100 protein-coding genes and 5 pseudogenes (1 of these 105 only partly in view) are annotated in these 115,343 nt (G+C 41.3%); 54 read left to right on the top strand and 51 right to left on the bottom strand.

Annotation, left to right across the window (positions count from 1 at the left end; translation table 11 throughout):
- Window positions 1-270: 270 nt before the first annotated feature.
- Window positions 271-1,875, top strand: a complete 1,605-nt coding sequence (locus tag V7L12_RS10630; RefSeq protein WP_334816976.1) for an NAD(P)H-quinone oxidoreductase subunit N — start codon at window positions 271-273, stop codon at window positions 1,873-1,875.
- Window positions 1,876-1,960: 85 nt separating this feature from the next.
- Here V7L12_RS10630 and V7L12_RS10625 read toward each other — a convergent pair whose 3' ends face one another.
- The 6 genes from V7L12_RS10625 to V7L12_RS10600 form a co-directional block, all read right to left on the bottom strand.
- Window positions 1,961-3,352 (bottom strand): ATP-binding protein, encoded by a 1,392-nt coding sequence (locus tag V7L12_RS10625; RefSeq protein ID WP_335084279.1) that lies wholly within the window; start codon window positions 3,350-3,352, stop codon window positions 1,961-1,963.
- Between the two features lie 87 nt (window positions 3,353-3,439).
- Window positions 3,440-3,982 (bottom strand): methanogen output domain 1-containing protein, encoded by a 543-nt coding sequence (locus V7L12_RS10620; RefSeq protein ID WP_335084278.1) that lies wholly within the window; start codon window positions 3,980-3,982, stop codon window positions 3,440-3,442.
- A 541-nt stretch (window positions 3,983-4,523) separates the two neighbouring features.
- Complete coding sequence (locus V7L12_RS10615; protein ID WP_335084277.1) at window positions 4,524-5,567, bottom strand: sensor histidine kinase; 1,044 nt, start codon at window positions 5,565-5,567, stop codon at window positions 4,524-4,526.
- 6 nt (window positions 5,568-5,573) lie between these two features.
- Window positions 5,574-6,725 carry an FIST signal transduction protein gene (locus tag V7L12_RS10610; RefSeq protein ID WP_335084276.1) on the bottom strand — a complete coding sequence of 384 codons (1,152 nt, stop codon included), beginning with the start codon at window positions 6,723-6,725 and terminating at the stop codon, window positions 5,574-5,576.
- Window positions 6,726-6,767: 42 nt separating this feature from the next.
- On the bottom strand, window positions 6,768-8,087 hold the full coding sequence (locus tag V7L12_RS10605; RefSeq protein WP_335084275.1) for a hybrid sensor histidine kinase/response regulator: 1,320 nt from the start codon (window positions 8,085-8,087) through the stop codon (window positions 6,768-6,770).
- A gap of 1,218 nt (window positions 8,088-9,305) precedes the next feature.
- Window positions 9,306-9,956 (bottom strand): response regulator, encoded by a 651-nt coding sequence (locus tag V7L12_RS10600; protein WP_334816988.1) that lies wholly within the window; start codon window positions 9,954-9,956, stop codon window positions 9,306-9,308.
- A gap of 234 nt (window positions 9,957-10,190) precedes the next feature.
- On the opposite strand from V7L12_RS10600, the gene lipA reads away from it, so the two are divergent.
- Together lipA and V7L12_RS10590 are read left to right on the top strand one after the other, a co-directional pair.
- Window positions 10,191-11,105: a lipoyl synthase gene (lipA, locus tag V7L12_RS10595; protein WP_335084432.1), complete on the top strand. Its 915-nt coding sequence runs from the start codon at window positions 10,191-10,193 to the stop codon at window positions 11,103-11,105.
- A gap of 166 nt (window positions 11,106-11,271) precedes the next feature.
- Window positions 11,272-11,409, top strand: a complete 138-nt coding sequence (locus V7L12_RS10590; RefSeq protein ID WP_229467884.1) for a photosystem I protein PsaX — start codon at window positions 11,272-11,274, stop codon at window positions 11,407-11,409.
- Between the two features lie 21 nt (window positions 11,410-11,430).
- Here the strand turns inward: V7L12_RS10590 and V7L12_RS10585 are convergent, their stop codons facing one another.
- Window positions 11,431-12,297, bottom strand: coding sequence for a branched-chain amino acid ABC transporter permease (locus tag V7L12_RS10585; protein WP_335084274.1), 867 nt, complete (start codon window positions 12,295-12,297; stop codon window positions 11,431-11,433).
- A gap of 208 nt (window positions 12,298-12,505) precedes the next feature.
- Between V7L12_RS10585 and hrmK the strand changes: the two genes are divergently transcribed.
- Together hrmK and larE are read left to right on the top strand one after the other, a co-directional pair.
- The gene (hrmK, locus tag V7L12_RS10580; RefSeq protein WP_335084273.1) at window positions 12,506-14,359 is read left to right on the top strand and encodes a hybrid histidine kinase/response regulator HrmK; all 1,854 of its coding nucleotides are present in this window, start codon (window positions 12,506-12,508) and stop codon (window positions 14,357-14,359) included.
- 136 nt (window positions 14,360-14,495) lie between these two features.
- Window positions 14,496-15,323 (top strand): ATP-dependent sacrificial sulfur transferase LarE, encoded by an 828-nt coding sequence (gene larE, locus V7L12_RS10575; protein ID WP_335084431.1) that lies wholly within the window; start codon window positions 14,496-14,498, stop codon window positions 15,321-15,323.
- A 25-nt stretch (window positions 15,324-15,348) separates the two neighbouring features.
- On the opposite strand, the gene V7L12_RS10570 is transcribed toward larE, so the two are convergent.
- Together V7L12_RS10570 and V7L12_RS10565 are read right to left on the bottom strand one after the other, a co-directional pair.
- Window positions 15,349-15,705, bottom strand: a complete 357-nt coding sequence (locus V7L12_RS10570) for a DUF4864 domain-containing protein (protein WP_335084430.1) — start codon at window positions 15,703-15,705, stop codon at window positions 15,349-15,351.
- Between the two features lie 66 nt (window positions 15,706-15,771).
- The gene (locus tag V7L12_RS10565) at window positions 15,772-16,827 is read right to left on the bottom strand and encodes an SGNH/GDSL hydrolase family protein (protein ID WP_335084272.1); all 1,056 of its coding nucleotides are present in this window, start codon (window positions 16,825-16,827) and stop codon (window positions 15,772-15,774) included.
- A gap of 598 nt (window positions 16,828-17,425) precedes the next feature.
- On the opposite strand from V7L12_RS10565, the gene V7L12_RS10560 reads away from it, so the two are divergent.
- Complete coding sequence (locus V7L12_RS10560; RefSeq protein ID WP_335084271.1) at window positions 17,426-17,599, top strand: helix-turn-helix domain-containing protein; 174 nt, start codon at window positions 17,426-17,428, stop codon at window positions 17,597-17,599.
- Between the two features lie 232 nt (window positions 17,600-17,831).
- A complete protein-coding gene (locus tag V7L12_RS10555) occupies window positions 17,832-18,026 on the top strand; it encodes a hypothetical protein (protein ID WP_292740248.1) in 195 nt (64 codons plus the stop codon).
- A gap of 73 nt (window positions 18,027-18,099) precedes the next feature.
- On the opposite strand, the gene V7L12_RS10550 is transcribed toward V7L12_RS10555, so the two are convergent.
- From V7L12_RS10550 to psaA, 4 genes are all read right to left on the bottom strand, one after another.
- Entirely contained in the window at window positions 18,100-19,005 is a 906-nt protein-coding gene (locus tag V7L12_RS10550) for a DNA-methyltransferase (RefSeq protein ID WP_335084270.1), read from the bottom strand.
- A 592-nt stretch (window positions 19,006-19,597) separates the two neighbouring features.
- On the bottom strand, window positions 19,598-19,870 hold the full coding sequence (locus tag V7L12_RS10545) for a hypothetical protein (protein ID WP_335084269.1): 273 nt from the start codon (window positions 19,868-19,870) through the stop codon (window positions 19,598-19,600).
- Between the two features lie 61 nt (window positions 19,871-19,931).
- On the bottom strand, window positions 19,932-22,163 hold the full coding sequence (gene psaB, locus V7L12_RS10540) for a photosystem I core protein PsaB (protein WP_335084268.1): 2,232 nt from the start codon (window positions 22,161-22,163) through the stop codon (window positions 19,932-19,934).
- Window positions 22,164-22,283: 120 nt separating this feature from the next.
- Complete coding sequence (psaA, locus tag V7L12_RS10535) at window positions 22,284-24,542, bottom strand: photosystem I core protein PsaA (protein ID WP_335084267.1); 2,259 nt, start codon at window positions 24,540-24,542, stop codon at window positions 22,284-22,286.
- Between the two features lie 537 nt (window positions 24,543-25,079).
- Here psaA and V7L12_RS10530 point away from each other — a divergent pair.
- The 3 genes from V7L12_RS10530 to V7L12_RS10520 all read left to right on the top strand — a co-directional run bounded on the left by V7L12_RS10530 (window position 25,080) and on the right by V7L12_RS10520 (window position 27,762).
- Window positions 25,080-26,738 carry a hypothetical protein gene (locus V7L12_RS10530; protein ID WP_335084266.1) on the top strand — a complete coding sequence of 553 codons (1,659 nt, stop codon included), beginning with the start codon at window positions 25,080-25,082 and terminating at the stop codon, window positions 26,736-26,738.
- Window positions 26,739-26,920: 182 nt separating this feature from the next.
- On the top strand, window positions 26,921-27,136 hold the full coding sequence (locus tag V7L12_RS10525; RefSeq protein ID WP_335084265.1) for a hypothetical protein: 216 nt from the start codon (window positions 26,921-26,923) through the stop codon (window positions 27,134-27,136).
- Window positions 27,137-27,141: 5 nt separating this feature from the next.
- A complete protein-coding gene (locus V7L12_RS10520) occupies window positions 27,142-27,762 on the top strand; it encodes a HAMP domain-containing protein (protein WP_335084264.1) in 621 nt (206 codons plus the stop codon).
- A gap of 65 nt (window positions 27,763-27,827) precedes the next feature.
- Here V7L12_RS10520 and glsA read toward each other — a convergent pair whose 3' ends face one another.
- Window positions 27,828-28,742 (bottom strand): glutaminase A, encoded by a 915-nt coding sequence (glsA, locus tag V7L12_RS10515; protein ID WP_335084263.1) that lies wholly within the window; start codon window positions 28,740-28,742, stop codon window positions 27,828-27,830.
- A gap of 109 nt (window positions 28,743-28,851) precedes the next feature.
- Here glsA and V7L12_RS10510 point away from each other — a divergent pair, with 109 nt between their 5' ends.
- On the top strand, window positions 28,852-29,439 hold the full coding sequence (locus V7L12_RS10510) for an RICIN domain-containing protein (RefSeq protein WP_335084262.1): 588 nt from the start codon (window positions 28,852-28,854) through the stop codon (window positions 29,437-29,439).
- Window positions 29,440-29,712: 273 nt separating this feature from the next.
- On the opposite strand, the gene V7L12_RS10505 is transcribed toward V7L12_RS10510, so the two are convergent.
- Both V7L12_RS10505 and V7L12_RS10500 read right to left on the bottom strand, forming a co-directional pair.
- Window positions 29,713-29,901: a hypothetical protein gene (locus V7L12_RS10505; RefSeq protein WP_335084261.1), complete on the bottom strand. Its 189-nt coding sequence runs from the start codon at window positions 29,899-29,901 to the stop codon at window positions 29,713-29,715.
- The gene (locus V7L12_RS10500; RefSeq protein ID WP_335084260.1) at window positions 29,898-30,068 is read right to left on the bottom strand and encodes a hypothetical protein; all 171 of its coding nucleotides are present in this window, start codon (window positions 30,066-30,068) and stop codon (window positions 29,898-29,900) included. Before V7L12_RS10500 ends, V7L12_RS10505 begins: the two co-directional genes overlap by 4 nt.
- Window positions 30,069-30,250: 182 nt before the next feature.
- Here V7L12_RS10500 and V7L12_RS10495 point away from each other — a divergent pair, with 182 nt between their 5' ends.
- The 4 genes and pseudogenes from V7L12_RS10495 to V7L12_RS10480 all read left to right on the top strand — a co-directional run bounded on the left by V7L12_RS10495 (window position 30,251) and on the right by V7L12_RS10480 (window position 34,181).
- A complete protein-coding gene (locus tag V7L12_RS10495; protein ID WP_335084259.1) occupies window positions 30,251-31,765 on the top strand; it encodes a thioredoxin-like domain-containing protein in 1,515 nt (504 codons plus the stop codon).
- A 94-nt stretch (window positions 31,766-31,859) separates the two neighbouring features.
- A pseudogene (locus tag V7L12_RS10490) lies at window positions 31,860-32,429 on the top strand (HAD family hydrolase); the annotation flags it as partial.
- Window positions 32,430-32,549: 120 nt separating this feature from the next.
- Window positions 32,550-32,900 carry a DUF952 domain-containing protein gene (locus V7L12_RS10485; RefSeq protein WP_335084429.1) on the top strand — a complete coding sequence of 117 codons (351 nt, stop codon included), beginning with the start codon at window positions 32,550-32,552 and terminating at the stop codon, window positions 32,898-32,900.
- Window positions 32,901-33,242: 342 nt separating this feature from the next.
- A complete protein-coding gene (locus tag V7L12_RS10480; RefSeq protein ID WP_442947883.1) occupies window positions 33,243-34,181 on the top strand; it encodes an RluA family pseudouridine synthase in 939 nt (312 codons plus the stop codon).
- 227 nt (window positions 34,182-34,408) lie between these two features.
- Here the strand turns inward: V7L12_RS10480 and V7L12_RS10475 are convergent, their stop codons facing one another.
- The 3 genes from V7L12_RS10475 to V7L12_RS10465 form a co-directional block, all read right to left on the bottom strand.
- A complete protein-coding gene (locus tag V7L12_RS10475; RefSeq protein WP_335084258.1) occupies window positions 34,409-35,176 on the bottom strand; it encodes a phycobilisome rod-core linker polypeptide in 768 nt (255 codons plus the stop codon).
- A 416-nt stretch (window positions 35,177-35,592) separates the two neighbouring features.
- A complete protein-coding gene (locus tag V7L12_RS10470) occupies window positions 35,593-36,138 on the bottom strand; it encodes a hypothetical protein (RefSeq protein ID WP_335084257.1) in 546 nt (181 codons plus the stop codon).
- Window positions 36,135-36,743, bottom strand: coding sequence for a phycobiliprotein lyase (locus V7L12_RS10465; RefSeq protein WP_375472206.1), 609 nt, complete (start codon window positions 36,741-36,743; stop codon window positions 36,135-36,137). The genes V7L12_RS10470 and V7L12_RS10465 overlap by 4 nt, the downstream gene beginning before the upstream one ends.
- Before the next feature lie 303 nt (window positions 36,744-37,046).
- Between V7L12_RS10465 and V7L12_RS10460 the strand changes: the two genes are divergently transcribed.
- The 4 genes from V7L12_RS10460 (at window position 37,047) to V7L12_RS10445 (ending at window position 39,457) form a co-directional block, all read left to right on the top strand.
- Window positions 37,047-37,217 carry an NblA/ycf18 family protein gene (locus V7L12_RS10460; protein WP_012410163.1) on the top strand — a complete coding sequence of 57 codons (171 nt, stop codon included), beginning with the start codon at window positions 37,047-37,049 and terminating at the stop codon, window positions 37,215-37,217.
- A 278-nt stretch (window positions 37,218-37,495) separates the two neighbouring features.
- Window positions 37,496-38,053, top strand: a complete 558-nt coding sequence (locus V7L12_RS10455; protein ID WP_335084256.1) for a bleomycin hydrolase — start codon at window positions 37,496-37,498, stop codon at window positions 38,051-38,053.
- 78 nt (window positions 38,054-38,131) lie between these two features.
- A complete protein-coding gene (locus V7L12_RS10450) occupies window positions 38,132-38,626 on the top strand; it encodes a bleomycin hydrolase (RefSeq protein ID WP_334822599.1) in 495 nt (164 codons plus the stop codon).
- Between the two features lie 225 nt (window positions 38,627-38,851).
- Window positions 38,852-39,457, top strand: a complete 606-nt coding sequence (locus V7L12_RS10445; RefSeq protein ID WP_335084255.1) for a HEAT repeat domain-containing protein — start codon at window positions 38,852-38,854, stop codon at window positions 39,455-39,457.
- Between the two features lie 44 nt (window positions 39,458-39,501).
- On the opposite strand, the gene V7L12_RS10440 is transcribed toward V7L12_RS10445, so the two are convergent.
- Together V7L12_RS10440 and V7L12_RS10435 are read right to left on the bottom strand one after the other, a co-directional pair.
- Entirely contained in the window at window positions 39,502-40,410 is a 909-nt protein-coding gene (locus V7L12_RS10440) for a HEAT repeat domain-containing protein (RefSeq protein WP_335084254.1), read from the bottom strand.
- Window positions 40,411-40,443: 33 nt separating this feature from the next.
- Window positions 40,444-40,683 carry a hypothetical protein gene (locus V7L12_RS10435; protein WP_335084253.1) on the bottom strand — a complete coding sequence of 80 codons (240 nt, stop codon included), beginning with the start codon at window positions 40,681-40,683 and terminating at the stop codon, window positions 40,444-40,446.
- 611 nt (window positions 40,684-41,294) lie between these two features.
- On the opposite strand from V7L12_RS10435, the gene V7L12_RS10430 reads away from it, so the two are divergent.
- Entirely contained in the window at window positions 41,295-41,477 is a 183-nt protein-coding gene (locus V7L12_RS10430; RefSeq protein ID WP_335084252.1) for a hypothetical protein, read from the top strand.
- A 194-nt stretch (window positions 41,478-41,671) separates the two neighbouring features.
- Window positions 41,672-42,943, top strand: a complete 1,272-nt coding sequence (locus V7L12_RS10425) for a HEAT repeat domain-containing protein (protein WP_335084251.1) — start codon at window positions 41,672-41,674, stop codon at window positions 42,941-42,943.
- 21 nt (window positions 42,944-42,964) lie between these two features.
- Here V7L12_RS10425 and V7L12_RS10420 read toward each other — a convergent pair whose 3' ends face one another.
- The 3 genes from V7L12_RS10420 to hemC form a co-directional block, all read right to left on the bottom strand.
- Complete coding sequence (locus tag V7L12_RS10420) at window positions 42,965-43,126, bottom strand: hypothetical protein (RefSeq protein ID WP_335084250.1); 162 nt, start codon at window positions 43,124-43,126, stop codon at window positions 42,965-42,967.
- Window positions 43,127-43,267: 141 nt separating this feature from the next.
- Window positions 43,268-44,710: a glycogen synthase GlgA gene (gene glgA, locus V7L12_RS10415; RefSeq protein ID WP_335084249.1), complete on the bottom strand. Its 1,443-nt coding sequence runs from the start codon at window positions 44,708-44,710 to the stop codon at window positions 43,268-43,270.
- 134 nt (window positions 44,711-44,844) lie between these two features.
- A complete protein-coding gene (hemC, locus tag V7L12_RS10410; protein ID WP_335084248.1) occupies window positions 44,845-45,816 on the bottom strand; it encodes a hydroxymethylbilane synthase in 972 nt (323 codons plus the stop codon).
- Between the two features lie 1,162 nt (window positions 45,817-46,978).
- Between hemC and V7L12_RS10405 the strand changes: the two genes are divergently transcribed.
- Both V7L12_RS10405 and V7L12_RS10400 read left to right on the top strand, forming a co-directional pair.
- Window positions 46,979-47,950, top strand: coding sequence for a YegS/Rv2252/BmrU family lipid kinase (locus V7L12_RS10405; protein ID WP_334822566.1), 972 nt, complete (start codon window positions 46,979-46,981; stop codon window positions 47,948-47,950).
- A gap of 169 nt (window positions 47,951-48,119) precedes the next feature.
- Window positions 48,120-49,682, top strand: a complete 1,563-nt coding sequence (locus tag V7L12_RS10400) for a metallophosphoesterase family protein (RefSeq protein ID WP_335084247.1) — start codon at window positions 48,120-48,122, stop codon at window positions 49,680-49,682.
- Between the two features lie 660 nt (window positions 49,683-50,342).
- Here V7L12_RS10400 and V7L12_RS10395 read toward each other — a convergent pair.
- The 4 genes from V7L12_RS10395 to V7L12_RS10380 form a co-directional block, all read right to left on the bottom strand.
- Window positions 50,343-50,750: a hypothetical protein gene (locus V7L12_RS10395; protein WP_335084246.1), complete on the bottom strand. Its 408-nt coding sequence runs from the start codon at window positions 50,748-50,750 to the stop codon at window positions 50,343-50,345.
- Between the two features lie 345 nt (window positions 50,751-51,095).
- Window positions 51,096-51,530, bottom strand: a complete 435-nt coding sequence (locus V7L12_RS10390; protein ID WP_335084245.1) for a CAAD domain-containing protein — start codon at window positions 51,528-51,530, stop codon at window positions 51,096-51,098.
- A 185-nt stretch (window positions 51,531-51,715) separates the two neighbouring features.
- Window positions 51,716-52,177 carry a BON domain-containing protein gene (locus tag V7L12_RS10385; RefSeq protein WP_335084244.1) on the bottom strand — a complete coding sequence of 154 codons (462 nt, stop codon included), beginning with the start codon at window positions 52,175-52,177 and terminating at the stop codon, window positions 51,716-51,718.
- A 139-nt stretch (window positions 52,178-52,316) separates the two neighbouring features.
- Window positions 52,317-53,597 (bottom strand): histidine kinase, encoded by a 1,281-nt coding sequence (locus V7L12_RS10380; protein ID WP_335084243.1) that lies wholly within the window; start codon window positions 53,595-53,597, stop codon window positions 52,317-52,319.
- Between the two features lie 533 nt (window positions 53,598-54,130).
- Here V7L12_RS10380 and V7L12_RS10375 point away from each other — a divergent pair.
- The 5 genes and pseudogenes from V7L12_RS10375 to V7L12_RS10355 all read left to right on the top strand — a co-directional run bounded on the left by V7L12_RS10375 (window position 54,131) and on the right by V7L12_RS10355 (window position 60,370).
- Entirely contained in the window at window positions 54,131-57,253 is a 3,123-nt protein-coding gene (locus V7L12_RS10375) for an MFS transporter (protein WP_335084242.1), read from the top strand.
- Between the two features lie 270 nt (window positions 57,254-57,523).
- A pseudogene (locus V7L12_RS10370) lies at window positions 57,524-57,767 on the top strand (transposase); the annotation flags it as partial.
- Window positions 57,768-58,044: 277 nt separating this feature from the next.
- Window positions 58,045-58,632, top strand: coding sequence for a hypothetical protein (locus V7L12_RS10365; protein WP_335084241.1), 588 nt, complete (start codon window positions 58,045-58,047; stop codon window positions 58,630-58,632).
- 161 nt (window positions 58,633-58,793) lie between these two features.
- Window positions 58,794-58,925 (top strand): hypothetical protein, encoded by a 132-nt coding sequence (locus V7L12_RS10360; RefSeq protein ID WP_335084240.1) that lies wholly within the window; start codon window positions 58,794-58,796, stop codon window positions 58,923-58,925.
- A 692-nt stretch (window positions 58,926-59,617) separates the two neighbouring features.
- Window positions 59,618-60,370: a calcium-binding protein gene (locus V7L12_RS10355; RefSeq protein WP_335084239.1), complete on the top strand. Its 753-nt coding sequence runs from the start codon at window positions 59,618-59,620 to the stop codon at window positions 60,368-60,370.
- Window positions 60,371-60,566: 196 nt separating this feature from the next.
- Here the strand turns inward: V7L12_RS10355 and V7L12_RS33165 are convergent.
- A pseudogene (locus V7L12_RS33165) lies at window positions 60,567-60,668 on the bottom strand (IS982 family transposase); the annotation flags it as partial.
- Window positions 60,669-61,596: 928 nt separating this feature from the next.
- Between V7L12_RS33165 and V7L12_RS10350 the strand changes: the two are divergent.
- Together V7L12_RS10350 and ilvD are read left to right on the top strand one after the other, a co-directional pair.
- Window positions 61,597-62,178, top strand: coding sequence for a M10 family metallopeptidase C-terminal domain-containing protein (locus tag V7L12_RS10350; RefSeq protein ID WP_335084238.1), 582 nt, complete (start codon window positions 61,597-61,599; stop codon window positions 62,176-62,178).
- 470 nt (window positions 62,179-62,648) lie between these two features.
- Entirely contained in the window at window positions 62,649-64,334 is a 1,686-nt protein-coding gene (gene ilvD / locus V7L12_RS10345) for a dihydroxy-acid dehydratase (protein ID WP_335084237.1), read from the top strand.
- Window positions 64,335-64,510: 176 nt separating this feature from the next.
- On the opposite strand, the gene V7L12_RS10340 is transcribed toward ilvD, so the two are convergent.
- A complete protein-coding gene (locus tag V7L12_RS10340) occupies window positions 64,511-65,149 on the bottom strand; it encodes a Uma2 family endonuclease (RefSeq protein WP_335084236.1) in 639 nt (212 codons plus the stop codon).
- 132 nt (window positions 65,150-65,281) lie between these two features.
- Here V7L12_RS10340 and V7L12_RS10335 point away from each other — a divergent pair.
- A pseudogene (locus V7L12_RS10335) lies at window positions 65,282-65,599 on the top strand (IS1 family transposase); the annotation flags it as partial.
- 12 nt (window positions 65,600-65,611) lie between these two features.
- Here the strand turns inward: V7L12_RS10335 and V7L12_RS10330 are convergent.
- Entirely contained in the window at window positions 65,612-65,998 is a 387-nt protein-coding gene (locus V7L12_RS10330) for a serine/threonine-protein kinase (protein WP_335084235.1), read from the bottom strand.
- A 214-nt stretch (window positions 65,999-66,212) separates the two neighbouring features.
- Between V7L12_RS10330 and V7L12_RS10325 the strand changes: the two genes are divergently transcribed.
- The 4 genes from V7L12_RS10325 (at window position 66,213) to V7L12_RS10310 (ending at window position 69,149) form a co-directional block, all read left to right on the top strand.
- The gene (locus V7L12_RS10325) at window positions 66,213-66,938 is read left to right on the top strand and encodes a pyridoxine 5'-phosphate synthase (RefSeq protein WP_335084234.1); all 726 of its coding nucleotides are present in this window, start codon (window positions 66,213-66,215) and stop codon (window positions 66,936-66,938) included.
- A 200-nt stretch (window positions 66,939-67,138) separates the two neighbouring features.
- Window positions 67,139-67,858, top strand: a complete 720-nt coding sequence (locus V7L12_RS10320; RefSeq protein WP_334819986.1) for a SnoaL-like polyketide cyclase — start codon at window positions 67,139-67,141, stop codon at window positions 67,856-67,858.
- Between the two features lie 65 nt (window positions 67,859-67,923).
- Window positions 67,924-68,253, top strand: a complete 330-nt coding sequence (locus V7L12_RS10315) for an MgPME-cyclase complex family protein (RefSeq protein WP_335084233.1) — start codon at window positions 67,924-67,926, stop codon at window positions 68,251-68,253.
- A gap of 242 nt (window positions 68,254-68,495) precedes the next feature.
- Complete coding sequence (locus tag V7L12_RS10310) at window positions 68,496-69,149, top strand: hypothetical protein (protein ID WP_292778618.1); 654 nt, start codon at window positions 68,496-68,498, stop codon at window positions 69,147-69,149.
- A 291-nt stretch (window positions 69,150-69,440) separates the two neighbouring features.
- Here V7L12_RS10310 and V7L12_RS10305 read toward each other — a convergent pair whose 3' ends face one another.
- From V7L12_RS10305 to folD, 3 genes are all read right to left on the bottom strand, one after another.
- Window positions 69,441-69,896 (bottom strand): divergent PAP2 family protein, encoded by a 456-nt coding sequence (locus V7L12_RS10305; protein WP_292778617.1) that lies wholly within the window; start codon window positions 69,894-69,896, stop codon window positions 69,441-69,443.
- A gap of 319 nt (window positions 69,897-70,215) precedes the next feature.
- On the bottom strand, window positions 70,216-71,148 hold the full coding sequence (gene crtE, locus V7L12_RS10300) for a geranylgeranyl diphosphate synthase CrtE (RefSeq protein WP_335084232.1): 933 nt from the start codon (window positions 71,146-71,148) through the stop codon (window positions 70,216-70,218).
- A gap of 139 nt (window positions 71,149-71,287) precedes the next feature.
- Window positions 71,288-72,175, bottom strand: a complete 888-nt coding sequence (folD, locus tag V7L12_RS10295; protein WP_335084231.1) for a bifunctional methylenetetrahydrofolate dehydrogenase/methenyltetrahydrofolate cyclohydrolase FolD — start codon at window positions 72,173-72,175, stop codon at window positions 71,288-71,290.
- Between the two features lie 515 nt (window positions 72,176-72,690).
- Here folD and V7L12_RS10290 point away from each other — a divergent pair.
- The 5 genes from V7L12_RS10290 (at window position 72,691) to V7L12_RS10270 (ending at window position 76,371) form a co-directional block, all read left to right on the top strand.
- Window positions 72,691-72,996, top strand: a complete 306-nt coding sequence (locus tag V7L12_RS10290) for a hypothetical protein (RefSeq protein ID WP_335084230.1) — start codon at window positions 72,691-72,693, stop codon at window positions 72,994-72,996.
- 21 nt (window positions 72,997-73,017) lie between these two features.
- Entirely contained in the window at window positions 73,018-73,452 is a 435-nt protein-coding gene (locus V7L12_RS10285) for an NUDIX hydrolase (protein WP_335084229.1), read from the top strand.
- A 106-nt stretch (window positions 73,453-73,558) separates the two neighbouring features.
- Complete coding sequence (locus tag V7L12_RS10280; RefSeq protein WP_335084228.1) at window positions 73,559-74,662, top strand: AI-2E family transporter; 1,104 nt, start codon at window positions 73,559-73,561, stop codon at window positions 74,660-74,662.
- A gap of 341 nt (window positions 74,663-75,003) precedes the next feature.
- Complete coding sequence (locus V7L12_RS10275; protein ID WP_335084227.1) at window positions 75,004-75,750, top strand: hypothetical protein; 747 nt, start codon at window positions 75,004-75,006, stop codon at window positions 75,748-75,750.
- A gap of 9 nt (window positions 75,751-75,759) precedes the next feature.
- Window positions 75,760-76,371, top strand: coding sequence for a DUF4231 domain-containing protein (locus V7L12_RS10270; RefSeq protein WP_335084226.1), 612 nt, complete (start codon window positions 75,760-75,762; stop codon window positions 76,369-76,371).
- A 94-nt stretch (window positions 76,372-76,465) separates the two neighbouring features.
- Here V7L12_RS10270 and V7L12_RS10265 read toward each other — a convergent pair whose 3' ends face one another.
- The 5 genes from V7L12_RS10265 to V7L12_RS10245 form a co-directional block, all read right to left on the bottom strand.
- Window positions 76,466-77,200 carry an HAD family hydrolase gene (locus V7L12_RS10265; RefSeq protein ID WP_335084225.1) on the bottom strand — a complete coding sequence of 245 codons (735 nt, stop codon included), beginning with the start codon at window positions 77,198-77,200 and terminating at the stop codon, window positions 76,466-76,468.
- A gap of 131 nt (window positions 77,201-77,331) precedes the next feature.
- Entirely contained in the window at window positions 77,332-78,525 is a 1,194-nt protein-coding gene (locus V7L12_RS10260) for a 30S ribosomal protein S1 (protein WP_335084224.1), read from the bottom strand.
- A 298-nt stretch (window positions 78,526-78,823) separates the two neighbouring features.
- Window positions 78,824-78,931 (bottom strand): photosystem II reaction center protein T, encoded by a 108-nt coding sequence (locus V7L12_RS10255; RefSeq protein WP_084227385.1) that lies wholly within the window; start codon window positions 78,929-78,931, stop codon window positions 78,824-78,826.
- Between the two features lie 98 nt (window positions 78,932-79,029).
- On the bottom strand, window positions 79,030-80,559 hold the full coding sequence (gene psbB, locus V7L12_RS10250) for a photosystem II chlorophyll-binding protein CP47 (RefSeq protein ID WP_335084223.1): 1,530 nt from the start codon (window positions 80,557-80,559) through the stop codon (window positions 79,030-79,032).
- Between the two features lie 482 nt (window positions 80,560-81,041).
- Window positions 81,042-81,368: a hypothetical protein gene (locus V7L12_RS10245; protein ID WP_335084222.1), complete on the bottom strand. Its 327-nt coding sequence runs from the start codon at window positions 81,366-81,368 to the stop codon at window positions 81,042-81,044.
- An 826-nt stretch (window positions 81,369-82,194) separates the two neighbouring features.
- On the opposite strand from V7L12_RS10245, the gene V7L12_RS10240 reads away from it, so the two are divergent.
- On the top strand, window positions 82,195-83,847 hold the full coding sequence (locus tag V7L12_RS10240; protein WP_335084221.1) for an ABC transporter substrate-binding protein: 1,653 nt from the start codon (window positions 82,195-82,197) through the stop codon (window positions 83,845-83,847).
- Between the two features lie 140 nt (window positions 83,848-83,987).
- Window positions 83,988-85,013: an ABC transporter permease gene (locus V7L12_RS10235; protein WP_335084220.1), complete on the top strand. Its 1,026-nt coding sequence runs from the start codon at window positions 83,988-83,990 to the stop codon at window positions 85,011-85,013.
- Window positions 85,014-85,210: 197 nt separating this feature from the next.
- Here the strand turns inward: V7L12_RS10235 and V7L12_RS10230 are convergent, their stop codons facing one another.
- From V7L12_RS10230 to V7L12_RS10220, 3 genes are all read right to left on the bottom strand, one after another.
- Window positions 85,211-87,799 (bottom strand): NACHT domain-containing protein, encoded by a 2,589-nt coding sequence (locus V7L12_RS10230; RefSeq protein ID WP_335084219.1) that lies wholly within the window; start codon window positions 87,797-87,799, stop codon window positions 85,211-85,213.
- 66 nt (window positions 87,800-87,865) lie between these two features.
- The gene (locus tag V7L12_RS10225; protein ID WP_335084218.1) at window positions 87,866-88,825 is read right to left on the bottom strand and encodes a CHAT domain-containing protein; all 960 of its coding nucleotides are present in this window, start codon (window positions 88,823-88,825) and stop codon (window positions 87,866-87,868) included.
- Window positions 88,825-88,974 carry a plasmid partition protein ParG gene (locus tag V7L12_RS10220; protein ID WP_335084217.1) on the bottom strand — a complete coding sequence of 50 codons (150 nt, stop codon included), beginning with the start codon at window positions 88,972-88,974 and terminating at the stop codon, window positions 88,825-88,827. Before V7L12_RS10220 ends, V7L12_RS10225 begins: the two co-directional genes overlap by 1 nt.
- Window positions 88,975-89,208: 234 nt before the next feature.
- Between V7L12_RS10220 and V7L12_RS10215 the strand changes: the two genes are divergently transcribed.
- Window positions 89,209-89,430 (top strand): hypothetical protein, encoded by a 222-nt coding sequence (locus tag V7L12_RS10215; protein ID WP_335084216.1) that lies wholly within the window; start codon window positions 89,209-89,211, stop codon window positions 89,428-89,430.
- A 4-nt stretch (window positions 89,431-89,434) separates the two neighbouring features.
- On the opposite strand, the gene V7L12_RS10210 is transcribed toward V7L12_RS10215, so the two are convergent.
- On the bottom strand, window positions 89,435-90,550 hold the full coding sequence (locus V7L12_RS10210; RefSeq protein WP_335084215.1) for an ABC transporter permease: 1,116 nt from the start codon (window positions 90,548-90,550) through the stop codon (window positions 89,435-89,437).
- 141 nt (window positions 90,551-90,691) lie between these two features.
- Window positions 90,692-91,573 carry an Npun_R2479 family HD domain-containing metalloprotein gene (locus tag V7L12_RS10205; protein ID WP_334820022.1) on the bottom strand — a complete coding sequence of 294 codons (882 nt, stop codon included), beginning with the start codon at window positions 91,571-91,573 and terminating at the stop codon, window positions 90,692-90,694.
- A 569-nt stretch (window positions 91,574-92,142) separates the two neighbouring features.
- Here V7L12_RS10205 and V7L12_RS10200 point away from each other — a divergent pair.
- From V7L12_RS10200 to V7L12_RS10170, 7 genes and pseudogenes are all read left to right on the top strand, one after another.
- Window positions 92,143-93,600 carry an efflux RND transporter periplasmic adaptor subunit gene (locus tag V7L12_RS10200; protein ID WP_335084214.1) on the top strand — a complete coding sequence of 486 codons (1,458 nt, stop codon included), beginning with the start codon at window positions 92,143-92,145 and terminating at the stop codon, window positions 93,598-93,600.
- Window positions 93,601-93,692: 92 nt separating this feature from the next.
- The gene (locus V7L12_RS10195) at window positions 93,693-96,818 is read left to right on the top strand and encodes an efflux RND transporter permease subunit (protein WP_335084213.1); all 3,126 of its coding nucleotides are present in this window, start codon (window positions 93,693-93,695) and stop codon (window positions 96,816-96,818) included.
- 469 nt (window positions 96,819-97,287) lie between these two features.
- Entirely contained in the window at window positions 97,288-97,764 is a 477-nt protein-coding gene (locus V7L12_RS10190) for a hypothetical protein (RefSeq protein ID WP_335084212.1), read from the top strand.
- Window positions 97,765-98,244: 480 nt separating this feature from the next.
- Entirely contained in the window at window positions 98,245-98,535 is a 291-nt protein-coding gene (locus V7L12_RS10185) for a hypothetical protein (RefSeq protein WP_335084211.1), read from the top strand.
- Window positions 98,517-98,990: pseudogene (locus tag V7L12_RS10180) on the top strand (HEAT repeat domain-containing protein); the annotation flags it as partial. The gene V7L12_RS10185 and the pseudogene V7L12_RS10180, both read left to right, overlap by 19 nt.
- A gap of 395 nt (window positions 98,991-99,385) precedes the next feature.
- Complete coding sequence (locus V7L12_RS10175; RefSeq protein WP_335084210.1) at window positions 99,386-99,853, top strand: DUF29 domain-containing protein; 468 nt, start codon at window positions 99,386-99,388, stop codon at window positions 99,851-99,853.
- A gap of 822 nt (window positions 99,854-100,675) precedes the next feature.
- Window positions 100,676-102,346, top strand: a complete 1,671-nt coding sequence (locus V7L12_RS10170) for an MBL fold metallo-hydrolase (RefSeq protein WP_335084209.1) — start codon at window positions 100,676-100,678, stop codon at window positions 102,344-102,346.
- A 61-nt stretch (window positions 102,347-102,407) separates the two neighbouring features.
- On the opposite strand, the gene V7L12_RS10165 is transcribed toward V7L12_RS10170, so the two are convergent.
- The 7 genes from V7L12_RS10165 to V7L12_RS10135 all read right to left on the bottom strand — a co-directional run bounded on the left by V7L12_RS10165 (window position 102,408) and on the right by V7L12_RS10135 (window position 108,984).
- Window positions 102,408-102,719: a DUF6679 family protein gene (locus V7L12_RS10165; RefSeq protein ID WP_012408115.1), complete on the bottom strand. Its 312-nt coding sequence runs from the start codon at window positions 102,717-102,719 to the stop codon at window positions 102,408-102,410.
- A gap of 577 nt (window positions 102,720-103,296) precedes the next feature.
- Entirely contained in the window at window positions 103,297-103,515 is a 219-nt protein-coding gene (locus tag V7L12_RS10160; protein ID WP_104904795.1) for a hypothetical protein, read from the bottom strand.
- A 281-nt stretch (window positions 103,516-103,796) separates the two neighbouring features.
- Window positions 103,797-104,585, bottom strand: coding sequence for a Nif3-like dinuclear metal center hexameric protein (locus V7L12_RS10155; protein WP_335084208.1), 789 nt, complete (start codon window positions 104,583-104,585; stop codon window positions 103,797-103,799).
- A gap of 32 nt (window positions 104,586-104,617) precedes the next feature.
- On the bottom strand, window positions 104,618-105,367 hold the full coding sequence (locus V7L12_RS10150; protein WP_335084207.1) for a hypothetical protein: 750 nt from the start codon (window positions 105,365-105,367) through the stop codon (window positions 104,618-104,620).
- Window positions 105,368-105,658: 291 nt separating this feature from the next.
- Window positions 105,659-106,072: a secondary thiamine-phosphate synthase enzyme YjbQ gene (locus V7L12_RS10145; RefSeq protein WP_335084206.1), complete on the bottom strand. Its 414-nt coding sequence runs from the start codon at window positions 106,070-106,072 to the stop codon at window positions 105,659-105,661.
- Window positions 106,073-106,635: 563 nt separating this feature from the next.
- Entirely contained in the window at window positions 106,636-107,718 is a 1,083-nt protein-coding gene (locus V7L12_RS10140; RefSeq protein WP_335084205.1) for a glycosyl transferase, read from the bottom strand.
- 78 nt (window positions 107,719-107,796) lie between these two features.
- Complete coding sequence (locus tag V7L12_RS10135; RefSeq protein ID WP_335084204.1) at window positions 107,797-108,984, bottom strand: aminotransferase class V-fold PLP-dependent enzyme; 1,188 nt, start codon at window positions 108,982-108,984, stop codon at window positions 107,797-107,799.
- A gap of 346 nt (window positions 108,985-109,330) precedes the next feature.
- On the opposite strand from V7L12_RS10135, the gene V7L12_RS10130 reads away from it, so the two are divergent.
- From V7L12_RS10130 to V7L12_RS10115, 4 genes are all read left to right on the top strand, one after another.
- On the top strand, window positions 109,331-110,797 hold the full coding sequence (locus tag V7L12_RS10130; RefSeq protein ID WP_335084203.1) for a TM0106 family RecB-like putative nuclease: 1,467 nt from the start codon (window positions 109,331-109,333) through the stop codon (window positions 110,795-110,797).
- 212 nt (window positions 110,798-111,009) lie between these two features.
- A complete protein-coding gene (locus V7L12_RS10125) occupies window positions 111,010-112,191 on the top strand; it encodes an esterase-like activity of phytase family protein (protein ID WP_335084202.1) in 1,182 nt (393 codons plus the stop codon).
- 325 nt (window positions 112,192-112,516) lie between these two features.
- Window positions 112,517-114,139: a serine/threonine protein kinase gene (locus V7L12_RS10120; protein ID WP_335084201.1), complete on the top strand. Its 1,623-nt coding sequence runs from the start codon at window positions 112,517-112,519 to the stop codon at window positions 114,137-114,139.
- Between the two features lie 75 nt (window positions 114,140-114,214).
- On the top strand, window positions 114,215-115,343 hold the 5' portion of the coding sequence (locus V7L12_RS10115) for a serine/threonine protein kinase (RefSeq protein WP_335084200.1). Its footprint extends 425 nt past the window's final position; the window shows 1,129 of its 1,554 coding nt (coding positions 1-1,129); its start codon is at window positions 114,215-114,217; its stop codon lies beyond the right edge, outside the window.

Raw genomic sequence — 115,343 nt, 5'->3', positions numbered from 1 at the left:
ATAAGCTTTTTATACGTAACTATCGCACTGGTTGCAGCATAATTATTTATGATATTCGCTAAAAGTCACGCCTAAAAAACGAAGTAGGAAAGTTGTTAAGTGAATCCCTGGATACTGAGAAAGCTGCTGGTAAGCCAGTGAAGTTGGTACGTTCGCCATCTGCACCCAAGCTGTTAAGCTCTTGTTAAAAGAGCTAGTCCGGGGATTAGAAAACTTGCTAGAGTGAACAGAGTTAGCCTTAATGTCTAATCGCCAAAACCTATACATCTCATGGATTTTGCTAATATTGCATCCCAGCTAAACGCTGGAACGATTTTACCAGAGGGGATTGTTATTCTCACCCTCTTGGGGGTTTTGATTGTTGATTTGATTTTGGGGCGTACATCCGCACGCTGGATTGGATATCTAGCGATCGCAGGTTTATTTGCTTCGATTGTCGCCCTATATTTTCAATGGGACGCTCCTAATCCCATCGGTTTTACCGGTAGCTTTAATAGTGACGACCTGAGTATCGTCTTTCGCGGTATTATTGCCTTGTCTGCGATCGCCACTATACTGATGTCAATTCGCTACGTTGAGCAGAGCGGCACCGCTTTAGCCGAATTTATCGCTATTTTGCTAAGTGCTACTTTAGGAGGGATGTTTTTATCCGGGGCTAGTGAGTTGGTGATGATTTTCATCTCCCTAGAAACCCTGAGTATCTCCTCTTATCTATTGACAGGTTATACCAAGCGTGACCCCCGCTCCAATGAAGCGGCGTTGAAATACTTGTTAATTGGAGCTTCCAGTACGGCAATATTTTTGTACGGTGTATCACTGTTGTATGGACTATCTGGAGGACAAACGGAACTAAGTGCGATCGCTAATGGCATTGCCACAGCGAAAGTGGGACAATCTTTAGGTTTAGTGATTGCGTTGGTTTTTGCGATCGCAGGTATTGGCTTCAAAATCTCCGCTGCACCCTTTCACCAGTGGACACCAGACGTTTACGAAGGCGCTCCCACCCCAGTCATCGCCTTTTTATCTGTCGGTTCCAAAGCAGCTGGGTTTGCCCTAGCCATCCGCTTGCTGACAACAGCCTTCCCCCTTGTTGCTGACGAGTGGAGGTTTGTCTTCACAGCTCTAGCCGTTCTCAGCATGATTTTGGGTAACGTAGTCGCCCTAGCTCAAACCAGCATGAAACGGATGCTAGCTTATTCATCCATTGCCCAAGCTGGGTTTGTGATGATTGGGTTGATTGCTAGTACACAGGCAGGATATGCCAGTATGATATTTTACCTACTGGTTTACCTGTTCATGAACCTGTGTGGTTTTACCTGCATCATCCTATTCTCACTACGGACAGGAACCGACCAGATTGCCGAATACTCTGGCTTATATCAAAAAGACCCACTGCTAACACTGGCCTTGAGTATCTCCCTGCTTTCCTTGGGTGGTATTCCACCATTAGCTGGGTTTTTCGGCAAGATTTACTTATTCTGGGCTGGTTGGCAAGCAGGACTTTATTGGTTAGTTTTGTTGGGCTTAGTCACCAGCGTCGTCTCCATTTACTACTACATTCGCGTAGTTAAGATGATGGTAGTCAAAGAACCCCATGAAATGTCCGACGCGGTGAAGAATTATCCACAAGTGCGTTGGGATTTACCTGGGCTAAGACCTTTGCAGGTCGGTTTGGTGGTAACATTAATTGCCACTTCCATAGCAGGGATTTTGTCAAATCCACTGTTTACATTGGCTAACAATTCCATCTCCCATACCCCATTTTTGCAAGCAACAATCAACAGTAGTGTAAAAGCAAAAAAACTCTCGCTTTTACCAAAATTAGATTCGGTTAGTCAGTCTCAACCCTCAGTTGATTCTACTGCTAAGATTTAACCGAGTCTCAACCAAACTTTGTACCCAAAAACACGCCTGTTTGCTAATTAGCAGACAGGCGTTGTCATATCTTTTAACTGAAATTTTATGAGGCTGATTGAATAGGTATTTTAATTACAAATTCTGCACCTTTTCCTGGAACAGAAAAACAGTTAAGTTGCCCGTTATGTTTTTCGACTATAATCTGATAGCTTATATATAGCCCTAGTCCAGTACCTTTGCCCACAGTTTTAGTGGTAAAAAACGGATCAAATAGTTTTGAGCGAACTTGTTCATTTATCCCCAAAGCATTATCAGCAATACTAACCGCTATCCAATTTTTATCAATTACCTCAGTTTTAATTTGAATTTCGGGATTATTTTTTGTCAGTTTCTGATTGTCAGTAGTTTGTGAATTGACTGCTGACCACTGACCATTATTCGCTGACACCTCCAGTGCATCGATCGCATTAGCAAGAATATTCATAAACACTTGATTGAGTTGACCAGGGTAGCAAGTTATATTCGGCAGTTGACTATATTTTTTAATGACTTTGATTTCTGGGTACTCATGTGTAGCTTGCAGGCGATGCTCGAAAATCATTAAAGTACTATCAATTCCTTCATGGATATTAACTTGCTTAAGTTCTGCTTCATCAAGTCTGGAAAAATTACGTAGTGATTTAACAATTTCCTGAATGCGCTCTGTTCCCACTGTCATTGATTGGAAGAGTTTAGTTATATCTTGAATTAGAAAATCCAAATCTATTTCTTCTATTTGTTCTTGGATTTCTGGAGGACTACTTGGACAAAATTGTTGATAAATTTGCACCAATTTAAGTAAATCCTGAGTGTATTTATGAGCGTGGTGAAGATTCCCATAAATAAAACTTACAGGGTTGTTAATTTCATGGGCAATACCAGCAACCATCTGACCTAAACTAGACATTTTCTCAGCTTGGATAAGCTGAGTTTGGGTAAGTTGTAGTTCGTTTAGTGTTTCTTGTAAAGCAGTTGTACGTTCTTCAACCCGAATTTCTAACTCTTGATTCGCTTTCTTGAGCGCTTCCTCTGCCTGTTTACGTCTGTGAACTTCTTTTGCTAACTCATCGATTTTTTCGTTCAAGAGAACGAAATTACTGCTGGTCAGAGTTCTATTTTCCAAGCGTAAGAGAATTAAAGCTGAACATCCAGGAGACCAAGGTTGAATAACGGCTCCTTGGCTACGACATATTAACGTTTGCCCATCATTCTTTCGTAAAGTCAAAGAGCCAATCACCATTGCCCTGCTACTTGAACAAGCTTGCAGATACTTTAAAATATCGTTGGCAGGCTCAGTTACAATTTCAACAAGCATTTTTCCCCGGAGTTCCTGACGGCGTAACCCCAACATATCTGCTACTGGTTTATTGGTAGCTAACAACTGACCCTCTCCACTCACCAGAAGTAAAGGTTCTGGTAAAACTCTGGCAAATTCAAGAAATTGTTCAGGAGTCATGGGGCTTTAACTTTCACGGTTTGACTCTACTTTACATATCTGCACTAAACTTATATACTGGACTTATTTTGTTTGATGCTGAAGGATTTACACAGATTCTATTCCCCTAAAGTATTCTCGACCTTCTGCATCTTCTGCCTCTTCTGTAAGTTTTAAGTAAACAATAATTTTACATCCAGAATAACCTTGTGCTATCGTCTCTTGCAATTCTACTTTCGCATATCCTAGATTATTAGCTGCGATCGTTCCAAAAACGTTTGAAGTCATCATGCACATGGCAGGGCGATTAAGTACTTTGTCGCCAAATGGGCAAACACGGTTGCCAAAGACAATTTTTTCATCATTCTGCTCAATAATATAAAAATCGCCCTGGATTCGTTTTTTTAAATCAATCAAAACATCAGCTACCTGCTTACGAGAAAGCTTAGATATCTCCAGGGCAGATTTATAATCTTGGTTAATCTGCCTTCCCATCTTTTCACCAACAACGCTAATAAATCCCGAAGCTTCTTCTAAACCAACTACATCCTGCAAAGTACCAGATAATTCTCTGATTAGTGTACGTAAAAATATATCGCGTTCTAAAGAAAGATTAAGTGTGGCTGTTGAGTGCTTGGGTGCATTGATCATAAATTTTGAGGATACCATCTTGGAAGTACAGTTATAGAGTTCCCCAAAATGTCTCTAAAGTAACTACTTAATCTTTTTATTCTGAAAATTTGATGTTTGCTTTTGGTTCTAATGAAAAAAATGTCCATAACAAATTCTGAGCCTTATCATTGTGACAGTTTACCGTTTTGCATAGTCTCTTCTATGTTACGTCCCCATTATCCTTTCTAACCCTCATTCCAAAGTAGAGAATTAGATTAAGTCTTAAAAAGGTTAGCCAGCAAAATATTAAGTGTTTTCCCATGAGCAGTGGGCTTGGATTGCGAGAATCTTCTAGGTAAAAATATCGTTAACACTAAACATATTTTATTATTAACTCGTGCAGAAATGCACTTATTCGCAATCAGGATACAATTTTTATGTTTTTTATAAATAAACTTCGTTCCTTTAAAAACGTAACTAATTACGAGGGATGAAGTATGAATAATTTGGTCACTATAAATTGCTAATATATTGAACATCTATTTTTTAAATAGTTTAAAAAAATTCTAAATTTGCTACTTTAATAAATAGGTATAGTCATGATAAAATCAGAACCTTTTCCTAACACAGAATTTACTTCTAGAGTTCCTTTATGTTTTTGGACAATTATTTGATAAGCAATTGATAACCCTAATCCTGTTCCTTTTCCCACAGGTTTTGTTGTGAATAAATGATCAAATATTTTTTGCTGAATATCAGCCGATATTCCCACCCCATTATCTTGAATCCGAATCAAGACATGATTCTTATCTTCAGTGAGGGCAGTATGAATTGTAATTTGATTGGGATTTAGCTTAATATCATTAAAACTCAGTCCAGCATTAGACTCATCTAAAGCATCAATGGCATTTGCCAAGAGATTCATAAATACCTGATTCAATTGTCCTGGAAAGCATTCTACTAGGGGAAATTCTTCGTAATATTGAACTACTTGAATAGCAGGACGAATCTTATTCACTTGTAAACGGTGCTTGAGAATGACGAGAGTACTGTTAATACCTTCATGAATATTAAAGAGAATTTTTTGTTCTGTATCTGCTCTAGAGAAAATTCGTAGGCTATGGCTAATATTGAAAATACGATCTGTACCTTCTCTCATTGAGGAAATGAGTTTAGGTAGATCCTCGCGCACGTATTCTAAGTCAATCATTTCGATTGTTTCTTGAATTTGCTGAGATGTTTTAGGATAGGTCTGCTGATAGAGGTCAATTAGATATAATAAATTATCAATATACTCTTTAGCTGGAGTCAGATTAGCTGCAATAAAGCCAACTGGGTTGTTAATTTCATGAGCTACATCTGCTACCATGCTTCCCAAAGTAGACATTTTATTCTCCATTATCTGAAGATTAAGAAGCATTATTTCTAGCTCATGGCTTCTTTCTTCTAACTTATTTTGATATTCTTTTAATTCATCAATTACTCTTCTGAGCAAACATTCTTTTTTTCGGTTTGTTTCTTCAAGTTTTATCCGGTCTGATTCAGAGCGCTCTAATTTCTTTTGGAGAATTCGATTGGCTTTTTTTAATTCTTTAATTTCTTGTTGATAATCTAATATTCCCATTAACTTTTAATGACTTCCCAAAATTAAAGTTACAAAAGTTTCATTATGGAATTGCGTTTGGCTAATTCCATCTATAGGAGCAATTTCTCCATAAGAATAAAATCCACAGGCAGGTAAATAGTCAGTCAGACAAAGTTTCGTATTCTGATACTCTTCTTGTGCCCTAGTACCAAGTATTTGCCGACGAGCTACACAGGAAAAAAATAAAACAGCACTTGGTTCTGTACCAGGATAATTATCTAAAGCAGTCATAAATGATGCTTTGGAAGCTGCCAAAATATCTTCATAACCTGCTTCGGAAATTTGAATAATTGCTCGATCGGGAATATCTCCAAAAAAGGTTATGCTACTAGATTCTTGATTGTAAGTAATAGGTGCTCTTATATAAAAATTGTCTTCATTTTCATCAAAGACTGCTAGTGGATATTCCATTGAAGGAGGAAGCAAACCTAAATAATGATGATAAAAATCTAAAGCTGGTTTACCATCTATTTCATAGACTATGTTTTTATCTACTTTAGTCACTTTGCTTGTTTGACCAATAGGATGCCAACCACTTGCAACAGCATGGGAAAACAATATTGTGCCGGAAAAAAGCAGAATTGGTACAGAATCACTTAATACTTCTGTTTGAAAAAATTGATATGTACTTAGATATCTTGATTGATCGCCTGCTAAACCACCGAATATTGGCATATATTGACCAAGAGCTAGCTTTAAGCCATTCAATATAGAGACACCACTAGTTGTCAGGCTCTCTGGATGAGTTAGGCATAGCTTTGGAGGTGCAGTACTTTTTGCTTTGGCTTGCTCCACAGCTTGTTTAGTTGCAGTAATTGGATCGTCTGAAACTTTGCGTCCAACTCCTGCATGAATTTCAATTTCGTCTGAGCAAAACAACATCAAGGTGATTGAATCTTGCTGAAACTCTAAGACTGAAGAAATTTCTCCATCTGTTGTTCCACCAATCAACTCAATCCCCGGAAAAGCCCGATCGATTTGCTGCAAAATGAGAGAATGATCGAAGTCAATTGCAGCAAAAATAATCCCAGCTTTTGGTATATCTCCTGCAAGAGAACTGGTACATTGCTGAAGAACTTCTTCAACTGCTGAGAGAGAATCTGGATCGTTACTGTGACCTACTACTGCCTTTAACATAAATTTATTTATTATGTTTATAAACGGAACTTACTATAATTATTAAATGGGAAGTTTAATGATAAACTCTGAACCTTGCCCTATTGATGAATTTACCTCTAGAGTTCCTCCATGTTTTTCGACAACAATTTGACGGGCAATTGATAATCCTAATCCTGTACCTTGACCCACAGGCTTAGTGGTGAATAAATAGTCAAAGATTTTTTGTTGGACATCAGCCGACATTCCCACGCCATTATCTTTAATCCTAATCAAGATATAATTTTTATCTTCAGTGAGAGTGGTTTGAATCAAAATTTGATTAGGATTTGCTTCAATCTCAATATAGGTAAGTCCTACATTAGACTCCTCTAAAGCATCAATAGCATTAGCTAATAAATTCATAAATACCTGATTTAGTTGTCCGATAAAACATTCTAATTCTGGCAATATATCGTAATCTTTAATTACTTGAATATCGGGTCGAACTTCAGATGCTTTTAAACGGTGTTTGAGAATCATAATTGTACTGTCTATGCCATCATGAATATTGCAATAAACTTTGCGATCGCTATCTGCTCGAGAAAAGGTTCTCAAGCTGGTACTAATGTTGCGAATGCGCTGAACTCCCTCTTTCATTGAGGAAATTAAATTAGGTAGATCGGCAAGTATATACTTCAAATCTATCGCTGCAATTTCCTCTTTAATTTCTGGAACTGGATTAGGATAGTGCTGATTATAAAGGTCAATAATGTTAATCATGTCTTGGAAATATACTGAAGCGTGGCCAAGATTGCCATGAATGAAACCAACTGGATTATTAATTTCATGAGCAACTCCTGCTACTAATTGACCAAGGGCAGACATTTTTTCTGTCTGTACAAGCTGAAGTTGAGACTCTTGTAGGTCTTTTAATGCCCTAGATAATGCTGATGTCCTTTCTAAAACTCGTTTTTCTAAAGTTTTTGCAAGATTTCGTAATTGAAGATGGGTTTTAATTCTAGCTAATAACTCTTCTTCATGAAAGGGTTTTGTGATGTAATCAACTGCTCCTATGTTTAGACCCTTTACCTTACTGTGAGTATCAGAATTTGCTGTCATAAAAATTACGGGTATATCACAAGTAGCTGAATTTTCTTTCAGTCTTTTACAAGTTTCAAATCCATCTATTCCTGGCATTATCAAATCTAATAAAATTAAATCAGGAAGTTGGAATTCAACCTGCTTAAGTGCTCTTTCTCCATTATTTTCTGTGATAACTTTAAACCCTACATTAGTTAATGTATTAAAGACAATTTCTAAATTAGTATTAGTATCATCTACTACTAATATCAAACTATCTTCTGGGGTATAAAGCATTTTCATATCTGGTTTTTCATTCATATATTTAAATTAATTTTCTTCATTGTTAGTTATTCCCTATTTGCCCTGCGATCGCAGCTAAGTCACCTCTATTTTATTGGCAGACTGACTGCAAATTTCTCGTCTGACAACCCTATAGTTCCCAAAAACTCTGATAACAGCAACATTCTCACACTAAATTGCCTACAGCTTTTTGCAGAAGCGATCGCTAATGGACATCAATCACCAATTTAAATTTTCACCAAAGTTGAAAATCATCTTTTATGAAGGCGATCGCTCTTAAATTACTTACTATTACCCTTGTTTTTTAGAAAATTAGCGCTAACTAAGAACAATATTCTTGATGCCTTAAGTTAATCTTTTCAGTTAGTCAACAGTATTTATCATGAATATTCCTAGATGTAACTATATTTTTTATCAAAATTTTATAAAAAATATAGTTACAGATAATTATGGTTAGTTTTTTTAAACATTCAACAATATTGGTTAAGTTTGAAAATATTCATATAGATTTACACACCACGACAGTGACGTAAATATAATTTACGTCACTGTATAACATATTGTATTTTAGTGAGTTGAATTTTTTCAAAAAATTGTCATAGGCTCTCTTTGAGTCTCTTGATTTTGTTCTCCTGTAATTAATATTTGTTATTTCTAACTAATCTATTTTTATGAAAGAACTACTTTCCTCCGATTTATATTGTCCATTTTTCTTTTATATCAATAACCATGTTGACGTTTTAGAAGAGTATGCTCTTGAATTGGTAACTCGCTTTAACCTACTGGTGAATAAATCAGTTTACCAACGTTTCATCAATTCAAATTTTTTTTAAGCTAGTAGCAGGTGCTTATCCTTACTGCGAGCTAGAAAAAATCAATGGCTTGGGGATTGTATTGGATTCATCATTTACCGAAAGAATAGAATTTTTTTGTTTAATTTATATTACAAAATATGACTTTAAATATATTTTTTTTACTTAATATTTGAATCTTGAACTGTAGCGTTTCCTCATCAAGTTAAGTACATATAAAAACTTCAACCACAACCCCTCTTTGAACTTACAAAGAGGGAAGATAAAGTACAGCTTTACCGGGCTAAGGTAAAGCTGTACCTCACTAAATAATGATGATTTGTCAATATAAGTGTTTTTGAACTAACTATCTTTATCCGCTTTTAATCGGACACCAGTATAGATGGTGTATTTTTGGCTGCGATAATAATAATGAGCACAAATACTACTTGATTTTTTGTTTAATAAAAGTCACAACCTGAGTTAGCTGTTTCTTCAAACCATCAATTTCTGCTTGCATTTTGACAATTTTCTCATTCAATACATTAATTTCTGCCTCGGAGACTCCTCCAGTACTGGGGGTTGCGACGCTAGGGGTTGCGACACTAGGAATTGCAACGCTAGGGGCTACTACCGTACTATTGGCGACACCAGAGGTCGGTAATGTACTATTTTTTATAGAAACTGCTGCTCCTACTGAAACTAATTCTGGGCGTGGCTGTTTCGCCTTAGCCATAGCTAACTTAATCGCGCCAATTAGTTGTTTCTGATCAAAAGGCTTGCCCAGAAATTCAAAATATTCAAATGGTTCTGTGATTTTCTCAGTCACCTCTTCCTTGCGACCTGACATGATCACTAAAGGAATTTTCCTTAATTCTGGGTGGGCTTGAACTTGCTGGAAAACTTCCCAGCCACTCATTTTAGGCAACAGGAAATCCAGCATAATCAGGCTGAGTTTTTCCTGAAGGATGAAATTTAGTCCTTCCACACCGTCTTTTGCTTCTAGTACCTCAAAATTGCCCGGAGGCAACATTTCTCGTACTTTTACCCTGACAACTGTAGTGTCATCGATAACTAAAATCTTGTTGCTTGCCACGACTGTTTGCTCTAACAGAAACTATAAGTGTAAATAGCGGCTTTGCCGATTGTCCTTGAGAATCCTCCCACTATATACATAATTTCTAGCAATTGGGGGATAGTATATTTCGGTATAAATGACATTGTTAGAGGTGTTTTGCAAAACTTTTGCTCACGCTCTTTTCAATTTGTGTCATGGTGATATTTAATCAACAGACCACTACATCTATATCCGCATCTTGCTTGGATGTCTATGATTTCGTCACAACAAGCCGAACTAAAGTCTGAAATTATGGCAATGCCTAGCTGGTTACGTCGCCCGATTGGTAAAGCCAGTGAAATCTCTACCGTACAACGCATTATTAAGCAGCGCCAAATTCACACGATTTGCGAAGAAGGACGCTGCCCTAACCGCGGAGAGTGCTATGCCCAAAAAACCGCAACTTTTTTGCTAATGGGGCCAACATGTACCCGGTCTTGTGCTTTCTGTCAAGTAGATAAAGGTCATGCACCAATGCCTCTTGATTTAGAGGAACCTGAAAAGGTCGCCCAGGCGGTGCTGCTTTTGGGATTGCGTTATGTGGTGCTGACTTCTGTAGCCCGTGATGACTTGCCCGATCAGGGTGCAGGGCACTTTGTAGAGACGATCGCTACTATCCGCCAATTGAACCCAGAGACTCAAATTGAAGTGCTGACCCCAGATTTTTGGGGTGGTGCTGGTGTTGGGGAGTTAGGTCAACGCCAGCGGATAGCGATGATTGTCAAAGCCAAACCAGCTTGTTTTAATCACAATATCGAGACAGTGCAACGATTAACTGGCCCAGTGCGCCGGGGAGCCAAGTACGATCGCTCGCTCTTGGTGCTGGCTACAGTTAAAGAAATCGATTCGACAATTCCCACCAAATCAGGTTTGATGCTGGGACACGGAGAAACACTTGATGAAGTCATTGAAGCAATGGCTGATTTAAGGGCTGTGGGATGCGATCGCTTAACTATCGGGCAGTATATGCGTCCTTCTCTAGAACATTTGCCAGTCAAAAAATATTGGACTCTAGAGGAATTCGATCAGCTTGGCAGATTAGCATGGGAAATGGGATTCAACCATGTTCGTTCTGGGCCACTGGTTCGCAGTTCCTATCATGCTGGAGAGGAGGGAGTAGGGGGATGAGGGAGACAAGGGGGACAAGGGGGAATATCTTCCCAATACCCAATGCCCAATTCCCAATGCCCCATGCTTAATTCCCAACTTCACACAAATATTCTTAAAGAATTTGAGTATTTGGTACGCCAGTTTGGTATTTCTTAAAAAGTCATGACATAAGGAGAATCGCATTATGACTGCTAAAACGAACAATTCCCCAGTTGCCGACAGTGGAGCTAAACCTCCCTACGCCTTTCGCACAGGCTGGGCACTGTTCTTGTTAGCTATCAATTTCCTGGTAGCAGCCTACTATTTCCACATTATTGAGTAGTTAGAAGTGGAGTGGTGCTGCTCAAATCGTTCCTTTGAATAAACCTTTGGGACGAATGAGCAGCACCAAAATCATGATGAACAGTGCGACACCTTGTTTATACTGTGAACCCAGCCAAGGAGTGCTGATTTCCTGGACGATGCCAATGATAAAAGCTGCTGCGATCGCACCGTAGGGGTTGCCAATCCCACCAAGAATTACTGAGGCAAATAATGGTAATATTAAGAACCATCCCATATTCGGGCGCACAGCTGTAATTAACCCATACATACTGCCGCCCAATGAGGTAAGAGTGCCAGCAATTAGCCAAGTCCAGAAAATTACTCGGTCAACATTGATACCTGAAACCCTGGCTAAATCCAGATCGTCAGCAACTGCTCGCATCGCCTTACCAATTTTGGTATTTTGCAGCAGGTAATGCAGCGCCAAAATTGCTAGCACCGCCAACCCTAATACCAATAATTGATTTTGCGGTATCTTTAAACCCAAAATATCTAAAGCCGGAGTAACAGGTAAATTATAATTTTGGTTCTTACCACCCCAGATAAAAATAATCCCATTGCGAATAAATAAGGCAAGCCCGATAGAAATAATAATCAGCGTAGTGGAAGTAGCACGGATAGAGCGCATCTTTGACCACAGTAACTTTTCCGATAACAGCATTGCTGCTACTGTTCCCGCCGCCGCTAGGATCATCGACAGCCAAATATTGACTCCAATAGTGTTTATCAGCCAAGTCAGATAGGCTCCTAAAGTGAGAAAGTCACCATGAGCAAAGTTAGATAGCCGTAAAATTCCATAAGTAAGAGTCAGTCCGACTGCGGCTAGAGCAATAATGCTCCCCACCGCAATCCCATTAACGATTAGTTGGGGGAATTGTGTATCCATAAGTCTTAAGTTGCGTTTAAAAAATTTTAGGTTAGTGGTTTATACAATAATTTTTTTTTGATCTAGCTGCTAAATTCGACATCATAAGTTATGGTTTATAACAACATAAGTTATCGTTTATAAATAAAAAAGAGTTGTCCACTAATATACATAAAATCCTGTCGGGATTTTTATGCAAAGCTAAACTTGTTCAGCGGTCTAGTTGACTATGCAGCAGTACTCAAGCTTACCAGACCAGAACTCACTGATAGATGCAACGCCAAAACTTTTGACAACAATTGAGATTGAGCAACTTCGCGCCGAGCTGCGGCTGGAGAGCAGCTTAAATCAGTTACAAAGTCGCCTTGATGATTGCTTGCTTTCTGCTTGTAACACTGTCCCACAGACAGAAGCCGCACAAGCGGAATTTTTCCAAACCGTGGTTAACGAGATTAATAGTGCTGTTCACAGCAGTAATCTGGCACTTACAGAATGTGCCGTAGGCATCGCTATGTGTCAACCACAAGAAACTGTTGCCACAGTTTGTTATATTTCTCGTTCTCCATCCCCAAATTCACAATCTTTATTTCTAGAAGTGCTGACAGCAGAAAAAAAGCTGCTGTTGAGATTGCAAGAGGTGATAAAACTTGAAGATTTGCAACAGCTTGAGAATCAACAACTACCAAGCGCTTGGCGGTTAGCTGATCATTCTGGCAGCGTTATGGGCTGGCTAATTATCGCCACAGCGCCCCTAAGCTCCGATCGTGAGTCGCTCATAGAATCACAAGCTCAACTCAGATCGCAATTGATGGCAAGGTCTGCTAGGTACTGTACTAAAGCCTTATTACAACTTAGACATATCCTATCTTTGCAGCAACAATGTCAACAGTTAAGTAACTCTAATCAAGAATTGGAGCGCACCAATCAACTGAAAAATCAGTTTCTGGCAAACACCAGCCACGAAATTCGCACACTGCTTAGTTGTATTACTATGCCGGTTTCCATGCTTTTAACCCCAGGGTTTGAAGCAACTATAGAAAGCGAGCGATACTATTTAAATATCATTCAGTCTAGTGGCAAGAACTTGCTAAATCTGATTAATGATATTTTGGATCTTTCTAAAATTGAAGCAAATCAGTTAGTAGTGAAGTGGGAAACACTAGATGTACAATTCGTATGTGACAGTGTTTTCGCACTGGTGAAAGAGAAAGCTGCTGATAAGAGTTTAAACCTACGTCTAGAAATTGACCTCGATATCACAACCCTAGAAGCTGATGATTTGCGACTCAAGCAAATGCTCTTGAATTTACTTTTGAATGCCCTAAAGTTCACCAGCGAAGGAAGTGTTGGCTTAGAGGTTGTTATTGAAGGTGTATTTGTGCATTTTACAGTTTGGGATACTGGCACTGGCATTTCCCAAGAAGACCAAGTTCAACTGTTTCAACGCTATTTTCAAATTGCCAGGGCTGATGGTGTTGAAGGTACTGGTTTGGGTTTAGCACTGACTCAAAAACTCGCCCAAATTCACGGTGGTTCTGTGAAAGTGGAATCTGAAGTAGATCGCGGCTCCCGTTTTACCCTGATACTTCCCCTTAACCAAGAGGCGGGAGTGGGGGGAGCAGAGGGAGCAGGGGAAGCAGAGGAAGCAGGGGAAGCAAGATTTCCCTCATCTTTTCTGCCTTTGACTCCTAGTTCTTCTAGAGAAATTTTGCTGGTAGAAAATGATTTACCCAATGCTGATTTGATACAAATTTATCTAAGTAAATTGGGCTATCAGGTGACTTGGGTTGAGAATGCTGCCCAGATGTGGGAAGCTCTAAGACAGTTAGACCCAGCTGTGATTTTAATGGATGTTTATCTGCCAGATGGAAATGGTCTGAACTTGGTGCAACAACTGCGAAAACATGGGCAATATCAAACGATTCCGGTAATTGTTCAAACAGCAATGGCAATGAGAGGCGATCGCGAAACCTGTCTAGCAGATGGAGCAAATGACTATATTTCTAAACCGATTGATTTACCGCTTTTAGCCAGTCTGGTGGCCAAGTACAGTCAAGCACCAACCTTGGTTGATGGGGAGTAGGAATTGGGGAGTGGGGAGTGAGGGAGACAAGAAGAAACCATGCCCAATGCCCCATGCTCAATGCCCAATGCCCCATAACTAATGACTACAATATAAATGATTGGGTGCTGTAGGGTTTTGGCAGGATTGGGAAATGATGCTGACAGAAAAATTTGAGCAATTAAGAGCCTTATTTAGAGAAATGGAGCAGGCGTTGATTGCCTACTCTGGGGGCGTTGATAGCACTTTGGTTGCCAAAATTGCTTATGATGTGTTGGGCGATCGCGCTTTGGCTGTCACGGCTGTTTCTCCTTCGCTTTTGCCAGAAGAGTTAGAAGATGCCAAAATTCAAGCTGCAACTATTGGGATTCCTCATAAAATCGTCCAGACTCACGAGATGGAAAATCCCAATTACACCTCTAACCCTGTTAACCGCTGTTATTTCTGTAAAAGTGAGTTGCACGACACTCTCAAACCTTTAGCTTTACAGCTGGGTTATCCTTATGTGGTGGATGGGGTGAATGCTGATGATTTGCATGATTATCGCCCAGGAATTCAGGCGGCTAAAGAAAGAGGTGCGCGATCGCCTTTAGCAGAAGTGGGTGTCACCAAAGTTGAAGTTCGCCAACTTTCGCAACAACTCGGCTTACCTTGGTGGGATAAACCGGCCCAACCTTGTCTCAGTTCCCGGTTTCCTTACGGTGAAGAGATTACTGTGGCTAAGTTGCAACGAGTTGGTAGAGGAGAAATTTATCTGCGAAAACTAGGTTGGCAGAATTTGCGTGTGCGATCGGAAGGCGATACAGCCCGTATTGAATTACCACCAGAACAAATCAAAGAGTTTGTGTTGACTAACGATTTACAAAAGTTAGTTTCGGCATTTCAAGATTTTGGATTTATCTACGTAACCTTAGATTTAGAAGGTTATCGTAGCGGTAAGTTAAATCAGGTTTTAAATAGGGAAGGCTTGGGCGTTAAAGTATAGGATTTTAGTTCTATAAATATAGAGTTTATTTACCGTCTAGAGAAACTAGGAAGCAACCGTTAATCCTCCAGATATTATTGGGCTGTTTTTCCATAAAATATAAAGCCCTCAAGGGAACTCCATCAGGAGCAAGTAGCAGCACTGGTTGAGTTATATTTCCCTGGATGGTTGTTATTTTCTCAAAAAAGACAGAACGAGGACGGTATACTGCTGGGTAGCTTGTCTTTACCATCTGCATAAAATTTTCTGGGGTTCCGAATTGCGCCTGAATCGCCGGACTAGCAAAGGCAAAAGCGCCTTGGGCATCATCTTTTTTAAAAGCTGCCAATTGGTATTCAATTACAGAACGTATGTTGATGGCATCGATATCAGGAACTTCCATAAATTTAAAAATTGCGGAGGCGCAGCCCGTCGTAGACATCGCTCCAAGTATTGGCAAAGCGATCGCTCAATTCTCACGCTGAGTGAGTTTGTATTCTATCTGCTGTAGTGCCGTTCGCCACACATCATATCCTTCTTGAGACAGATGCAATCCATCTGTGGTCAACTCTGGACGCAAATTGCCTTCCATATCCGTAAACCAGCTATAAATATTGAGATAATTAGCGCCTTCTTGTTTGGCAATCACAGTTAGTTGGATGTTGATGTGACGAATGCGGCTATTGGAAATTTTTGGTAGACGAGTAGGCAAAATTGATTGGACAATGATTTGAGCTTGGGGGTGAGCCTGCCGTAAACGCCGGACAATCCGGCGATAATTACGCAAAATTGTTTCATCAGTAGCGCCTTTTCGTAGGTCGTTAATCCCAGCCATGATGTAAATAACATCTGGCCGCGTTGCCGAAAATGCCCCCAATCTTTTTAAAACGCCACTAGAAGTATCTCCAGATATGCCTTGATTCAGCCACAATTTCCCAGCAGGCAGTTTTTCTCTCGGAAACCACATACTCAAAGAATCACCAACTAAAATACTTAGATGATTGGCACCTTGACCTTGAGCGATCGCTCTAGCTTCTAAAGCTAGTAAACTTTTCCAGTCGTCGTAAGTTAGTTGACGTTTCTTGATCGACTCCCACAATGATTGCAAATTATCACTATCTACGCGTGTATAAATCTGACCTGTTTTCAGAGCCGCCAATCTTTGGTAGTAAAGTTGATTTCCAGATGTCAATAAAAGGCTAGTTGCTTGGGCGCTGGCGTTGATTAATGACTCTGTTGGGGCTGCTAATCCCTGACTGCTGAATTCTGGTACGCTAGAGACATTTTTCTCACTTACTATTGGCTGCGAACTTTTTAGGGGTTGGAACGCTTGGCCGCTGAGTTCGGGTAAAGAGAGATCAACGCTCTTGATAATTTTTGTACTGACTATCGTCTGCGAACCCTGTTTTAAATCCCACAGGAATCTAGAACTTTCTGGCAGGACAATTGACAGATGTGGAAGAGCCGATGCTGGTATTGCTAATCCTGTTAACAAGCCTGCTGCCAACAGATAAGGGTCCCTCATCGCTTTCTCTCTCCTCTACTCACTGCTTTTCCTGATCACGGCATTAGTTGCCTGTATTCAGGAAAATTTTACTTCGGTTAAGTTATTATTCTTATTTACGCTGTATAGTTCTGTAAAGCGTGTTCATGAGATTATATTTGACAATTTACGATCTCTTTAAAGTACGGTTTTCCCCGTGGTATACAAGTCTTATTTGTGAGAATACTTCTACTGAAAGCACTGTTTTCATCAGGCGACCACTTTTTCTAACTCAGTTATCACAAATATTACTAGTGTTTGCAAACTCGGCAATTAGTGAGTGATTTTTGAGGAGATCAGGACAGAGGTTTTTGCTTTTGATGTTGCTAGTATGTGAAATAACCATCAGATTTTAGGTTTCTAGATTTCAGTCAATTGTTGCGATCGCCTGAGAGTTTGCTAGGGCGAGAGGCTATATCTGACGACAAGCAGTTTCTCTACGAGACGCTACGCATAGCTTGCTTCTTTGCAGGAGTACACTTCTACATTTTTCACTTTGTCATGTTAAATTTTGCAGTGCAAATGCACCAGTTATTAAAGATGTGACTAGTTCAGATTAAAGATTTGAGAACTAGCACAAGTGAAAGTATGGTCAATAAAAGAAGTTTCTGGCCGTTCTGGGATAATTTCCAGCACAGTTATAAGTTATGCGCGTAGTCACGAAATGACAACAGTTGACTTTCGTGCTATATACAAATTAGCTTGTGCCTTTAATCTGACGATTGAGGACTTGGTGGAAATTTTGGATAAATAGGCAAAATTATAATTGTTGAGAATATTGATATCATACGATGATGTGTACTCAATGAGCAAGTATAGCGTTTGCCATACTGAGAATTTAATAACTCACTATACGTAATTTAAAATTTATGTTTACTAATTGAAGTATGAGTTGAAACACATTTAAATTAAGTTTTAACTCTAGAGAATAACCTCATTGAAAGTGCTAAGATTTAGGCTGAATCATTAGTGTTTCCTTTTCTTCTGTGGCTAGAGCTAGTACAGCGATTGGTGTCAGTCCCATTATTAAAGAGATTGTGCAAAAACAGGCACATTCCACACGTTTGACCCTGAAAGAAGTTATTCTCATGGGGATGTTAGCTATTGATAAACTAGATGATCGAGGTCGTCAAGAGCTAGCAGATCAAGTTCATCAAATGCAGGTGAATGGAGAAATTTAATTGAGTAGTTATGAGTTAAGAGCTATTAGTTATAAATTTTAACTTCTCACTCCTGACTCTTTACTTAATTTGGTTATTGGCTAAATCGATAACGACTTCCAATTACATAACTTTCATTAATTTCAAAAGATATCCATCGGCGTTGCAGAGTTTCAGCAACAAAGCCGGTTGTATTAGAACCTGCAAATGGATCTAATACCATATCACCTTCATCAGTTAAAAATTTGATGAAGAACTCGGCGAACCCTTGAGGAAAACGTGCTGGATGGGGTCTAATTTCTGCTGTTTTGCAGCGTCGTAAATAAGCACTATTCGATTCAGTATTAGCAATTTCTAGCAAATTCGGCGGAATTGCACCTTGGTTATCTTTTTGAAATTTATTAGAAATATCATGTCCACTAGGACGTATTTTTGCTTTATAACCATTTTTTAATAACTGTTTCATACTTTGGCTATAGGGCTTTAATACTCTTCTGTTATCTGCTTTAGGATGCGGTGTTTTAGACAACCACCAAACTGTATTTACAGAATCTTTCACACGAATCCGCCTGATTGTCACCCACTCAGCAGGGCTTGGCAGTCGAGCCGGATTATAGTGATAGAATTCTTGAGCAAGAAAGAAACCAACTTCTTTGCATAATCTTACTAAAAGTTCGTATTGGTAGATACTCCGCACGGGATTACCAGGTAGGTAAGCGCCACCTAAATCTAGTACGAATGAGCCATTATCTGCCAGTACTCTTTTAAATTCGGATGCAAAAGGTAGGAACCACTCAATATATTTTTCAGCAGTTTCGTTACCGTATTCTTTTTTTCGGGTGAGTGCGAATGGAGGCGAGGTGATAATTAAATTAATACTATTATCATCAATGAATTTAATAAGTTTAAGGCTATCGCCTAAATATGCGGCTCCGTTTTGCTGAATATAACAGGGATTAAAACTTATTTCTTTTTGTGGCCTTATTGATTCTTCTTGCAAGAGTTATAAAATTATCTAGTTTTTTATAGTTATAACTTGTTTTGGTATTGTTTAAGGATTTAATTTTAAAAGTTATTTTTTTAACGCAGAGGGACGCAGAGGGAAGCGCAAAGTAAAGCAGAGGAGTATATTAACTTTGGACACCCTGATGCACGGTTTACGGTGACATATATTTGGGGTTCCTGTAATGCGCTTTTGCTAGTTTGTCATGGTTAGGCGTAGGCGTAGCCCGTCGTAAACATCGCTTTCTTTTTAGATAGGTTCTCCATCTTTTAAAGAGTATATGTTTGATTTATAGTTAAGAAACTCAAAGACTCCACCACTCTGAGCAAGTTGTATTAAGTCACAGGTTGAAGGCTCTTACGCATGGAAAAGTAGTTTTTCTTCCAAAAGCGATCGCTTATAAATCGCTCTTAATTAAAGAGATATATGATAATTTGCAACAGTGATTCAACAAGTTTAGTCTTCGTTTAGTATTTCGGTTTGTTTTATATACATTTTTTCTATTAATTCCTTTTCATTTTTTCCTTTTGGGATCTGTATGAGAGACAACGAGATACCGAGTTCTTGTTCATCTTCTCGATCAAGTGATTCAACTTGCTTGCGTGAATTCATCCTCCATTAAGAAGTAACGTGCTTCTTCTTCATTAGTAAATGTGTATTTAGAACCATCACAATCTAATATTTCAGCGGATAAATCATCGTAAGTTCTTAACCTTGCCCAATTTAAGTTAGGAAAACTACAGGATATCAGCCACCAATTTTCTTTGATAATAGATTTTTGTTGGAATTGCATTTTATTTCCATTTATTTTTATAGCACGTTCAACTTCTATTACTGTAATTTTAAACTTAACTAATTCCACAAAAATCCCCCACCTTGCGGCAGGGGATTTTTATTACTTACCTACAAAACTAGCAGCCGAATTAACCGAACTTACCAGCAGTAGAAGCAATCAAGAATGCAGCGTAAGTTACGATGTAGCCAACAGTGAAGTGAGCTAGACCAACTACACGAGCTTGAACAATGGACAGAGCCACGGGCTTGTCCTTCCAGCGAACTAGGTTAGCTAGAGGAGTGCGTTCGTGTGCCCAAACAAGGGTTTCAATCAACTCTTGCCAGTAACCTCTCCAGGAGATTAAGAACATGAAGCCAGTAGCCCAAACTAGGTGTCCAAACAGGAACATCCAAGCCCAGACAGACAGGTTATTCACACCATAAGGGTTGTAACCGTTAATCAACTGAGCGGAGTTAGCCCAGAGGTAATCGCGGAACCAGCCCATGAGATATGTAGAGTTCTCATTGAACTGAGCTACGTTGCCTTGCCAAATACCTAGATGCTTCCAATGCCAGTAGAAGGTAACCCAACCAAGGGTATTGAGCATCCAGAATGTAGCGAGGTAGAAGGAATCCCAAGCGGAGATGTCGCAAGTACCGCCACGACCGGGGCCGTCACAAGGGAAGGCATAGCCGAAGTCCTTTTTATCGGGCATCAGCTTAGAACCACGGGCATCCAAAGCACCTTTGACCAAGATCAAGGTGGTGGTGTGCAGACCTAAAGCGATCGCATGGTGTACCAAGAAGTCGCCAGGGCCAATGGTCAAGAACAGGGAGTTAGTACCAGCATTGATGGCATCTAACCAGCCTGGCAACCAAACGTTAGCGTAGTTGGGCCATGCTGTGTAAGCAATACTATCTGGGTTAGATAGCAAGGTGTCTAAACCGTACAGTACCTTACCGTTAGCAGCTTGAACAAATTGAGCAAACACTGGCTCAATCAAGATTTGCTTTTCAGGAGTACCGAAAGCAACTACTACGTCGTTGTGTACGTACAAGCTGAGGGTGTGGAAGCCTAAGAAAAGCGATACCCAGCTAAGGTGGGAGATAATCGCTTCTTTGTGTTTCAACACGCGCTCAAGGACGTTGCCTTTATTTTGCTCTGGATCGTAATCCCGTACCCAGAATATTGCCCCGTGTGCAAAAGCACCAAGTATCAAGAAACCAGCAATGTATTGATGGTGTGTGTACAGCGCTGCCTGAGTCGTATAGTCCTTCGCAATAAATGCGTAGGAAGGCATGGCGTACATGTGTTGCGCTACCAGAGAGGTGACGGTTCCCAGAGCAGCTAGGTGAATACCCAACTGGAAGTGCAGCGAATTGTTATAGGTGTCGTACAACCCTTGGTGAGGCAGGTTGAACTGACCTTCACTCTTGGTATTGGGTACTAAACCGGATTTGGAGTTCAGCATTTCTTTAATGCTGTGACCAATTCCGAAGTTAGTCCGATACATGTGACCAGCGACAATAAATAGGACTGCGATCGCTAGGTGGTGATGAGCTATGTCAGTCAGCCACAAAGCTTCTGTCTGAGGATGGAAACCACCCAAGAAAGTCAGGATTGCAGTTCCTGCACCTTGGGATGTACCAAATACATGTCCAGGAGTGTCAGGATTTTGAGCGTAAACAGACCAATTGCCTGTAAAGAATGGTGTTAAACCGGCTGGGTGGGGTAGGGTGGATAGGAAGTTATCCCAACCTACGTGCTGACCGCGAGCTTCGGGGACAGCAACGTGAATTAAGTGACCAGCCCAAGCCAAAGAACTAACACCAAACAAACCTGCTAAGTGGTGGTTTAGTCGATGTTCAGCGCTCTTAAACCATGCCAAGCTGGGACGGTACTTGGGTTGCAAGTGCAGCCAACCAGCGAACAAGAATACAGCCGCGAATAACAGCAAGAACACTGAACCGTTGTACAGTTCGCTGTTTGTCCGCATTCCGATGGTATACCACCAATGGTAAAGACCAGAGTAGGTAATGTTTACCGGATTGCTAGCACCAGCTTGGGTAAAAGCTTCGATCGCTGGTTTACCAAAGTGGGGGTCCCAAATCGCATGGGCGATGGGACGGATGTGAAGGGGATCTTTAATCCACTGTTCAAAGTTACCTTGCCAGGCTACGTGGAACAGGAGGCTCGATGCCCACAGGAAGATGATTGCCAAGTGACCGAAGTGAGTTGCGAAAATCTTTTGGTAAAGATTTTCTTCCGTCATGCCATCATGGGTTTCAAAATCGTTGCCTGTCGCGATCGCATACCATATCCGACGAGTCGTCGGGTCCTGTGCGAGATCCTGGCTAAATTTCGGAAATTTTGTCGCCATAGGTTTAATAAATCCTCTGACCTTTAGCCATCAAATATCAGCGTTTAGAGTCCTGAGTTCTGAGTCCTGAGTTCTGAGTTTTGACTCAGCACTCAGTACTCAGCACTCAATAACTGATTGCTACCCTACTGAAAGGATGTGTGCATGGAAGAATGCCCAAGTTGTGACAATTCCTCCCAAGAGGTAGTGAGCTACCCCTACAGCCCGACCCTGAATAATGCTCAAAGCGCGAGGCTGAATTGCTGGTGCTACCTTCAGTTTATTATGCGCCCAAACTATGGACTCAATTAATTCTTGCCAGTAGCCGCGACCACTGAACAGGAACATTAAGCTGAATGCCCAGACAAAGTGAGCGCCTAAGAAGAGTAGACCATAGGCAGATAGCGCGCTGCCATAGGAATTGATGACTTGTGTAGCTTGTGCCCACAAGAAGTCCCGTAACCAACCGTTGATGGTGATTGCACTTTGGGCAAAGTTACCACCAGTGATGTGAGTCACAGTACCATCTGCATCTACGGTTCCCCAGACATCTGATTGCATCTTCCAGCTGAAGTGGAAAATTGCGATGGATATTGTGTTGTACATCCAGAAAAGTCCGAGGAACACATGATCCCAACCAGATACTTGACAGGTACCGCCACGACCAGGACCATCGCAGGGAAAGCGGAAGCCCAGGTTTGCCTTGTCTGGAATCAGACGAGAGCTACGGGCATATAGCACACCTTTGAGCAGAATTAGGACAGTAACGTGTATTTGGAATGCGTGAATATGGTGGATTAAGAAGTCCGCCGTACCCAAAGCAATGGGCATCATTGCTACTTTACCGCCTACAGCCAAAATCCCACCGCCGAAAGCATAGCTAACGGGTTCTAGCGCATTGGGAGCAGTGCCACCAGGAGCTAGAGTGTGGATGTTTTGTACCCACTGAGCAAACACTGGCTGCAACTGAATTGCACTATCAGAGAACATGTCTTGAGGACGACCTAATGCACGCATTGTGTCGTTGTGGATGTAAAGTCCAAAGCTATGGAAGCCGAGGAAAATACATACCCAGTTGAGGTGAGAAATAATCGCATCTCGGTGACGAATCACCCGATCCAGTAAGTTGTTTTGGTTCACAACCGGATCGTAATCCCGCACCATGAATATGGCAGCGTGAGCCGCACCGCCGACTATACAGAATGCACCAATCCACATGTGGTGGGTGAAAATGCACAACTGCGTAGCATAGTCAGTTGCCAAATATGGATAGGGGGGCATCGCGTACATGTGATGCGCGATGATGATGGTCAGCGAACCCAAGAAGGCCAGGTTAGTAGCCAACTGAGCGTGCCAAGATGTGGTCAGGTTTTCGTAGAGACCTTTATGACCTTCACCGGTGAAAGGACCTTTATGGTTTTCTAGGATCTCTTTAATGCTGTGACCAATACCCCAGTTGGTACGGTACTGGTGACCAGCAATGATAAAGACAACCGCGATCGCTAAGTGGTGATGAGCAATATCAGTCATCCACAAGCCGCCTGTTACTGGGTTTAGACCGCCCTTGAAGGTCAGGAAGTCAGCATACTGACCCCAGTTCAAGGTGAAGAAAGGTGCTAAACCAGCAGCAAAGCCAGGGTACAGCTCGGTCAACAAGTCTTTGTTCAAGATGAACTCGTGGGGCAAGGGTATGTCTTTGAGAGCAACCCCTGCATCCAAAAGCTTGTTGGTCGGTGCGGATACGTGGATTATGTGACCTGCCCATCCCAAGGAACCACAACCTAGCAATATTTGCAAGTGGTGATTCAGCATTGACTCCACATTCTGGAACCATTCCAGTTTGGGAGCGCGTTTGTGGTAATGGAACCAGCCTGCAAATAGTAATAAGCCTGCTAATACCAAGCCACCGATCGCAGTCACGTAAAGCTGGAAGGAGTTTGTGATACCCCAGCCACGCCATACTTGGAACAAGCCAGAGGTGATTTGAATACCGTGGAAACCACCGCCAACATCACCGTTTAAAATGTCTTGTCCCACAATGGGCCAAACAACCTGAGCACTTGGTCTAACGTTCAACGGATCGCTTAACCAAGCTTCGTAGTTAGAAAACTTCGCGCCGTGGAAAATCATCCCGCTCAACCAAACCATTATTACGGCTAAGTGGCCGAAGTGGGCTGAGAATATCTTGCGGGATATATCTTCTAAATCGCTTGTATGTGTATCAAAATCATGGGCGAGTGCGTGCAGGTTCCAAATCCATGTGGTGGTTTTGGGACCTCTGGCCAAGGATCTGTCAAAGTGTCCAGGTTGCGCCCATCTCTCGAATGAGGTTGGAACTGGATCGTTATCGACGATTACTCTTGCCTTTTTTTCCTCTCGCTCCGGAGGACTTATTGTCATTCGACCTCCTCTCTTGATAAGGAATGAGGAATCATGTATACCACAAAATGAACCATTACCGCATACTCCAGAATTTTACTGAAGCCGCGATCAAGACCCGATGTGGAGAGTTGTTTCTCGTTGAATTATAGAGTCTTCACTTGTACATTGTTAGAGATATTTTAACAATAATTCAAACTTGCTCAAATATTGCTGGAATTCATGCCTTAACTGGCTTTTAACTCCAAACTTTTTGTCCAAAAGTCAATAGTTTATCTATTTAATTTACAAACAATAACAATTCGTAAAATTTATAGTTTGTCTGTATGTAGCCGATGTCCCAACTTTTACTGCTATTACTCATGAACATTTATGTCATATTTCAATTTTTGCAAGTAAAACGCTGTAAAGAATATGACTTATTTTAAAATTTTATGAGATACAAAGGAAAACTTATGGGATGTGAGGTAGATTTCACCTTTTGGGCTATAGTTCCAGATGGACAGTTTGAGCCAAAATAATCTGTCAATTGTCGAAGACTATCACTGGGTGTAACGCATGAACTCGTGGCAGAAAAGGGTGTTAGAGAAGCTCCTCCCTCAGAGGTTCCTGATTCTCAGGTGGGTAATGACATTGGTGCTGGTATTACACTTGACCAGTTGCGGCGAGAAAGCCGACAGCCAGGAAGTATCTACTGGCTATAAAGAAAACTCCCCACAGATTTCTCAAATTTCAAAGCAATTTTCGGAAGTTTCCCCTCCATCTGTTATTCAAGAACTGCGGACAATTTTGGAAGTTTATCAGCCACAAGTGACAATTGTTACTCCAAAAATTGATGAAGTTCTTCAAGACAACAAAGTTACAGCCAGTTTTCAGGTTAAGGATTTACCAATATTTAAAGACCCACAATTACAACTGGGGCCACATCTACACGTCATTCTGGATAATCAACCTTATATACCTGTTTACGACCTGAATCAGCCCTTGGTTTTGCCAGACTTGTCTCCAGGTAGTCATACCCTGCGCGTTTTTGCTTCTCGTCCTTGGCATGAAAGCTTTAAGAATGAAGGCGCTTATGCCCAAACAACATTTCACGTCTTCATCAAAACCGACGACAACACCCCAGATCCTAAATTACCCCTGCTAACTTACAGCCGCCCTCAAAGCAGTTATGGAGCAGAACCAATCTTACTGGACTTCTACCTAACTAATGCTCCTCTCCACCTCGTCGGCAAAGAAAAGGCCAATGACGAGTTCAGTGATTGGCGCATCCGCTCCACTATTAATGGTGAAAGCTTTATTTTTGATCGCTGGCAGGCAGTTTACCTTAAAGGCTTCCGTCCAGGGAAAAACTGGGTAAAGTTAGAATTTCTCGATAATCAGGGAAATCCTGTCAAAAATGCTTTTAATACTACAGTTAGATTGATTGACTACCAGCCAAAGGGTAAAGACACTCTGTCGAGAATTGTCAGAGGAGAACTCACAGCAGCTGAGGTGCACCCGATTGTAGACCCGAATTATAAACTTGCACCTAAACCCACATCCACACCTTCTGTTGAAAAAACACCCCAAATACAGCCTATTCCTGAAACTGAAATTCCAGAACAATCCAAAACACAGCCAGAAAAACCAAAATTAGAAGTTCCAACGGCTGCACCATCTCCCAGCTTGTCCCCAACGCCACCAGAAATTATTGAGTCTCCAGCACCAGAACTACAGCCGGAGGTAACACCAACTCCCGAATCAACGCCGTTACCTGAAAAAGTTGCGCCTCAGCCAACAAAACCTAGATTTGGTGGATTTTTTAACCGTGGGGCTGGTAAAGTTCCCACCCCAGAAGCACCAGTTGCACCATCTCCTAGTTTGCCACCCACACTGCCAGAGATTATTGAGTCTCCGACACCAGAAATTATTACGCCAACACCAGAACCACAGCCAAAGGTAACGCCAACTCCTGAATCAACGCCTTTACCCGAAAAAGTAACGCCTCAGCCCAAAAAATCTTCTAGATTTGGTGGGTTTTTTAATCGTCGAACGGCTAAGACACCTACTCCCCAAGTAACAGTTGCCCCATCTCCTAGTTTGCCACCAACGCTGCCAGAGATTATTGAGTCTCCGACACCAGAAATTATTACGCCAACACTAGAATCACAGCCAGAGGTAACGCCAACACCTCCTTCTGCTGAATTACCCGAAAAACAAGTCCAACAGCCATAAAAAACAGGATTTAGTTATACCTTGAAGGCTGGTAGAGGCAGCAGAGAAGTGAAATAAATCACTTTTCTTCTGCGTCATCGGACTCAGCAATATGCGGTAAAAAGTTTCAAAATTTTTGCTTTTGCTGAATAACTAGGGAATTCTAAGTAAGGATTGACTCTTATTGCTTACTTAGGATTAATATGGCTTTCCAGACTCCAGATTCAGATTTTCCATCAGTTTCCGGTGATATCGCCGTCGTCCAATCGAGCCAAAAAGGGTGGTTCTCAAAATATTACCAACGGTCTGACGGTCTGAGTATTGGCAACAAAATTAAATTTGGCTATAGTCTTGCCCTTGGTGTGGGAATTGTCGGAACCACAATTGGATTGGTCTTAGGAGACCACTATCAGCTTTAGCTTTTTTGACAAGTCGAACCATTACCCATCCCGTCGAAGTGCTGACGAATGTAGCGCAGCGAATCACCAAAGAATCTAACTTTGACCTGCAAGCACCCGTCATAACTACAGATGAAATTGGCATACTTGCTACTGCATTTAACCAAGTTTTGCACAGGGTTAAATGCTTACTGGAAGAACAGCAAGCATCTGCCTTTCGTCAGCAGCAAATGCAAGAAGCGCCATTGCTTCAAAGTGAGAAAATGTCTAGTTTAGGACGAATGGTAGCTGGCATTGCCCACGAAATTAATAATCCGGTAAATTTTATCTACGGCAATTTAGATCCTGCTATTCAGCATGTAGATGATTTATTAGCATTATTACAAACCTATCGCCAAAAAATACCTAATCCACCTCTAACGGTACAAGACCACGCCACCGAAATTGATGCAGAATTTGTGGAAGAAGATTTACCTAAAGTTTTGCAGTCAATGAAGCTCGGCACCGATCGCGTGCGCCAAATTGTCTTGAGTTTGAAAAACTTCTCTCGTCTAGATGAAGCAGAAACCCATGCAGTCGATTTGCACGAATGTATTGAGAGTACGCTACTCATTAGATTGTCGTCGAAAAACATGGAGGACGACTAATTTGTAAATCTGAGGTGGGTAGTGGTACAGAATTTATCATTTCTCTCCCCATCCAAAAGCAGTATTTACCCAAAGATACTCAACTGTAACTCTTGTGCTAAAGCCTCAACAAAAACAAGTCCCGCTACCGGATTTCCTATTTTATCTAAAGCTGGACTATAACAAGCGATCGCTCCCTCACCTGGTACTATTGCTACAAGCCCACCACCAATCCCTGATTTCATCGGTAGACCAATCCTGACTGCAAACTCCGCAGAAGCTTCGTACAGTCCACAAGTTGACATTACAGCATTGACAATCCGGCGGTTTTGTGGGGATAAACAGCTATTTTCACAAGCTAGCAGTTTTCCCAACAAAGCTAAATCTTCAACTCGCCCAGAAATACAGCATATTTGCTCATAAGTGTCAAGTGCTGTTTCAATATTTTCGAGATGACCGGCTTGGGCGAGATAATTAGCGATCGCTTCATTGGCTTTTGAGCGGGTTAATCGCACTGAAGCCAGCATCACCTCATCTAAGCTTAGTTGACAACCTGCTAATTGGTTGAGCCATTGACAAAATAAAAGAGTGCGTTGATTAGCGTCCTTTCCTGGTAACTTATCAGACAGGGTAATTGCCCCACTATTAATCATCGGGTTGCGGGGATGGCCGCGATCGCTAATTAATTGTTCTAAGGAATTGAAGGGTGTATCTGATGGTTCCACCCCAACCCAGCCGAAAACCGTTTCTGCTCCTAGATGTTCTAGCAGATAAAGTAGAGAAAATGTCTTAATAACGCTCATTAGCGGAAAGACACAAGCGGTATCTCCAAAGCTGATAATTTTCCCCGATTTACAGCAGATATAAACTGCAAACCAACCTAGATCGGCTAAAGCCAATTGCGGAATGCGATCAGCAACTCTTCCCTGTTTAGCCTGAATTTTAGCTAGTTGCACCCAGGCTGACAAGTCCGTAGTAGTTAGTTTGTCAAGTCTTTTCAAAGTGTAAATTTTCTAAAAGTTCATTTATTTAGATAGTAACTAACAGTATATTCTGAAGCTTACCAAGGTTTTTTAATACCGTAGAAACACGAAATTAAGGGAAAAAGTTGTGAAACCTAATTTAAAAAAGCATACAGCGATCGCAGTTGGCTTCGTCAGTTCGCTGTTATGGGGAGCAACTTGCGTTCTAGAAAATCAAAATGCTATTGCACAAGTAGGGGGAATCTTTATAATAAACGAACTATCAAACAAGTGCATTGATGTAGCTGGAGATCCTGGCACAGCTAATGGTACGCCATTGGCACTTTTTGATTGCGAACTATCTGGATTTAACGATTCCGGTAGTACCACAGATCAGAAATGGGAATTTATTCGTGGGGGATTTATCAGAAATAAATTATCAAACAAGTGCATTGATGTAGCTGGAGATCCTGGTACAGCGAATGGTGCGCCATTGCAACTTTTTGATTGCGAACTATCTGGATTTAACGCTTCTGGTAAAACCACAGATCAGAGGTGGGAATACATTGGTGCAGGATTTATTAGAAATGGATTATCCAATAAATGCATCGATGTATCTGGAGATCCTGGCACAGCTAATGGTACGCCATTGGTACTTTCTGATTGTGAAATATCTGGATTTAGCAGTTCTGGTAAAAGCTCAGATCAAAGGTGGCGGTGGCAACCAAGTTTTTAGGAATACTGCTTGAATGAAATCGGATCAATAGTCCACAGCTAAAGTACAGGATTTCGTAAATGCGTAGCGAAAAAGTTACTACTTATCAAATCTCTGCATACTTACCGTTTCCGTAGCCGCGGCCATAGGAAAAGTTTCTCTCTAAGAAGGTGTTTTAAAAGTATTTTTGGTAACATAAAAGTATAGGTAAAATCAACAATACCCCAACTAGCGAGAACATTTTATATGTAAAATTAAAAACTGGCTAGCTTTGAGAAGTGCCAGTTTTTAACTTTAAACTTGTTGGCGTTTTACTTCTTGTATCAATACTTGGCAGCGCTTGCTAGCTTCTCTTGCCTGTTGCCTAAACTGTTTGGCTTGCTCTTGGTTAGTTAAATACACTTCAGATGCTTTTTGTCTGAGTTCAACAGCTTGTTTACTGAGTTCCTTAATACGAGTCTTTAATTCTTCAATTGTTTTCATCTTTGCTCCTGTTCTGAAATCACAATTTCCAAATTTTCTGCTTCTTCATAAAGTCTATCTGCTCTACTAGCCAGCAAGCTAGCATCATCAAAATCATTGTTTGCTATTGCTCTGTCATCAGCTTCGTATAACTTATCAATAAATTTTTGTAATTGTACGAAGCTCATAATAATACATTTCGTGTTTCTGACTTCATATTTACTGTTTAAATATCTAATTCTCCTGGAATTAAACTTCGGTTTAGTTTTGTCTAAGTCTCTAGTAGCAACACATGGTAATATATCATTATTTTTCATCAGTCTATTTTAGAAAATTGGTATAAACATCCTTTAAGAGCAAAGTATACTTTATGATTCCCCGTGTCAGAGCGCCAGAATTACCACAAAATTACTGCTGGCTTAATACCGATAAACCTTTGTCTCTTAAACAGTTCAAAGCTAGAGTCGTAATTTTGGATTTTTGGACATACTGCTGTATTAATTGTCTGCATATTTTGCCAAACCTGAAATATTTAGAACAAAAATATAAAGATAGTCTTATCGTTATCGGCGTGCATTCTGCCAAATTTGACAACGAAAAAGAAACAGAAAACATCCGCCAAGCTATCCTGCGCTATGACATTGAACATCCTGTTGTAGTTGACAGCGGTTTTCGGATTTGGGAAGAGTATGCTGTGCGTGCTTGGCCTACGTTAATAATTATCGATCCAGAAGGTTATGTGATTGGCCAGATTTCTGGTGAAGGAAATCGTGACACTTTAGACGAGTTGATTCAAAAATTAATTCAGCAACACCAAAACAAAGGCACAATTAATTTCCAAGAAATCAGCTTAACTTTAGAAAAACAGCGCCAACCAGTAATCACACCTTTAGCTTTTCCTGGTAAAGTTCTAGCTACTCTAATGGGTTTATTCATTGCTGATTCTGGACATCATCGCCTAGTTATGAGTAGTTTCGACGGAGAAATTTTGCAGTTGATTGGGACTGGAAAATCTGGCTTAACCGATGGTGCTTTTAACGAAGCGCAATTTTTTGCACCGCAAGGAATAGCATTTGATGCCGAAAATCAGGTTCTTTACGTTGCTGATACAGAAAATCATCTGCTGCGGCGAGTTGATTTAAAGCGCCAAGTAGTCAAAACTATTGCGGGAACTGGTGAACAAAGCCGTAATATCCATCCTCATGGCGGTGCTGGGTTAGAAACCGCACTGAATTCCCCTTGGGATTTAGTGAAAGTAGGAAATACTCTATTTATTGCAATGGCTGGGCCGCATCAAATTTGGCAAATGGATTTAGAAACTGGCATCATCAAAACTTATGCTGGTACTGGTGCAGAAGCGTGTATTGATGGTTCACTTACTGAATCTGCCTTTGCCCAACCTAGCGGTATTACTAACAATGGGCAGGAATTATATATTGCTGACAGTGAAGTTAGTTCAATTCGTGGTGTTGGAATTGTCGAACCGTACCAAGTACAAACTGTTTGTGGTAGTGGCGGTTTATTTGGTTTTGGCGATGTAGATGGACAAGGTGAAGATGTTCGTTTACAACACTGTTTAGGAGTTGAATTTGCTCAGAATTTTTTGTGGGTGGCAGATACCTATAATCATAAAATTAAATTAGTAAGTCCCAGTGGCAATTGTCAAACAGTTTTGGGAGATGGTTCTGCTGGTTTACAAGATGGTCAGGGTAAGAACACTCGTTTTTTTGAACCTTCAGGATTAAGTGCTATAAATTCATATCTATATATTGCTGATACCAATAATCATGCCATCCGCCGCGCAGATTTGAATAATTTTAAAGTAATAACGCTTCAATTTCCTGATTTATGTGCGCCAGATGTTTGTGTTCCGCCGAATTTATAGAATAATAATCTTACGCAAAGGCACAAAACAATTCTGAATCTGGAGCGTCTGTACGTGAACTTTTAAATAATAATGTTGTAGAGCGATCGCTTGTATGAAATTAGTCGTTTTTGATATTGATGGTACACTAACAAATACTAACCAAATTGATGAAAATTGTTTTGTACGTGCTTTTGCATTGGAATTTGGTATTTTTGGTATAAATACAAATTGGTCTGAATACGCATACACCACAGATTCTGGAATTACCCAGCAAATTTTCAAGGAAAAATTAGAACGTCTTCCTTCAGATGAAGAGTTAGTCAGACTTAAAGCACGTTTTATTGGTCTACTCCAGGAAGCGTTTATTAATAACCAAGATTTATTCAGCGAAATTCCTGGTTCTACAAATGTGTTAGCTAAATTACAGCTAGACCCTGATTGGTGTGTTGCGATCGCAACTGGTGGTTGGCGTGAATCTGCTAAATTAAAACTTCAAAAAGCTAATTTACAAATAGAAGGCATTCCGTTGGCTTCAGCGAATGATGCACTTTCGCGAGAAGATATTATTAAGACAGCTATTATCAAAGCGGAGAATGTTTATCAAGTTGAAAAATTCCAGAAAGTTATTTTTGTAGGTGATGGTGTTTGGGATGTAAAAGCAGCCTATCGTTTGAATATTGCTTTTATTGGAATAGGTGATAATAAATTAACAAATTTAGGCGCTACCAAAGTAATTAGAGACTTTACACATTTAGAAGATTTCCTAAAAATATTACAATCCGCAGTAATTCCAAAATTTTCTATGAACACCATTCTCCACATTACCAAACGCCAACAATGGGAACAAGCAAAAAATATTGGTAGATATCGCGCTGATTCGTTAGACAGTCAAGGTTTTATACATTGTTCAAAATCAACGCAAATACTCAAAGTTGCAAATAGATTTTTTGATAATCAAAAAGAATTGGTACTACTTTTTATTGATTCTGAAAAAGTCCAAGCTGAAATTCGCTATCAACCTGCTGAAATAGGGGAATTATTTCCTCATGTTTATGGTGAATTAAATATTGATGCTGTGTATCAGGTGATTGATTTTGAAGCTGGGGAAGATGGTTTATTTGAGTTGCCGCAAGAAGTTATAAATTTAGAATAACGTAGACGCTTCGGCTTGCCGCAGGCTACCACAGAAGCACAGAGAACACGAAGGAAGAGGATGAGAAGTCAAGGATTTGCAGCTAAGAGATGAGTATCGTAATGTTGTAATGGCAAATTTTGAGAGAATTTAAGCGATCGCATCCCCAGGATAGCCAATTTTGAAGCCAACTAAAAGGATTCCGCGCTTTACTTAAAGAACGGGAATTAATCTAGAGCAATTGTGACCGAATTTAATTTACAAATCCAAGAAAATAGTGATGGCTTGTCTGCGACACGCTACGCGAACGCCAACGCCAAGGGCGAACGCTTGTCTTCTCATCTAGAGGATGCTACACCTAGCTTGCTTCCCCTTAAGAGTACGATACACTGCGTCAACACCAAAGGCGATCGCCTCGACCGTTACCTTTCCCAAGAATTACCAGACTTATCTCGTTCCCGCATCCAACAGTTAATCGAACAGGGTAATGTCCAACTTAACGATCAAGTTTGCACATCTAAGAAGATCAATGTCAAGGTAGGCGATCGCATCATTCTCGAAATACCAGAAGTTCAACCTTTAGAACTGCAAGCAGAAGATATCCCCTTAGATATCCTTTATGAAGATAACCAGTTACTTATTCTCAACAAACCCGCAGGCTTAGTTGTCCATCCTGCGCCCGGTCATCCAGATGGTACTTTAGTAAATGCCCTGCTGGCTCACTGTCCCAATTTACCAGGAATTGGCGGAGTCCAACGTCCAGGAATCGTCCATCGATTGGATAAGGATACTACGGGCGCGATCGCGATCGCTAAAACAGATATTGCTCATCATCATCTACAAGCACAACTCAAAGCAAAAACTGCACGACGAGAATACTTGGGCATAATTTACGGTGCGCCAAAAACTGAAAGTGGCACCATAGACTTGCCCATTGGTCGCCATCCCCAAGACCGCAAAAAAATGGCTGTTATGCCTGTTGAACAAGGCGGACGAGTCGCCGTCACTCACTGGAAAGTATTAGAACGCCTTGGTAACTTCACCTTAATTCACTTTCAATTAGAAACTGGACGCACTCATCAAATTCGTGTCCACAGCAGCAAAATAGGTCATCCCATTGTCGGCGACCCAGTTTATAGTTCTGGCCATTCAGTGGGAGTAAATTTGCCTGGTCAAGCACTACATGCTTGGCGACTCAAATTGCAGCATCCCCTATCTGAGGAGTTGATTGAGGTGACAGCTACTCCTCCCGCCCACTTTACGAAACTTTTAGAGATGCTAAAAAGACGAACTACACTTTAAGTTCATCCACGCCTGAAACTATCCCCGTTTTAAACACATCGAGCATTGAAAAAAACCATACCTAATGCACAATGCCCAATTACCAATTAACAACTAGCGTGCATTAGACATGGGATAGAGTCTGTTTCACTTAGTTATATCTAAATAAAACTCCTACATAACCCAAGACTTATGCACGCTATAAAATTATCAAATGGATGTACTAGCCAGCCACCGACCAAAAATCGTTATTTAATTCCCGACAGTTGCCGATAAGGTACAGACTTTTCGATATCGATGTTGTATGGCGAGATCCGTTGTGGAGCATTGCCAGTTGCATTGATATTTTGTGCCATACTCAGGAATAGAGATGGATCTCCAGCCTTTACTTTTTGCTCTTGTGGGAGGAATCTGCGTACTTCGACCTGCCAAATGATTTGGGGGAAACCCAGTTTGGCACGGTGGTAATCTTCGTATCGCGGAGATTTGATGTTGAATGGTAACTCACCCTGAGATTGGGATGGCAGTATCCGACGGCGTTGATAAGGCACTGTGGAGTATCCAAAATTGCTCAGGTACTCTTCGGTGTTGAGCACTTCATCAATAAAGCCTACAATACCCTTGGTAGCGACTACAATTGACCAGGCGATTTTTTCCCGCTCATTGTAGGGATCGCGTCCTAGAACCCGCTGAATTACTTGCTCAACAAAGCGATAATTATTGTTGAGGTCGTAGAAGCTTTTCTTAAAGGTATTAGAAAGCACCAAACCCCGAATAAAGTCCCGTACTGTAATTTGTCCATTACGGAGTTGAGACTCTAAATATGTTTCGCGATCGGCAGCAAAAGCATAAAAGAAAATTTGACGATATGCTGCTTCGATCAAATCACCTAAATCTGACGGAGAAAGTATATTGTCGGTATTAAAAATCCTGGGCTGTTCATCACCCGGTACTTCGTATGCAGCTACACGCTGATTTTGACTTGAAGGGTCATATTCTAACAGAGGAATTGCCACTCTAAAGCCTCCATGTTCTTAATTAAAGTTAACAACTTTTAATCACATATTAAGGGAGTAGTTGTATCATAACTTCAGATTCTGATAAAATTTCACGAAACTTAACTAAGGGAATTTAAGTATTCATAGGATAAATGATTAGCCTGCTGGATTCAACCCATAGCTAATCAATAAATAGGGAGTTGGGCTTTCAGCTTAATAACTACGTAAATGACTAAAATGACTAAAAAAACTTTATTCACATATTTTAGATTAGGAGATTCAGTTTCACCTTTTTGAACTGAAGCAATAATTTTTAACATTTAGCAAAACAAATTAATGGGGCATTGGGCATTGGGCATTGCATTAGTTATTCTCCCTCATCTATACCCTCTGCCTCCTGCCTCCTGCCTCCTGCCTCCTGCCTCCTCGGCGACTCAGCGACCTATCCAAAATTCCAGGGGATCTATAGTTGATTTACAGTGAGGCCAGCTACGCAAAGTTGCTTCCATTCCTGCCTGCCAGTAGGGTGGTTCCAATCCCAGTCCTAAGCATAGATGAGATAGGATGCTAGCAAACTGCTCATTGTGACCAAACTCTCCTAGATGGGCATGAGCGTATTCATGGACAACTACACCAAACCAATCTCTAGGTGCAACTCGACCAACATCTACCAGAATAGTGATTGGGTTTGTGAGAATATTGCACAGCCCATCTATCCCGAAGGATTGAGCTATGGGAACTGCAAAAATTTGGATTTGGCGACGCTCTTGGGGATGAAAGCACTCATGACAAACTTCTAGATAGGCGTTGATCTGAGCGTTTACAGTGTTAATATTCTCGCCGATCCAAGTGCAAATGGGGATGCGATCGCGCAGGTTATCAAACATATCCACCATACCCGGTTCTAGGGCAAGTCCCTGTACCAGACGCAGATAATCTTGCCCACGAGTCAAAGCATCGCTCTGCTTGAGATAATTCACCAGCCCAAAACTGAATAAAACTGTCTCTTTTCCAAAACATCCGCTCCTTGTCTTTCTGTTACTTCTTCTGTGCTGGAAGCCTCACCAGAAGTTTCAATGCGGCTTTCGGTACAAAACGATGCGGTGCTAAAGCCGCCAAACCGTTTGACTGTACTGGTTCGCATTCGCATATTTGGGCTAGCGAACCAGAATCGCTCAATGGAACTCATTGTTTCATATTCGGTTGTCAACACCAGTCCATCTTCATCATCCATGTGAAAAAGACCGACTACAGGCACTATTTCGGCGTAACCTCTTTCACGGAGTAATTTGCCTTGCCTTGGGTTATCCCCATCAGGCACGATCGCAAATATGGTTTTCCCCTGATGATTCTCCTCATCCTCTCGATCCCAAGCCATTGTCCCTAGCCAACGCACACGCGAGCCACCGACTGAAAGGCTGGGGTCAATCTCATGATATCGGCACAGTTCAATGATTTCTGGATGATCAGCATCTAGAGTTTCTACCTGTATATCCGATTCTCCCGTCTCTGAGCGCTTAAACGCCAGATGATGAGTTGCACGTTGCGATCGCCATTTACCAGCACTTAGCTGAAAAAATTCCATTGCGTCTATCAATCTTCTGACTCCTACTTATTGCTCCTGCGGATGATGTTTACCTTGTTCTTTGTTTTTAGAGTAGTTGGTATATAAACATTCTAAACATTACAGCGATTAGTGGTCAGCTTTAACAAACACCCTAGAAAGGGAGAGACGGAGGTGATTGTTATGTAATTGTAAACTTTTATGAGCTTGATTCTTTATGGCTTGACAATATAGACATTTTACTACTCAAGTGCTAACCTAGTAAAAAACGATTGTCTTCCATTAACAACAAATACCCTTCAAATCAGTCAATCACAGGAGTGAATGATGGACTTTCCAGTCGAATTAACTTTAGAACAACAATTTCGCTTACAAAATTTGAAAGACCAGGTAAAAAGTTTGAGTCAACAAGAGGCTCAAGAATTTTTACTAGAAGTTTTACGGCAGATGATGGTGAAAGATAATTTGGTCAAACATCTACTGAAACAAGCTTGATCCAGCAAAAAATAAGATTTTTTCCTTAAGACTTACGCAATGGCAGAGTTCCATCAAAATGCGTAAGTCTTAATTTTTTTGCCCAATTTCTGCTAAATTTTGATTTTTTGATCGGGAAAGCCAAATATAAGTAAATATTACAGATTATTACTTTGTCTCTCATAGTAAAGACTAGGGTACTGTTGATCACCTATGTTTTTGTTTGGCTACTCACAGTTAACCTGATCGAGAACACGCCAAAAATAATATCCGCCATTTGTGAATATTAAGGAGAACTCATGGTTCTTGATGCTTTTTCCAGAGCTGTAATTGCGGCTGATGCCAAAACCGCTCCTATCGGTGGTGCTGACTTGGCAGCCCTGAAGTCTTTCATCGCTGAAGGCAACAAGCGCCTTGATGCAGTGAATGCGATCGCCAGCAACGCTAGCTGTGCGGTTTCTGATGCCATTGCTGGGATTGCTTGTGAAAACACAGGTTTGATTCAAGCTGGTGGTAACTTGTATCCGACTCGTCGGATGGCTGCTTGCTTGCGTGATGCTGAAATCGTTCTGCGCTATGTAACTTATGCGCTGTTGGCTGGTGATTCTTCCGTATTGGACGATCGTGCTTTGAACGGTTTGAAAGAAACCTACACAGCTTTGGGCGTACCCACTGGCTCTTCTGTACGGGCTTTCCAAATCCTGAAGGCTATCAGTGTCGCTCACATCACCAACACCAATACTGAAGCTAACGCTGGTAAAAAATTTCGTAAACAAGAAGTTGTTCAAGGCGACTGCTCTGCTCTAGCTGCTGAAGCTGCTAGCTACTTCGATCGCGTTATTTCTGCTTTGAGCTAATCGCTCATGGCTAAAGGCTGTTAGCCAAGCAAACTGAAATTAAAACTCGATCAAATCTAATCTGGAGTATAAAAAGCAATGAAATCAGTTATCACTACAGTTATTGGATCTGCTGATGCAGCAGGTCGTTTTCCAACCACCTCCGATCTAGAATCCGTTCAAGGTAGCATTCAGCGTGCTAATGCTCGTCTAGAAGCTGCTGAAAAGCTAGCTTCTGGTATCGATAACGTAGCTAAAGAAGGTTATGATGCTGCGTTCAAGAAATATCCTTTCCTGAGCCAAGAAGGTGAAGCTGGCGACACTCAAGTTAAGAAAGACAAGTGCCTGCGCGACATCAAGCACTACCTACGCTTGATCAACTACAGCTTAGTTGTGGGCGGTACTGGGCCTCTAGATGAGTGGGGTATTGCAGGTGCTCGCGAAGTTTATCGCTCTTTGAATCTGCCCACTGCTCCTTACGTTACCGCGTTGACTTATACTCGCGATCGCGCTTGCGCTCCTCGCGACTTCTCTCCTCAAGCGTTGGTTGAGTTCCGCAATCTCCTCGACTACGTAATCAACTCCCTTTCATAGTCATAGGGATTGACTAGACGTAGACGAGCGATCGTCATACTCTAAAACTCAGGGACTCTCAGTCCGTTGCTTTGCCTGTATCAGGTTGAGTGATTGACCAAGAGTCCCTCTGTTATTACTAATTCGTAATTCGTAATTCGTAATACTTCGACTTGGCTCAGTATAAATTCGTAATTCGTAATTAATGATTGAACTTGGGGGATTTAAACAGGGAAATTTTCTTTTATGACAATAGATACTCTATTTGCACAGTTAAAACACCCCAACCCCAATTTGCGGGAACGAGCCATGTGGGAACTGGCTGATGTCCGTGATGAAAATACGATTCCTCGGCTGATGGGTATTTTAGATGAAGAAGATGTCACCTATCGTCGAGCTGCGGTAAAAGCACTGGGTGCTATTGGTACAGATGCTGTACCGCTACTGGTAGAGTCATTAGTAAATAGTGATAATGCGACCATTCGGGGTAGTTGTGCTAAGGCTTTAGCACAGGTTGCTGCTAATCATCCCGATGTTCCCTTCCCATCTGAGGGCTTACAGGGATTGCAAACAGCGCTCAATGACCCAAATCCAGTTGTTTATATTGCATCAGTAATGGCACTGGGTGAGATTGGTTCTCCTGCCTTTGAGATTTTGACTGAAGCTCTGAAAAAAATAGATAATGTTGCGGTGGCTGTGGCGATCGTCAATGCACTCGGTTCGATGGGCGATATCCGAGGGGTGGAAGTACTGACAGAATTGACAAATAATGAATCTGTCGATCCGTATGTTCGAGAGTCAGCGGTGAGTGCTTTGCCGCGATTAGATCAAGTGATTAAATATAACAGATAGTAGCGATCGCTAATTATTCGCTCAAGTCAGAAATGTCCATAGCCTTATTCCCAAGCTTCTTCCTCTAACTGCCTCTCTATTTGAGAAATCGCCAACTTAAAGACTGCCTGAACCCCTGCTTCTTCTTCCTGAGTTAATGCGGCTTGCAGGGGTTCTAAAGCAGCACCGTCGCCAATCTTCATCAATGCCAAAGCTGCTGCTTTTCGAGTTTCCCAATCGGGATGATGCAGTAATTCAACAAGGCTAGGAATTGCCGATCTATAGGTCAGGCTACCCAAAGCTGCTGCTGCTTCACACCGGACAATTTCAGATGGATCGTTGAGGGCGTTAATTAAAATATTAAATGCTCCTTCTTCAGTGCCTTCTTGAGCAATTTTAGCGATCGCACCCACCACCGCAGCCCGAACTTCAGCCGAGTCGGAATTAATCTCGCGATATAAATGCTCCTTCGCTTCTGCCCCAATAAATCCCAACGCCCATACCGCATGACCTTTGGCACTTTCTGGATACTCAGTTGACGCTAAGATTTTCAGCAATGCTGGTACAGCTGCCTCACCTATTTTGGCAAGCCCCCCCACCGACGAGGTTTTGACCACCATATCTTCATCATTTAAGAGGGCATTGACCAAAGTGGGAACTGTGATCGGGTCAGCAATAAGTGTCAAGGTTTTAGCGCTAGCTCTCCGCACAACTGGGTTTGGATGACTTGCCACAGCTTCCATCAATAAAGGGGTCGCTGGTTTGCCGATTTTACCCAAAGCCTCTGCAAAACTCAACCTAACCATGCCCCGTGAGTCTCCCATACTCTCAACCATCCGCTTTAGTAGCTCTTGGTCATCCGAGTTGAAGGTATTTAAGCTTAATTGCTCGCTCACTACTGCAAATAAAGCATCAGTTTCTGCATGGAACAGGTTTAACGAATCTGCCCCGGATTGAGTTTCGGAGTTGAGCATATTAACTTCTAGCTAAATTATCAAGACAAATGACTAGTTGCTGCCACTCAGGGCAGCCTGTTGATTACGGAGTTCCTGGAGGGCAGAATCAATCTTGGCAAGCTCAGGCTCCAGTTTTGCCACAACGCTTACTCTCATCAACTTAGCCCGTTTTGCCGTTTCCGTAGTTTCTTGAACTAGACGTTCCCGATATTGCTCAAGTTCTGCAATCACTTCTGCTACATCTTGAGCGGTTACGTTATTGGTTGTTGTGAGTTCTGAGGTTTCATCCATAAGTTTTGTTTCCTAAATGCGTGTTTATATGAATGATATGTAGTCAGTGTTCCCAAAAATGTTTGTATTTGGTTACTCGCTAAAGACTAACACTTAGCTGTTACATAAAACTGAACAATTAGCAAGAGGCAACTGAACTAATAGTTGACAAATGCATATATTACGATCTTCTCAGATCGCGTTACCACTGGTAAAGCTTTTTGACGTAAATCTTCAAAAGTTGAACCCAATTACATTTCTGATAAGTCTTTTAAGATTTTTAGATTGCAAGTGTGTAGGCGTAGCATAGTTTAGCACTTTGCAAAAACTGCTCAAGATGTTTCCTCCAGTGGGAAAATGTCTCCCACAAGTATAAGCAGTCGCTATCTTAGTTAGGATTTAGAATATAAGGAAGTGATTGATTTGGGCATTCCTATAGCAAACCCTTACAGTTACAGCAGATGTCAAGTTAATGAAGTACACAAAGATTCGTCTCAAAGCCAGATATAAAGCCTGTTTTACTTCTGACTCCTGAATTGTGAATTCTGAATTTTGCTGTATGTCCTAACCAACGTAGCGGCTGCAATGGGAATAAAAACAGCAAAACTGCCTAAATATTCTGGAAAAAGATCGTGGAAACGACAAGAAACAACGCACTAGATATACGCCACATTAGTCCTAAAGTAACAAAGCTAATTAAGCAATACGCTGCTGTAAATCACTGTACACAGGCTGAAATGCTAGAGCGTATTGTTTTAGAGTGGAACATCCAACAAAGCGACAGCGAACGACCATCAGGAGATGAAGATGAATAGCTTTTTTGTACAGCTTTTTTGAGGGCAATGATGCGCTCTTTTGGTTTGTTTGGCTCTACCTCAGCCAAACATTTGTATTTTGTACTCGCCCCGTCAAGGCTTTATCTTCCCAGTCCCCAATCACTAGTAGCCAGTCCCTAGTACGATAGTAAAAGTAATCTCTAAGCAATTATCCAAGAGCAATTTATAGATTAATGGATAAACGTTTTTTTAAAATGTTTGGGCTAACAGAAGAAGAAGCGATCGCAATTATTGATACACCATTAGAACAACTCGAAGACGCTTCTGATAAGTATATTGCTGTTTCCCATTTAATTAACTTCTCGACTGAGCAATCGATCGCGGCTTTGGTGCGGGCGATTGAAACCAGTAACCCTGATGAGTTAGACCACCGCATTGTCCGACGCAAAGCTGTGGAAAGTCTGGGGCGATTGCAGGTCCAATCAGCTTTACCTGTAATTCGGCAGTGCCTTAAAGATGATGATATTTATACTGTTGAAAATACTGTGTGGGCAATTGGAGAAATTGGGACTAAAGATCCAGAAATTCTCGAAGAGGTAGCGCAACTGCTGGATAAACCAGGTCAAATCTATCGAGTCATTATTCACACTTTAGCTAACGCTGACTATCAGCCGTCCCTAGAACGTGTACGGAAGTTTACCCAAGTTGAGGATGAACCTACCCGTAGTGCAGCGATCGCTACAGTTTGTCGGTTCACGGGTGACTATTCCCAAATTACTGAGGTGATAGCGCTACTACAAAGTTCCAGTGTCAATGCACGACGTGGTTGTATTCAAGACCTGATTGATTCCCGCTACTACAAAGCCATCCCAGAAATTGCCCGTTGTCCTGTATCTCTGGTGTTTCGGTTGCGAGGATTGCGGATGCTATTGGATGCAGGCGTTCCCAGTGGTGAAATTACCTTTACAGAAATTCAACCTTACTTAGAGCAAGTACTCTACGATCATCCCAACGACCTCGATCTAGTACATGAGTATGATGCTACCCCTGTTCTAGATTTTGTGATTAACGAACTCTACGAAACCGATTTTGGACGTTGCTATTTAGCGACAAAAACTTTATTGGATATCTATGCACAAGAAGCACCAGCAGCGCTTTTAGCAACTTATTCGGACAAGGCATATAACGATTATGGTGCCCATTATCATGTGATGAAACTTTTCGGCTGGCTCAAATATGCTCCCGCCTACAATTTGTTAGTAGAAAACCTGCACAACCGCGAACCCCAGTTTCAGAAATCTCGTGCGGCGTGTGCAATCGCTCTTGGTGAATTGGGTGATTCACGAGCAATTCCTGAAATTAAAATTTGCCTCAATACGCCAATTTGGGATTTAAAATACGCTTGTTTATTAGCACTAGAACGCTTAGGAGACTCATCCGGTCGGGAAATTTGCGATCGCGATCGTGATTGGTTAATTAGGGCGAAAGCAACAAGTACTCAATAGTTAGGAGTTAGAAGTTAGGAGTTATATTAAGTCTAGATAATTATGCAATGGCATTGTTAGCCGATGCAATGGCATTGTCAGTCGATGCAATGGATTGTCAGCCGATGCATTGGCATTGTCAGTCGATGCAATGGCATTGTCAGTCGATGCATTGGCATTGCAGGTCAAGAGACTTGTGGACACCACCGTAGCTCCGCAAGCTTTTAGGGGATTAAGGGGTGGGGTTCTTCGGATTTAATTAGTAAATCAAGCGGACATGATATTAGGAGTTAGGAGTTAGGAGTTAGGAGTAGAGGCGTACAGATGTACGCCTCTATTGGCGGTTCAGGACTTGCTACTGGTGACTGCTTCGTTTAAAACTAACTCTGGTTCTGGTGTCTTCTCTTCTTCTTCTGGCAAACCGTAAATTGACTTGTACAAGTTCACGTACTGCTTGGCAGATTGATACCAACTAAAATTTTGACTCATGCCCCGTTTTTGTAGTTCTTGCCATTGCGGTTTGAAACGGAAGCCTTCCCAAGCCCGGATCATAGAGGTGAAAAGGTCTAGCGGTTCATAGCGATCAAAGCAATAACCGGTGCCTGCGGCATTTTCGGGGTCGTGATGGGTTACGGTGTCAACTAATCCACCTGTGCGGCGGACAATGGGTACAGAACCGTAGCGCAAAGCCATCATTTGGCTGATACCGCAAGGTTCAAAACGACTAGGCATTAAGAAGGCATCAGTACCAGCGTAGATGCGGCGAGACAGGGCATCGTTATACAGTAAGTAAGTTGCCATGCGTCCGGGGAAGCGGGATGCTAATTGCCACATCTGAGTTTCATAGTAGCGTTCGCCTGTTCCTAACAGCACAAACTGTGCATCTGTATAAGATAGGAAGCGATCGAGGATTTGTAATATCAAATCAATGCCTTTTTGTTCCACTAATCGTGTCACAATCCCAATGAAGAAGGCTTTGGAGTTGACTTCTAACCCTAGTTCTTCTTGCAAAGCAATTTTGTTGGCTTTGCGTTTATCTAAAGTATCAGCAGTGAAGGTTTGGGCAATATATTTGTCATTTTCTGGGTTATATACCTCAGTATCAATACCGTTGATAATCCCAGATAATTTACCGCTAATAAAGGACAGCAAACCTTCTAATGTTTCACCGTAAGTAGGTGTCTTGATTTGCTCGGCATAAGTGGGCGAAACTGTATTTACCTTGTTGGCAAATTGTACCGCCGCCGCCATCACGTTGTGTCCTTGCATGTACCAGGGACACCAAGTAATTTTCTCTAAATACCAACGCCACGGTCCTTGATAAGCCAGATTATGGATGGTAAACACTGTGCTGATATCAGGATCTTGGTGCATCCACACCGGAATCATCCCCGTATGCCAATCGTGGCAATGGATAATTTCTGGCTTCCAGTAATTCCAGGCAAACTCGGCTGCACCATTAGCAAACAATGTGAACCGCCAATCTTCATCATCTCCAGAATAGATGCGGCGGGGCATGAAGGACGGATGTCCAAATAAGTACAAGGGAACATCAGTACCAGGCAGAACACTTTCGTATACTGCAAAGTGCTGGAACATGGCATCTCCCCACCAGATCGGTTCTTGGGGAATTTCCATTTTGTCTGGCAGGAAGCCGTAGTAAGGCAAGAATATCCGCACATCATGCCCCATTTCTCTCAGGACTTTGGGTAATGCCCCGACAACATCACCCATTCCTCCTACTTTCGCAACGGGTGCTGCTTCTGCTGCAACAAATAGAATCCGCATGGTAATTTTTGCTTCCCTGAGTCTATATTGTCAAATTAACTTTCTGAAATCCCGACCAACGCGACAAGTCGCGTCTGGCACATCAGTGCAACGGCGATCAATTATTATCTAATCACATCGGCTTGCCCAATTGCTTAGGAACCGCGCTGAATCACCGCAAAAATTTCTGATAAAATTTCTTGCGCGCCCTGTTGTCGCAACAGTTCTGCTAGTTCTATGCCTAGTGCTTCGGCGTTGTTAGCAATTCCGGTGACGGTATCTTTGACGAATTTTTGACCATCTACACTGGCGACTATCCCGGTTAAGGTCAAATTATCACCAGATATTTCTGTATTTACACCGATAGGTACTTGACATCCGCCCTCTAGAGAGCGGAGAAAAGATCGTTCGGCGAGACAGCGATCGCGTGTTTCGGTATGTTCAATTGCTTTGAGTAGAGATAGCACTTCACTATCATCAGCACGGCATTCTATCCCCAAAGCTCCTTGTCCAACAGCGTGGAGGGAAATTTCTTTGGGTAGGACTTGATGAATGCGATCGCCCATTCCCAATCTCTCTAACCCTGCTGCTGCTAAAATCAAAGCATCGTATTCGCCTGTATCCAGTTTTGCCAACCGTGTAATTAAGTTTCCCCGCACATCCTTAAAGGCAAAGTGGGGGAAGTGATGGCGTAACTGTGCTAACCGCCGCAGCGAAGATGTACCAATTACCGCTCCTTCTGGCAACGTATCGATTTGTTTATCTTTGTGCTTTTCATGCACCACTAATGCATCTGCTGGGTTTTCTCGTTCAGTAATTGCTGCTAACGTTAACCCTTCTGGTAAGTGAGTCGGCAGATCCTTGAGAGAATGTACGGCAAAGTCAATCTCTTGATTGAGCATTCCAACTTCAAGTTCTTTAGTGAAAAGTCCTTTATCGCCAATCTTAGCTAATGCTACATCCAAGATTTTATCGCCTTGGGTAGACATGGTGTGGACTTCAAAAGTGATATCTGGATAGCGATTCTTGAGTTGCTCTTGTACCCAGTAGGTTTGAACCAGAGCAAGTTGGCTTTTGCGCGAACCAATCCGAATAGTGCGTGGGGGACTAGAAATAATTGAAGTCATAAAACAATATATCAAAGGAGGCGATAAATTCACTCTCATCTAGACTACCGTAGTCAGGGACTCATACGAATTTTGGGTTTTGGATTTGGGATTTTGGATTACAATTCTTTACCAAAAGCTTGTTTGAGTAATCTCAAATAATAAAAGGGAGTGGGGAAGGTGGGGTCCTCTCTGGGGATAAGGGGTAATGGGGAATGGGGAAAAGGAATTTTCATTGCTCCTTGTGAGCGCACTTTAGCTAACTCTTGAGTCCGTTCTTGAACGCAGTGTTTTAATTCAGCGTTGAGTATTTGTAGCTATTTGTAAAGTTCTGACTGTTGGATGGCGATCGCAACCTGGGTTGCAAGTTGCTTCATACAACTCAGCTTCCCAGGATTCCCATACACGCGGGCGATAGCACTGATGAGCAATCAATAAGTCCCAAAGATTAGAGGTAAAAGCAGGTGTTTTGCTATCTAGTTGGGCTGTTCGCGCAATCAGGCTGCTAAAGTGAATTTGAATCCTTACGAAAGTATTTAGTAATGAAAGATGCTTGGGATTGGGAAGAGGAGGATATTGAGTTACTTATTCAAAACGGGGTGCAAGAAAGCCTTACCCTAGAGTATAAAAGATGTGAATCCCTAGATAAACGCAACCCTAATCGCAAGAAAGATTTGAGTAAGGATGTGTCAAGGAGTCAGATTTCAAATTGGTGATCCTCACTTTCAAATAGCTGTTCCAAAGGTCAATGGCGATATAAGTTACGCTTTGGCTTGGTCAGTTGATTCACTTGGAATGCAGTAGAAGCTTAGAGGAGCTACTCTTACTGTCTCAAATAATCAAGCGAAAACTTTAAATGTTTGATGAAGGGCGACTCGATAAATTAAATATAGCCGATGAAATCATATATAGATAATCGTATTAATCAACTTTCTGCCTTTTTTATAACTAAAAGATGTTGCGATCTCTCACAATGGCGATCGCAACATCTCAAGTTTCAGCCACCAAATTTTGGGAAATAACCAAATCTAGTTAGCAGTGTGTAATGCGATGGCACATCGCGCTCAACTTGGTCAATATTATATCTAAAAAACTCAGCCCCAAAAGGGAAGTTGAAAATTTACAGGAATGCTAAGAATAATTTGCTATCTTCATTAGTTATCCAAGCCTAATTATTTACCTTATGAATCGTTCCGCCTGTCTCATCTTCAATCCTGTTGCGGGTCAGGGCGACCCAGATACAGAGCTAGCAGAAATTCGGGCAATATTAGAGCCAGATATCGCTCTAGATATTTATTTTACAACTGAAGAAATCGATGCTGACCAACTGGCATATCAAGCTGTAGAGCGAGGAGTAGATGCAATCATTGCTTCCGGGGGGGATGGTACTCTCTCAATAGCGGCGGCGGCTGTAGTGGGAACTGATATCCCATTTGGGATCATTTCCAGAGGAACTGCGAACGCTTTTGCCACAGCTTTAGGAATTCCTGACACGATCCCAGGTGCGTGTCAGGCAATTTTGCAGGGAGCAACCACCCATGTAGACGTAGCCTATTGCAACGATCGGCCAATGGTACTCTTGGCAGGTATTGGCTTTGAAGCTGAAACTGTAGAATTGGCAGACCGAAACGCCAAGAATCGCTTTGGGATGATGGCCTACGTTTTGGCAGGAATCCAGCAATTAAGAAGCTTACATAACTTTGATGTTGAAATTGAAACTGAAGACAGGATAATTAAAACTAGTGCCTGTGCAGTAACGGTAGCAAATGCCGCACCTCCCACTTCAGTTTTGGCTCAAGGCCCAGCAGGTTTGATTTATGATGATGGGTTACTAGATTTAACGATTGTAGCTCCAGCTAACAAGGCAGGAGCGATCGCAGCCACATTTCATTTATTTCAAACGGCTTCTACAGGTAACGCCGTAGACCGGGATGATATTGGCTTCCTGCGAGCTAAACAATTTAAAATTACGACTAACCCACCACAAAAAGTTGTTCTAGATGGTGAAATAGTAGGCACAACACCTGTAGAAATTAAGTGTGTACCAGCAGGCTTAAGAATTTTTGTGCCATTAGTAGAAGAAGTTGAGCCTACCGAAAAACTAGAGGGACTTCCTAATCTGACTATTGAGATGAAAGATACAGCAGGAGAATGAGGGCAGGGAGCATGGGGGAGGCAGTGCGGTCTTGGGGTTTCCCCAAGTGGAGCAACTGCTGTCATTGGGCACAAGAGGCAGAGGTGCAAAGGGGTAAAGGGTAAAAATTTACTGCAACTACCCCTGTTCCCCTGCTCCCCTTCAATTGAAAACTCAGGAGTAGGTTGCATTGAAACTTGTATCTGATCCAACGATCGCTAACAAAATTCGTAAAATGAATCAGCGGGTACGCTGGCAAGATCCGTTAATTGTGGAACGGGATATTGACCAAACTCGGCTGGTTTTGGAAGATGGTCAAACAGACAATTCTGAGTTCTCATTTTTAGTTGTCGGTGATAGTGGTTCCGGCAGTCACCGGGGACACAATCCCCAGCGACAGGTGGCTGAACTTATGCTGCCCCATCACAAGGAATCCCGGTTTATGCTGCATACGGGGGATGTGATTTATTTAGTGGGATCGAGTGAATACTACCAGCAAAACTTCATCCAGCCTTACCGAGAGTTTCTCTTGGGCACAGAGCATTGCAAACAGATTGCTTACGACCAGATGGTTTTTAAGCTGCCCATTTTACCTGTGCCGGGAAATCACGATTACTATAACTTGCCGATTTTATTGACTCTGGCATCCCTAACAACATTACCCATTCGTCACCTGTTGCGATCGCGGTTAGACCTAGATGTGGGCTTGCATGGCTCAGGATGCGGTGACGCTTACGCAAAGGCATTTCTCGACTATCTGAAGGCGTTTCAGCTTCCAGGAGAGTTAGCTAGTCACTTAGATCGGCACTACACAGCCAAGACAGATACAGGTCGTTGTCTTTCATATCAACCTGGGCACTTTACCCGTCTTCCCAATCGCTATTACACTTTTCGTTATGGCGGTATTGATTTCTTTGCTTTGGATTCTAATACATTTAACGATCCACCACCGCTACCGAAAACAAAAAAAGGTGATGCCGATCGCAAACTCTTAGAAAAACGCCGTGAAGATTACGAGCAAGAAAAGCAGCAAATCATTGAAACTTCAGCCAAACTTCGTCCCGAAAACCCTAATGAAGCCGATCAATTAGACGACTTCCATGCCAAGCTGTCACAAATTGAAGAAATTATTGTTGATATCGATAAGCAACTAGCTACTAATAAAACAACGCTGACTGACACTGAACAACTGGATTGGCTCAAGCAAAGATTAATTGAATCTTGGAATAATTCTGAAGTTCGGGGAAGGATAATTTATTTCCATCATCCACCTTATGTAACTGAGGCGACGAAGTGGCAACAAGCACAAACTCTAATTGTTCGCGATCGCCTGCGTGGCGTGCTGGATGCGGTAGCTAAAGAAATCGGTTCCTTAACTCAGGGTCGTCCTTTGGTCGATTTGGTATTAAACGGTCACGCACACTGCTTAGAACACCTGGAAACAATGGATACGGGACACGCTGATTCTCATATTCACTGGATTGTTTGTGGCGGTAGCGGATTTAGTTTGCGACGCCAACGGATTGAGGGAGCAGATTTGATGGAGACTTTTGGGAATGAAAATAGATTAGTGGCGCGATCGCATCTGTTCATCGGTCGCAACGGTCAAGGTTTTCAAAAGCGACGACCTTATTCAGGTTTACGTATTGACGTTAAAGGCGATGGACAGCCCAAGTTTATTGTCCGTCCTTTAGTTACCGAATGGTATCAGCGGCAATGGCATAATCGTGAACTTGAGCCACTGATTATCTAGTGGTCTATGGCATTAATTCTGCTGGGTTAAACTTCCTAAGAGTTTGCTTACGGTGTACACACAAGTGTTTCGCCTGACAATGCGATTGTTTCGACTGACAATGCGATTGTTTCGGCTGACAATGCGATTGTTTTGACTGACAATGCAATTGTTTCGACTGACAATGCAATTGTTTTGACTGACAATGCAATTGTTTCGACTGACAATGCGATTGTTTCGACTCATAATAAATGTAGTTAAGAAAATTGTAGGTTGGGTAGAACGAAGTGAAATCCAACAAAGTCATGCAAGTGTTGGGTTTCGTTCCTCAAACGCCACTTGCTTCTCCCTTGGCGCTAGCCTCTCCCTTTGGGAGAAGGGGAGACGCTGCGCGAACAACGGGGGGAACCCCCGCAACGCAGTGGCTCCCCAACTTACGTATAAGTTGAGTTTTAGGCTTAACTGAACTGTATTGTATTATATGTAATATAGTATCTGGTAACTTCGTATAATTCCCAAATCTATGCAGAAAGCCCAAAAACCCTGCCCCTCTGTGGTCTTAATGGTAAGTCTTTAACCGGACACAATATAAAAAATTAGAGACGCAATAATTGCGTCTCTAGAAACCACCTATTTAGCCTTATTACGTGTAATTGCACCCAGCAAAAGGATAGTTGTTAATTAAATTATTCCTGGGCCCCTACCGCGGCTGTCACCCTTTTCTGTCAACTTGCCTTCCTCATCCTGATTAACTTCTCCAAGTTCTTCGATACGTTGTTGCCTATCTTCTGCCGCTTGCTGGCGTGCATCACCCGGTTCTTCGTAATACATTTCCGGTTCAATTGCATAGTTATTAGACAAACCTTCTCTGTCCACGGTATAGCCGTCAGTGGTGCGTATACTTTCTGAATCGGTTTGATCGTCAGTAGGTGCATCTGCTTCCTGTTCTTCCGTGGGACGTGTTTTGTACTTATCTCCTTCTCTTTCCATTCGAGCAGCGGTTTCGGCGGGGATAATACCGCGATCGTATGTATCGACTTCCGCTCTATCAGATGAATCTGTATCTCTCTTAACTGCTTCATTAGCCATAATTTATGTCCTCTGTTAAAGAATGTATTAAATAACTTCAAAAACTAGATTAGGCTGTTTCTGATCTCTGAGCTACTATCTTGAGAAGTGACTTAATTTAAAAATAATGTTATGTTCTCTATCTTTTGATGTATCCAAAAGACTAAAATGGAATCCGGTTAAATACTGTTGATTTACATTTATTCGGTAGAACAAGGGTTTTAGTTGAGGTCAACTTAACATTAAAAGGGCAATTAGAAACTGCAACTATACAAGGCTTTACCCAATTCCGTAGAGACGGACGATAGTTTGTGTAGCTGCGAGTTCTATTTGCCCGTGGAAATCCTAGTTTAATAGTGAGTAAATTTACTCGCCCACGAATTGGTTTTTCAGTAATTGAATTTCATCCACTAATTCTTGCCGATTTGAAGATTTCAGTAGATAACGGAAAATAAACCAACTAGTGTAACTAATTCCAACTAACTCAAAAAGTGGTGCTAGTAGTGGAATATCATGGATTGCAGCTAGCACGGCTAGTACTAGCCGTGCTGTAACAATTGCCGCCAAAATTAAAGCAACAGTTATTAAAGGCTGCTTGTAGTCCTGAAAAAAGTCACTTAGGTATTGGGGCAGTTGCTCTAAAAATTGAGAAATTTGTCTGCTAATTTGCTGCCATTGAGATTCAGGTTCACGCGCTGGCGGTAACTTAGGCAAGTTTGCCGTATCAGTACCTTCAAGTGCTAGCGTATCTTGTGATAAGGAAGCATTGATGGATTCACGTTGCTGTTGTTCGGTTTCCATAGTTTTTATGTTTGGTAACTACAAGACTTTGTATAACTGAACTGAGCATCAATAAATATAGTTATTCAAGGTCGTCAGTTGTCAATTATTAGTGGTCAGTAATAATTTTAACTGACCACTCAGACCGAGCAGGAGCATTTAAATATCTTTACGCCTACCTACTCACTTGGATTTGTTGTTATGCCTTAGTTCTTTGTTGTGGCAACTGTTGCTTTCACAACTACACTGGTGACACCTTTAATTTCCTTAGCTAATTTTTCAATTTTAGCCAACTCCTGCTGATTGCTGACAGTTCCTGAGACAGTCACAATTCCACCATCTGCGGCATTAACTGTTAGTTGGCTCTTTGGTATGTTAACCTCCAACTTAGAGCGAACTTCACTTGCTAAGTCACCTTTGGCTCGCTGTGTATCGCCACCCGTAGTATTATTGCGCTGTTCGCGGGCGCGGATATCAGAATTAGCTTGGTTTCTGCGAACTTCACTTTGTGCGTCTTGTTGAGAAGCTTGTGTTGTTTTTGCAGTCGGTGTTTGGGGAGCTTCATTAGGATTATTGGGTGCAGATTCACTTGTTTTAGAAGCGTTATCACAAGCAGCAACACCGAAGATTAATAAGCCGCTAATTAAGAAGGGGGTTAACTTTTGCATAGGTTTAATTCGCAATCGAAAAGTGAAATTTGTTGATATTTACGGCAAGGGAGGAGCAAGTTCTTTTGTCAGGAGCAAAGCTTTCAAATTATTGCTCCTACAATTTTGTCGAATTAGTGTGAGTGACAACTACTTTGGGTTAAAGTACTTCATCACGACGATCAACAATGACTACAGTAGGATCGTTTTTATGAGGCTCTGTTGAGTAATTGGGACGAATGGGATCGACTACTGCTGCATCACGATCGGTTATTCGGTCGGAACCTGGGCGATGTTCACTAATCTCTGTGGCATCATAGATTGCAAATTCTTCAATACCTCGATGTTTGAGAATCGCTTCAGCTTGGTGGATTTCAGCTTCCGTACCATCGATAATTACTAAGTAGTCGCCTCTTTGAAAGCGATCGCTATATACTCGCGCCTTGGCTTCAGGAATTCCCAAGCCAACTAGTGCGCCTACAATACTCCCCGCTGCTGCACCGATCGCACCACCAGTTAATGTTGTCGCCAAAGTTGTTGCAACTGCGCCACCTGCAATTACTGGCCCGATTCCAGGAATTGCTAGAGTTCCAAGTCCAACTAATAAGCCAGTCAAGCCGCCTAGAACACCGCCTGTAGCAGCTCCAGCTTTTGCACCATCGTCTGCTTTATTAGCAGCACCAACATTTCTATCTACATCTACACCAGCGATCCCTTGACCGTTTGTATGCTTGGCAATGATGGAGACTTGATTCAACGAAAAACCTGCATCTCGCAATTCTGTAATTGCTACTTCAGCATCTCGACGATGAGAAAATACCCCGATCGCACGTTTTGCAACACCACTATAACCCCCAGCCGGAGTTGGAGTCACATAACCAGTGGTTGCATTTGTCGCATCTGGGTGGTCGTAAATGCCAAACTCTTCCACACCCTGATGATTTAAAATTGCTTCTGCTCTAAGTATTTCTGAATCTGTACCATCAATAATGACTAAATAGTGTCCTCGTTTAACACGTTCGTCGTAAACTCTAGCTCGTTCTTCAGGAATTCCTAAACCAATTAATGCACCAAGCAAACTACCAGCCACTGCACCAATACCAGCGCCAGCCAGAGTTGTAGCTAGGGTAGTTGCTGCGGCTCCAGCCAACATAATTGGCCCGATTCCAGGAATTGCTAAAGTGCCAAGACCGACTAATAAGCCAGCCAATCCGCCCAAAGCACCGCCTGTAGCTGCTCCGACTTTAGCACCGTCGTCAGATTTATCGCCAACGCGATCGCTCACATCCGCGCCAGCAATATCATCTCTGTCTCCATCTTGGGTAATGACAGAAACTCTGTCCATGTCAAAGCCAACTTTTTTTAATTCATGTAGGGCCTTTTCAACATCTCGACGATGAGAAAATACACCTACAGCACGTTTATTTACACCTACTACCATTATTGTTTCTCCTCAGCAAAAATCAATTATTTACTAATTCATAGCTCATAACAACCCTTATTAATACATGTTTCTATTTATTTGTCATCAATCGTTGGGAGAAATTTTATCTCTATCATTAGACAGAGGTAGCTTTATCTAAAGTTAGTAACTAAATCTCAATTAGAAAATATATTTTATTTTCTAAAGTTTCTATAAAAATTATTCCAATTTTCCAATAAAATTGATATTAACAAACATTATTTTCTACCGTTTGCTACTATAACTCACCTGCTTGGAACCTGCTATATCAGTAGATACAGTTTGATAAGATTTACTTTATAAATTTTCTTTGAGAAAATATTAAATAAATCCTAAATAATACATAACTTTATTTGATAAGAGATAAAAGAAATGTTTATTTTGTTAAATACAACTTTTGGCAAACTAACCTATTACCTAAAAAAGTGCCAGCTTACAATAAATGATAATTAAGCTGATAAATAAGCTATTTTATAAATGGGTATTTAATTGAGTAGAAGTGAGAAAATCCTATGTTTCAAGGTGTTTTAACTATTTTGGAAGGGAATCGCCTACCTTTTGGATTAGCGCCGATAACTTTAGCTCAGGAAGTACTAACTCCAGAAGAAGCGTCAGTTGTTTTTTCTGGGCCTAAATTGTTGGTGGCACTGCTAGCTGGGGTTTTGATGGCATTTGCCTTTCAATTGTTATTGACAAACTTTTCAGTCGCTGTCGGAATTTCATCTTGGGAAATTGACTCAGATTCTGATGATGAGTCGGAAAGTTTGGGCAAGAAAATTCGTAAAGGTCAAGCTAAAGTTGGTGCTTGGGCGTTAATAACCGTTAGCATCGCATTATTTATTGCTTGTTTTTTAGCAGTAAAACTCAGCCTAATCGAAAGTGCATTTTTAGGAGCAATTATTGGTGTAGTCATTTGGTCTACCTATTTTTCACTAGTAATTTGGTTGGGTTCATCGGCGGTAGGTTCTTTAATTGGTTCTATATCTAATACTGTCACTTCTGGTTTTCAAACTCTGATGGGCACAGCAACTGCTGGCATCGGTGCTAATAGTGCGAAAAAACAGTTAGTTTCTACTGCTGAAGATATTACAGCCGCAGTCCGGCGAGAATTCACTTCAGGTTTTGATTCTGAAGGGATTAAAAATACCCTCCAAAGTTCTTTAGGTTCTCTACAATTACCAAAGCTGGATATTAAAGAAATTCGGAGTCAATTTGACCAGCTTCTTAAGAATACAGACTTACAATCTGTTGCTAACAGCGACCTTTTGCAAAACATTGATCGCCAAACATTTGTTGATTTAATCAGCAGCCGTGGTGATTTATCAAAAGAAGACATCAATAGCATTGCTGACCAGTTTGAAGGTGCGTGGCAACAAGCTTTAAATCGCAAAAATCCCACAGAACAAGTAATTAATTTACTCAAGTCTGCTACTCCTGAAGAACTTAATTCTGAGCAATTGGGTGAACGGCTTCAAGAACTGGTGACAATCGGAGGTGGTAATGGCAGTGGTGTAATCAAGCAAGCTATTCGATATGGCTTAAGTGCCGCTGCACCAGCAGTTTTGGAACGGGTAAACCTTTCTAATATCGATGTGAACAAAATTACAACTCAGTTGCAAAAGCTGAAAGAAAAAGTTCAAGATATCGATGTCGATCGAGTCACAGAACAATTTCAAAAGTTTAGAGAGCAAGCAACTGAGCAAGTATCTGCAAAATTACCAATATCACTGGAAAATGCGATTAAGGCAGATGTAGAAGAGTACATATTGCATTCGTTCCCTTGGCACTTCAATCGAATTACCCTAGTAGATGAATTTAAAGAAGTCATCTATGACGTAAATGCAGAACCGACAACTGTGAGACGAGAGTTGGAAGAAATCAATCAAGAATATTTCACCAATTTACTAAAGCAGCGGGGTGATATTAGCGAAGCCAGGGTGAAAGAAATTTCTGAACAAATGGAAAGCGATCGCCTGGAAGTTTTAGAAACTGTCAAACAGGCTCAAGCACGAGAAAAAGGGCAAGATTTCCGCAGCCGCATCGAAGATTATCTGCGTTCAACGGGTAAAGACGAACTTAATCCCGAAGGTATTGAACGGGACTTTGGCAAGTTGCTGGACGATCCACAAGCTGGGTTTGAAGATTTAAGTAGCCGCTTCGGGCAATTTGACCGCGATACTTTTGTACAATTGCTCCAACAGCGTCAAGATATCAGCGAAGAGGAAGCTAATAATATTGTTAGTCAACTCGAACGCAACCGCGACAATCTCTTGAATCGTGCCAGAGAATTGCAAGAACAAGCAAAAGCAAAAGCTGATGAACTGCGCCAAAAAGTTGAAGAATATCTGCGGAATACTAATAAAGACGAACTCAATCCCGAAGCTATCAAACGCGAGTTTAAAGTTTTATTAGACGATCCTCAAGCTGGAATTAGCCTTTTGACTTCGCGCTTATCGCAATTTGACCGCGATACCCTAGTACAATTGCTCAGTCAGCGTCAAGATTTGAGCGAAGAACAGGTAAACGAAACTCTCGATCAACTTGAAGCAGTCCGAGATAGTATTTTGCAAGTACCGCAACAGGCGAAAGAACAATACGAAAAAACTACAAAAGCGATCGCCGAATATCTCCGCAATACTAACTTGGAAGAACTCGATCCAGAAGGTATCAGAGGCGATTTGGAAAAATTACTCGACGATCCCAAAGCCGGAGCCTTAGCACTGCGCGATCGCTTATCTAACGTCGATCGAGAAACCTTGGTTAAACTCGTGAGTCAAGGCGGCGACTTGAGCCAAGAGCAAGTTAATCAGCTCATCGATCGCGCTCAAGATGCCATTGGTGATATCCTGAGAGCGCCACGACGTTTAGCCAAGCGTACCACTCAACAAGCTTTAGATTTTGAAGCCAATCTCGAAGAATATCTGCGTAATACCAATAAAGAAGAACTCAACCCTGAAGGAATCAAACGCGATTTACAATTGCTGCTGTCTTCTCCCCGCGCTGGAATTGGGAATCTAAGCGATCGCGCTGCGAAATTTGATCGTTCGACAATTGTGGCGCTATTATCCCAACGTGAGGATATCTCAGAAGAGGAAGCTAACCGAATTGTGGATCAAATTGATTCTGTTCGCAGCTCGATTGTTGAACAATTCCAACAGATTCAGCAAAGAGTGCAATCAGTGCTAGATGGAGTTTTTGCCAAAGTTCGCAACTATCTCAACTCCCTAGATCGTTCCGAACTCAACTATGAAGGGATTAAGCAAGATTTTGCGAAAGTGTTTGACGATCCGCAAGCCGGATTTGAAGCATTGCGCGATCGCCTTAGCGAATTCGATCGTGACACCTTAGTTGCTGTATTAAGTTCTCGTGAAGATATTTCCGAGGCGGATGCTAACCGCATCATTAACCAAATAGAATCAGCGCGGGATGGCGTATTGCAACGAGCCGAACGCATCCAGAAAGAAACTCAAAAACGCTTGAAAGCGATTCAACAGCAAGCTAAAAAGCAAGCTGAAGAAACCAAGAAAACCGTTGCAAATGCTGCGTGGTGGATATTTGGGACAGCGATTACTTCCCTTTGCGCCAGTGCGATCGCAGGCGCGATCGCTGTGACTGGGATAACTTTACCTGGGTAAAATATCTTCGTCATCAGGAATTGTAAGAAATAGAAAGTGGCATTCAGTCTTTATAAATGAATGCCACTTTTTTTTAAAAATAAAAAAAAGTACCATTGTCTGTACTACCATGACCTTGTTATTCCAATATTTATTAAGAAATCCTATCTGAACAAAGATTTTATATTTTGTTATGGCAAGAGTAATAAAACAGAGTTAATTATTATTTCTTATAGATAGAAAAAAGTACGTTTGAGGTAGTATCATACTCTTGTTATTCTGAATACAGTTTTCACTATTGAAGGTTCTTGTAATCGAGATGTGTTTGAAACCTGGCTAAAAACTTGCTTAATCCCTGTACTCAAACTTTTGTCAGGTTGTGACGATGGACAATGCTACCTTTCATAAAGGTGGATGTATTGAACAATTGATTCGAGATGCTGGCTGTGAAGTTTTGTATTTGCCACCTTATTCCCCAGACCTCAACCGAATTGAGAAATGCTGGTCTTGGCTGAAAAGTCGAATTCGCAAATAAATCCAGCAGTTTGATTCTCTTCGAGAAACGATGAAATCTGTTTTGCGTTTAGCGTCCTAACTCATTTGGCTATTGCTATATTTCCACTTGTTATTTCTCCACTTTGTTTTCTCGGCATTGCTGAATAAAAGTGTGAAATTCAAAAATTTCATATTTAAAATTATTTTCTTTCTGCCTTTAGCGGAAAGCAAATTTCTCCTCTTAATCAGCAACGCCATTTTCTAATGGGGAAGTGACGAGGTAATTTTTTACCCTCTAAATTCAGGAGAAATTCACTATGCCAACCATTAACGGTACTAATCGCCCTGACAATCTTGGTAATTCTTTTTCTGTTCTCCCTAATCTGATCAACGGATTTGAAGGGAACGATGCGATTGACGGCGTATCTGGCAACGATAAGATTAACGGCGGTTCTGGCGACGATAGCCTTGTAGGGGGATTTGGCAACGATAGCCTGGTTGGCGGATCTGGCAATGATACGATTAGCGGTGATTTTGGTAACGGTGGTATCCTCACTGGTGTTGGTGGAACTGATGTTCTCACTGGAGGATCGGGTAACGATGTTTTCGATTTCAACTTCGTTTCCGAGAGTCAACCTGGTTTGTTACGGGATGCGATCACTGATTTTGTTGGAAACGGTATCCTTGCAGGCGAGCAAATCGATCTATCTACCATCGACGCCAACTCCATTAAAGAGGGCAACCAAGCCTTCACTTTCATCGGGAGTCGTGCATTCTCTGCAACCGGTCAAATCCGTTATTCAGGAGGTATTCTCCAAGGTAGCACTGATGGGGATCTGTCGACTGAGTTTGAAATTCGGCTTGTAGGAGCGCCACAACTAGTAGCAAGCGACATTATCCTTTAATTTAATATTATCTGCCTTGAAAATAAGGCAGAATGCAGAATTTTGATAATTGAATAGTCGCAAATAAAGATAAGTTTAGCTTGCCTCTGTTATAGTTTATAGTTATTAAATTGCGCTGCGTATACATCAGAAAATCAGGTAATACAATTACAACTGTTGCGATGATGCCACTTAATGAAAAAGATGTCAGAGAATTTGAGAAGGCAAGTTGTGACGCAAGAGATGTAGCGATCGCACTGATTAACAAGGCTTTTAAGTTATTGGCAATTACTTCCTTATACATAACTAGATAAATCACCAAATAAATCTCAAAAAGCAAAACCAACCCTATCTGAACAAAGGTTTCAGATTTTGTTTTAGCGAGAGGAATAAAAGAGAGTTAATTACTCTTTCTTATAAATAGAAAAAAGTAGGCTTGAAAGTAATACTATAGTGTTGTGATCGTGAATAAAATCAAAATGTTCTAAAAGCTATGCGCTTATGTAGAAGGAAGTTTGCCTATTTTATAGCAGCCTACTACTGCAACCAGTAAAGACATTAAGGATATCACATAACTCTTGGCATAATTTTAATGCCAACATCATCAATACATCTAGTGCTTCTCAAATCTTCAAACTTAACAGCAAAGACCTGTTCCAATCAGGTGTGGTTCAGTTATCTCTTCCCACTCGTTATTACTTTGCCTTGCTTTCTTGGTGTTGCTGAATGACAGTCTGAAATTTAAAAATTCATTCAATAGACCTCTTGCATAAATCCAAAATAAGAACCCCACCCCGCCAAAGCTACGCTTTGTCTCCCCTCCCCGCTTGCGGGGAGGGGTTGGGGGTGGGGTGTTAGGGACTTTTGCAAGAGGTCTAATATTTGAAACTGTTTCCTTTACACCTTTGGGGGAAACCAAATTCATACTCTTAATCAGCAACACTGTTTTCTGATGGGAAAGTGACGAGGTTATTTTTTACCCTCTAAGTTCAGGAGAAACTTACTAATGGCAATTATCAACGGTACCATTTTTAATGACAACAATACCATCAACGGTTCCCCACTTATCTTTCGCCCTGCCTTAAATGGGGGTGCTGGCAGCGATATCCTTAACGGCGATGCCGGCGACGATATCCTTACTGGCAATGCTGGCAGCGATATCCTTAACGGCAATGCCGACGATGATATCCTTAACGGCAATGCTGGCGATGATATCCTTAACGGCAATGCTGGCGATGATATCCTTACTGGCAATGCCGGCGACGATATCCTTACTGGCGGTGCTGGCAGCGATATCCTTACTGGCGGTGCTGGCGACGATATTCTTACTGGCGGTGCTGGCAGCGATATCCTTAACGGCAATGCAGGCGATGATACCCTAAATGGGGATGCTGGCAGCGATGTCCTTACTGGCGGTGCTGGGACTGATTCTCTTACTGGCGGTGCCGGCAACGATGTTTTCGATTTCAACTCAGTTTCAGATAGTCCTACTGGTTTGTTACGGGATGTTATCACTGACTTCGTTGGAAACGGTATCTTTGCAGGCGATCAAATCAATCTATCTACCATTGATGCTAACTCCAGTGTAGCGGGCAACCAAGCCTTCACTTTCATCGGGGCTGGCGCATTCTCAGCAGCCCGTCAGGTTCGTTATTCAGGAGGTATTCTTCAAGCTAACATTGATGGGGATCTGTCGGCTGAGTTTGAGATTGGACTGACAGGAGCACCACCACTAGTGGCAAGCGACATCATCCTCTAATCTAATAGACCTCTTGCAAAAGCGCTTCACACCCTACTTCTAAGAGCAAGCGCTTAGGAGTGGGGTTCTTATTTATGATTTATGCTTAATGTGAATTACAGCAGTTTTCATGTATTGGAACCACACCTGTCGTAGGAGCGCAAGTCCTTGCGCCCCTACTGCGTGGTCTATTTAACTCAAAATAGCTGTAAATAAGTTAAGACTGGAAAGTAAGAATATGAATATTAATACCAAAACGACGAAGCAATAAATATAGTGTGTGAGAAGCAATTTTGGCAGCAATATGAACACAAAAGCCATAAATTACCAATGCTTGCCAAGGTTCGATCGTGCTGCTTATGCATCAGAAAATCAGTTAATACAATCGCAACAGTTGCGATGATGCCATAATAGCCAAATTGTAACGCCAAGGGTGTAGCGATCGCACTAGTCTAACAAGGGAATGGCACTAAGTTAAAATACAGCCCTGATTCTGGGAGGCTCCAGTGACTTTACCATAGGCAGCAGCCCTCTTGAAATACATTTCCAGTCTTAAGGCGGGAACGAATTCAAGTTACACAAATCTTTAGGCTTATCTTAGTGTCATGCGTGTAACAAAGCTTTTGACTTATTAGCAATTATTTTTATATAACTACATAAACCACTAAACAAATATCAATATGCAAAACCAACCTTATCTAAACAAAGGTTTCTGATTTTCTTATGAAGAGAGAAAAATAAAGCTAATTTTTATTTATAAATAGAAAAAAAGATGCTGTAAGCTAATACAATAGGATTGTTATTATAAATACAGTAATCCTTTCCTGAAATCTATATAATTACCTAGAATAAAATCTACTTATTCATTAGTATTTTTCAACTGGAACGACTGAGAACATAAGTTATTAAGACGACAAAGGAGTTTTGGTACAATATTGATATAAACATCATCAAATACATCTAGTACTTCTTAAATATTCTCAAATATTCTCAAATATTCAAACTTAATAATAAATATCTGTTCCAATTAGGTTTGGTTCAAAAATATATTGCCACTTGCAATCTTTTCACCTTGTTTTGTCGGTATTGCTAAATGAAAGTGTGAAATTCCAAAATTCTATGTTTAAAATTGTTTGTTTTATGCCTTTGAAGGAAACCAAATTTATACTCTTAATCAGCAATGCCGTTTTATAATGGGGAAGTAAAGACGTAATTTTTTTTCCTCTAAGTTTAGGAGAAACTTCTCAATGGCAACTTCAATATCAATTTCCCAGGGTAGCGGCAGTGTTAGTAGCAGTTCTAGTAGTCATAGCAGTAGTAGCAATAATGGTCAGAGCGATAGCGGTAGCGTTAGTGGTAATAACAGTACCCTTATAGGTGGTAGTGGCAACAGTCTCCTTAACGGTGGTAGTGGCAACGATAACATCTTTGGTAATGGTGGCAACGATACTCTTATCGGTGGTGCTGGCAACGATAGCCTGACTGGCGGTACTGGCAAAGACATTCTCACTGGAGGATCGGGTAATGATATTTTCAAGTACAACTCAACTTCTGATAGTCTACTTTCGTCACGTGACTTAATCACTGACTTTCGTGGAAACGGTAGTTTGCCAGGCGATCAAATCGATGTATCTACTATCGATGCCAACTCTACTATTGGGGGCAACCAAGCTTTCACTTTCATTGGAAGTGGTCAATTCTCCGCACCCAGTCAAATCCGTTATTCCGGAGGTATTCTGCAAGGTAACACTGATGGGAATCTGTCAGCTAATTTTGAAATTCGGCTTATAGGAGCACCACAAGTAGTGTCAAGTGACCTCATCCTTTAATTTAATATTCCTGCCTTGAAAATAAGGCAGGAGGCAGAAGGCAGAAGGCACTAGAGAATGAAAATATCTCTTTCTAGTCCTCAGTCCCTAGTCACTATTTTCAAGGCAGATATAATTTTGAAGAAAAACTCTGGTGCAAAGTTAGAATGTCTCCAGCTTTGCACCGGAATCAATATCAATATACTGAGCTATAAACGTAGAAAGTCAGAGCCTCAAGTTGCGGCAATGGCTTTTTTTCATATTTAAATTCGTATTGCTATCCCTAGTATTTCCGGCACTATAGATACCTAACACACAAGAATCATCCCTATTTTATACAAACGCTTAGATGAAGATTTATTCTCATTAGGGCTGACCAAAAGACACGGTGAAACATAGAGAATTACTCATATTCGATCGCACTGCCCAGGCATGAGAAAATCAGGTAATACAATCGCAACTGTTGCGATGATGGCACGGAAGGAAAAAAGATGTCGGAGAATTTGAGAAGCCAAATTGTAACCCAAGGGGTGCAGCGATCGCCTAATCGAGCTATGCTGCGTGCAGTTGGTTTTAAAGATGAAGATTTCAATAAAGCCATTGTGGGCATTGCCAATGGCTATAGCACGATCACTCCCTGTAATATGGGGATAAATCAACTGGCGCTCATAGCAGAGGTTGGGATTAAAACCGCCGGGGCGATGCCGCAAGTGTTCGGCACAATTACCATTAGCGATGGGATTTCGATGGGAACTGAAGGGATGAAATATTCCCTAGTGTCGCGAGAAGTCATCGCCGATTCCATTGAAACCGCCTGTACTGGACAAAGTATGGATGGTGTGCTGGCGATTGGCGGTTGTGATAAAAATATGCCAGGGGCAATGCTGGCGATCGCTCGGATGAATATCCCTGCTATCTTTGTTTACGGTGGCACAATTAAACCAGGTCACTACAACGGACGCGATTTAACTGTTGTCAGTTCTTTTGAAGCTGTTGGTCAATACAGTGCGGGAAAAATTGACGAAAAGGAATTATTAGAGGTTGAAGGTCGAGCTTGTCCTGGTGCTGGTTCCTGTGGGGGAATGTTCACAGCTAACACCATGTCTTCAGCATTTGAAGCGCTGGGGATGAGTTTACCCTATTCTTCGACAATGGCGGCAGAAGATGCTGAAAAAGCCGACAGCACGGAAAAATCAGCTTATGTGTTAGTCGAAGCGATTCGCAAACAAATCTTACCCCGCCAAATTATCACCCGCAAATCTATAGAAAATGCCATCTCTGTAATTATGGCAGTCGGTGGTTCGACCAATGCAGTACTGCATTTTTTAGCGATCGCCCGCGCCGCTGATGTAGAGTTAACTATAGACGACTTTGAAACTATCCGCGCCCGCGTTCCCGTTTTGTGTGATTTGAAACCAAGTGGTAAATATGTCGCTACAGATTTGCACAAAGCTGGTGGTATTCCGCAAGTAATGAAAATGTTACTTGTGCATCATTTATTACATGGTGATAGCCTCACCATTAGTGGTCAAACCATTGCAGAGATATTAGCAGACATCCCAGAAGAACCATCTGCCAATCAAGATGTGATTCGTCCTTGGAATAACCCGATGTATCCTCAAGGACATTTAGCCATCCTCAGAGGTAATCTGGCAACGGAAGGGGCTGTCGCCAAAATTACTGGGGTGAAAAAACCAGTCATTACTGGCCCCGCACGGGTGTTTGAATCGGAAGAAGCCTCTTTAGATGCAATTTTAGCCGGTAAGATTCAAGCTGGTGATATTCTAGTCATTCGCTACGAAGGACCTAAAGGCGGCCCTGGAATGCGAGAAATGTTGGCTCCCACCTCAGCAATTATTGGTGCTGGTTTAGGTGATGCGGTGGCATTAATTACCGACGGACGTTTTTCTGGCGGTACTTACGGCATGGTGGTTGGTCATGTTGCTCCAGAAGCCGCAGTTGGTGGTGCGATCGCGCTTGTAGAAGAAGGCGATAGTATTACTATTGATGCACCCGCTCGTTTATTGCAGTTGAACATATCCGAAGAAGAATTGGCCCGTCGTCGTGCCAACTGGCAACCTCCGGCTCCGCGTTACACTAAAGGCGTGCTGGCGAAATATGCCAAATTAGTATCTTCTAGCAGTATTGGTGCTGTGACAGATTTAGATTTGTTTTAGTTAACCTGATATTATTTGAAGCACCTACACTGACCTGACAGTACAGTGTAGGCTTCCTAATTCATAGAAAGTGCAGAATATTGGAAGCTAGAAGTTATGCGATCGCAGTAGTTCTATTAATCCATCTATTGTAATCATTTTTCCAATTGATATTACTTTATCTCGGAAATACTCAACTATAAATTATTCTTTACCCAATCTCGAAAATTACGCATAGCTTGACTTCTCCCAATTGTTAAACACTGCTGAACATATTTATTGACTAATTCAACAATTGGGATACCAGGAAAATTAGGACTAGATTCAGATTTTATATATTTACCTTCTTGTAGCAAGTAAATTTCTAAACCTTGTTGTGTATTTCGCCAAAGTTCAGGAACTCCCAAAATTTCATAATTATCAAATCGAGTGCGAGAAGTAATATCAATTTCGATTGCTAAATCTGGTGGTGGATCTACATTTAAATCAATGCGATTTTTTCCAATTACAGCAGCTTGATTTTGAATATAAAAACTGGTATCTGGTTCTACTGCTTGCCGTGATCGCTCATTTTTAAGTGTTGTGGAACCAAAAGGTTCAAAATCTATTTGCAGGATTTCTAACAAGATTTTGACTAAATCACCAATAAGTTCTTTATCTTTTTCGTGTTCTGGTAGGGGAACCATAATTTCTAACCAGCCATGACTATAAGAAATGCGTGAGGCACGCCTTTCTCCCATTTCTTCTAAAATACTTTCTAACTGCTGCCAACTAATATCTTTGAGCAACATTTGTTGACCAGCTTTAACAATAATTTGTTGCAGTTTTAAAAGCATATTACCTCAGAGAGTTGATGTAGTAATTTATGTAGCCGATAGAATTTACAAATTAACTTTCTTAAAGTATATCGCCTCTGAGTATAAGTGTAGATATTATGTAAAAAGATAAATCTAATAGAAGATAATGAAGGGATTTGGGCTTGGGTGTTGGGAGACCACAGTGCAGAAACTTTCAAGCCTTTATGGGATATAGTGTGCTGCTGGAATTGTTATTTTTATGTTACTGACGGATGGAAAGTTTACCCTCAGTTTATTGACCCAGGTGATCAGATTGTGAGTAAGATTTACATGACTAGAGTAGAAGGTGAAAACACCCCTTTACGTGATTATTTAGCACAACTGCATCGCAAAACACTATGTTATTCTAAGTCCGTAGAAATGCTGAAATACTCTATTCGATTATTACTTCATTACTTGAAGTATCGTTTTATCCTGGTGTTAAATTAATTTATACCGCACTCAGCAACGCCTATTGCTCAGAGCGATCGCAATATCCAAGAACTCTGTCAGAGTATATTGGTTGCTTGCCATTTTTTGGTTGAGCCAATCTCTGAGGGAAATGCCACCAAAATCCTCCATCACCAAAGCATAGCTGTTGCGGTAAGGTTCCAGGCTGTAGGGACGAACAATACCGGGTAGGTCAAGATTTTTAGCAATAGTGTACTGATTACGAAACAGCAGCAGTTCATTGAAGGTGGGATAGTCCTGGTGGAGCAGTTTGATCACAACCGCAAGTTGATCAGCCTCTCGAATTGCACGATACACTAAGGTTCTAGAGCCTGCATAAAGTTGTTCGCTAATTCGATAGTTCAAAAACTTGTCTATCGGCTCAACTGCTGTATTCATCCTTCATCAACTCTTGTTAAATCAGCTACTTATTTAAAGTAGTTTGCCCAAAAATCAGCTTTTGCTAACTCAGTTTTCTTTTGGACGACACCGAAAAGCCCGTCGTAGACATCACATTTTACCTGTGTAATCTGTCTGTAGCTTCTTAAGCAAAACTACCGCTATTTCCGGTAAAATCAAGTTCTGAAGACTGTGGATTTGGGAGAAATTTGGGGTGCCTACACTTGGTGTTAACATTGACCACATCGCCACCATTCGCCAAGCGCGGCGGACGGTGGAACCAGACCCCGTAGCGGCGGCGGTACTGGCAGAATTAGCAGGTGCAGATGGAATTACGGTGCATCTGCGCGAAGATCGGCGGCATATCCAAGATCGGGATGTACTACTGTTGCGGCAAACAGTGCGATCGCATCTGAATTTAGAAATGGCCGCTACAGATGAAATGCTAGCGATCGCTCTCGATATCAAACCAGATTACGTGACTTTAGTCCCCGAAAAGCGTGAAGAAGTTACAACAGAAGGCGGACTAAATATTGTCGGGCAAATTGCTAGAATAGGTGAAATAGTCGATAAATTGCAAAGCGCTAGCATTCCAGTTAGTTTATTTATCGATGCTGAACTAGCACAAATTGAAGCATCTGTCAAGATCCAGGCGCAGTTTATTGAATTGCACACCGGACAATATGCTGAGGCTAAAGATGAAACAAATCGCCACCGAGAATTAGCCATATTAGCTAAAGGTTGTGAACAAGCGATTCAAGCCGGATTACGAGTTAACGCTGGTCATGGACTGACCTACTGGAACGTCTATCCGGTGGCTGCGCTTCCAGGCATGGAAGAACTGAACATTGGTCATACCATCATCAGTCGGGCAGCATTAGTAGGTATGGAAAGGGCAGTCCGCGAGATGAAGCAAGCTATAAGAGGGAATGGGCGATAGGGAATGGGGCATTGGGCACAAGAGGGCACAAGAGGCACAAGAGGCACAGGGGTAGAGGGGCAGAGGGGAAAAACTTACTGCAACTTCTCCCCTGCTCCCCTGCTCCCTAGCTCACTGTTCCCCGCCCACTCCGTATCTTAAAAAGAGGGTTGTCACTGCGAAATCTAGAAATTGGGATCAAATCTTCAGCAAAAACTTCTATGAGCGCAACACAATCTAACAACCTGCCACTTTGGGTACAGAATCGGGATAAGGTGATAGCAGAAAGCACTGATGTCGAGTGGCGCTATCAGACACCGCCTGATTATTCCCGTTCAAATGAGAATCTTGCTAAAGAAAGTATCTACAATCATCTTGAAGGAACACTAGAAGCGATCGTGCAAAACTTGGTGAGAACCTTCGAGATGGAGGTATCCTTCAAAGCTAACCCGCAAGAGTGGTTATCTATTGTGAATGACAACTTTCGCGTCAGTACCAATGGCGGAGTAGAGTATACCGCAGCAGATGTATCAGCCCAAGGTACTTACAATTTATTTATGGCTGATTCAGAACATTACAAGGCTTCAGAAGAAAGCTTTGAATCATCCGCAAAAGTCTTTCACACAACATTCCCCCAAGGATTTCCTTGGGAAGTGGTGGAAGTTTTCTCAGGGCCACCGAATGTAACATTTAAATGGCGGCATTGGGGACATTTTAACGGAGAATACAAAGACCATGCACCTACTGGAGAGACGCTAGAAATTATCGGCATGACTATTGCAAAAGTTACCGATGACTTGAAACTTATTTCCTTAGAACACTACTTTGACAATAATCTGTTCTTGGAAAAGCTAACATCTGGTGGCAAACAGACAAAATCTGAAAACCAGAAAAGTGCTTGTCCGTTCAGTTCTTGGTTCAAGAAATCCCACAAAAGTTAGTTAGTTTGTCAGGGTACAGAGTCACTGTGCCCTGAAATTATTCACATAGCAACCAAAGGATGAAAATGCAAACATACCATTACGTTTTGGCAAGTCAACGCTTTCTTCTCCAAGAAGAACCGATACACGAAGTTCTCAAAGAACGCACCCGTAACTACCACGAACAAGAAAAACAAATAGATTTTTGGTTGGTTGAGCAACCAGCTTTCTTGGAAACACCGCAGTTTAAAGAGCTAAAAGCGAAGTGTCCCCAACCAGCAGTAGCAATTATTTCTACAAATCCCCAATTTATTACTTGGTTAAAACTGCGTTTAGAGTACGTTATCACTGGAGAATTCCAGGCTCCTTCTGAGGCAATACCAGATGCTTTGGCATGGCTTACTACTGTATCTTAGACATAGCGCATTGGGCATGGGATATGGGGTATGGACACAAGAGGCAGAGGTGCAGAGGGGAAAAACTCACTACAACTTCTCCCCTGCGGTCCTGCTCCCCACTCCCCATTCCCTAATTTTATTTTTGAGTAAGCAAATGTATATGTTAATACATATTTTATCACCATACTGAAGTAGCTAGGTTTTCAGCTTTTTTCTTATAAAATCTTCTAGGACACCTTAATTTACATAATCTAACTTTTGTGCATAGATTTCAGAATTTACCAAGTGTTTTAGGATTAGCGATTGCAGGGTTGATTGGTGGCATGAGTTCTGTACTTGCTCAAAAAACCATTCCCTCTTGTCAACCACCAAATGCGGGTGAGTATCTTTTATTAGTAGTCAGTCCCACAGCAAATAATCAAAAGCAGTTACGTAGCGCCTTACCACCTGAACTTAAAACTATCACCTGCAAATATCTCAACGAAACCGTGACGCGAGTCGGGGGCTTTAACAAAATTGACGATGCCAATCGTTGGGCAAGATATGTCAGCAATATTGTTGGCTTGTCTGCCATAATTACCACTCGACCAACAACAACGGCAGATGTGCAGCCACAGTCACAGCCAAGACCACCTCAGCAAACAGTCAGCTATAATCCTCAAGCATTAGGAGAAGGTTATGCAGTACTGGTAGATTATTACAACCGTCCAGAACTAGTAAATAGCGTGCAGCAAGTGGTCGGAGGTAACGTCGGTTTTGTTTCTTATGGACAACGCCCTTACTTGCTAGCAGTTTATACCACTAACCAAAGTGAAGCGTATAATACATTGCAAAAGCTAAACAATGGCGGTTTCGTTGCCAGCCTAGTAGATAGTCGTAAAGTGATTCTGCTGCGCTCGACTGTGCGGTTTTAGTGATATTAAGTTCACTGGTATACTGATGCGATCTACCAGAGTGGTAATTTGTCAATTGACCGAATTTTAGATTTTAAATTTTGGATTTTAAATTCAAAATTTAAAAAGGTTTTAAGCGAATGTATTTATATTCGCTCTGTAAGAAACAAGTTATTTGAAACAAATCCTTCTATCCTTAATCCCCTGAATTTATTCACGGGGCAAATCTAAAATCCAAAATTCAAATTTGATTGACAAATTACCAGTTACTAATTATCAATAGCCGCTCCAACAAAGATTTATTGCCCTAATTCAATAAGCAGACCTAGCTAACCAATAGATGGTTATACCCAAAGCCGATCCAGCGATTACCTGAACTGGTGTATGTCCGAGTAATTCTTTCAGACGGTCTTGGCTAAAATCTGGTTTTTCATGGAATAATTCATCAATCATTTGATTGAGAATACGAGCTTGCTTACCAGCTGCTTGACGAACTCCGGCTGCATCATACATGACAATGATGGCAAAAACGATCGCAACGGCAAAATCAGGAGATGCCCAGCCCAGTGTTTGCCCTACACCTGCGGCTAAAGCCGTAACCAGAGCCGAATGGGCACTGGGCATACCTCCGGTTGTTACCAAAACACGCACATTCAGCTTGCGATTTTTGATGATCTCGACTACGAGCTTTAATGCTTGAGCAATTAAACAAGCTACCAGAGCAACCAGCAGCACCCGGTTGTCTAAAATGTTGCCTATGTCCTGCATGGTATTTTGGTTAGGTTAGTAAATATTAGCAGCAGTTGTTGGTTGAGGAAACATTTAGATTCAACCCAAAATTCCCAAATTAATTTATTAGGTTGCAAAAAGACCAACGATTCAAAATAACCTAAAAGCTTACTTGATAAGCTTTTGTAATTTTGAATCAGTGAATTTTTAATTTCGCTGGGCAGTAGTAGTACAGTATGGTGTAAATAAACTACCCATTCCCAATCAATGAAACGCTTGCGGTATAGGAATTACGAATTACGTAACTTGCTTCTCGCCTTGGGCGAGTATTACGAATTACGAATTACCCAAAGCGTTACTAGTTATTACGGCTGGTAATAAAATGAGCGATCGCTTGGAGTGGTTTGGCTCTGTCTCTAAATGGTTCTAATTCCATACAAGCAGCTTGAACTAGCTCTTGGGCTTTTGAGCGCGATTCCTCAAGTCCCCAAAGGCTAGGATAGGTAACTTTCTTAGCTCTTTGGTCTTTGCCAGCTGTTTTACCTAATTGCTCTTGGGTAGAAGTGATATCCAGAATATCATCGATGATTTGGAATGCTAGCCCAATATTTTGAGCATAACGGGTTAGTCGCTGCACATCTTCAGGTGATGCATTACTTATCAGCCCGCCACAAACTACGCAAGCTTCCAAAAGGGCAGCTGTTTTGTGTTTATGAATGAAATTTAGGGTTTCTAGGGAAATATCAGATTTACCTTCCGACTCTAAATCGACAACTTGACCGCCAACCAAACCACCTGCCCCCAATGCCCGACCAAGACGGGCAATGACCTGCAAGACTACCTCTCTCTTAACGCTTTGGGGGGTTTGAATGGCAACAAACTCAAAGGCGAGAGCCAACAAGCCATCTCCAGCCAAAATCGCCACATCTTCGCCATAGACCTTATGATTCGTCAGCTTCCCACGACGGTAATCGTCATTATCCATCGCTGGGAGGTCATCATGAATCAACGACATTGTGTGGATCATCTCTACAGCACAAGCCGTTGGCATGGCCATCTCGATGGTTCCACCCATCATTTCACAGGTAGCAAGGCAAAGAAGGGGACGTATACGCTTGCCTCCAGCTAATAACGAGTAGCGCATCGACTCATAAATCTTTTCTGGATAAACGATCGGGATAGCCTGATCCAAAGCATTATCACAAAGCTTTTGTCGCTCTTTTAAATAGGCTGCTAAGTTAAATGTGGCTTCCTCTGGTGGTGTCTTTTGAACGTTATCAGTTGCTACCATTCTTTAATTCCTAACATTTTGGGATTTTTGCCTTATACGTCACAATTTTAAGGTGCTGTGGGGCTAAAAAAAATGAAGAGTTAGGAGTTAAGAGTTAAGAGTTAGCAATAAGAATTCTTAACTTTTAACTCATCATTCCTCACTCTCTTGTTTCTCTTACCGCCCTGGAATAGCTGGTAAATGTATTTTCCAACAATATGGCAACAGTCATCGGGCCAACACCACCAGGAACTGGGGTGATAAATCCTGCTACATCAGCGGTTGATTCAAAATGGACATCGCCAATGAGGCGACTTTTGCCATTAGCATCGGTGACGCGATTCATTCCCACATCTACCACAACAGCGCCCGGTTTCACCATATCAGCAGTAATAAGTCCAGGACGACCTACTGCTGCAATTAGAATATCAGCATTTTGGGTGATGGTTTTGAGGTCATACGATCGCGAGTGAGCGATCGTGACTGTGGCATCAGCTTCTAATAGCATCAGCGCCATCGGTTTACCCACCAAAATACTGCGCCCCACGACTACTGCCTGTTTTCCCTGCAAAGGAATCTCATATTCTTGTAAAAGCCGCATCACACCAGCCGGAGTACAGCTACGTAAACCGCTTTCTCCCCGTACTAGTCGCCCCAAGTTAACTGGGTGCAGTCCATCAGCATCTTTATCGGGATCGATTTGATGTAGAAGAGTTACAGCATCCAGGTGGTTAGGTAAGGGCAACTGTACAAGAATGCCATCAACTCTTTCATCGTGGTTGAGTGCAGCAATTACCTCTTCTAACTCTCCAAAGGTAGTTTGAGCAGGAAAATGCTTACCAAAAGAAGCGATCCCAACTTTAGCGCAGGCTTTTTCTTTATTGCGTACATAAGCGGCTGACGCTGGGTTATCACCAACCATCAACACTGCTAAACCAGGTGGTCGTCCAATTTTTGGTTGTAATTGTGTAATAGCAACAGAAAGTTCTTGCTGAATTTTTGCTGCTATTGCTTTCCCATCAAGGATTTTGGCAGTTTTTGTTTCCATGAAAATTCCCAGCTATGTTCGCTTGTTGTCCAAAGTCCAAAATGAAAATATTGATTCTTGAGTCTTGACTTTCGACTATTATTGTGTTGCTGTTTGATGTCGTAGCGTTTCTCTCACAGTAAATCCATAATGTTTATTTTCTCAGATCAACGGCATCATCTGAAGAATAAAGAACTAGGGAATGGGGAGTGGGGAGTGTAGAACGGGAGACAAGGGGACAACGAGAGCAGGGGAGAAGTTGCAGTAAGTTTTTCTCTGTGCCCGTCTGCCTCTTGTGCTCAATGCCCCATGACGGCAGTTGCTCCACTTGGGGAAACCCCATCGCCCTTGGCCTCTCCCCTTGGGAGAAGACCGCACTGCCTCCCCCATGCCCCATGCCCAAAATAAATAAATCGGTGGCTTTTATGCAACAAATGAGAAATTTATCCCTTTCATTCTTATACGGGCACAGTATTCTTCCTTACCGCTTAGGGTTAACTTTTTTTCTGATAGCAGGACTTTGTAGTTGTGGTAAATTGACATCGCCTGGCTTGCGTGGGGCTGGCTTAAAAATTGGTACAAATGTCACTCCAATTGGAGAAATTAAACTAAAACAAGACAATCAGGCTATAGTTTACATCCAAGGTCAGGTAGAAAAGCAAGCTCCCCTGATCAAACAGTGGGCTTATAAAATTAAGGACTCAACTGGCAAAATTTGGGTTGTCACCAATCAAAAAAATCTGGGTGAAGGTTCAGAAGTTGTAATTAAGGGTAAAGTTCGCTACCGAAGTATTCCCTTAGCTGGCAAAGAATTGGGGGAAGTTTATTTAGAAGAAGAGTAATCAGCAATTAAAAATAAAGATATGAACAATCAACAGGTGCACGTAGCGATCGCAATTCTCTACCAGAAAAACAAGTTTCTCATGCAACTGCGTGACAACATCCCCGGTATTCTCTACCCTGGTTACTGGGCGCTGTTTGGCGGTCACATCGAACCTGGTGAAACGCCAGATGTAGCAGTAAAACGAGAAATTTTAGAAGAAATCGGCTATAATTTACCACCTTTTGTTGAATTTCGCTGTTATCCCAACGAAAGGGTTGTCCGTCATGTCTTTCATGCACCACTCTTGGTGGAATTAAATCAACTAGTTTTGAATGAGGGCTGGGATATGGCGTTATTTACGCCAGAAGATATTCGCCAAGGTAACTGTTATTCACAAAATGCTGGTAAAGTGCGACCTTTAGGGACAATGCATCAGAGAATTATGTTGGATTTTATGGAGAAAAATCCAACATAATTTGGGGATTGAGCATAGTTATGATCTTGTCCCCCCTCATTCCCCATTTTTCACATCCCTAAAAGCCAAAATAAAGTTAGAACGAACTCTTATGAGGTTATCACTAATGCAATCAGCAAACAAACTGCCACGATGGTTAACTATAGGATTGGCATTTCCCATTGCCATTCTCAACGGCTGGCTATTGCTCCAGGTTATACAGTATTTTCAACCCTTAGTTAGCATTATTGCCGCCGCCATCCTGCTGGCTTTTGTCTTGAACTATCCAATCCAGTTTCTCCAGGAACAAGGAGTGAAACCCAACTTAGCGATCGGAGGAGTGTTACTTTTGACTCTGGTGGTTTTAGTAGCTTTGGGCATCACCTTGGTTCCCCTGATTATTCAACAGCTGGTTGAACTGGCTAATATTTTGCCCAGTTGGATTGATTCTGGTACTCAGCAGCTGCAAGCTTTTCAGGATTGGGCGTTAAGTCAACAGCAACTTCCGATTAATTTAAGTGGTTTATTTACCCAAGTTCTGGAACAATTATCTAACCAACTTCAGTCCTTCACTGGTAGAATTCTTGGTTTTGCTGTCGATACCATTGGTAGTGTCCTGAATGTGTTGCTGGCAGTAGTGTTGACTATCTACCTAATATTGAATGGTGAACGTCTTTGGGACGGAATTTTTCAGTGGTTTTCCCCTAATATTGGGTCACGAGTACGGGAATTGCTGCGAGAGGATTTCCACAATTATTTCATCGGCCAAGCAACATTGGGAGCTGTGTTAGGCGTGACAATTACACTAGTGTTTTTGGCGCTGCAAGTTCCTTTGGCTCTACTGTTTGGCATTGGTATTGGCTTATTTTCACTCTTCCCCTTTGGTACGGGAGTCGGTATTGCCATAGTAAGTTTGCTGGTAGCGCTGCAAAATTTTTGGTTAGGAGTGGAAGTCTTAGGTGTAGCTGTTGCGATCGACCAAGTTAATTCTAATATTATTGCACCTCGAATTCTCGGTAATTTGACTGGCTTAAATCCTGTGTGGGTGGTGATTTCTTTATTGCTGGGTGCAAAGTTGGGAGGAGTACTGGGTTTGTTAATTGCGATCCCAATTGCTAGTTTTATCAAGGATATAACAGATAGCTGGCAGGCTGGAGAGTTTAATAAGATAGAGGATATAGAGTCAGAACCTGTGACGGTAAAAAGTGAGAGGGCAGGAACTTATAGCTAAAATTCAATCATTCAGATTAACTGAAAAACTGGTGCGATAGTCCACAAATAAACTGCAAAATCCTAATTTAAGATGTCAAAAAACAAGAAGCTATTACTTTATGGATCAATAATTTTCCAGAAAGAAAAATAATGACAAAAAACAGGAGCGTAAGCTTAGATAGCCGTAGGCATCGCTATTGACATCCAAGCAAAAATCTGGCGAAACATTAATCAATGATAAACGCATACAAAAGTATCATAAAATTCCTTTACGTCAAGGGAATAATGGAAAACAACGCTTGCAGAACATGACTGCGAAGCTCTACGCCAGAAAACCTAAGCAGTCAGTATTTTGAAAAGATGAAAAGTTGTTTAAAACTTACCTTTAATAATGGGCAAACAGCATTAGCTACTCAAGTTGAGCAGCCAGAAGAATTGCCTTATGCTCTTGAGACAATAGGGCTGTGCGGTTCACGTCCTGTTTTAGTAGTAGTGGGGGGTGCAAGTAACATCAGTGAAGCTGACTTTCTCCGTATTCAACGGTTGTTTGTGGAAGTTTTAGCCCCCATCGCCGAAACTTTGGGGGCTTATGTCGTGGATGGGGGTACGGATGCAGGAATTATGCGAATGATGGGTGCGGCTCGTACCCAAATAGGTGGTAAGTTTACTTTGGTTGGTGTGACACCTGAAGGGAAAGTGGCTTTACCTAATCATTCGGAAACTGCTGCTGATTTAACACCGTTAGAGCCAAACCATACTCATTTTGTACTAGTTCCTGGGAAGAATTGGGGCGACGAGTCTCCTTGGATATCTTGTGTTGCGACTATGCTGGCTAATGATGCACCTTCGATGACAGTACTATTGAACGGTGGTGAAATTACCTTTAAGGATGCCTTTTCTAGCGTTAATAGCGGCAGGGTAGTTCTTGTAATTGCTGGTAGTGGTAGAACCGCAGATATACTTATAGATGCTTTACGTGGAAAGGCTACTGATGAACGAGCCAAAAAGCTAGCTAAATCTGGTACATTACAATACATCGACTTAATCGACATAGAGAAAGGAGTTGAGAATTTAGGAAAAGTAATTAAGGGGTTACTTTCTAATTAGGAGTAAAAAATGGCAAAAAAAGATAGTTATCACGAATTTTTAAAAGAAGATTTTAACAAGTTATTTGCAGGTATTAACTTAGGTGATGTGCAAAAACATTTTTTGCGATCGCGTTGGTTAGACCAAGTACTCTGGATGGAAAGTAAAGCAAATTTATCGCGCGATCGCCATTATTTTTTACGGATAACAACTATTATTGGTGGTGTAATTCTCCCGGCATTGGTAAGTCTAAATATTAACACTAATTTCAAACCTAACAATAGGGATATCATTATGTGGTCAACTTTTGGTTTGAGCCAAATAGTTGCTATTAGTGCTGCCATCGAAGAGTTTTTTCACTATGGGGAACGATGGCGACACTATCGCCGAACAGTTGAATCTTTGAAAACCCAAGGATGGCAATTTTCGCAGTTGACAGGCCCTTATCGTATTTATCCAAGCCACGAACAGGCATTTAATCTATTTGCAAGTCACGTAGAAGATATTATTCAGCGAGATGTGGAAATATATGCCACTCAAGTTGTACAAGAAAAGAAAGAAGAAAAACATAATCAGGAAGACCATATCTTTCTGCAAAATACAAAAATAACCAATTTAGAAGAGAAGAAAGACGAAGAATAAAATTGATTCAATAAACTCTACCCTGTTAGATAAAAATATAATCACAGAAAACGCCCCAACTGCCGTTTTTTGAGTTCATCGAACTCACATTAAATTAATCCTCTAAAATCTGGATTTCATCAAGTTGATTAATTACCACATCCGCACCTCGGACATGATCTGACTTACCTACCCAAGTGATACCAATACAACCTGCGGCTTTAGCATTACGCGCCATTTGCATATCACCAACTGAATCACCCACCATCAAAGTAGCGTTCGGTTCAACTCCCAAAGCTTGGCAAGCTTGCAAAAATAGCACCGGATCTGGTTTACTCGGCCCTTCATCTACTCCCATTTCTAACTGGATATAATCGCTTAACTGGTGATTGGCTACAAAATTACGTACTTCTTCAGTTGTCGCAGCTGAGAGGATACCAAGTTTTAGTCCACCCTCCCGCAGGTACTTCAAAATTTCTAGGCTACCTACAAACAATGGTGAAGGAGTTTGTCCAATGTATTTTTCCGCTTCATCCAAAGCTTGACGGGCTATTTTTAAGCACTCAAACCATCCTCTTCCAGTTTCAGCAATATATGCCGCAGCCGCAACTTCTGTTTCACGGCGGCTTGCTACTGATATTAAACCTGCGGGATCTAGAAGATTGCCGTTGATGCCAAATGCCATTAATAGGGGTTCCCCAGTTCCAGGAATTTGAGCATCTATTAATCTTGCTGCCTTTTGTGCGAGCGATCGCAAATACGTTTCTGAATCTTCTAGAGTACCGTTTTTGTCAAACAAAATTGCCTGGATATGATCAAAAGTGATATTTCTACATTTAATGGTTGTCATAATATTTAACTTTTAACTACTCCCAACTCTTCACTTTCACTGATTCTCTACATAAAAAAAGAGGGAAAAACCCTCTTTATAAAATGATTTAATACTCTTACTTAAAGACAAGTAAAACTATAAAAAATTTATTACTCTTCAATAGCTGCTGGAACTGCTGGAATTTCCTCTTCAGTTTCCGTCGCTGCTGGAATCTCTGTTTCAATTGCCGCAACTACTGGAATATCTTCTTCAATTGCCGCAACTACTGGAATATCTTCTTCAAGTTCTGCTGCTGCTGGAATATCTTCTTCAAGTTCTGCTGCTGCTGGAATATCTTCTTCAAGTTCTGCTGCTGCTGGAATATCTTCTTCAAGTTCTGTTGCTGCTGGAATATCTTCGTCTGCAACAACTTCCGCAGGTGCAGCCGCAGTAGTAGCACCTTGCTGCTTGGCTAATAGCTGTTCGCGATACTTAGCAGCCATTTCTTCCGCCTTATCGTAAACCAAATCCCGGTTTTTAATCATATCGCCAGGTTCGGGTTCTAGCTGCTTGGTAGATAGAGAAATGCGACCCCTTTCCGCATCCAAGTCAATGATCATAACTTTAACTTCATCATTGACATTGAACACGCTATGAGGTGTATCAATATGTTCGTGAGAAATCTCAGAAATATGCAGTAGACCACTGACGCCGCCAATATCGATGAAAGCACCGTAGGGCTTGATCCCACGAACAGTACCAATTACTACTTCGCCGACTTCTAGGCGGTTCATCTTGCGTTCAACCAACGCCCGACGGTGAGATAGAACTAGGCGATTACGTTCTTCGTCCACCTCTAGGAATTTCAACGGCAGATCCTCGCCTACCAATTCTTCTTTAGGTTTACGGGTACTGATGTGGGAACCTGGGATAAAGCCACGTAATCCCTCAATCCGTACCAATGCTCCACCGCGATTGGTTGCAAATACACCAGAACGTACAGTAGCATCTTCTGCTTGTAACTGTCGCACGCGTTCCCAAGCACGCATATATTCAATACGGCGAATGGAAAGGGTTAATTGACCATCTTCGTTTTCATCGGTAAGGATGAAAAATTCGCGCGTTTCGTTTGACTGTAATACTTCTTCCGGGCTATCCACCCGGTTAATAGACATTTCTTGTATGGGTATATATGCTGCGGTTTTAGCACCAATGTCAATCAGAGCGCCGCGCGGCTCTATACTGAAAACTGTTCCTGGCACAACATCGCCAGGGCTAAAATGATAATCGTATTTGTCAAGTAGAGCAGCGAAATCTTCGTGAGTGAATCCAATTTCTGTAGCGGTTAAATTCTGATTGACCATGCTGATTTGTTCCTGGTTCTAGTCTCCGTAAAGGTGGTGCGACAAGCGCGATGCGTTACGCAAGCAGTTCTATGGCAGCTTACACAAAACATCCTTTTTCATCCTAGCGCACAAAAGCTAGCATTAACACATATCTACTCCCAAGATTGGAAATTATATCACAATATAAAAATGATTTGTCATTTACTTAGTAGTGAAAACCAACAAAGGACGAACATAATAATATCCGTTGCCACTATGCTTAGTAGCAACGGATATTAAGATTGATTAAATCCGCTTAAAAGTCTGGGAATAGGATCTACTTATCTTTTGGTTTCTCAAAGCGAGGAGGTTCGCGAAATGCGATCGCAAAGAAGAGAGTACCTATACACAGAGTAAAAATCAAGATGTACGCAACGCTTTCCATATTACGATTTCCTCTTTATCCAGCCAGTAGTTAAAGTTTTTAATGCTGAGTTATCTGAGTGCTGAGTCAGAGCCTTAACTCAGAACTCAGCACTGAAATTAAAGGGCTTCGTTCCGGCGGGTTGACTTGTCACCCACTTTCTGGAACAGACCCCACTCAACTTGCTCTTCAAGATCCGCGTCAACACCAGCAAATACGTCTCGGTAGATTGTCCGAGCGCCATGCCAGAGATGACCAAAGAAGAACAAGAGAGCAAATACAGCGTGTCCAAAGGTAAACCAACCTCTAGGACTGGTGCGGAATACACCATCAGAGTTCAAGGTTTCCCGGTCAAATTCAAAGATTTCACCGCCTTGAGCCTTACGGGCATACTTCTTCACATCAGCTGGCTCTGTAAAGGTCTTACCATTCAGATCGCCACCGTAGAAACTAACGGTGACACCAGATTGCTCGAAGCTATACTTAGATTCTGCCCGACGGAAGGGAATGTCAGCGCGGACAATTCCATCTGCATCAGTCAAAATCACTGGGAAGGTTTCAAAGAAGTTGGGGAGACGACGCACGGTCAATTCTCGTCCTTCAGAATCTTTGAATATGGCGTGACCTTGCCAAGATTGGGCAATGCCATCACCCTTCACCATTGGTCCTGTACGGAATAGACCGCCTTTAGCGGGGCTATTACCGACGTAATCGTAGAAAGCCAGCTTTTCGGGAATCTGCGACCAAGCTTGATCAAGGTTTGCACCTTCAGCGACGCTAGTTTGGACGCGGCGCTGAATTTCTTGACGGAAGTAGCCTTGATCCCATTGATAGCGGGTAGGGCCAAACAATTCGATGGGAGTGGCGGCGTTACCGTACCACATAGTACCAGCAACCACGAAAGCAGCAAAGAAGACTGCTGCAATACTGCTAGAAAGTACTGTTTCAATGTTCCCCATCCGCAGAGCTTTGTAGAGCCGTTCGGGGGGTCTAACTGTGAGGTGGAATAAGCCTGCAATAATACCAACAACACCAGCGGCAATGTGGTGAGCCGCAATGCCACCAGGGTTATAGGGGTTAAAACCATCTGGGCCCCATTCTGGTGCTACTGCCTGGGCCGCACCAGTTACACCATAAGCGTCAGAAACCCATATCCCCGGCCCAAATAGTCCGGTGACGTGAAAAGCACCAAATCCAAAACAAAGCAGACCAGATAAGAACAGGTGAATGCCAAACATTTTTGGCAAGTCTAGGGCGGGTTCACCAGTGCGGGGATCTCTAAAAAGTTCCAAATCCCAGTAAACCCAGTGCCATACGGCGGCTAGAAATAGCAGACCGGAAAGAACAATATGAGCGGCAGCAACGCCTTCAAATGACCAGAAGCCAGGATCGGTTGATGGCCCACCAGTAACGTTCCAACCACCCCAAGATTGAGTGACGCCCAAACGTGACATGAACGGCAGGACGTACATTCCTTGACGCCACATCGGATTGAGAACTGGATCGCTAGGGTCAAAAACAGCCAGTTCGTAGAGTGCCATCGAACCAGCCCAGCCTGCTACTAAGGCTGTGTGCATTAGGTGTACAGAAATCAGTCGCCCTGGATCATTCAGAACGACTGTATGTACTCGGTACCAGGGTAGTCCCATCGACTACGCTCCTCCTCGATGAGTTAGTTTACAAAGCAATTTTCTTACTGAGGTTATGAGAGACGAAAATCGCCACTCATAAAACTCTCTCTTGTTTTTTGTTATTGCCAGAGCCAGAGTCTTACCACAGCTTAGTCTTAATAAATCAGACAGCGTGGTGCTTTGGCAATGCTTACTCGCTTCGGGAGGTTTACCTATGTAGGGTAGCCATCGCCAAGCAAAAATCAGAATGTTTTAAAAAGTGTAACTATTGATGGAATTGTTTGCAAGCGTGTAAATTGATGCGATCGCGTAGCATGTCCAAGTTTTTTCGCTACCAATACCTGTCGAGGATGAAATTTGCTTATCTTTTCTTTACGAAAAGTGGGGCATTGGGCATTGGGCATTGGGCATTGGGCAGAAAAGGCTCCAAGAAGAGGGAGCAGGGGAAAAATTTCTCTCTTCTTTCCCATACCCCAAGCCCCATGCCCCATGCCCAATCTTTACTGAACCACCAACTGGATATTTTGCAGTTTACACTTCGCCTCAGCTGTACCCAGGCGTTCGATTACCTGTTCGGCGCTCATCAGACGCTTGAGTACTACTTGACCGATGGTCTGACTGGCAATTACTGGTGTTGTTGGCTTCACTTCTACGGTTAAAACGGCTTCTTCAACTCGATAAAGCCAGAGCAATTCATTTTCTTCGACTAAACAAATATTCATTCGCTGAATATCTGGTTGGCGTCGCCATGCAGTTATTTGCCAAAGTCCATCAGATGCCCAAACTCTTGCAACTGCCCATCCCTCAGATAGAAAGAAATACTTCACGGTCTTAGTCTCACTATTAGACTTTCAATCTGCTGTTAACGATATCGCGATCGCTTTAGTCGCTGATGTTCAAACACTCTTCTTTTTGAGAATACAGCCGATCTTGACGATAAAACCCTTTATTAGTGTCTGTTCCTAAGCAGCAAGAGGTAAAATTTCAACGTACACTACTTGGGCTAAGTGTCAAAGTTTAACAAGACCTATTTTTGTAGTAACTATGAATTTACGATAAATTTAACCAATGTTGGTTGAAAATTTTAATTAAATAAAAACTTTTCAATACTTAACAAATCTTAAATGTCAAATTCTGTATTTTATCAATGATTTTTGTAACAAAATAGTGTATATGCGTAGACCGTCGTAGGCATCGCACAGTAACAATAAACTTAATTATGAAGTTGAGTAAGTAGGTAGGCGTAATTAAACATAAGATCAAACCTCACCCTCAATCCCTCTCGTTGCTAAGGCTACGGTGTACACAAGTCAAATTACCCCCCTTAATCCCCCCTTATAAAGGGGGGAAACAGGAAATCCAGTTCCCTCCCGAATGCATCGGGGAGGGTTAGGGTGGGGTAAAACCCAGATTTATCAGCTACTTCCGACTTGTGTGTACATTGTAGCCTTAGCAAGGAGAGGCAAGCCGGAGGCAGGGTGAGGTTTTATATTTAATTTGACCTACTTAACTTATCCGCCACAAATTTTTGATTTAGATGGCTACGGAGCGTTCCATCGAAACAAGAACTACTATAAATTGTGAAGATTCAGCATAAGAGTCACAAATGTAGTAAAATTGCTGACCGCTACTGATATCAAATATATTATTGCTATGACCTGGTTTTCCTTGTTCGTGAAACGGTGGGGTCGGATTACACAATTCCTATCTTTGTTCTATTTATGTTTATTTTTGGTTGTTAGTTGTGCTCCTCGTCCACAGTCAACTACGCCACCATCCGGTTCTGTAAATACCCCTACAGGTGATGGTCGTATTACTATCGGTACAACAGCCAAGCCAAGAACTCTTGATCCTGCTGATGCTTATGAGTTAGCATCTTTAGGTTTGGTGTTTAATATGAGCGATCGCCTCTACACCTACGAACCAGGAAGCACGGAAATTAAGCCCCAACTAGCTACAGCATTACCCAAAGTCAGTCAAGACGGCTTAACTTATACCATCCCCTTACGTCAGGGAGTAGTTTTTCACGATGGGACTCCCTTCAACGCTCAAGCAATGGCTTTTACCATCCAGCGGTTTATTGAAAATAAAGGAAAACCCTCATTCTTACTAGCTGATATAGTAGATTCGATAAAACCTACAAGCGAGTATGAGTTGACAATCAAGCTGAAAAAGTCCTTTGCAGCTTTTCCCTCACTGTTGGCATTTCCTGGAATTTGTGCAGTTTCGCCAAAAGCTTATGAAGTCGGCGCTGGTAGATTCAAGCCGAATATTTTTGTGGGAACTGGCCCTTACAAATTAGGACAGTATGGCACTGATTCCATCCGATTTGATGTGTTTGATAAATATTGGGGAGAAAAACCAGGTAACAAGGGTGTTAATCTCCAAATTCAAACTAGTCCGGTTAATTTGTTTAATGCTTTCCGTACAGGTGCAGTGGATGTAGCTTATCTGTCGTTGCAACCAGATCAAAATCGGAGCTTAGAAGAAGGTGGTAAAAAAGGGGATTGGCAAGCGATCGCGGCTGAAGGTAGTGTAGTAAGTTATCTGGTATTAAACCGAAATCAAAAGCCTTTAGATAAATTAGAGGTAAGACAAGCGATCGCGTCCATAATTGACCGTCCACTTTTAAATGAACGAGTGTTGCTTGGTCAAGCAGATCCGCTTTATAGTATGATTCCCACAACGTTTAATGTTTCTTTGCCATTATTCAAAGATAAATATGGCGATGCTAACTTTGATCAAGCTAAAAAATTGTTAACTACTGCTGGTTTCTCCAAAGAAAATCCTGCAAAAGTGCAAGTTTGGTATCCTTCTAGTTCACCTACTCGTAGTTTGGCAGCCCAGACACTCAAATCTCTTGTGGATGTCAAAATGGATGGAATACTGCAATTTGAAGTTACCCAAGCGGAAGGGCCTGCCTTCTTTAAAGACATTGCCAAGGGTTTGTATCCGGCAGCTTTACTTGATTGGTATCCAGACTTTTTAGATCCAGATAATTACGTCCAGCCGTTTTTGTCTTGTGACAAAGGTTCAGTTGCTAAAGGATGCGAAGATGGAGGCAGTCAAACTCAGGGTTCGTTCTACTATAACGAAGCCATAAATAAACTGATTGATGGGCAACGCAAAGAACTAAACCCCGAAGCGCGTCAGAAAATTTTTACAGAAATTCAAACTCAAGTAACTACTGATGTACCTTACGTTCCTTTATGGCAAAACAAAGACTATGTATTTGCCCAAAAAGGTGTTAGTAATGTACAACTTAACCCTACCCAAATTCTGGTTTACCAGACACTTAAAAAGTAGTCATTAGTCATTGGTCATTAGTCATTGGTCATTAGTAATAACTGCTGACTAATGACTATTCAATAAAATATTTTATTTTCAATCAATATATATTTAGTTAATAGCTAAGATAGTTACAAAAACTGCATTTTGAATTGCTTATGTCTCGCTCTAAAGCTCTACAATATTACATTGTTTCTCGGTTGCTTCTTGCACCACTTCAGCTATTAACTATCATCACCATTGTATTTCTCTTACTAAGAGCAACACCAGGAGATCCAGCAGATGCAATTCTTGGTGGACGTGCGCCAGAAGCAGCTAAAGAAGAATTGCGAAAACAACTTGGTTTAAACCTTCCGCTGTGGCTACAGTACGTAAATTATTTGGGAAGCATACTGCACTTTGACTTGGGAACATCTTTAATGAGTCGCGGACAAAATGTTTGGGACATAATTGGGCAATATTTCCCGGCGACAGTGGAGTTAGCAGTATGTAGTATGGCGGTTGCACTCATCGTCGGAATTGCGGTTGGGACTCTTTCGGCTTCTCGTCCTGGGACATATTTTGATGTTGGGGGGCGCTTATTTGGGATCATCACCTACGCACTTCCGATGTTTTGGGCGGGAATGCTTTTGCAGTTGATTTTCTCAGTCCAATTGGGTTGGTTTCCTAATTCCAATCGCTTTCCGCCCAATCTGCCTGCTCCCACTCCTGTCACTGGATTGTATACAATTGATAGCTTAATCGGTGGAAACTTCACCCAGTTTTTCACATCTTTGCACCATCTTGCCCTACCAAGTCTCACACTAGGAATTTTGCTCAGTGGAATTTTTGAGCGAATTGTGCGAGTGAATTTAAAGCAAACCTTGCAAGCAGATTATGTAGAAGCAGCTAGAGCCAGAGGTATTGGTGAAAATAAGATTTTAGCCTCCCACGCTTTAAAAAATGCGCTAATCCCAGTTATTACAGTCTTGGGATTAACCTTTGCGTCTCTGTTGGGTGGGGCGATTTTGACAGAGGTAACATTTTCTTGGCCTGGGTTAGCTAATCGATTGTATCAAGCGATCGCTGATCGCGATTATCCCACAGTCCAGGGAGTGCTAGTCTTTTTTGGTGCGATCGTTGTCAGTGCCAGCATTTTAATTGATATTTTAAATGCTTATGTAGATCCGCGAATTCGGTATTAAGCTGTTTGACATTTTGTTAACCTTCTTGAGAAATACCACTGGCTAAAATACCAAGAATTTTATTCACATCTTTAAGATAGTATTCGCTTAAATCAATGCTCAATGTTTGTTTTTCTAGTTTGAGGAATTGCCAAATACTGCCCGTTGTGACTGCGCCGCGAATTGTTTTAATCTCAGTTGCAGCTTGCTCATTTGGATTAAATATGCGGTTTAGTTAATTGAGTTCCACACTTAATACAAAAGTTGGAACTTACTAGATTATTATGACCACAATTGGTACAGACAATGCCATTTTGAACAGGTGGGGGAGAGGTTTCTACTGGAATTGCTTGGACAGGTGCTAAACTTATTTGTGTATAGGACTTAGCAAAGTGCTGACGTAACAGGTCATGCATAAATCGATAACTACCACCGACTCGTTGCAAAAATAAGCGATCGGTACAGTAGTTGAGAAATTTGGCATAGTTCCAAGGAATAGAGCCACTAGACCAAAGAATCACACGCAGTATAAAATGCTTAATGGCTGGTATTCCACATGTGAGTATTCCAATAAGTATTCCAAAGGCTATTTCTAAACTTAAGCTATCAATTAAGACCGGACCATTAATTTTATATTTTAAACGTATTTGAAATCCAAATGTTATTAAACATATAACTAAAAAAGTTACTGCTGATACAAATATAGCATTAATAGCTGATTGCCAAATGCCTTGGTTTGGAAAAGTTTTATTTTCAATTTCCAGTCCATCTATTCCAGAAAAAAGCTTAGAAATCACACTCAAAAACAGCCCTAAAATTGGAATCCAAATCGTAATAGCAATCGCAATCTCAAGCGCATTCTTAATCTCATTTCCAATTACATTAAAAATAATGTCATCTTTTTTAATCTCTAAAATTAGCTTATAAATAATATAAAAAATCCCAAAAATTAGTCCTAAAATCAATCCTAAAATCGCCCAATTTTTCAACACATTTTTCAGCCAATTTAAAAACTTCTTAGGATAAAACTTTAACTTTAGAGTTTCAACTGTCTGAATTTTATTTCCAATTAGCCCAAAAAATAGCCCAGGAATCAACCCAGCAATCAACTCACTAATTAGATATATTCCTAGCAATGAAGTAACGTTCAAAGAACTTAGACCTTTAATCATATCAGAATTCTGCCCATACAACTGCTTATAATACCGCAATTGCTCCTGATGATAATTATCCCAATTAGTCAGAATCTGCCAATACTCTTGCCCATCACTCAGAACAAATCCTAGCCCAATAATCAGCCCAACAATCAGTCCACTTATAGTAGTTTTACCAACTATTTTTAGAGAATTAATTAAAATAATTATTTTTTCTATTTGTTCTTCTAAATAATCACCAATTAGCCCATAAATCAGCCCATAAATCAGCCCATAAATCAGTCCATAAATCAGCCCATCAATCAACGAAGAAATCCGCCATCTATAATTATTATATAAATATAAATTAATTTTTGAAATAGTCTCTTTTGAAAACATTTTTGGATCTAATGCAGAATACAACCCAAAAATAGACATAATCAGATTAATCAGCCCAAAAATTAGTGCTCCTATAACTCCCCATAAAATTAAATTATAAATAATTTTTTGTCCTCTATTTTTCAAATAATCAGGCTGCATTTTCTCAATCAAAAACTCAGTATTTCTCTCCTCAATTAATCGATATGCCATCCAACTTAACCAACGTTGATTATTTTCCTGCTTAGGTTGTTTATCTTTATAAGGACGTTTGAGCATCCTACGGATATAAGCATTAAATAGATAACTTAAACGCTCTTTAGAAGATTTGAACTGCTGCCATGTTTGTATTGATATTTCTTGAGCAGAGAGTACAATAATATTTAAAATAAGTGGTGTTTTAGCTAATTCGCTTAAATCAGCATCATGGCTAATACTGTCCCATAATTTGATATTCTCAGTGTTTTGTAAATATTGCTCAACTTGTTGAGGAGAAAAAGCATATAATTCCAGAGAACTATTTAGCTGTAGTAAAGTTTTATAACGCTGATATTCTTGAATGCGACTACAAACAACTAGAGGATTAGTCCAATTACTAGGATGTAGAAAGTCATTAATTTTAAGAACACACTTTTCTTGACGTTCTGCTACTAGTTCATCTAGACCATCTAAAAGCGGTATAATCTCTTGATTGTTTATCCATTGTTTACCAATATCCTTTCGCAGACCATATTTGTCTTTAAGCTGGTCAACTAACCAATCTTTAATATTCTGATTATCATTTTTCCAAGAAGATAAAGAAAATAGTACTGGAACAGGATGTGTTGAATTATCTTTAGCCCGTTTTAGTAACTCTTCGGCTAGTTTAAGGAGCATAGTAGTTTTTCCTGACCCAGGTTGTCCTAAAATTAATAATCTCCCAGCAATATCTGATTGCTCAAAAACGTTAATAATGTTTGTATTATCCAGTCTAATTTTAGGTTGGTCACCAACTTTGATTTCACTTGACCAAGGTAATTCAATCTGTTCTGGGTTTTGCTCTACATCTAGAACAATATAAACTCGGTTGTGAAGAGAACTATTTATCCGGCTTTCAACTTCCAAGTTTACCTGTTTTAACAAAGTCTGTCGAATCTGAGAATGCTTTGCTGGTGTTAATGCTTCACTATTACCTTCGCGTCTAAAATTGAATATGAAGTTACGATTCCCTTGGACATAATTCCCCTCAATACGCTCGTTATAATTACCTTCTTCAATATTGCTCCGGCGATTCTCAGACTCGTTATTCTTTGTCATGATTTAATCTCTGTTAGCCTATTTGATGTCTAGGAAAGTAAACGTGTAAGAAAAGTAGAACTATATTTAACTACCCTTAGTTTTCTGCCAATCTTCTAATGCACCAATAACAAAACTAGCAGCAGGATGATTAAGCAGTTGAGCCAAAGCCTGAATGCTACCAGCCTTTAAAGCACTAGTTATCCGTTCTGCTATCATTGGATTATTTTCAATAGTCTTAATGGTTTCGGCAGCTACTTGCATCTTGCCCAAAGTCGTATCAGTAGAATAAGATTGATCTAACTGTTCTAAAAGCTTTTGAATTTCAGCAGCAGCTTCAGCAAGGTTTTGTTGCTTGCTAGCAGCGTAGTAATTACCTTGGATATAATCACCTTCAATACGCTCGTTATAATTGCCAGTGCCTATCCTAATAGTGCGTTTCTCAGTCATATTAGATTTTGTCTGCTTATTAGAGAATAAGGTTTTAGAGTTATTTCTGATTTTAATTTTTGGAGTTGAAGACTCTGGTATGGTATGAAGGTCAATGTTATTCCGACCAAATTCAAAACTTTCAGCATAACTTCTTCCAGCACCCAGAGCGTCATAAAATGCTAGTGAGAAATTAATTGCAGCCTTATCTGTGATGGCATGTTCCATACCAATCACACAATCAATATGGTGGTAAATTGTTTCAGCCTGTGTTTCTGAGTAACAGGCATTGAGCAAAACACACTCAACTTTATCTTTAAATAGCTTAAACAGGTTGCTTAATGATTCTGTACTAACCAGTTGCGCCTCACCAGAGATATTCTCTAGCAATATGCCATCAGTTCCAGCACCGTGACCAGAGAAGTGTACAACCTGTGGTTCGTTATCCAATAATGCACGACGCAAGTCATCAATACGAACAGCCCCTGTGTTAATTAATTCAAATTCTTCTCTGCTAATAGCGCGTGACAACGCTGCCCGAATTTCTCGCACTTCTTCATCCAGCCGCAGCCTGTTTGTATTTATAGGATTTGCTGATAAAATCAAAATCTTCTTCATTAGGATTTTGGCTCACTGAATAAAGAAACTTCGTTAGCTTTTAACCATTGCTCTATTAGCTCAGTTATCACTTGACTCATCTTTGTCCCACGGATAGCACAGGCTGCGTGAAAATTTTTCTTCTGGTCATCTGCAATACTGATATGCATAAATAATACAGATTCTATAGAAATAGTATCTATACAAAGCTACAAATGTACAAGCTATGATTCCAGATGAGGAAACTCAGGGGTGCTGGCGGATTATGGTAGAACTGTTTCGCCGTTGGGTTTTACAGCAGTAAAGTAGAGCGATACCTACGGCTGGCTACGCCTACGCATTTGTTATTTCGGCGATCACATTTGCTACTTCGGAGTTCGCATTTGTTACTTCGGAGTTCGCATTTGTTACTTCGGAGTTCGCATTTGCTACTTTGGCGATCGCATTTGTTACTTTGGCGATCGCATTTGTTACTTTGGCGATCGCATTTGTTACTTTGGCGATCGCATTTGTTATTTCGGCGTTCGCATTTGCTACTTCGGAGTTCGCATTTGTTATTTCGGCGATCGCATTTGTTATTTCGGTGTTCGCATTTGTTACTTCGGCGTTCGCATTTGCTATTCTGAGCGCTTATCTTCTTAAACTGCGCGGGTCAAGTGCATCTCTCAGCCCATCACCGAGTAAGTTGAATGCCAGCACTGTGAGGATAATCAGCACAGCCGGCGGCCAAATTAACCAAGGTTGCAACACCAAAATTGAAGCATTACTAGCCAGAGAAAGCATATTTCCCCAAGATGGGTCTGGTTGTTGAATACCCAAGCCGATGAGACTCAATATCGCCTCTGCACCAATAAAGCTGGGAATTGCAAGAGTTGCAGAGATAACTACATAACTAGCCGTTTGCGGTAAAACGTGGCGGAGGATGATATAAATTGGGTTTCCGCCCATTGCACGCGCTGCTTGCACAAATTCTCGCTCTTTAAGTGATAGTACCTGTCCCCGAATGACCCGTGCTAAACCAGCCCAGCTAATCACCGAAGTAATCACCACAATCAACAAAAAGCGCTGGGTACTACTTAAACCCGCTGGTAAGACTGCGCCCAATGTTACCAAAAGATAAATACTAGGGAAAGTCATTAGCACTTCTGCCAACCGCATAATGACGCTATCAGTCACACCGCCGAAATAGCCGGAAATTCCCCCGATAAGCAAACCGAGGGGATAGGTAATGATGATGCCAAAAATCCCGATAAACATACTGATGCGACCGCCATGTAGCAAGCGACTGAATTGGTCGCGGCCTTGGTCATCAGTGCCCAAAATATTGACTTTTACACCACTTGTTGTGCCAAATAAATGCCAATTTAAGGGGATACCACCAAAGATTGTGACTTCATCCCACTTCGGCGGTAGTGGCAAACTCATCTGCAACAATCGGTATTCTGGCCCGGAGACAAATAGACGCAAGGGTGAAGGCTTTGTCGAGTCTACAATGAGTTTGCGATCGCCCGTATCTAAATTCGTATCTCCCTGAGTCGTCGGATAAACATAAGGCCCGATAAACTGCCCTGATTGAGAAACCCAGTGTATCTTCGTTGGTGGCAGCAGTGAACCATTAGGCTGTGAAGCATAGGGGTCATAAGGAGCTACGAAATCAGCTGCAATTACTCCTATATAGAAAATTAACAGCAAAATTGCCCCAAATCGTGCCAAAGGATTTTTTTTAAGTCGTCGCCACCAATCCATAGTAGTTAGGAGTTATAAGTTAAGAGTTATGAGTTATTAAGCTTTTATCTTAATTCATAATTCATCATTAATAGTTCTTAACTCCCAACTCTGCCAATTTTGGATTGAATAAAAAATCTAAAATCCAAAATTGAATAATTTCTAATTCTCAACTGCTAACTTGTCTAAATACCGCTGCTGTTCTTCCTGTTGTTTTTCATGTTCCACAACAAACACGTTTGAGTAGAGATTAGCGAGAATTTGTTTTCCCTGTTGTGTTAATGATAGGTAATGCAGTCCTTCTTGGATATAAGGATATACGCCATTCCAGTAAAACTTAGCGTAATTGTTACGCAAATCGGCAGGGGTTTGATAGCCCAAAACTTTATTTACACCAGTTTCTTCAAATTCGTAAAATAAAGAAGTAATTTTCTTCAGGTAACGCGGGTCGCTTAGTTGACCAATCAAATCAGCAGCACGGACTAATCCTGCAAAGCATTTTGTATCTTGATGATCCTCTGCCGCAGGCACGGGAAATCGAGTTAATTCAATATTGCTCTTAATTGCCTCAGCATCTATTAACTTGTGACCTCCAAAACGCTCATCAATAAACAGCTTGGCTCTATCAACATGATACGGCGTCAGACTGGCATCAGAAGCGCCAGCAGCCACAGAAATCATTCTGCCATTTTTACCTGTGGCATATAAGTTTGCTGTTTCTCGGTCTTGTCGGCAAACTCCCTTGACGTAGCCAATATCATGGCTGACTAAAGAAATAATACAATGCAACCAGTCTTCACTCGAAACACCGCCTTCCCTGATATGTTTGCCACGTAAAATTTCTTGTCCTACCAGAGTGACTAAGACAGTGTGTTCAACATTGTGGTAAAGGGCATCGCTATTGGCAATGTTTTCCAAAGCCATGTTACCTGCCCAGGCAATAATGTCCTGATAATCATTTTTAAAGCAGCCATAAGTGCGGCGGTAGCCGTCTCGAATTTCATTTACGAAGGCATCAATTAAAATTTCAGTGGCATTGAACATATCTGCTTTCTCTGGTAAATACCAATTTTTTATTGATTTGATTGATTTCAAAATTCCATCATCAAGGCCACCCTTGCTGGAATTTAAGGCAATGGAGTTTGCTCCTTTTTAACTCACGTGTAGCTGTAGACGCTAGCTTTATCTATGTCTGGATACATGGCTTCCTGGTAACACAAAGGCTTTAGAGAAATGATTGATTACGTGTAAAAAATAATTTCCTGGTGTACCAAGGTACATAAATACTTTCAATTCTAATTAGATAAATCTAGATGAGCTATATCAGTTTTTCATATCTAAGCATTGGTTGACAGTGATCTAAATACAGATGGTGTGTGACATAGAGTAGCCGTATGAGATGAGATAATTTTTTGTATCATAATCTACATAAAATTTATTATCATTTTTTAATAGTAATTTCTCTTAGTCACAAAGTTGTATTATATACTATTGCAGATCAAAGACATTTACTATGAAATGCGTCATAGTTGATATCGAAGTAAATAAACTTCAAGTTTTCTTAAGAAAATACCAAGATTTGGTATGCATAGACAGCAAGTAGAGGTGAAACTGTGAGCGATGAAAGTCTTTCAGAAGTTGAGGTGGAAGAAGCTCTAACCTCTGAAGATAGGAATTTTTTAAGCAAATCAGATCAAAAACAAACCAGGGCATGGTTGAAGCCATTATTCTTGGGTACTGGTTTAGGAATTGCGATCGCCTTGGTGGGGATGAGTGTATTAAATCGTTTTCCATCCCGTCAACAAAGTGCGGTAGCGGATAAAAAAGTTAACCCAGCGATGACAGTTACTATCGCCACAGTAGAAACCGCCCGTGTTGTCCGTACACTCAAAACTACTGGGACTGTAGCCGCGAGTGATTTAATTCCGGTGCTACCGCAAACAAACGGTTTACAAATTAAAAGCATCCCCGCAAATGTTAAAGAAGGAGCTTTTGTCAAACAAGGTCAAGTGTTGGCGGTGTTAGATGGTTCCATACTGCAAAGCCAAATTAGCCAAGCAAAAGCAGATGTGGAATCGAAACAAGCAGATGTGGCATCCAAACAAGCCGATTTGGCATCCAAGCAGGCAGATTTGGCATCAAATAAAGCAATAGTCCAGCAAAAACAAGCCGATTTAGCTCAAGCTAAGGCAAGGCTAGAAGAAGCAGCCAAGAATTATCAGCGCTATCAACAACTCGCTGACTCTGGGACGATTAGCAAACAAGAACTTGATACTCGTTCTTACGCTGTAAAAACTGCCATAGAAGTTGTGAACCTGTCCCAAGAAAATATACGTAGTGCCCAGGCTAATATCGGCAGTGCCCAAGCCAATATTAATAACGCCAAAGCGATCGTCAACAAAGCCAAAGCCGATGTCAAGAGTAGTGCTGCTAAAGTGCAACAACTGCAAACTCAGTTGGGACAAACTGTGGTGCGTGCGCCGGTTTCGGGAGTAATCGCCGAGAAACTGGCTAGAGTCGGTGATGTAACTGGTGTACCGCCGCAAACCCAGGTGGGAACTGTGATTGGTGGCACACAAAAACTATTTTCGATTATCCGAGATCAAAAGTTAGAACTTCAGGCGAAGGTGCCCGAAACTCAACTAACTCAGGTGAAAATTGGCGCATCGGTGCAAATTACTTCTGATGTCGATCAGCGCGTGCGATCGCAGGGACGAATCAGGGATATACAACCACAGCTGAACGATCAAAGACGTGAGGCGACAGTGAAAATTGACTTACCGCCAACAACTTTACTTAAACCAGGAATGTTTGCTAGTGCTGCAATTACTACTAACTCAGGGATGAGAATGGTAGTGCCACAAAAAGCAGTGCAGTCCCAAGCTGACGCAAGTGTAATTGTATTCATTTTATCGGGTGAAAATACAGTCAGCAGCCAGAAAGTCGAGTTAGGAGATCCTGGGAATGGCGACACAGTGGAAATCAAGAGTGGGTTACAGTTAGGCGATCGCGTTGTACTTGATGGTGCAGGCTATCTCAAAGATGGCGATCTGGTTCGAGTTGTAGATTGAAGGGAATGGGAATAAGGAATCGGGAATGGGGAAAAATAACCAATGACAAATGACAAATGACTAAGCCAAAATCTAAAATCTAAAATTTCCCAATGTCTTTTAATATCTCAGCCTGGTCGATTAAAAAACCTGTTCCTACGATAGTTTTATTTTTAATTTTGACAGTAGTGGGTTGGTTCTCTTTCATATCCTTGGGGATTGATACTAACCCAAATATTGATGTGCCAACAGTTTCGATCAAAGTCACCCAACCAGGTGCAGGCCCGGCTGAACTAGAATCCCAAGTGACGAAAAAAATTGAAGATGCTGTGGCGGGGTTGGGCAATATCGATTATATGATTTCCACCGTCAGCGATGGGAATTCTCAGACGACAATCAATTTTGTTTTGGGTACAGATAGCGATCGCGCCACTAATGATGTTCGCAATGCGATCGCTCAAATTCGCCAAGATTTACCCCAAGATATTAACGATCCAATTGTGGAACGCCTAGAATTTTCCGGCGGACCGGTGATTACTTACGCAGTTAAATCAGATCGGCGTTCTGTAGAAGAGTTAAGCAATCTCGTAGACCAAATTATTAGCCGTGCCTTGTTGGGAGTCCGTGGCGTAGCCCAAATTCAGCGTGTAGGTGGAGTTGACCGAGAAATTCGCATTAATCTTAATCCAAACCGCTTACAAGCTTTAGCGATCACCGCCACTCAGGTAAACGACCAAATCCGCGCTTTGAACATTAACTTACCTGGCGGACGTGCCGAAGTTGGTGGTAGCGAACAAAGTATCCGTACTTTAGGAAGTGCCATCAGTGTGGATATTTTGAAAACCTACGAAATCGTTTTACCACAAGGTGGTTCCGTACCTTTATCTAGCCTGGGAACTATAGAAGATAAATTTGGTGACGTACGCCAAGCCGCCCGCTTGAATAATCAACCCGTGGTGGCTTTTCAAGTCTTGCGTAGTACTGGCAGCGTTCTGGTGACAGTGGAAGAAGGAGTGAAAGCAGCAGTCAAACAACTGGAAAAAACCCTTCCCCCAGATGTCAAGCTGGATTTAATTTTTACTAGAGCCGATATTGTCCGCCAATCTTACCAAAGCACCATTGATGAATTGATTCAAGCTTCGGTGCTGGCGGTCATCGTTATTTTAGTGTTTTTGCGGAGCTGGCGAGCAACATTAATTACGGCTGTTGCCTTACCCCTATCAATAATTCCCACCTTCGCAGTGCAGCAAGCCCTTGGTTACACCCTCAACAATATGACTTTATTGGCATTAGCGCTGGCGGTGGGCAATTTGGTCGATGATGCCGTTGTAGAAATTGAAAACATGGAACGCCATATCGCTATGGGCAAGTCAGCTTGGTCAGCTGCTTTTGACTCTTCCGACGAAGTAGGATTAGCAGTAATCGCAAGTTCAGCGACGATTATTGCAGTGTTTATGCCCGTTGCCTTTATGGGTGGGATTCCGGGGCAATTTTTTCAACCATTTGGCGTTACCGTTGCTGTTTCCACAATTTTCTCAACTCTTGTAGCGCGGATGGTTACGCCGATGATGGGGGCGTATCTTTTACAGGAGGAGGAAAGCGGGGGAGCAAAGGGAGTAATAAAATTCTTTAATTTTAAATTTACACTTCCAGGTAGCGGAAACGGAAGTAAAAAACTTAGAACTAAAAAGCATCAAGGCTTTCAACCTTATAGATCGCTTTTACAGTGGGCGTTACGCCATAGATTAACAACAATGGCGATCGCTTTAGCTTTTTTTATTGCAAGTCTGACGCTGGTTCCCTTAATTCCCAAGGGTTTTGTTGATGATGGCGACTTTGGAATTTCCAATGTATCTATAGAATTACCTCCTGGTTCCACTTTGTCAGACGTTAATAAGGTAGTCACCCAAGCCACTGATATCATCCGCCAAAACCCAGTAGTTGAACGTGTACTAGGAACCGAAGAGATTAATTCTGCAACCCTTACCATTAATCTCAAACCCAGAGAAGAACGAAATATTTCCCAAAAACAGTTTGAGGAACAAGTACGCCCTGACTTTGAGCAAATACCAGGAGCAAGAATTAGTTTTCAAAGTCAGTCACCGGGTGACAGCCGCAAAGGTTTGTCAATTGTCCTCAGAAGTGAAAATCCGCAAGCATTGAATCAAGCTGCTGATGCCTTAGAAAAGCAAATGCGATCGCTAGCCGGATTGGTAGAAGTGTCTTCTACTGCAAGTTTGGTAAAACCAGAGATTTTGGTAATTCCCAACCCGCAACGGGCAGCAGATTTGGGGGTGACAGTGCAAGCGATCGCTCGGACTGCTTCCCTTGCCACCATCGGCGATAATGAGGCCAACTTGGCAAAATTTAATTTAAGCGATCGCCAAATCCCCATTCGTGTGCAAATCGATCCGCAAGCGCGGGCTGACATTAACACAATCGCAAATCTCCAAGTCCCCAGTCAAAATGGTAGATTGATTCCCCTCATAGCAGTGGCAGATATCCGCTTTGGTAGTGGTCCTGCTACCATCAACCGTTATGATCGCGCCCGTCAAGTAGCTATAGAAGCCAATTTGCAAGGGATTTCTTTAGGACAGGCAGTCCAGACAATCAACGAACTACCTGCGATGCAAAACTTACCGCCAGGAGTAGTACAGCAACCATCAGGTAGTGCCAAAATTATGCAAGATATTTTCGGTCGCTTTGGCAGTGCATTAGGGCTGGCATTAATGTGTATCTATGCAATTCTGGTGCTGCTGTATAACAACTTTCTCCATCCATTGTCGATTATGGCAGCCTTGCCCTTTTGTTTAGGCGGGGCATTGGTAGCATTGATGGTTGTCCAAAAACCCTTGGGGCTTTATGCCTTGATTGGTATCATCCTGCTGTTGGGGATAGTCACCAAAAACTCGATTCTGTTAGTTGACTATACAATCATCAACATGCAAGAAGGCAAAACCCAGCGTCAGGCACTCATTGAATCAGGTGTGTCACGTCTGCGCCCGATTTTAATGACTTCTCTGGCAACGATCGCCGGGACTCTGCCTTTAGCATTAGGAATTGGCGTCGGTTCTGAAGTTCGCCAACCAATGGGAATAGCCATTATGGGCGGTTTCACAACTTCCACCCTGCTGACACTGCTAGTAGTGCCAGTGATATTTAGCTACATTGACAACTTCCAAACTTGGATTATGGATAGATTGCGCTATGGCTTTGGTAAGAAGTCACCGCGCCAATAATGCCCGATCAATTTTGGATTTTATAATGCTTATCGGCTGAGTTCAATACAGACTTAACCCTTGTAGCGTTGGAGAGTACACAAGTCTGAAACAGTTTACTCATCTAGCTTTAAGCGTAAGTTTTACCCCTCCCTAACCCTCCCCGTATGTATTGGGGAGGGAACTAGATTTCATGTTTCCCCCTTGATAAAAGTTGCACTTCAAGTTTCTCGCCAGAACTTGCAAAGGGGAGGGAGATTTCATGTTTCCCCCCAATACATCGGGGAGCCACTGCGTTGCGGAGGTTCCCTCCGTTGTAGCAAGTGGCGTGGGATTAAGGGGGGTAATTCGACTTGTGTCTACATAGTAGCCCTTTAGAACAGAGGTTAATTTCCCTATTCCTTAAGACTGTGCGTAGGCGTAGCCCGTCGTAGACATCGCATTTACCAGTGGGAATCATAACAAACAGATTCATTACGGTAAATATCCAATGGCTTACCAAAACATTACCGCGTCCCTTTCCCCAGTAGATATCCAAGAAATTAAAGCAGCCTTTGCGACTATCCAAGCAAAGATGCCTTTTCTCGTTACCCTGAGTGTGGAAGAACGACGCAAGTTATTTAAGATGGGCGATAAAAGCCTAGCCTTTGTCAACACTAGCCTGACTGCGGCCCAGTCTAACCGAGAAATTCTCCCAGCCAGCTTTAATGTAGATGAATTTGTCCGGGATTATCAACTAGCAGCAACGCTTACCGAACTGTTGATTGGATTGCGACAACTGACAGAACAAGTAGATGATACCCTAATGGCAGTCGGCAGCGAAGCAATGGGTAGCAGTTTGACTGTTTACGATTACGTGAAGACTGCTGCTAAGAAAACTCCAGGGTTAAAAACTATTGCTGAACAGTTAGGCGATCGTTTTAAGGCTATTAAAAATAAACCTGCTAAAACTAACTCTGGTTCATAGGCTGAAAATCTTGCCAAAGATACCAGAAGAGTCAAAGGGGAAAAGTTAAAGGGAGATTTAATTCCTTTTCTTTTCCCCTTTTTATTTTGTCAACTGGTGAATGAGTCTTTGATACTCGCGCAAGAGTCTTTGATACTCGTGGACGAGTCTTTGATACTCGTAAGCGAGTCTTTAATACTCGCGGGAGAGTCTTTAACACTCGTGGACGAGTCTTTGATACTCGTGGACGAGTCTTTAATACTCGCGCAAGAGTCTTTGATACTCATGGACGAGTCTTTAATACTCGTTAATCAAAATTAAGGCATTTCCAACTAAAAAATATTTAACTATTCTTGTGGGATGGACGTCTCGCCCATCCTATGAACTGTGGAGACTAGAGAGCTTACCCCATAACATCCGACTTTCTCAATCAGGAATTAGGAATTGCAAGGTTGTTATTATACCCATAACCGCGTGTAATCTGCCGCCTTGCCCCCAATTATGCTCACCATACCCCGTCACACCAGGAAGCTCTCGCTCTTTTTCCTTTTCTGTTTCACCCTACTCCTGACTTTCCTCCTCTCCCTCTCTGGGGTAAGCGCCAAAGAAAAACCTAAACCCAAACCCCAAGATTGGCAGATTAACGGTATATCAGCAGCCCTTGATGATGGATACGACAAAGTTAAGGGATATGCTCTCAAGCAATTAGATAAATATAATCTCAAAGATTTAAAATCCTTGGGCAACAAACCAGAGGAAATTGCTCAAAAAGCCAACAGCAATACAATTTAATGGCGGCAGAATACCTGAAAAAATGGAATCAAGAATTTCCCTTAAAGAAATTCTCAGCCGCCGTCTACGAAATGCGACTCGAAGACAAACAAGCCTTACCCGCCGATGAATTTTACCAAGTTGCTATGTCTTTATCAGATGAGAAATACAAAATGGTAGTCAGCCGTCAGTGGCAAGATGAAAAAGGCGAAGCCAAGAAAGAATGGTATTTCCGCCACGATAAAATCATGGATTTCTTCTTAGTGCAAAACTTTCTGGGCGAAACTGATGCCGCTGAAGGACTATTAGTTGATAGAATGGGCAACCCGCGATTTCGTGGTGTTTATTTCTTGCTAGCAACCTTACTTGAGATAGATGCAGCCAAAAAACTGCCGGAAGAATTGATTCAATACGCGGCGGATACTAAAGATAATACGGTGAGTAATACCTTTGTGCAGTTGTTGCGGACTAGGTAATTTGTAATTCGTAATTTCAGAGCAGAGTAAGAAAGTTAAATCCCAATACAGTTCAAAATGAGCAACAAAACCCTCATGTAGAGACGCGATTTCTCGCGTCTTCTTTGTTTGTGTAGCCGCGTTTACGTAGTGTACCGCAAGCAATTCATTCGCCTTGGCTCTAAGTGCAATCTCCCTTTCATCGCTATGATCGAATAAACTTCCGGGCTAGCTGGAATGTTGAATATAACGGTTTGCAGTTGAGTCCGATACAGACCTAACCCCCAACCCCTTCCCTAGCAGGGAAGGGGAGTAAGATTCAAAGCCTCTCTCCTCTTAGGAGAGAGGTTTGGAGAGAGGTCAAAACTGTACTGCACTCAAACGAGAACCGCCATAGTTAGGAGTTAATCGGAGAAATGCCTAACCCGCTATACGATCGCGATTTACAATTATGGATTGAGCAAACCATTCAACAGTTAAAAAATCATGAATTTGAGGCTTTAGATATTGAGCATTTGATTGAGGAGCTAGTTGATTTGGGTAAGGCAGAGAAAAATGCGCTCAAAAGCAATCTGACAATTTTATTAGTGCATTTACTCAAATTACGAGTTCAGCATGATGTCCTTGATAGCATGAAAGTCAGCTGGTATAGCTCAATACTGGAACATCGTCAGCGAGTTCTGAATAATTTGGCAGATACTCCTTCTCTAAAAAGTTTTCTAACAGAGGCAGTGGAAAAAGCCTACCCAGATGCTCGAAAGCTAGCGATTAAGGAAGGTAAGCTGGCTAAGTTTGGGATTCGGATACCGGAAGAAAGTGAGTATCCCACCGTTTGTCCTTTTTCAATTGAGCAGATTTTAGATGAGGATTTTTACGGCCTGTAGAGGATTGCTCCTGCTGTCATATTGCTTTATATCATGTCCGCTTGATTACTTATCAAACCCGAAGAACCCCACCCCGCCAAAGCTACGCTTTGTCTCCCCTCGCCGCTTGCGGGGAGGGGATTAAGGGGAGCCAGTGCGTTGGGCGGCTCTGCCGACTTGAAGCACCTGGCGTGTGGGGTGCAATGACTGTGAGAATCATAACTATTTATGCGGACATGACATTACATCTAGATGGATAGACAGCTTGACCGAAAGGTTCTACAATCTGACTGATTGTGGTAAATTTACCTATTGCCCAATCCATATAAGCATAGTAAAGATTTTCTAGTGATTCCGTTTGATTGCGGAAGCACTAAATTAATATAGGAAAGTCTTTAAGTAAAGGGCAGCAGACAAATGGATGTAAAGCTGATTCTAGCTGGATTAACAGTTATATTTACGCTTTCGTGCTTATTTTTTGGCACGAAAAACGGATTCTATGATTCAGATAACTATCATGGCAATGGCTCTGCACATTGAGATAAATCTGTAGACGCTTAATAGACTTCCCGGAGGGTGAGTTAGCTAAGAGCGCTACAAAACTTGTAAAGGGAAAAGAAACTAGAGGCAAACTGTTTGAGCTACTAGTTTGATAGCTTCTCATTAGCCCACCTTTCAGAACCAGTGCGGGTTCGGTGTAGGCGTCCTCCCCAATCAAAAATCTGTATTCTCAGGGTGTAGGGGCGCACGATAAAACTTACCCCTAAGTCACAAAAGCAAGATTTGTGTAACTTTTGGCTTTTGGGATATGTCCATGATGATCAGGTTTGAGGGGAGGAGAGCATGAGGGATAATCTGTCGGCATCCTCTCGCGTAGATGCTGCGGAAACGGGTAGTGAATTAGAATGTTTGCCCTATAGTGTCCAGCATGACAATGAGGGCGTGTGTTTATTGGTGAAAATGGGTCCACACCGCATTCTCTTGGACTGTGGTTTGGAGGATATTTCATCGCTGGCTAAGGGGCTTACTAAGTCGGGACGTGGAACTAGTTCGCCCTTACCAGCAGATTTAGTTTTGATTAGTCACGCTCACCCAGATCACGCTAAAGGCTTACTAGAACTGCATAAAGCTTTTCCTAAATTACCTATTTATGGTAGTGAGGTGACTAGCAAGTTACTGCCGCTGAATTGGCTAGACGAAGACCCTGAGAAAATTTCCCAATTTTGTCATGCCTTGCCGCTGCGATCACCTGTGGAATTCAAAGATGGTTTGGTGGCAGAATTATTTCCCGCAGGGCATTTACCAGGAGCAGTAGCAATTCTCCTGACCTACACCACCCAGCAGCGGACTTACAAGCTACTGTATACAGGGGACTTTTTCTTATCAAACTCCCGACTAGTAGAAGGTTTGCGTTTAGAGGAACTGCGGGGTTTAGACTTGGATGTGCTAATCATTGAAGGTAGTTATGGCACATCCCGTCATCCCCATCGCCGCAACCAAGAAAATCAATTAGCCGAGCGAATTAATCGAGCGATCGCTGACAATTGTTCTGTAATCCTTCCTACCCCAGCTTTAGGATTAGGTCAAGAATTATTAATGCTTTTGCGATCGCATCACCACTTCACCGGCCGAGATTTAGATATTTGGGTAGATGGTGCTGTCGCCACTGGATGTGATGCATATCTTGAACTGCTACCCCATCTTCCTCCATCAGTACAGAACTTCGCCCGCCATCAACCCTTGTTTTGGGATGAACGGGTACGTCCCCGCGTGCGTCGTCTACAACCAGAACATCGTCCCGGTGTAGGTAAGTCACCTTGTATTGTCCTCACCGACTCGACATCTGATTTAGGCGAACACTGCCAATTAGACACCGGGCCTTGGCTGATTCTCCTACCAGAAAAAATTGATATAAAAGTTAACAAAGAATATTTAGCGCCTACCACTCTTGAAACTTATCTCTTAGCTCAACATAGCGATGGCCCTGGTACTACGCAGCTAATTCATAATTTGCGACCCCAGCACGTGATTTTTGTCCACGGTTCCCCTGCCTACTTGGCAGACCTGACTAGCTTAGAGGAGTTGCAAAACCGCTACCACGTACATTCTCCGGCGGCTGATACCTTAGTAGAACTGCCCATCGGCGACACATTTTTACAACCGGCAGCACCAGAGACTAACTATGAAGGCGAACTCACAGAGTTAGGAACAGTAATCACAATCACCCTACCCAATGTGATTACTGCCGATCAGCGTTGGCGGCAATTTGCCGATACTGGTTTAATCGAAGCTCGTTGGCAAGGGGAAGAATTAGTATTAAGGGGATTGTCTCAACGAGAACTGCTCAACCAAAACAGCGATCGTTATACATGGACCGATGTAGACTGTTGTGGTACTTGCCGACATCAAAGGGGGCAGCGGTGTTGGAACCCAGCTTCCCCGTTGTATAACTTTAAGGTAACTCTCGAAGGTTACTGTCCTGCCTTTGAAGGCTTATCTAATCCTGAGTCCTGAATGCTTAATGCTGAGTTAGGATTTGTTACTCAGCACTCAGCACTCAGCACTCAGCACTGAATTATTCTGGATTCGAGTCAGTGTAACGGTTGTGAATGCGCTCTGCTTCGGGACAATCTTCAGTCATCAGAGGTTCTACATTACCGCGTGGTACTGAAGCCAATTTTTGCGTTACAGCACCAATGCTCTCGAGGCGAACCATTTCTTCCCAAGAACAAACTTCGTCCTCTTCTTCTGTTTCATAGCGTAGGGTCACTAAATCTCCCTCTATGTCTATGATGCGGGCGCGTTCAATCCAGCGTTGCTGGTCCCGCAAGAAAACACATACCTCGCGCCCATCGCAACACAGTTGATAAATCTTGCGGTGTAGCATGTACTGTTTCTGCCTTTTTAAACAACGTAGTTAAACCTGTCAAAATCTGGGTTCTACCCCATTACATTACACCTTTAAGAGGTTAATTTCACTGTTCATAACAAGTACGCTTCATCACCCAATCCCAAGATTTGCTTCTAGTTGTCAAAATATCAGGATAATGTTGGGTCATAAATCAATGCTTGCTTTAGCAATGAACTCAATCTCCCTCTGGCTTATTCTAGGGAATGTCTGCTTTTATAGAAGTCAAACAATTCGGTACCTGTCCTAACCAGGTTTATATTTGTTGGTGAGTCATTCTTACCATTGTGTAATAAATAATACTCCAAACCAATCGTTGATTGCGGTTGTTTAACTTGCCTACTTTTAATCATTGGCATTACTGGGAAGTCCGGGGACTTGATTTTACTTTTACCCACTTGTATCTGATCTTAACTCATTCTCTTGCTGACCTTGATGCTTTTCAACAACAACACTCAAATAGTTTTGAGTTTTTTAGGTTTTTGCCTGAAAAAAGGCAACAGCGTAAGGGAAGAGGTAGAGGGGAAAGACCATGAGAAAATTCTACTCCGAAGTCTCAGGAGGATTTATGTGGTAAGGGAAATTCTATAAGCACATTCGATGAGGATGCTTCTCGTTTAATTTTTCCGGCGCGAACTGCATCGTATAGGGCTGCAAGATCTGGCAAATCCTCTGACTGATAGCATTTAGTGGCTAGCACTTGCTGGAGTAAACCCTCAGATTCAACACTAAGATATCCAGTTTGGAAAGCAGATGCAATAATTGTGCGAATCATCTTGATTAGGGCAGAGTGAGCAAGTTATTAGGTCTAGTGTGGAACATTTTTCTCTGTTACTAATTGATATGAAACATTAATACTGTGTGATTAGTATTACACTCAATCAGTGATTTACATCACAATATGATTTTTCGATACTCCGTCTATTAATATACAGAGATAAAAGGGCATAGGAATTTTCAGCATCAATGTTGAGAAGCTGAATATCTTAACAAAATTAAAATACAACAATCAATTTTTTTGACAAGCATCCACAAAATACAATCAAACATCAGCAATCAAGCAAAAAACTGGCGGAAATCTTCATCTTTTTGACTTAACTGCACCCAGTCTAAGTTTAAAGACTGGAATTTTTGCACCAAGCGATCGCAAGCCGGACGTTCGGTAGCGTAATGTCCAGCATCGATTAAAATGAGATTGCGATCGCGGCTTTCTTGAAACTGATGGAATTTACAGTCAGAAGTCAGATAAGCTTGAGCACCTGTTTTGGCGACGGCTGAAATGTAACTAGCCCCCGAACCACCCAAAACAGCAACTCGTGAAATTGTTTGCTGTAAATCAGCACTTGGGGAAAAAATCAAATTAGGGGGAGCAAGTCGGGTTTGAATGGTGGCAAGTAATTCCTGTAATGTTAAAAATGGCTCTAGTAAACCAACACGACCATATCCTAATCCTGCTTGTGTAAGTTCTATGGGAGTAACTTCTTTGAGTTCTAAAATCTCAGCTAACACGTCAGCAGTCCCGTCTTGCACTTGGTCAAAATTCGTGTGGGCAGTGTAAATACCAATATTATGGGTAAAGGCTAACCGTACCATTTCAGCGATCGCTTCACCAGTGCGTAAAGATTTGAGAGGATTAAAAATCAAGGGATGATGGGCAAATATCAGATTAGCATTTTCTGCGATCGCTTCCTGCATTACCGCTAAAGTTGGTGTCAAACACACCAAAACCCGTGTTTCTTCCTGCAAAATTCCTGGCTCAATCTGCCAGCCACAATTATCCCAGCTTTCACACCAAGCGGGATTCGCCCATGCTTCAAACCAAGTAATTAAATCAACAATTTTCATAATTATTTTCTTCAGCAATTGTTAATTGCTAATCAGCGTCTCTGTGGTTGAATATTTAATTTTAATGCTAATTGCTGGCGCATTTCCTGAAAAGGTTTGTTCCATACAGGGCTAGCATTCCAGTCCCATACTGCTACTGGAATAAGTTGTTCTTCAGCAAGATAAGTTAGCAGACGGTACTCATCTTCTGGTTCACGAGAAAAGGTGAAGGGGTTGCGGTAGCCTGTCTCACACAGTTTATAAGATACGACCTGACCATGCTTAATACGTTGTAAAAGTTCCTTACCTTTGACAAGCAAATAATCCAAAAATAACAGACTAAAAGGCTCTATGTGTGCGCGTTTTTGTGGTTCCTTTTGTACCCATCTTGCCCAATCAAATCCATAAATAAAATCATGAACATAACGGAAGCGTATTTCCGTATGATTTCCGAACATCTCTGTCAGACAAACCATCTTTTCAGCAAAAACTTTTAAGAAAGGAATAGCTCCTTCTTCTGCGGTTAAAGCCTGTCTAAGCATACTACTCACCAGAAAATCAAAATCCCAGAAAATATTTTCTGGAAAATTTTGCAATTGAGTACGGACTATGCTTTCGAGAGTTTCTTGAATAGTTGTGAGAATTGGAATGTCAGTATTTTGTTCAGCGATCAAATTTTCCAATTCTGCAAAGCTGGTAATTAATATTTTTTGGGGACTAAGTGATAATAAGTTTACAGACTGCTGGGCAAGAATTTCATCAATAACTTGAAATGTATTAGTTGGTGTTAGTTTTTGCTTCATAGTAATAGTAATAGCCCAGGCAGCTTACACTAAATATTAGTGTATATCGGTATAAGTAGATTATTTAATAATTACAAATAAAATTAACTTTTTTATTTACAAATATACACAAATTATTTAGTGCATATCTGGTTAGTTTTGCATCAATAATTGTGATGAGAAAGTTATCAAGGCGATATTTATTTAATGCATATCACCCTGACTTTAGGAGATTATATCCAAAAGGTATTGAGTATAACCAGAGTATTTAAACTCTACAAAACCACACCTTCAATAAAACTTGAGAATTAGCTATCCAGAAATGTGAACAACCAATTCTCTGGAATGACTGCGCTGGCGGTGTTCCCAAATATAAATTCCTTGCCAAGTTCCTAGTACTAAGTGGCCACGATTAATGGGGATATGTTCAGAAGTGTGGGTGAGTGCAGTACGAATATGTGCTGGCATATCATCGGGGCCTTCTGCATCATGGATGTATTTGCCTGATTCTGGCACGAGTTTTGCCATAAAATTAGCTAGATCCATAAGAACATCAGGATCGGCATTTTCTTGAATGACTAAACTGGCTGAAGTATGGCGCAAAAATAAAGTACAAAGACCAGTTTCAACACCCGATTCTGCAACTGCGGCTGCAATTTTTGCAGTAATGTTGTAAAAAGATTTTCCAGTGGTGGAAATTTTTAGTAACTTTTGGTACTGAGTCATTTAAAACAGTAATTATTGATGACAGTAAAAGCTAAGTAGTAGTTTAATTGGCTTGATTTGGTTGATCGCTAGATCGAGTATATTTTATCCTCAAGAGGCTTAACACCTCATTTACAGCCTGTTTAAGGAAATCTGGGATAATAAATGTGTTACGCCGATTGTGAGACAATGTAATTTTATCTAGATTTGGCTTTGGCAGTTCTAAACTCTTTTTAGAATATCTTGTCTTGTCTTGGTTGATATTCATAGTTTTTGTAGTTCAGTAATGAAATAAACTGTTACTTGATGTAAGAAGGCAACCAGATAAATTCCAGTAGTAACACCAGTAGCATATTTCAATACTAGGGAAATATGCTACTGATTATTATAAGTCTATCTGAATTCAGCTAACATGTGTAAATTGTATTCTTGAGGCGTAAACACCAAATAATCTTCTGGAAACTTTAGCTTTTCCTTCTTTTATTCATTTTGTTTCTTTTTTTCTAGATTAGGGCTGACAAACAACTTACGTGGCAACAAAATCCAGATTAGTAAATTATTAATGGATGTTGCTTTAAATAACTTTATTTCGTCTGTAAATAATTGAGAACAGCTTTAGCGATCGCTTCATTACCATCCTTAGCAATTGGTTGAGATTGCTTTGGAGGTTGGGGTAACTCATGGAGAAAATTCCAAGTTCCTTGAAAAAACTCAGATGGGGTGATAATTTGATGCTGATTATAATCAGTTATACCTTTTACTATAAAAGTTGCTTCGGCAAAGTCTTCACGCGGTATAGTGACAATTGGTAATCCTAGTATTGTGGCTTCCGAAAAAGTACTATAACCAGGTTTAGAGATGACTCGCCCACAAATAGGCATAAAATCTACAGGACGGTATTTGTGGTCATTAATTTTCACTAAATTAGGTAAATCAGGGGCAGATTGATCGAATACGATAAATTGCCAATCTGGAAATCGCTGTAGGTTATCATAAGGAATTTGCTGTAAACCCAAGCCACCAAAGGTCAACAAAATAGTTTTTTCGACTGGTGCAGTTATTCCCCAAAGAGAACGTAAATCATCAGTAAAGTGACGGGGGGAACCGCCTGTTAAGCCGACATCTGTGATATTGTTAAAAGCTAGCATTGGTTCGTGGAAAGGAAGACGAAACAGGCGATCGCACTTTGAATACCAATCACTAATCCAATCTGCAACTGCGGTAAATTCACCTCCCCAATCTCGGTAGATAAAGTCCCAGCCAAAGTTACTCATCATCCAGCAGGGAATATTTGCAGCTTTGGCAAACCCAGGAGCGAGGAAGGGAATATCTGCCAAGATAAGATTAACGCGATTTTGGCGAATAAAATTCGCTTCTGAGGCAATCAGTGAATTTTGATGCTTCTTAATATCCAACAACTTTTCTAAAGTCGCTCCTTTATCCATTGTCAAACTATCCGTTTGCACCACACCCAAATCAAATGCACGAGGACGATAGATAAAATCGCCTTCTATGTAACATTCTAGCAACCAGCGTGGGGCAGTACTCACCACAATTAGCAGAACTTCTGGACATAACTTTTGAATTGTTGCAGCTACAGAAGCCGTGCGGGTAGCATGACCAAAGCCGTGGTTAGTTATTGCTAAGTATAAGATTGGGCGTAGCATTTTTAAGTTAGAAGTTAGGAGTTATGAGTTAGGAGTTAAAATCATAATTTATACAAGCTAACTTACAACTCATAACTTTTAACTAATTTTGCAAAAATTTTGAATTGTCTCAACCAATAAGTCAATTTCTGATTCTAAAGTAAAGTAATGAACGCTGGCACGTATACAGCTAGGATCGGCAATTGTCCGAGTTAATATCTTTTGTGAGTCCAAAAATTGCACCAACTTCAAATGAGCTTGAGGTTGATTATTTTCAAGTTGAAAAGAGACTATACCACTTTCAGGTGGAGAAGTTCGCAAACATTTAATATTGGGTAACGCCGTCAATTGTCGCCAGAGGTACTCACTGTTATGACAAATTTGCTCGTAACGTTCCTGTGGCGTTCCCCATTGTTGATGAATTGCGATCGCTTCCTTTAACCCAAGATACAACGGATAAGCTAATGTAGATACTTCGTATCGTCGCCCATCTGGAAGCCAATCTACAGGCTGAGATTGACTATCTACAACAATGCCATTCAAGCCAATAAACGTAGGTTTCAGGCTTTCTCGTGCTTCTGGTCGGACATACAAGCCACCAGCACCCGCAGGGCCACATAACCATTTATGACCAGTGAAAGCATAAAAATCTACTCCCAATTCAGTTAAGTTTAAAGGCAATAAACCAGCAGATTGAGCAGCATCTATTAATAGTGCAGAATGATTATTCCTACATACTTCGGCAATTTTGTCCAGAGGTAAAACTTGACCAGTATTCCAGAAAACATGACTCAAGATCACAAGACGGGTTTTGGGGCGTAAGTGCTGGGCAATGATGGTTACAGGGTCGCCCTCATTTAAAGTTGCTTTTAGAGGACAAGTGGTAACTTCCACAGCGAATCTCCGCGAGATTTCTTGTGCTGTAGCAATTACGCCTGGATGTTCGCAGTCTGAGAGTAGCAGATGGTCGCCAGCACGCCATTCGATGCCCCAGATGGCGATATTACAGCCAACAGTGACATTTTGGGTGAGAGTAATTGTTTCAGATGGTGCATGGAACTCAGAAGCGATCGCAACTCTAGCAGCTTGAGTCTGAGGTGCTATCCAGCTAAACGCCTGATTACCAAAGGGGCCTATTTCCTGAACATAAGCTTGAGTTTGGGCGATCGCATCCATTGCCCTTTGGGGCATCGGCCCTTGTCCTCCATAGTTAAAATAAGCCTTGTTCGCTAAAGCGGGAAATTGCTCTCGATGCAGCTTGATTGATGATGTAGAAATACTAGTCATAATTCACAAGGGATATCTGCTGTTTGCAGGCTATTGATATTCAGAAGTATTTGCACTTTGTGGGAGTAGGAGGACTGTGGTTTTACCACTCTCTCTCAGTTGTAATTTGGCAGAAAAGCAAACGCTTGTGCTGTTTACGCCAATAGCTAGCTGTTGACAGTATAAAATAAACAGCAAATTAAGCGTGGACGCGTTGGCGTAGCCCACCGTATCCCTATGGGGAAGCAAGCTACGCGTAGCGTCTGTCTACGACACGCTGCGCGAACGCAGAGAAGGTATCGCCACTTCCAGATTTTAATTGCCAGAGTTACTCCCAGATTCTGCTAATTCTTGTTAACTTAAAAGGATGCTAATTAATGCTGAACTCCTACTGCAATACCAACGCTGTAAACGCCGACCTTTTCTAGATATCCACGGTGACAAAAGTCAGCGCGATGCCCCCAATGAGTTGCTACGGAAACTGCAACAGGACAAAATCGCTCATCAGTTGAGTGCTTTAGCACAGATGACTTATCATCAACCAGATTATTCTTATGGAAACTGGGAAAAGGCAGAGAAGGCAACTTTAGAATTGATGCAGCGCGGGGTTGAGTACATCTATAAAGGAGTACTGTTAGCAAATTATTCTGAAGCAGACACCTTGTTAAGTCGTCCAGATTTACTCGTGAAACAAGCGGGACAATCACATTTTGGAGATTGGCTCTACGTCCCAGCTAGTATTGAACTGGGTAAGCGCCCGAAACAAGAATATCAGGTTGTCGCTGCATTTCATGCCCAAGTGTTGGCAACAGTGCAGGGAGTTGCACCTGAAACAGCTTTGCTCATCTTGCGCACCAAAAATACTAATTATACAGTGGATTTGTGCAAATGGACACCACGGATGCAGCAGATTCTGGAGGAGTTTATTCAAGTTTTAGAGTCACCAAATCCGCCAGAGGTGTTTATTTCTCGCCAAAAGTGTAATTTTTGCCATTGGTACAGTGAATGTTATGCGATCGCTCAATCTGAAAAACATCTCTCACTGCTACCAGGTGTAACACCCCTGCGCTACACTCAACTTCAAGCCTTAGACATTACTACACTGGAATCTCTTGCTAACACCAGTCCCAGCAGCTTAGAAAACCTACTTGGTTTTGACAGCGAAGTAGCCCCCAAGTTAGTAGTACAAGCTCAATCTTCACTAGAAAAACGACCGTTAATTTTACCCTACCCGCTACCAACAGAAGATATTACATTCACAGCGCCTATAGAGCTTTATTTTGATATTGAAGCCCAGCCAGACTTAGATTTAGATTATCTCTTAGGGGTTTTGGTTGTTAATAGACAAGCTAATACAGAACAATTTTATTCCTTTTTAGCAGACAAACCAGAAGACGAAGAATTAGTTTGGCAGCAATTTTTGGATTTGGTTTGGCAATATCCCGAAGCGCCAATTTATCATTTTTGTGTCTACGAGTTTGATACAGTCAAACGATTGGCAAAACTTTACGGCACTCCACACTCCTTAGTGCGTCCTGTACTGAATCGGTTTGTCGATGTGTATGAACAATTAACCCAAAGTGTAGCATTGCCCGTAGAAAGCTATGCCTTGAAAGCGATCGCTCGTTGGATAGGATTTGAGTGGCGTGATAAAGAAGCCAGTGGTGCCAAGTGTATTTACTGGTACGATCAATGGTTAGAAACAGGCGATCGCACCTTACTAGAAATTATCCAACGCTACAACGAAGATGACTGCCGCGCCACTCATCAAGTCAAAGATTGGCTTGTCAACTTTTTCCAAGATGAAGATGAATATGATTTACGATTAGCTTAAGTAATTTATTATTTTTTAAAGGTTTTCAAATTAAAAATACGTCTTGGAAAGTCTAAGTAAAGGAAACATCTGCTCAGACTTACCACAAAGTTAAAAAAGCATGATTTATCAGGATTTTCAGGCTTGGATCTGTTAAATTCTTTATTTAATTGATATTATTTTTAGGGACGTAGAAGTCTTTGTCTCTACAAATATTGATTTAATAAAAAACTATGCAGATAATTAAAAATATCTTCGTATTTCCACGAATTATTTACTTTTTGATTCCAATTATAATTATTATCCTTGTCTTCACAAACTTTCCGTCAAATGGTGTTGAAATCAGTACCATAAAATTTATCGGGGAAGCCACCCTCCCGAAAGGTTTAATCTTTCAAAAAACTGAAGTCGGAGGTTTATCTGGAATTACATATAATCCAAGAAATAACCTTTATTACGCTATTTCCGACGACCGTGGTCAAAAAGCTCCCGTTCGTTTCTACACCTTGAAAATAGACTTGAGCAAAGGTTTACTAGAAAAAGATGGAGTTATTCCAGTCAGCTTTACCAGATTATTAAATGAAAATGGTCAAATATTTCGCCCTGGTGAAACTGATACAGAAGGTATTGCATTAACTAATAAAGGAATTGTATTGATTTCTTCTGAAGGCGATGCAAAATTAATTAATCCTTTTATTAAAGAGTTCTCACTATCTTCTGGGAGAGAAATTTTCACACTCCCCATCCCAAACAAATTTTTACCAGATAAAACTAATCAAAAAGGTATCCGCAACAATTTGGCTTTTGAAAGCCTCACCATCACACCCGATAACAAGCATCTATTCACAGCCACCGAAAATGCTCTAATTCAAGATGGTGTCGCAGCTAAACCTAATATCGGTAGTCCTTGCCGAATTTTGCAATACAACTTGCTCAACAATCAGCCAGAAAAGGAATTTCTTTACCAAACTGAACCAGTTACACCATTTTTGAATCTAATTGGCAAATTCGCTAGTGGATTACCCGATTTACTTGCTCTCGATAATCAAGGACACTTCTTAAGTTTAGAAAGGTCTTTTACTGGTTTAGGATTTGCTATTTCCCTGTTTCAGGTTTCTTTAGAAGGAGCCGATGATATTCATAATATTGATAGCCTTTTAGCAGTTGACTCCAAAAATATTAAACCAGTTAAGAAGAAACTGCTGTTAGATTTGAGAAAACTAGATGTACTGCTAGACAACATTGAAGGCTTAACTTTTGGCTCAAAACTACAGGATGGTCAACAATCATTAATTCTCATCAGTGATAATAATTTTAACTCCCTGCAACGCACCCAGATACTAGCCTTTAAAATTAAAATTGAAACTCCGCTAATTAGATTATTACGCCGTTTATTCCCGAATATTAACCTTTAACCGTATAGAGGTAAAAGTGCCGCAGCTACGCCTGTCGTAGACATCGCGGCTTGACTGCTATTTAGTTATTTCTGATTATTCCTGTGTATTCACGGAATCTACTAAGTAACTTTATCTAGCTTATTTATAGTTTACGTGTAATTTCTCAACCGTACTCATTAATAAATATGTTACACAATGTTTAGTAGCTTTTGTAGAGAGCTTAAGCATATTTACAGCATATAATTAATTTTCTCAAAATTCGGATATTTCTTAAATTTAAATTTAATAATTAGCTAGACTTATTAAAGTATTTTGCCAATAACATTTTTTATAAATGATTTTTATGCCAGAAAATAAAATTGAGAGTATGGTAGGGCAAAAAGCAGAATTAGACGATTATATTGGACAATTTTTAAACAATCGCTATTTAATCAGAGATTTGATTGGCAAAGGGGGGATGGGTAGAGTTTATCTAGCGGAAGATACTGCTAAAGGCGGTATGCAGATCGCAATCAAAATCTTATCACTTAGTTTGTCAAACCAACAAATGTCCCAACGTTTTGCCAGAGAGATTTTTATTGGCGCTCAATTGGGTCGCAAAAGTAAACATATTGTTCGTATTTTAAGTTATGGAGTTACTGAGGATAAAACTCCATTTTATGTAATGGAATACCTCCAAGGAAAAAATCTCAAGCAAATTCTGAAAATTCAGCCTTTAACAATATCGAAGTTTTTAGAAATTTGTAATCAAATTTGTTTAGGCTTACAATGTGCCCACCAAGGTATCAGCCTTAAAGGAGAGATTTATCCTATTGTTCACAGAGATATTAAACCAGAAAATATATTTATTACTGAAGATAGTAAAAAAGGTGAAATTGTTAAAATACTAGATTTTGGTATTGCCAAGTTTTTAACAGAGCGAAGTGGGATGACCCTAACAGATTCTTTTATTGGCAGTTTGCCTTACTGTTCTCCAGAACACATGGAAGGGCGTAAATTGCTAGATGTCCGCTCTGATATTTATAGTTTGGGAGTACTAATGTTTGAGATGCTGACAGGGAAACATCCATTTCAAACAAAAAGTAACTCCTTTGGTACTTGGTATCAAGCCCATCGCTTTCAAATGCCACCTACAGTTGAAGAAGTAAATCCGCAAGTTAAAATCCCAGAAATATTATCAAAAATATTGATGAGTTGTTTAGCTAAAGAAGTAAGCGATCGCCCTCAGAATATCTACAAAATATTAGAAAATTTAGAAAAAGTTAATGCTCAAGTTAATGATGTTATTCCTAGCAATAGCACTGACATTATTAAAGTTTCCCTTCCAGTTCAATTAGTACCTGCAACTTTACTATCAGAAAAAGAGTGTTTGCAGAAAAATTGGCCTAAAAATAAACCAATTGCGCCAATTGGGTTTCCCCATTTACTACAGACTCCTCAAAGACCTATACCAACTTTTTGGGCAATGTTACCCAAACAAGAGATTGCAAAATTTTTGGATAAAATACATGGTACTGAATTTATTAGTAAAATGAATGTATACCCAATGCTACTGTGGCTAACAGTACTATATGATGCCCAACCTTCTACAACTAAGTGGCTACCTTATTTTCTGGATCTAAAAGATAATAAAGGTCAAAATATAGCACGTAGGTTAGCAGAAGTAGGCTACTATCATTTACTATTTTTCCCCTTAGAAGATCCAACTCATTGCTCTCATGTAACGACTTTAAATCTCACGGCTAAACAGCGTCAACAACTTGTAGATTGGTTAAATATGACTCAACAGTCAAATGAATTAATTTTGCCTAGTCAAGCCAAAAGTATTCTAAAAAAAGAGTACGAAAAGCTGAAGTTAGATATATTACGAAACTTAGTCACACATCAAAAATCTGATACAGAAGGTTTAAAAATTTGGATGAATAAATTCTTGGAAATATTTTTTAAACTGCTATTACGTCATTGAAAGTCTGCTATCAAAATCAAAAGGCTTGCCACCATTACCTAATAATATTTTTTATGTATTTATTGCTAACTTTAAATGGACTCAGTATCACAAGTGAACAAAGTCAATCAGAGCTTATTTACATCTCCAAGTAGTACGGGCTTGCTTGCCAATCGTTATCAACTCAAGCAATTAATTGGCAGCGGTGGCATGGGTGAAGTTTTTTTATCAAATGATGTTTTGTTAGGAGGTATACCAGTTGCTATCAAGTTTTTGACTCAAACTGTTGTTAATACCAAGATGCAACAAGACTTTGCTCGTGAAGCTTTAATGAGTGCAGCCTTGAGTCAAAAGAGCGTACATATAGTGCGGGCGTATGATTATGGTGTGAATGAGAAAGGAAAACCATACTACGTCATGGAATATCTATGTGGCAAGAGTTTAAAGGATTTAATTCCGCTACCTCTGCCCATGTTTTTGACTCTCTCTCGCCAAATTTGTTTGGGCTTACAGTGTGCCCATCAAGGTATTAACATTGATGGCAAAATTTGTCCGTTGGTTCATCGAGATATCAAGCCTGCCAATATATTAGTTATTCCCGATCCGATATTGGGTCAGTTAGTTAAAATTCTCGATTTTGGTATTGCTAGATTTTTGAATTATGCATCAACAGCTAGTACAAGTAGTGGATTTAATGGCACTTTACCCTACTGTTCTCCAGAACAGCTAGATGGGGAAAAACTAGATAGTCGCTCTGATATTTATAGTCTGGGTGTGATGATGTTTGAGATGCTTACAGGCAAAAAACCTTGGCAACCAGAAACTGATTACTTTGGTGCTTGGTATAAAGCACATCACTTTGAAGCACCAAAAACGATCGCAGATGTTAAACCTACTCTTAAAATACCTCACAAGTTAAATAATTTAATTATGGCTTGTCTGGCTAAAAAAGCAAGCGATCGCCCTCAAAATATTGCTGAAATTTTACAAGTTTTAAACAGTCTAGAACAGTCTAATTGTCTCGCTCCGCCTAAAAACTCTGCCTCTAACTCAATCCTTGGCACTCCCTTAAACTCTGCATTACCAATCACTGTAGAACAAAGCTATCGGCAACTTTTGTGGCCTCAAAATAAACCAATTCAAGAAATTGTTTTTCCCCAGCTTTTAGACACTCCACAAGGATCTATAACAGCACTATGGTTGATGTTGTCTAAACAAGAAATCA

The sequence above is a fragment of the Nostoc sp. genome, from assembly GCF_036918245.1.
GTDB lineage: Bacteria > Cyanobacteriota > Cyanobacteriia > Cyanobacteriales > Nostocaceae > Nostoc.
Note: the sequence above shows the minus strand (reverse complement) of the source record. Positions and strands in the feature narration are given on the sequence as shown.

What these genes read in the sequence shown, in the direction of transcription:
- V7L12_RS10220 (WP_335084217.1), bottom strand. Translation starts at nt 88,974, where the DNA reads ATGCATATCAGTATTGCAGATGACCAGAAGAAAAATTTTCACGCAGCC.
- folD (WP_335084231.1), bottom strand. Translation starts at nt 72,175, where the DNA reads ATGGAAACAAAAACTGCCAAAATCCTTGATGGGAAAGCAATAGCAGCA.
- V7L12_RS10195 (WP_335084213.1), top strand. Translation starts at nt 93,693, where the DNA reads ATGTCTTTTAATATCTCAGCCTGGTCGATTAAAAAACCTGTTCCTACG.
- V7L12_RS10445 (WP_335084255.1), top strand. Translation starts at nt 38,852, where the DNA reads ATGACAATAGATACTCTATTTGCACAGTTAAAACACCCCAACCCCAAT.
- V7L12_RS10465 (WP_375472206.1), bottom strand. Translation starts at nt 36,743, where the DNA reads ATGGAATTTTTTCAGCTAAGTGCTGGTAAATGGCGATCGCAACGTGCA.
- V7L12_RS10350 (WP_335084238.1), top strand. Translation starts at nt 61,597, where the DNA reads ATGGCAACTTCAATATCAATTTCCCAGGGTAGCGGCAGTGTTAGTAGC.
- V7L12_RS10120 (WP_335084201.1), top strand. Translation starts at nt 112,517, where the DNA reads ATGCCAGAAAATAAAATTGAGAGTATGGTAGGGCAAAAAGCAGAATTA.
- psaA (WP_335084267.1), bottom strand. Translation starts at nt 24,542, where the DNA reads ATGACAATAAGTCCTCCGGAGCGAGAGGAAAAAAAGGCAAGAGTAATC.
- V7L12_RS10165 (WP_012408115.1), bottom strand. Translation starts at nt 102,719, where the DNA reads ATGCTACACCGCAAGATTTATCAACTGTGTTGCGATGGGCGCGAGGTA.
- V7L12_RS10380 (WP_335084243.1), bottom strand. Translation starts at nt 53,597, where the DNA reads ATGGTAGTAGGTGTAAATAAACGTGCTGTAGGTGTATTTTCTCATCGT.
- V7L12_RS10360 (WP_335084240.1), top strand. Translation starts at nt 58,794, where the DNA reads ATGATGCCACTTAATGAAAAAGATGTCAGAGAATTTGAGAAGGCAAGT.
- larE (WP_335084431.1), top strand. Translation starts at nt 14,496, where the DNA reads ATGCTGACAGAAAAATTTGAGCAATTAAGAGCCTTATTTAGAGAAATG.
- ilvD (WP_335084237.1), top strand. Translation starts at nt 62,649, where the DNA reads ATGTCGGAGAATTTGAGAAGCCAAATTGTAACCCAAGGGGTGCAGCGA.
- V7L12_RS10440 (WP_335084254.1), bottom strand. Translation starts at nt 40,410, where the DNA reads ATGCTCAACTCCGAAACTCAATCCGGGGCAGATTCGTTAAACCTGTTC.
- V7L12_RS10375 (WP_335084242.1), top strand. Translation starts at nt 54,131, where the DNA reads ATGTTTCAAGGTGTTTTAACTATTTTGGAAGGGAATCGCCTACCTTTT.
- V7L12_RS10455 (WP_335084256.1), top strand. Translation starts at nt 37,496, where the DNA reads ATGGTTCTTGATGCTTTTTCCAGAGCTGTAATTGCGGCTGATGCCAAA.
- V7L12_RS10385 (WP_335084244.1), bottom strand. Translation starts at nt 52,177, where the DNA reads ATGCAAAAGTTAACCCCCTTCTTAATTAGCGGCTTATTAATCTTCGGT.
- V7L12_RS10495 (WP_335084259.1), top strand. Translation starts at nt 30,251, where the DNA reads ATGATTCCCCGTGTCAGAGCGCCAGAATTACCACAAAATTACTGCTGG.
- psbB (WP_335084223.1), bottom strand. Translation starts at nt 80,559, where the DNA reads ATGGGACTACCCTGGTACCGAGTACATACAGTCGTTCTGAATGATCCA.
- V7L12_RS10390 (WP_335084245.1), bottom strand. Translation starts at nt 51,530, where the DNA reads ATGGAAACCGAACAACAGCAACGTGAATCCATCAATGCTTCCTTATCA.
- V7L12_RS10570 (WP_335084430.1), bottom strand. Translation starts at nt 15,705, where the DNA reads ATGGAAGTTCCTGATATCGATGCCATCAACATACGTTCTGTAATTGAA.
- crtE (WP_335084232.1), bottom strand. Translation starts at nt 71,148, where the DNA reads ATGGTAGCAACTGATAACGTTCAAAAGACACCACCAGAGGAAGCCACA.
- V7L12_RS10140 (WP_335084205.1), bottom strand. Translation starts at nt 107,718, where the DNA reads ATGCTACGCCCAATCTTATACTTAGCAATAACTAACCACGGCTTTGGT.
- V7L12_RS10305 (WP_292778617.1), bottom strand. Translation starts at nt 69,896, where the DNA reads ATGCAGGACATAGGCAACATTTTAGACAACCGGGTGCTGCTGGTTGCT.
- V7L12_RS10210 (WP_335084215.1), bottom strand. Translation starts at nt 90,550, where the DNA reads ATGGATTGGTGGCGACGACTTAAAAAAAATCCTTTGGCACGATTTGGG.
- V7L12_RS10190 (WP_335084212.1), top strand. Translation starts at nt 97,288, where the DNA reads ATGGCTTACCAAAACATTACCGCGTCCCTTTCCCCAGTAGATATCCAA.
- glgA (WP_335084249.1), bottom strand. Translation starts at nt 44,710, where the DNA reads ATGCGGATTCTATTTGTTGCAGCAGAAGCAGCACCCGTTGCGAAAGTA.
- V7L12_RS10630 (WP_334816976.1), top strand. Translation starts at nt 271, where the DNA reads ATGGATTTTGCTAATATTGCATCCCAGCTAAACGCTGGAACGATTTTA.
- V7L12_RS10585 (WP_335084274.1), bottom strand. Translation starts at nt 12,297, where the DNA reads ATGGATACACAATTCCCCCAACTAATCGTTAATGGGATTGCGGTGGGG.
- hrmK (WP_335084273.1), top strand. Translation starts at nt 12,506, where the DNA reads ATGCAGCAGTACTCAAGCTTACCAGACCAGAACTCACTGATAGATGCA.
- V7L12_RS10425 (WP_335084251.1), top strand. Translation starts at nt 41,672, where the DNA reads ATGGATAAACGTTTTTTTAAAATGTTTGGGCTAACAGAAGAAGAAGCG.
- V7L12_RS10135 (WP_335084204.1), bottom strand. Translation starts at nt 108,984, where the DNA reads ATGACTAGTATTTCTACATCATCAATCAAGCTGCATCGAGAGCAATTT.
- V7L12_RS10525 (WP_335084265.1), top strand. Translation starts at nt 26,921, where the DNA reads ATGGCTTTCCAGACTCCAGATTCAGATTTTCCATCAGTTTCCGGTGAT.
- V7L12_RS10590 (WP_229467884.1), top strand. Translation starts at nt 11,272, where the DNA reads ATGACTGCTAAAACGAACAATTCCCCAGTTGCCGACAGTGGAGCTAAA.
- V7L12_RS10320 (WP_334819986.1), top strand. Translation starts at nt 67,139, where the DNA reads ATGAGCGCAACACAATCTAACAACCTGCCACTTTGGGTACAGAATCGG.
- V7L12_RS10405 (WP_334822566.1), top strand. Translation starts at nt 46,979, where the DNA reads ATGAATCGTTCCGCCTGTCTCATCTTCAATCCTGTTGCGGGTCAGGGC.
- V7L12_RS10130 (WP_335084203.1), top strand. Translation starts at nt 109,331, where the DNA reads ATGCTAATTAATGCTGAACTCCTACTGCAATACCAACGCTGTAAACGC.
- V7L12_RS10240 (WP_335084221.1), top strand. Translation starts at nt 82,195, where the DNA reads ATGACCTGGTTTTCCTTGTTCGTGAAACGGTGGGGTCGGATTACACAA.
- V7L12_RS10125 (WP_335084202.1), top strand. Translation starts at nt 111,010, where the DNA reads ATGCAGATAATTAAAAATATCTTCGTATTTCCACGAATTATTTACTTT.
- V7L12_RS10460 (WP_012410163.1), top strand. Translation starts at nt 37,047, where the DNA reads ATGATGGACTTTCCAGTCGAATTAACTTTAGAACAACAATTTCGCTTA.
- V7L12_RS10225 (WP_335084218.1), bottom strand. Translation starts at nt 88,825, where the DNA reads ATGAAGAAGATTTTGATTTTATCAGCAAATCCTATAAATACAAACAGG.
- V7L12_RS10205 (WP_334820022.1), bottom strand. Translation starts at nt 91,573, where the DNA reads ATGTTCAATGCCACTGAAATTTTAATTGATGCCTTCGTAAATGAAATT.
- lipA (WP_335084432.1), top strand. Translation starts at nt 10,191, where the DNA reads ATGATTTCGTCACAACAAGCCGAACTAAAGTCTGAAATTATGGCAATG.
- V7L12_RS10235 (WP_335084220.1), top strand. Translation starts at nt 83,988, where the DNA reads ATGTCTCGCTCTAAAGCTCTACAATATTACATTGTTTCTCGGTTGCTT.
- V7L12_RS10565 (WP_335084272.1), bottom strand. Translation starts at nt 16,827, where the DNA reads ATGAGGGACCCTTATCTGTTGGCAGCAGGCTTGTTAACAGGATTAGCA.
- V7L12_RS10270 (WP_335084226.1), top strand. Translation starts at nt 75,760, where the DNA reads ATGGCAAAAAAAGATAGTTATCACGAATTTTTAAAAGAAGATTTTAAC.
- V7L12_RS10255 (WP_084227385.1), bottom strand. Translation starts at nt 78,931, where the DNA reads ATGGAAAGCGTTGCGTACATCTTGATTTTTACTCTGTGTATAGGTACT.
- V7L12_RS10280 (WP_335084228.1), top strand. Translation starts at nt 73,559, where the DNA reads ATGCAATCAGCAAACAAACTGCCACGATGGTTAACTATAGGATTGGCA.
- V7L12_RS10605 (WP_335084275.1), bottom strand. Translation starts at nt 8,087, where the DNA reads ATGAATGAAAAACCAGATATGAAAATGCTTTATACCCCAGAAGATAGT.
- V7L12_RS10230 (WP_335084219.1), bottom strand. Translation starts at nt 87,799, where the DNA reads ATGACAAAGAATAACGAGTCTGAGAATCGCCGGAGCAATATTGAAGAA.
- V7L12_RS10260 (WP_335084224.1), bottom strand. Translation starts at nt 78,525, where the DNA reads ATGGTCAATCAGAATTTAACCGCTACAGAAATTGGATTCACTCACGAA.
- hemC (WP_335084248.1), bottom strand. Translation starts at nt 45,816, where the DNA reads ATGACTTCAATTATTTCTAGTCCCCCACGCACTATTCGGATTGGTTCG.
- V7L12_RS10285 (WP_335084229.1), top strand. Translation starts at nt 73,018, where the DNA reads ATGAACAATCAACAGGTGCACGTAGCGATCGCAATTCTCTACCAGAAA.
- V7L12_RS10315 (WP_335084233.1), top strand. Translation starts at nt 67,924, where the DNA reads ATGCAAACATACCATTACGTTTTGGCAAGTCAACGCTTTCTTCTCCAA.
- V7L12_RS10355 (WP_335084239.1), top strand. Translation starts at nt 59,618, where the DNA reads ATGGCAATTATCAACGGTACCATTTTTAATGACAACAATACCATCAAC.
- V7L12_RS10185 (WP_335084211.1), top strand. Translation starts at nt 98,245, where the DNA reads ATGCTCACCATACCCCGTCACACCAGGAAGCTCTCGCTCTTTTTCCTT.
- psaB (WP_335084268.1), bottom strand. Translation starts at nt 22,163, where the DNA reads ATGGCGACAAAATTTCCGAAATTTAGCCAGGATCTCGCACAGGACCCG.
- V7L12_RS10435 (WP_335084253.1), bottom strand. Translation starts at nt 40,683, where the DNA reads ATGGATGAAACCTCAGAACTCACAACAACCAATAACGTAACCGCTCAA.
- V7L12_RS10175 (WP_335084210.1), top strand. Translation starts at nt 99,386, where the DNA reads ATGCCTAACCCGCTATACGATCGCGATTTACAATTATGGATTGAGCAA.
- V7L12_RS10615 (WP_335084277.1), bottom strand. Translation starts at nt 5,567, where the DNA reads ATGGGAATATTAGATTATCAACAAGAAATTAAAGAATTAAAAAAAGCC.
- V7L12_RS10170 (WP_335084209.1), top strand. Translation starts at nt 100,676, where the DNA reads ATGAGGGATAATCTGTCGGCATCCTCTCGCGTAGATGCTGCGGAAACG.
- V7L12_RS10340 (WP_335084236.1), bottom strand. Translation starts at nt 65,149, where the DNA reads ATGCTTTTAAAACTGCAACAAATTATTGTTAAAGCTGGTCAACAAATG.
- V7L12_RS10485 (WP_335084429.1), top strand. Translation starts at nt 32,550, where the DNA reads ATGAACACCATTCTCCACATTACCAAACGCCAACAATGGGAACAAGCA.
- V7L12_RS10330 (WP_335084235.1), bottom strand. Translation starts at nt 65,998, where the DNA reads ATGAATACAGCAGTTGAGCCGATAGACAAGTTTTTGAACTATCGAATT.
- V7L12_RS10275 (WP_335084227.1), top strand. Translation starts at nt 75,004, where the DNA reads ATGAAAAGTTGTTTAAAACTTACCTTTAATAATGGGCAAACAGCATTA.
- V7L12_RS10150 (WP_335084207.1), bottom strand. Translation starts at nt 105,367, where the DNA reads ATGAAGCAAAAACTAACACCAACTAATACATTTCAAGTTATTGATGAA.
- V7L12_RS10505 (WP_335084261.1), bottom strand. Translation starts at nt 29,901, where the DNA reads ATGAAAACAATTGAAGAATTAAAGACTCGTATTAAGGAACTCAGTAAA.
- V7L12_RS10145 (WP_335084206.1), bottom strand. Translation starts at nt 106,072, where the DNA reads ATGACTCAGTACCAAAAGTTACTAAAAATTTCCACCACTGGAAAATCT.
- V7L12_RS10610 (WP_335084276.1), bottom strand. Translation starts at nt 6,725, where the DNA reads ATGTTAAAGGCAGTAGTAGGTCACAGTAACGATCCAGATTCTCTCTCA.
- V7L12_RS10155 (WP_335084208.1), bottom strand. Translation starts at nt 104,585, where the DNA reads ATGAAAATTGTTGATTTAATTACTTGGTTTGAAGCATGGGCGAATCCC.
- V7L12_RS10625 (WP_335084279.1), bottom strand. Translation starts at nt 3,352, where the DNA reads ATGACTCCTGAACAATTTCTTGAATTTGCCAGAGTTTTACCAGAACCT.
- V7L12_RS10450 (WP_334822599.1), top strand. Translation starts at nt 38,132, where the DNA reads ATGAAATCAGTTATCACTACAGTTATTGGATCTGCTGATGCAGCAGGT.
- V7L12_RS10500 (WP_335084260.1), bottom strand. Translation starts at nt 30,068, where the DNA reads ATGAGCTTCGTACAATTACAAAAATTTATTGATAAGTTATACGAAGCT.
- V7L12_RS10620 (WP_335084278.1), bottom strand. Translation starts at nt 3,982, where the DNA reads ATGATCAATGCACCCAAGCACTCAACAGCCACACTTAATCTTTCTTTA.
- V7L12_RS10265 (WP_335084225.1), bottom strand. Translation starts at nt 77,200, where the DNA reads ATGACAACCATTAAATGTAGAAATATCACTTTTGATCATATCCAGGCA.
- V7L12_RS10160 (WP_104904795.1), bottom strand. Translation starts at nt 103,515, where the DNA reads ATGATTCGCACAATTATTGCATCTGCTTTCCAAACTGGATATCTTAGT.
- V7L12_RS10395 (WP_335084246.1), bottom strand. Translation starts at nt 50,750, where the DNA reads ATGGCTAATGAAGCAGTTAAGAGAGATACAGATTCATCTGATAGAGCG.
- V7L12_RS10365 (WP_335084241.1), top strand. Translation starts at nt 58,045, where the DNA reads ATGCCAACCATTAACGGTACTAATCGCCCTGACAATCTTGGTAATTCT.
- V7L12_RS10530 (WP_335084266.1), top strand. Translation starts at nt 25,080, where the DNA reads ATGAACTCGTGGCAGAAAAGGGTGTTAGAGAAGCTCCTCCCTCAGAGG.